The organism is Nocardiopsis sp. NPDC007018, from assembly GCF_040635075.1.
Taxonomy (GTDB): Bacteria; Actinomycetota; Actinomycetes; order Streptosporangiales; family Streptosporangiaceae; genus Nocardiopsis.
In genome coordinates, this window is sequence record NZ_JBEYHA010000004.1 from 57,672 (window position 1) to 155,667 (window position 97,996).

A 97,996-nucleotide genomic window follows, 5' to 3' on the forward strand; every position below is an offset into this window, starting at 1 on the left:
GTCCTGGCGGCGTTGGCACTGAAGGTGTACGTGCTCAGCGCGTCCTACTTCGTGGAGGACGACTTCCTGTTCTTCGCCGCCGCGCACGCCCAGGACCTGTCCCCGGAGTACCTGCTGGAGCTGCACAAGGGCCACTTCATGCCGGGAGCCCTGTTCCTGGTGTACGCGCAGACCGCGTTCGGCCCCTACCACTGGGCGTCGGCTGCGGGCACGATGCTGCTCCTCCAGGCGGTCGCCCTGCTGGTCTTCTTCCGTTTGGTGTGGGAGCTGTTCGGCCGCCGGTGGGCGCTGCTGGTCCCGTTGACGGTGTACGCCCTGGCCCCGTTGACCGTCCCCGTCCTGGGCTGGTGGTCGGCGGCGCTGAACGCGGTGCCGTTCCAGCTGGCCATCGTGCTCTCCCTGCTGTGGACCGTGCGGTTCCTGCGCACCGGCAACCCCCTGTTCTCCTGGTGGGCCGTGGGTGCCGTGGTGTTCGGGATGCTGTTCTCGGTGAAGGCGCTCTTCCTGCCCCCGCTTCTGCTGGTCGTTGCGGTGGCGTTCCTGTACCCGGGCGGCCCCCTCACGGCCCTGGGGCGGGCCTTGCGCGCTCACGGGGCGCACTGGTGGACGATGGCGGGTGTCAGCGCGGGTTACCTGGTGCTGTACCTGTCCCGGCAGCGGGCTTCCACGAGCGGCGAGGGCGCCTCGGTACCCGACGCCGAGGTGGTCGCGCACCTCGTGCGCAGGATGTTGGGGGAGGTGTTCCCGACCGGGGCCCTGGGCGGACCGTTCGAGTGGGGGCCGGTCACCCCGGCGGGCGGCCTGGTCGATCCGCTCGGCCCGGTCCTGGTGGGTGCCTGGGTGGTCTTCGCGGTGATCGTCCTGGTGAGCCTGTGGGTGCGGCGGGCGTCCTGGCGCGCCTGGGTGATCCTGGCGGGCTACCTGGTGTTCGTGGACGCGGTCCCCACGGTGATCGCCCGGGGCGGCGTGTACGGCGAGGTGGGCTCGGACCCCCGGTACGTCGCGGACGCGGCGCTGGTGTTCGCCCTGGTCCTGGCGCTGGCCTTCCTCGCGACGAAGGAGGAGCGCGCCCGTGCGTGGGTGGGGGGTCAGGGGAGCGGCCGTCCGGTCCAGCTCGTGTACCCCTCCCGCGCGGTGTGGGTGGCGGCGACGGCGGTCACGCTCGTGTACGCGGGTTCGGCCGCCTACTCCACCCACACCTACGCGGGGACGCTCAGCGGCGACCGTCAGCGCGCGTACCTGGCCAACGTGCGGGCCTCGCTGGACGACGTGCCCCGGGACGCCGGCCTGTACAGCCGGGCCGTCCCCGACGACATCGTGCTGGAGTGGAACGGGCCGCGCAGGCTCAGCTCCTACGTGCTGTCCCCGCTGGCCGACCGCGAGGTGGCCGCGCGGATGTACGCCCCGGAGGAGTCCGACAGCGCCTACGTCTTCGACGACGAGGGCCGCCTGGTGGAGGCCGCTCCCACGGCGCGGGCGAACGCGTTCCGGCCCCCGGAGGGCGAGGAGTGCATGCCGAGCTGGGACGGGCTGATGTCCTGGAGCGTGTGGGAGGTCGGCGGGATCGAGCAGGTGGCGACCATCGGCTACACCTCGGAGGAGGACGCGGCCCTGGTGGTCGTCGTGGGTGAGGAGGAGGTGCGGACCGAGCTCCCCGCGGCCCCGGAGGGCGGGTTCTGGTACGTGCCGGTGAGCGAGCGGGACACGACGTTCACCCTGTTCACCGACGCTGGCGGCACCTGTGTCACCTGGGCCTCTCTGGGGCAGCTGTTCCCCGCCAGCCAGGTGGCGGAGGAGGGCGCCGAGGCTGAGGAGGGGGAGGAGGCCGAGGACGCGGGGGCGGCGGCCTCGGGCGGCCAGGGGTCGCGGACCGGTGGCGGCCGGGGCTGAGGGCGGGCCCGGTCAGTGCCTCCGGGCGGGGAGAAACCGTCGCGACCAGCGCCGACTGGGCTCCTCCACCAGGTGGTAGGTGAGCTTGCCCATCACCACACTGCCGATCAGCACCGGGATGACGTCCAGCCAGAAGGACCCGGTGAAGATCTCCTGGCCGGTGAAGTCGCGCCACAGGTACAGGACGACGAACTGCCACAGGAACACGCCGTAGCTGATCGGCGCGAAGAACACCATGACGGGGTGGCGCATCACGCCGTCGAGCCAGGCTCCCTCGGTCCAGGTGGACGGGGAGCGCAGTCGGCGGCGCGGTCCCTCCGGAGCGGGCGGGGCCAGGGCTACCGGGGCCACCACGAAGAACGCGAACCCGAGGCTGGTGGTCGACTCGATGACGGACACCCACAGGTTGCCCGGTTCGAAGAACCGCCCTCCGGCAGCGGGGGTGGCCTCCAGGACGTAGAAGGCGGCGGCCACCGCCCAGCACAGCCCCGGGGAGGTGCCGATGGTGCGGCAGAACCGGCGGACCGGCCCGTCGGGGCCGCTCTCCCGCCAGGCCCACTCGGAGAGGGTGGCCAGCGCCATCCCGACCGCGAACATCCCCATGCAGCGCGGCAGCCACGAGTGCATGATCTCGCGGGGCTCGGGATAGTACTGCGGGACCAGCGCGAGGTAGGAGAGCACCGTGATGACGACCAGCCCGCCGATGAGCCTGCGGCCGCGCGCGTCCACGGTCGCCCCGCCCTTGGCCCACAGGCCGAGGAAGACCGCGAAGAGCGGGAGGGAGAGGTAGAAGGCCACCTCCACGGACAGGCTCCACATCTGCCCGAGTCCCTCGGGGCCGGGGCCCGTCCAGTGGGGGCTGGTGTTGAAGGGGAAGGTCAGCGTGAGCACCTCGGCCCAGTGGCGGACGGAGGTGAGGTGGTCGCCCGCGTAGAGCAGCAGGGCGGCGACGGCCACCACCCAGTAGGCGGGGAAGACGCGCATGACGCGCCGCCACAGGTAGGAGCGGGTGTCGGGGCCCCGGGTCCCGTCGAGCGCCGCCCGTGCCCAGGGGCGGTACAGCAGCACGCCGGAGAGGGCGAAGAACAGCGGTACCGCCAGGGCGGCGGCACTGAGCAGAGCGCCCACCGGTCCGGGGGTCAGGGAGTCGCCGGTCTCCGTGGACACGTGGACCGCCAGGACCATGAGGCAGGCCAGGCCCCGGACTCCGTCGAGCGCGTGGTGCCGCCCGCTCACCTGCGGCAGCAGGAGCGAGGGGTCGGCGGTGGTGGTTCGGGCGCTGCCGGAGGTGGGGTCCTCGGGCGCGGAGGAGGTGGGCGCCATGGGGCCTTCCAGAACGGGAGGGAGCCGAAACGCGTTCTACTAGAACGTGTTATAAAAATTCAGACACGCCCAGGTGACGTCGTTCACTACTGGGCAGTACTCTACCCGGAACTGAACCTAGTTCCAGATCCTGACTCTCATCCGCCCAGGAGGGCACATGCGCCGTACCGTTGCGGTTGTTCTCATCGCGCTGGGGGTCTTCTGTCTCGCCTTGGCACCCATGATGCGTACGTGGATGGCCAGTTCCCTGATGAAGACTCCGCTGGACTACTACAACCCCACCGTCAACGTCGGAGAGGTCTCCTACTTCAACATCGAGGACGTCGAGCCCGTCGAGGACGCCAACGTGGAGGCGCACTCGACCATCCGCGCCGACGTGGCCTCCAGCAGCGACGACGTGGTGGTGTGGGACCAGTTCACGTGGATCAAGGACGCCGACACCGACTTCGGCATCAGCTCCACGAACCGCCGCGCCGGGCACGACCGCGTCACGGGTGAGCTCGTCGACTGCTGCGACGCCATGATCAACGACGAGGCCGTCAAGCAGACCGGACAGGGGTGGAAGTTCCCCTTCTTCACCGAGCAGCGCGACTACGACTTCTTCGAGACCACCGTCCAGGAAGTCGTCCCCATGGAGTTCGAGGGCGTCGAGGAGGTCGACGGCGTCGAGGCCTACAAGTTCGTCCAGACCGTCGAGCCGACCGTCATCGACGAGCGCGAGATCCCGCGTTCGGTCGCCGGATTGGACGGTGACGGCGACGTCGTCGGAGACGAGACCTTCTCCATCGTCCGCACCTACTGGATCGAGCCGGTCACCGGTACCCCCATCGACATGAGTGAGCAGCACCACCGCGTCGTCGTGGTCGACGGCGAGGAGGTCCTCACCCTGCTCAGCGGCGAACTCCGGTTCGACGACGTCACCCGCGCCGCCGCCCTCGAGAACTCGGAGCAGGGCCGCACCGTCCTGCCCCTGCTGCACACCACGCTTCCCATCGGCGCGCTGGTGCTCGGCGCCGGCTTCCTCGGCATCGCGGTGGTCCTGCTGGTCACCGGCCGCCGCACCCAGAACCACGGCTGACACCCCCGTACCCCGCCCCCGCACCGGGGCCGCCCCCCGCGCCGCCTGACCCTGGCGCCCGCGAGGCCCCACCCGCCGGCCGCACCCGTGACCGCGCCGCTGGCAGCACCGGCCGGACCGCCCGCCCCCCACGGGCGGTCCGGCCGCCACGTTCTCCACGTCCACCGGGAGGGGCGCATGCACCGCACCGGCGCCCTGACCCGGGGCAGGGCCCTCGTCCGGGCCAGCCGCCCGCGCCAGTGGCCGAAGAACCTCCTGGTGTTCGCCGCCCCGGCCACCGCCGGTGCGCTGGCCGACCCCCGTTCCCTGCTGCTCTGCGCCGCCGCCTTCGCCCTCTTCTGCCTGGCCGCCAGCGGCACCTACCTCCTCAACGACGTACGCGACGCCGACCTGGACCGCGCACACCCGCGCAAGCGCCACCGCCCGGTCGCCTCGGGGGAGCTCCCCGTCCCGATCGCCCGGGTGGCGGGGGCGCTGTTCGTCACCGCCGCGCCGCTGGCCTCCCTGGCCCTGGGCAGGCCCGGGTTCACACTGGTGCTCACCGGGTACGCGGTGCTCACCCTGGCCTACACACACCTGCTCAAGGACATCGTCGTCTGCGACCTGGTGGCGGTCGCCTCCTGCCACATGCTGCGCGCCATGGCGGGCGGGGTCGTGGTCGGCGTCCCGCTGACGTCGTGGTTCGTCATCGTGGTGGCGCTGGCCGCACTCCTGGTGGTGGTCGGAAAACGCGAGGCCGAACTGCGCGTCACCACGGAGGCGGGCGCCGCCGACCGCCCCACCCGGACGGCGCTGCGGGGGTACACCTCCGGCTACCTGGCGCACGTGCGGATCATGGCCTCCGGAGCCATGATCGTCACCTACTGCCTCTGGGCACTGGAACAGGACGGCGGTCCGCGCTCCGTGTTCCACGCCGTCAGTATCGTTCCGTTCATCATGTTCGTGCTGCGCTACAACCTTCTCGTGGACCGGGGCGCGGGCGAGGAACCCGAGGAGATCGCGCTGCGGGACCGCCCGCTCCAGCTGACCCTCGCCGCCCTCGCCCTCCTGGTCGGACTGGGGATCTACCTGTGAGCCGCCCGACCCTTCTGACCGGCTGGGGCCGCACCGCCCCCACCGCCGCCCGTGTGGTGCGACCGCGTACCGTCCAGGAGGCCGCACGAGCGCTGGCCGACGCCGGGCCGCGCGGCGCGCTCCCTCGCGGACTGGGCCGCTCCTACGGGGACGCCGCACAGGCCGCGGGCGGAACCGTGCTCGACTGCACGGGGCTCGCGGGCCCGCCCCGCCTGAACGTCCGGCGCGGAGAGTTCACCGCTCCCGCCGGGACCAGCATGGGGGCGATCCTCACGCACCTGCTGCGCCACGGGTACGTCGTTCCCGCCGTCCCCGGGACCGGGCACGTCACCCTCGGCGGCGCGATCGCCGCCGACGTCCACGGCAAGAACCACCACGCGGACTCCTCCCTCGGCGCGCACGTGCGCTCGCTCACACTGCTCACCCCGACCGGCGACCTGCGAAGGCTCGGGCCCGACGGTCCGGACCCGGAGCTCTTCTGGGCGACCGTCGGGGGGATGGGCCTGACCGGGGTGGTCACCGAGGCCACCCTCGGCGTGTTCCCGGTGGAGACCGCCCACGCCCTGGTGGACACCGACCGCACCGCCGACCTCGACGCCACCCTCGCGCTGATGGAGCGCACCGACCACACCCGCCCGTACGCGGTCTGCTGGGTCGACCTCCTGGCCCGGGGCGGTTCCCTGGGCCGCGGAGTGCTCACCCGGGCCCGCCACGCGCGGGCGGCCGACCTTCCCGCGCCCCTGCGCCGCGCCCCCCTCCGGCACCGTCCTCCGGCCGCACTGGCCGCGCCCCCCTGGGCTCCGCCGGGGTTGCTCAACCGGTGGTCGGCAGCCGCCTTCAACGCCGCCCGCCACCGTGCGGCGCCCAGGCGGGAACGGGGCCGTGCCCAGCCGCTCGGCGGGTTCTTCCACCCGTTGGACGCGGTGCGGGGCTGGAACCGGATGTACGGGCCGCGCGGGTTCGTCCAGTACCAGTTCGTCGTCCCCTTCGGTGAGGAGGACACCCTGCGTGCCGTGGCGGAGGGTCTGGCCCGCGCGGGGGCCCCGTCCTTCCTGGCCGTCCTGAAGCGGATGGGCGCCCCCACCCCCGGGCCGCTGTCGTTCCCGCTCCCCGGCTGGACCCTGGCCCTCGACCTGCCCGCGGGGACACCCGGCCTGGCCCGCCTGCTGGACGGGTTCGACCAGCGCGTCCTGGCGGCGGGCGGCCGCGTGTACCTGGCCAAGGACAGCCGGGCCCGGGCCGAGACCGTGCACGCCATGTATCCGGAGCTCCCCGCCTGGCGGGCCGCCCGGTCCAGGGCCGATCCGGACGGTGTCCTCGTCTCCGACCTGGCCCGGCGCCTGCGCCTGGTCTGAACCGCTCACACACCCACTCGAGAGGACCCGACCATGCGTGACTCGCTGGGAGGCGTACGCACCGTCCTGCTGCTCGGCGGACGCAGCGAGATCGGTCTGGCCGTCGTCGAACGGCTGGTCCGTGAGGGCGCCCGCGAGGTGGTGCTGGCGGCCCGGGGCGGGGTGGCGGAGCCACCGGAGGCCCTCGGCGCGCTGGGCGCCACCGCGCACTCGCTGGAGTTCGACGCCGAGGCACCCGACACCCACGCCGCCACCGTGGCGGCGGCCGTGGCGCTGGTGGGCGACCTGGACGTGGTCGTGGACGCCTTCGGCGTGCTGGGGGCGCAGGCCGAGTTCGACGCGAACCCCGTCGCCGCCGCCCGAGCGGCCGCCGTGAACTACACCGGACACGTGTCCGTGGGGCTCGCCGTCGCCTCCCGCCTGCGCGAGCAGGGCCACGGGGCCCTGGTGGTGCTGTCGTCCGCGGCCGGGGTGCGGGTGCGACGCGCCAACTTCGTGTACGGCTCGGCCAAGGCCGGGCTGGACGGATTCGCCCAGGGACTGGCCGACTCCCTGCACGGTTCCGGGGCGCGGGTGCTGGTGGTGCGGCCGGGGTACGTGGCGACACGGATGTCGCGGCACGTGGACCGGGCGCCCTTCCCCGCCACCCCCGGCCAGGTGGCCGACGCGGTCTCCCGGGGGCTGCGCGGCGGCGCCACCACCGTGTGGGCTCCGCGTGTGCTCGGACCCCTGTTCGCCGGGATGCGCCTGCTGCCCCGGCCGGTGTGGCGCCGCCTCGGGCGCTGAGGGGCGCGGTGGCCGGATGCGGCCAGCGGCGGACGGGGGAGACCTCCGTCTGATGCAATCCCTCCTGGGAGTTCTGCGGAGGGAGAACCCGACATGCATCCGATGTGGCCTCTGATCCAGCGTCTCTCGACCGGGATCGCCGTCATCTCCGTCATCGCCCTGGGTCTTGCCCTGTACGAACCGGGCGCCCCCCTGTACGCGTCCTTCGTGCTGGCCGCGGTGATCGTCGCGGTGCCGCTACTCGTGGCGTCCTACTGGGTGCCGTGGCTGGTCGTCCCCGCATGCGGGATCGGCGGTCTCGCGCTGGTGGGGGCGGCCTTCGCCGCCGCCAGGGTCGCCCTGGGCTGGGGCCTGGGATGGAGCCTGCTCACCGGTGTCGGAGCGTTCGTCGTGGTGTGCGTGGTGCTCGGTCTCGTGATCCAGGCTCGGAAGGCTCGGATACGGCGCAGAGCGTGGGAGGACCGGCGTGCCGTCGCGGCCCAGCAGGGACTCTCCTACACGGAATCCTCGGCCGAACTCGCCCTCGGGTTCGGCCGGATCGAACAGACGGTTCCGGCGGGGTGGCCCAACGCGTCGTGGACGGCGGCCACGCTCTCCGCCCAGCACGAGGTGTCGGGGGTTCTGGAGGGCTGGGCCGACCGGTACCGGTTCGCGCTCTTCGACGTCCCCGAGATCAGGAATGTGTCCGGCCCCGAAGGCGGGCTCACGGTGTGGCGGTTGACCCTGCCCGTCGCGCTCCCCCTGACCCTGTCCGCGCTGACGTGGCGGCAGGCGGACCTGTTCCCCGGTCCGCCGACCCTGAGTCACGAGGACGAGGAGTTCGCCGCCCTGCTGATGTCCGTCCCGAAGGTCCACCGCTCCACCGTGGACGCCGACTTCCCCGCCTGGTACGTGGACGGAAGGTACCTGATCGCGATGGTGCCCGCGCTCGAGGCGATCGACGGGAAGACGGCCGTGGCCGTGGCCCGGCTGCTGGCCGCCCTCGCCGACGCCTTCCCCTGGGACCGGGTCCACGCGCACCTGGAGCGGAACCCGGTGCGCGAGCGCTTCGAACCGGCACGGGTCCACCTGACCTGGCGTGTGAACGGGGGCGCCCCGACGGTCCAACGGTCCAGCGAGGTGACCGGCGAGGACGGGTTGCGCACCCTGGTGCCCGACGCCTTCTTCATGGGCCACCAGGAGTACCGGTACGACGCCTTCGGGGAGTGACACTCCATCCGGCGGTTCGGCCGGTGTGGCGCCGCCTCGGACGCTAACGCGCCCCGTCCCCCCGGCGGCCGAGGTAGGAGGCCACGATCCGGCGCAGCTCGGCGCCGTCCCGTTCCGCATCGAACCCATCGTCGTCACTGATCAGGTACCCGGCGTCGGTGAGCGCGACGATCCACCGCGCGGCACGGCGGGGCTCGACGTCCGCGGTGAGCACTCCCGACTCCCGGCCCGCGGCTACCAGATCGGTGAGGACGGTCCGTGTGCTCTCGTCCCTGGCGGTGACGGTGGCGGCGAACTCCGGGTCGCGCTGGGCCAGCTGGATCATGGCGGCGGCCAGACCGGGGGCGGTCGGATCGCCCAGATCCGCCGTGAGCAGGTCGAGGACCGCGTCCAGCGCTGCGGCGGGGTCGGAGCGGTCGATCCGCTCCAGGGCCGCGGTGGCCTCGGCGAGGTCGTCGGCCACGATCGCCAGGAACACGGTGCGCTTGTCGGGGAAGTAGTGGAACAGGGTGCCCGAGCCCACCCCCGCCCTCTTGCAGATCGCCGCCGTGGTGGCGCCCTCGTACCCCCGTTCGGCGAACACCCCCGCCGCCGCGCCGAGGATCGCGGCCCTGCGCGCGGCGTGCTTCTCGGGATTGACCGTCCGCATACGCGGTTACTCCGTTCGTCGGGGCCTTCTGGTCCTGGGATCAGTTAAGCGCCTCATTATTGTAGTGCCTACTCTATTAATGACGTAGGCTGACGGCATGAACACTCCCCGGGGACCGGTGGCCGCCCGGAGCCGGGCCCTTGGCCCCGACCTGGCGCGCGGGGTGATGCTGTTGTGCATCGCCCTGGCCAACTCGCACTACTTCCTGCGCGGCGACTCCCACCTCGGCGGGTTCCCGCTCGACGGCGCAACCCCGGACCGGGCGGTCGCCTGGGGGATCGCCACCTTCGTCGACGGCCGCGCCTTCCCCATGTTCGGCCTGCTCTTCGGGTACGGGGTCGCCCTCCTGGTCGCCCGTAACCCCAACGGGGGCCGGACGGCCACCCGCGCTCTGCTGTGGCGGCGCGCCGCCGTGCTCGTCGCCGTCGGCGTCGTGGACGGATTCCTGTTCTACGCGGGGGACATCCTCGCGATGTACGGCGTGCTGTTGCTGCTCGGCTCCTTCGCCGTGTTCTGGAGGGACCGCTGGCTGCTGGTCGCGGCCGCCGCGCTCCTCCCCCTGACCGCCCTGCCGGACGCGGGGCCGTTCACGTCCGAGGGCCCGGACCCGGTGCTCCTGCCGACCGGCCCGGTGCCGATGCTCACCGACCGCGCGTTCGCGGTGGTGCTCGTCGCCCTGGCGGGCCCCCTCGGGTTCGCCGCGCCGTTCCTGCTCGGCCTCTGGGCCGGACGCCGCCGCCTCCTGGAACGGGAGGGGACGCGCAGGGGTCTCCTCGTCGCGACGGCCGTGCTGGGTCCGGTGGCGGCCGTCCTGGGCGCCCAACCCCTGGCGCGGGCCGTCGCGGGCGTGGTTCCGGTGCCCCCGGCAGCGGACCAGGCGGTCCTGGGCGCACTGCACGCGACGAGCGGCGTCGCGGGCGGACTCGGCTACGCCGCGCTGATCGCCCTGGTCGCGATGCGGATCGAGTCCCGTCCCCGGCCCGGACCGGTGGTGACCGCCCTGGCGGCGACCGGTCAGCGCTCCATGACCTGCTACCTCGCCCAGTCGCCGGTGTGGGCGGTGGTGTTCACACCGTTCCTCCTGGACCTGTCCGGAACACTCACCGTGACGACCACCGCCCTGCTGGCCACCGGCGTCTGGCTGGCCACCGTCGTGCTGTCGGAGCTCATGCGCCGGTCCGGGTACCGGGGGCCGTTCGAGACCGTGGTGCGCCGCGCCACCTACGGCACCGCCGACGGACGGGTTCTAGCCCCCGGAGCCGGACCGCCCGGTGAGGTCGGGCCGGGAGCTGGGCAGGAACAGCGCGGGCACGATCGCCACCGCCGTCAGCCCGGTCATCCAGCCGAAGGTGGCCTGGAAGGCGGTCTCGGGCCGCGCGGCGTCGGCCAGCAGTGAGGCCAGCAGCAGGGCCAGGACGGCGGTGCCGATCGCGGCCCCCAACCGCTGGGTGACGTTCAGGGCGCTACTGGCCCGGGGCACCTTGTCCGAGGGCAGTCCCCGGTAGGCGGTGGCCAGCATCGGCACCATCGCGGCGCCCAGTCCCAGCCCGCGCACGAACATCGCCGTGGCCAACAGGGTCGGGGAGGTGTCGGGCCCCGCGACGACGAACGGCGCGGTCGCGGCGGCGCCCACGAGGAGGCCGCCCACCACCAGGTAGCGCGGGCCCACCCGGTCGGCCACCGATCCCATGAACAGGTTCACCACGGCCACCCCGGCGGCCATCGGCGCCATCAGCAGACCGGCGGTCATCGCCGAGGTGCCCTGGACCTGCTGGAAGAACAGCGGGAGCAGGAACATCCCCGCCCACACGCAGATCCCGAACACGAACATCAGCAGCGCGCCCAACCGGAACAGCAGGTCCCGGAACAGGCGCAGGTCGATCACGGGCGGCGGGCCGCCGGGCCGAGCGCGCAGCGCGTGCGCCACGAACCCGACGATGAGCAGCAGCCCCGCACCGGCGAACACCGGGGCCAGCGGCGTGCTCCCCAGGACGGACAACCCGTAGAGCAGGGTCGCGATCCCGGGTGAGAGCAGTAGCAGGCCGACCAGGTCGAGCCGTTCGGTGGCCCGAGGGCTGCCCTTGGGCACACCGCGCACGGCGAGGGCGATCGCGAGCAGGACGAACGGCACCGAGATCACGAAGATCCACCGCCACCCCAGGGTGTCCAGGACGATCCCGCCCAGCACCGGGCCCAGCGCGGGCGCCAGCTGGATCGGCACGCTGATCAGGCCGATCGCCCGGCCGAGGCGCTGCGGCCCGGCGGCCTGCACGAGGATCGTCATGACCAGGGGCAGGACCATGCCGCTGCCCAGACCGGTGAGGACGCGGAAGAGTATCAGGCTCTCGATGGACCAGGCGGCGGAGCAGAGCAGCGACCCCGCGCCGAAGAGCGCGAGCGCGGTGATCCAGCTGGCCCGCTGCCCGTAGCGGTCGATCGCCCAGCCGGTGACCGGGATGACGGCGGCGGTGGAGAACAGGTAGGCGCTGGCCACCCACTGCGCCGTGGACACCGGTGCGTCCAGGGCCCGGGAGAGGTGGTCCACGGCCACGTTGACGATCGTGGTGTCGAGCAGGGCGGCCATCGACCCGACCAACAGGACGGCGGCCAGCTTGACCAGCGGACCGTCGAGTCGGTGCGGTGCCGTCTCGGGGGTTGTCGGCGCCGGTGCCGACCCGGTGACCGGGGTGTTCGCGGGAACGGGCACGGCGGGGTCGGCGGACACAGCGGACTCGGGGTGGGGGTCGTGCTTCGCCATAGAAGGTAAACTACACGGTGCAGTTTCGCGACGGAACGGGGCTTGCCCGATCGGCGCGGACCCGAGAGCGGAGGACGAGGAATGACCGAGACCTGCGGGGACGGGCGCGACCGCCGGTCCCCCGCCAAACGCGAGGCCATCACGGAGGCCGCCCTGCGCGTCTTCCTGAGGGAGGGCTACGCGCGGGCCAGCGTCGACGCCATCGCCGCCGACGCCGGGGTCTCCAAACGCACCATCTACAACCACTTCGCGGACAAGCAGCGGTTGTTCCTGACCATCGTCACGCAGAGCAGTGCCACGCTGGCGGCCGACCACGCCGAAGCCACCGGCCGCCACCTGGGTCCGGCGACCGACGCCCGGGCCGCACTGGTGGCCTTCGAGGACGAGTGGCTGTCCCCACGCGGCCGCCGCGCCGGACACACCGCCCTGGTCCGGCTGCTCATCGGTGAGGCCACGCACTTCCCCGAGGCCGCGAGGGCCTGGTCGGACAGCGGCTCCGAACTGGTGGTGGGCGCGCTCGCCGCGCACCTGCGGACCCTGGCGGACCGGGGGTTGCTGGAGATCGCCGAGGGCGGGGAGGGCGGGGCCGCGGAACACTACCTGGCCCTGGTGCGCGGCCCCGCCAACAGCCGGTCGTTCTTCGGCGCGCTGCCGCTCTCGGACGAGGAACGGATCGCCGTGGTCCGCTCCGGGGTGGACGCCTTCCTGCGCCTCCACGGTCCGGGGCGGGGCCGCTAGGGCGCGACCCGGACCGTGGAGGTCAGCGCTCGGTCGGCTCGGCGACGGCCCGCTCGGCACCCGTTTCGGGAGCAGCGGCCTCGGAGGCGCCGCCCGCGTCGGTGCCCCCGGCGGGAGGAGCGGGGGCGTCCTCGGACGCGCGGGGCTCCGGGGCGAGCGCCTGACCGGGGGCGGGAACCCGCGCGCCCGTCTCGGGCACGTCGCGGGTCGCCATGCCGTGGGGGACCGGGCAGCCCTTCGGGAAGGTGCCGATGCGGTCCGGCTCGTAGCCGTCCGGGTAGCTGCGGATGTTGGCGCTCATCCGGGCCCAGCGCGGTTCCCGGCGCGGCCGCATCCTCCGTACGACCCGCGCCCGCGTCCGCAGCGCGAGGTCGCCCGCCCTGCGCCAGAACGCGGAGGGCTCCTCGTAGCCGAAGGCGCGGATCAGCGACGGGTCCAGCAGGGCCCGGGTGAAGGGGCGCACCACGGGGCGCTGCCACGCCGGGTAGAAGTCCACCATGAGGGCGAGCGTGGCGTCCGAGACGGCGCGGCCGCCCTCGGTGAAGGCGAAGTGCTCCGCCTCGTAGGAGTCCATCAGCTCGCGGAACTCGGCGTAGGTCTCGGGGATGTCCTTGATCCCCATGTGCGCGCCGAGCTTGCGGTAGTAGTTCGTGCTGGCCGCGATCTCGTGGTCGCTCAGCGGACGCCAGCCGTAGCCGTAGTCGTTGAGCCAGCGCACCGGCATCACGACGAAGGTGCTCAGCACGTACCGGTAGTCGTCGTTGCTGATGTCGTAGGAGCGGTGCATCTGGTTCATGCGGCGCAGCGCGTCGCGTCCGCGGCCCGGACCGAAGCCGTGCTCCATGATGTCGTTGAGGATCAGCGCGGTGTCGTCGTAGCGGTGCTGGGTGCGCTCCGTGAACTCGCGGGTGCCGCCCAGCAGCTCGCCGATGGACGGGACCGCGTAGGTGCGGTACAGGGCCAGCCCCAGGGACTGTTCCAGGTCCCACGGGAACTCCAGCGTGCCCAGGATGCGCACGATGCGTTCACAGTCGGCCTCGGCGTCCAGGCCGCGGATCTCGTCGCGCCAATGGAAACGCTGCATGGAACTCCACCTTCGTCCTGGACCGCCCGGGGCGTGTGCCCCGGTCTCCTCCGCGCACGGACCCGAGGGCCCCGCGCCGCCCCGCACTTTACCTGGAACCTACACGTGTACAAGGGCGATGGCGGTCCCCGGACACGGCGGGGCGGGTGGAAGAGAGCTCCGGGAACCCCTCCACCCGCCCCACCGGTACCGCCCGTGTCGGTCGCCTCCGGCCCCGGTCAGGCCGCGACCTGCTCCGACACCCGGTTCACCAGGGTCACCAGTACCTCCTTCGCCGACTCCCGCTCGCGGGCGTCGCACAGCACCACCGGGATGTCGGGGTTCAGGCTCAACGCCTCACGCACCTCACCCGGCTCGTACCGGTGCGCCCCGTCGAAACAGTTCACCGCCACCACGAACGGCACCTCGCGCCGCTCGAAGAAGTCCACCGCCGCGAAGCAGGTCTCCAGACGGCGGGTGTCCGCGATGACGACCGCGCCCAGAGCGCCCTCGGACAGCTCCTCCCACATGAACCAGAACCGTTCCTGGCCGGGAGTCCCGAACAGGTACAGCACCAGCGCGGGGCTCACCGTGATGCGGCCGAAGTCCAGCGCCACCGTGGTGGTGGTCTTGGACTCCACCCCGGAGAGGTCGTCGACGCCGTAGCTGGCCTCGGTCATCATCTCCTCGGTGCTCAGCGGTGCGATCTCGCTCACCGCGCCCACCAGGGTGGTCTTCCCCGCGCCGAAACCACCGGCGACCAGGATCTTCAGTGCGGAGGGAACGGGGGCCTCGGGGCCCGGGTCAGAGTCTCTGGATGCCATCGAGAACCGCCTGGAGTACGTCCCGGCTCACCGGGCTCTTCGCTGTGTAGGGGGCGCGGGCCAGGGCCAGCCCGCGGTTGAGCAGGTCGCTGAGCAGGACCTTGACGACGGCCACCGGGATGTCCAGATGCGCGGACACCTCGGCGACCGACAGGGGACGACGGCACAGCTCCAGGATGCGGAGCTGCTCCGGCTCCAGCGCCATCTCGTCGACCTGGGCCCGCTTGGCCGCGATCACCACGCTGATCATGTCCAGCTGGACGGCGTCGGCGTGGTCGCGTCCCTGGGCGATCACGTACGGCCGGACCAGGGGCCCCGCCTCCTCGCCGCCGAGGGAGCCCTCGACGGCGCCCTCAGCGGGGCCCTCGACGGCCCCCGAGAGGGGGCCCCGGTGCGGGAGCCCGTCAGGAGGACCACCCGGATCGAAATCGTCGTGCGCTTGCATCAAGCCCCCTATCGTGTGGCTTCCCCGGACGCCTCGGCGGCTCCCGCGTGGCGGGGCGCCGTGTCGAGGTACCGGCCCACCTGGTCGACCAGGACGTTCATCTCGTAGGCGATCAGGCCGACGTCCGCGCTCTCCTCGGCCAGCACGGCCAGGCAGGCGCCGCGGCCCGCACCGGTGACGAAGAGGTAGGCGCTCTCCATCTCCACGACGGTCTGGAGGACCTCGCCGCCGCCGAAGTGGCGACCGGTGCCCCGCGCCAGGCTCTGGAACGCGGAGGCCACCGCGGACAGGTGCTCGGCGTCCTCCTTGAGCAGTTCCTTGGACCGGCCGATCAGCAGGCCGTCAGCGGAGAGGACGATCGCGTGGCGCGAACCCACGGCGCGGTCGAGCAACTCGTCCAGCAGCCAGTCGATGTCCTTCTTGCCCGCGGCGCTTCCGCTGCCGCGCTCAGCGCTTTCGGTACTCGTCACGGTTACGCGTCCTTGTCGGTGTCGTGGGTGTTCTTCTTGCTCTCGCGCCGTCCACGGTCCGTCCCCTGCTGGAACGCGGACATGTTCCGCCGAAGGCGCGCCAGCCGCTCGGCGCCCTCCAGGGGGGACTCGGCGGAGGCGCCGTCGGACGGGGACCCGAACGTCCCCGACTCGGCGGGGTCGGCCGCCAGCTGCGGGGCCAGGTTCTCCTGCGGGCGCCGCTTGGGCAGCGCGGGCCGCCCGCCGCCCGCCTCGACCGTCTCGGGCGCCCCAGCCGTCACGGGGGTCTCGGGCTCCTCGGCGACCTCGGTGTTCGCGGACGCCTTCTCCGGGGCCTCCTCGACGACGTCCGGGACCGCGCTGATCCGCGAGCCTCGGGTGGGCAGGACGGGACGGGAGTCGTCCTTGCGCACCGGAGCGCTGAGCAGGTCGCTCTCGGAGTCCTCCGGGGCGCCGGCCGGCTCCGGCCCCTCGGTGGACGCGGGAGCGGACACCGAGGTCAGCACGGGCTTGCCGGGACGGGCGACACGGTTCGACTCCAGCGCGGTCTCCGGAGTGCGGTCGACGATCTCGCGCACCTCCCAGATGTCCCCGGCCTCCTCTGTGGCGGGCAGCGGGGAGCGGTCCCCGCTGATCAGGTCCTGCGGGAGCAGCACGATCGCCTGCACGCCGCCGTACGGCGACGGGCGCAGGTGCACCTTGATGCCGTGCCGGTGCGCCAGGTGGGAGACCACGAACAGGCCGAGGCGCATCTTCTCGTTGAGACGCATCACGTCGAACTCGGGCGGGTTCGCCAGCAGGGCGTTGGTCGAGGTGAACTCGGCCTCCGTCATGCCCAGACCGCGGTCCTCGATCTCGATCGTCACGCCGTTGGGCACGTCGTCGCTGCTCAACCGCACCTGCGTGTGCGGCGGCGAGAACATGGCCGCGTTGTCGACCAGCTCGGCGACCAGGTGGATGACGTCCGCGACGGCCGGGCCGTTCAGGTTCACCCGGGCGATGCGCTCGCGCTTGACCCGTGTGTAGTCGCCGGACTCCGAGATGGCCCCGCGCAGGACGTCGATCAGCGGCATCGGCCGGTGCCAGGTGCGGCCCGGGGCCTCGCCGCCCAGGATCAGCAGGTTCTCCGCGTTGCGGCGCGAACGCGTGGCCAGGTGGTCCAGTTTGAACAGCTGGGAGAGCTGGTCCGGGTCCTCCTGCTCGCGCTCCATCTTGTCCAGCAGCCGGAGCTGACGGTGGACCAGTGTCTGGCTGCGGTGGGCGATGTTGAGGAAGACGCGGTTGACGCCGTGGCGCAGCTCGGTCTGCTGGACCGCCTCCTCCACGGCGGCGCGCTGGGCGGAGTTGAACGCCTTGGCGACGTCGCCGATCTCGTCGTCCTCCGCGTGCAGCTCGGGCAGTGACGAGGCGGTGTCCACGCGATCGCCCCGGTGCAGGCGGTCCATGATCTCGGGCAGCTTCCGCTCGGCCAGGTCCTGTGACTCCTCGCGCAGCGTGAGCAGACGCGACGTGAGTTCACGGGAGGAGCGGCGGGCCAGGACGAACGCCACCAGGATGATCGCGGCCACGCCGAGACTGCCGCCGACTGCCAGGAGCACCGCGTCGTGGGCGTCCTCTCGGGTCATCGCCGCCGAGTGCCGGGCCTCCTCGGCGCCCAGGTCCGTGAGTTCGGTCATGACGTGGGTGTAGGCCGCCTCCCACTCGGAACGCGCGACCGGCATGGTGAGATCGTCCACCGTCTCCGGGAGCAGCGTGACGGGGTCGGTGACGGTGGTGGACTCCACCTCGCGGTGGGTGATCCGCTCCGAGAGCTCGGTGAGGGTGGCGTACTCGGGACTCGCCAGCACGGCCTCGTACCGTTCCAGGAGGCCGTCGCCCGCCAGGTAGGGGGCGTTGGCGGCCAGCAGCTCCTCGAAGGCGCCCATCATCCGGGTGAACTCGTGCTGGTCCTCAACAGTGAGGTCGCCGGTGGCGAAGGCGCGGGCGATCTGCGCGTCGGCCTGCGCGCCCAGGTCCACGCTGCGGAACAGGTACACGGAGGTGAACCCCGGGCTGGTGGCGTCCCCCGCGTTCCCCTCACGGCTCTGGCTGTCGAAGCTGTCGGCGCCGTGTAGGACGAGCTCGTTGTAGAAGTCGAGGACGTCGGCCCGGCTGGCGTCCCCGGCGTCCACGGCCTCGCGAACGCCGCCGACGTCCTGGAACATGTCGTACAGCATCTCGATGTGCATGCCGCCGTCGCCGGGGGCGAGGTCGGCGAAGGCCATGAGGTCGTCGACGACCGTCCCCAGGGTCTCGTCGGTCCGCTGACGGCTCTGCTCCAACTGCTGGGTGAGCTCGGCGTCGTCGGGGTTCTCGATGTGGGCGATCGTGGCCGAGCGCTCCGCCATCGCCGACACGAGGCCGACCGCGGCCGGTGTGACGAGGTCGTCGGTGGCCTTGGAACGGAGCAGTTGGTAGGCGGCGTCGCCGCCGAGGACGATGGTGAGGATCAACCACAGTGCGAACAGCGCGGTGGTGGGGATCATGACCATGGCGCGGATACGGGCGGCGATGGTCCGCCCACGTTTCTTCGGTACTGCCTGCACGGTTCTCCTGTCGATCCGCGTCAAAGTCTTCTCAGGCGCTGTCGGAGCCGAGCGGTCGTCCGTCCGCGTCCGGCGGGCCGGTGTGCGCGCGGACCTCCCGCCGTGTGGTCCGCGCTCGTCCCTCCAGAGGGGGGTGGGCTTGCCGGAGAGGCACCACGTGCGGGGGTTTTCGGCGATGGGGATCGTATCTCGCCCGAGAAACGGCGGATTATCCGGGTGGTGCACGCAGTCTGCCATGGAGTAGTGCCTTGTTCACACAAGGCCAGGTATGACGTGGGGCTTTCGGTGGGAGAGGGAGCGGGCGGAGCGTCGTGGGACATCGGTCACAGGGATCACGGAGGGACCGAAACCCGGGTGTTCACGGGCGTCCACGGGCCGCCCCGGGGGCACACCTCGACGGCGAATTCCCCGTTCCCTCCCCACGCGCGGCCGGGTCGTACTAGCCTGGCGCCCCGGGAACGAGCAGGGGGAACGCACACGACATGGGGCAACCGTTCGGCGCGGGACAGGCCGCCATCGACGTGGCGTCCGCCGCCATACCGCTGTCGATGGTCGTCGCGTCCGCCCTCTACCTGCGCTGGCAGCACCAGAGGTACGGGCGGCTGGCCGGGTGGCCCGGGCAGCTCACCCTCGCCGCGCTGTTCACCGGGCTCGGCCTGGCCGCCCTCGCCGTCTGGCCCCTGCCCGCCGCCACTGACGGACTGTGCTCGCTCGGCCCCGCGACCCCGCCGCCACTGACCACCCGTGACGCCGCGCTGTTCACAGCGGCGTTCCTTCCGGTGGGCCTGCTGGCCCGCGCCAGGTTCCGCCGGGGCGTGCTCGCCACCGTCGCCCTCGGCGCTGCCCTCGCCCTCGCGGTGACCGCCGTCCGGGCCACCGGACTCCTCGGCCTGTACCCCTGCGCCCCCAACGACGTCGCCCTCGCGGCGGCGGGGGTCGGCGTCGCCGCGACCCTCCTCGGCTGGCTGCTCGCCCGGTGGGTGCCGGTGGTCTGGCCGTTCGGCCCGCACCGCTCCTGGCCCGCCGCCGTCCCCGACCGGATCGCCCCCGACCTCGGCCGACGCATGATGGGAGCCATGGTCGACGTGGGCCTGTGGTGGTTCGGGGCGGCCACGCTCGTCGCCCTGGCCGGTGCCTACGGCGCCGTCCCGCCCGCGCTACGGGAGCCGCTGCTCACCGGAGCCCTCCTCGGGCTCGCCGGGATCTTCGGGCTGGTCGTGCCGCTGCTGCGCCGCGACCGCTGCACCCCCGGTGCGGCCGCACTGCGGCTGGCGCTCACCGAACAGCGGCTACCGTGCCCCGCCTCCCGGGTGCGGACCCTGGTCCGCACGGCACTGCTGTACACGCCCGTGGCCCTGCTCGTCTCCCTCGGCCTGCCCTGGTTCGCCCTCGCTGTCGTCGTCCTGCACGCGAGCACCGCCGTCGTCCGACCCGACGGAGCGGGCCTGGCCGACCTCCTCTGCGGTGTGCGGGTGCGCACCCGCTCCGCGATCGACGGCGACCTTCCCCGGCGCCTGGTCCGCTACTCCCCGCCGAGGGAGGAGGCCCCGCCCCGGTGTGAACCGCCTACCCCTCCCACCAGTGCAGATAGCCCAGGAACAGGCCGATGAGCACCAGCAGCAACCCCAGCCCGCCGAACATGGCGCGCACCCAGTGGCTCAACCACGGAGCCGAGACGATGCGGGCCCGCTCAGGCACCTCGGGGTCGTAGGACACCGTGACGATCTCCCCGGCACGCGAGGCCATCCACCCCGAGTTCTCGTGCTCGGCGTGCACCTCCCGGCCGTCCTCCGTCTGGAACTGCACGATCATCCGGGACGCCACCGACGTCTCGTGGTATCCGATCACCCTGCCCTTGGCGCGCACACCGTTGCGCACCAGGAGCAACTCGGTCCGGGTGTCGCGGGTGACCATCCACAGCAGGACGGCACCGACGATCACGGGCAGCAGAGGATACAGGTCGGCCATGGCGGGGGATTCCTCTCCGGGGTTCTACGTCAACGATCAGCGCGGGGAGGCGGGGGAGCCGATGAGACCGTCGGCCAGATGCGCCAGGGTGGTGTGGATCTCCTCCACCGGACGCTCCGGCTGGAGCGTACGCCAATCGAGGGCCACGGTCACCACCATGCCGAACAGTGCCGAACCCGCAAGGGCCGTGTCCAGGTCCGGCCGCGTCAGACCGCGCTCCACCATCGCGTCGAGCTGACCGGTGATCACCCCGATCGCCTCCGTGCGGATCTGCCGGACGGTCGCGTACCACGCCCGGTTCGTCCGCCACGCCTCGGCCATCAGCAACCGGGCCAACGCCTCGTGCGTACTGATGAACACCACACCCGCCCGCAGCACCGTGGCCAGGACCTCCCGGGGTTCGACCCGCTCGTCCGGGGCCGGAACGGAGTCCCGCAACGTGTCGGCCAGCCGCGTGACACCCCACTCCATCAACGCCGCGTACAACTCGTTCTTGCCGCCGAAGTTGTAGTACACGGTGCCCTTGGCGACACCGGCGCGCTCCGCGATCTCGTCGACCGTCGTGGCACCGTAGCCCTGCTCCGAGATCAACGTCACGGCGGCCTCGAACAGTTTCCGCCGGGTGGCCTCCCGGCGCCCGCCACGGGGTGTGTCAGTCATGAGTACCTGTCTCTTTGCATCTCCGCTGCGCTTCGATGCGGGTTCGTCGCCTGGGCGGAGGGATTCGGGTTGAGGTGGGCACGGCATCGTTGTCTACGCCTGACGCTTGTTCCTCGCTAGCGGCTTGACTCCTCTTGCGCCGTGTTGCCGAAACCCGGACTCTCCGGCGACGAACGGACAGCACCCCCCTTTCGGTGGGGTACCTGGGTGGGGCTCACGGTCGTGGCCGGGCGCCCACACATTCTCGCGGATGCGCGGGCGCCCGTCGGTCAGATCTTCAGCGCGGGGTAGAGGGTGGACATCGTCCACACCCGCTTGCTGTTCACCGCTCGCCAGGTGAGCAGGAGCGGCACCACGAGCCACAGGCCCATCACGCCGAACGCCTGCGCGACCAGCGTCATGTCGCCGCCGCCGATCAGGTGACGCATGGCCGTCACCGCCCAGTGCAGGGGCAGGTAGGGGCCGATCGCCTGGAAGAACGCCGGGCTCGTCTCGATCGGGTAGGTGCCGCCCGCCGACGTCAGCTGGAGCACCAGCAGCGCCAGGGCGACCACCCGGCCCGCCGCGTTGAACCTCACGTTCAGGTACTGGACCGTCGTGGTGAACGCCGCCGAGGTGAGCGTCAGGAAGGCGAGCATCAGGGCCCAGTTCTGCGACTGCAACCCGAGAGCCAGGTGCAGCACGGTCATCATCACCGCCACCTGCGCCCAGCCGAGCAGCAGCGGCACCACACGACCGGAGAGCGCCACCCGCCAGGACGGAGCGGAGGAGGCCAGCGCCCGCGTGGACAGCGCGGGCAGCACCATGAACACCACCATGGCCCCCACCCAGAGCGACAGCGGCACGAAGAACGGAGCGAACCCCGTCCCGTAGTTGGGCGCCTCGTTGTCCACCTCGCTGTCGAGCCGGACCGGTTCGCTCATCATGTCGGCGGCGCTGACCCGCCCGTCCTCGGAGTAGGTGGGGATCTCGTCCACACCGTCGGTCAGGCCCTCGGCGAGCTCGTCGGTTCCCGAGGAGAGTTCGCCCAACCCCTCGTGAAGGGTCCCGGCGCCGGTACTGAGCTGGCCCAGGCCGGAGTCGAGCTCACCGGCGCCGCTGGAGGCCTCGGAGAGGCCGTCGCGGAGTGAGCGGGAACCCTCGGCCAGGGCCGCCAGCCCCTCGGCGAGCTCGTCCGCCTTGGCCCGCGCGTCCTTGGCGTCCTCGACCATGTCGGGCAGGTCCTCGGAGAGGCTCTCGGCCTTCTCGCTGAGCGCGGCGGCCTCGGCCGCGGTCGCGTTGATGTCCTCGCGGTTGTCGTTGACGTACCCGGCCACCGACAGCGCGGTGTCCATGGCCTCCTGGAGGTCCGTGAGGAGCGTGTGCAGGTCGGGTTGTTCCTGTTCGAGCTCGGGGTGGTCCCGGAGGTAGGCGGAGAGGCGGCCGTCCACCTCGTTCAGGCCGGTGACGTCGATCTCCTGGGGTAGCTCCTGGAGTGCCTCGGACACGGCCGCGGACGCCTTCGCGGCCTCGCTGGCGCGCTCCTGGATGTCCGGGATGTCCTCCTCCAGCTGGGGAAGCCACTCGTCGGCGAGGTCGTCGAGCTTGTCGACCTGTTCGGAGACCTGGGTGGAGGCCGTGTCGGCGCCCGTGGCGAGCGTCTTGGAGCCCGTGTAGAGCTCTCCGATGCCGCCGCTGAGCTCACCGGCCCCCTCGTGTGCTCCGTCGATGCCCTCGGAGAGTTCGCCGGAGCCGCTCTCGGCGTCCCCCGCGCCGGTGGCGATCTGTCCGGCGCCCTCGGCGGCCTCCTCGGTCTTGCCGTGGATCTCGTTGAACCCCAGGAAGATCTGGTCGAGGTAGTCGCTGATCGCGGAGGACGCGGCCGCCGCGCGGATCTCCTTGAAGGCGCTGCCCGCGAGCTGGCGCACGACGTAGCTGTTGGAGTCGTTGTAGTTGGCGACCAGGAGGGCGGGGACGGGGTCCTCGCGGTCCCGGGAGGGAGAGGTGAGGGCCTCGCTGAAGTAGGTGGGGATGGTGAGGGTGACGTAGTACGTGCCGTCCTCCAGCCCCTGGGCGGCCTCGGAGGCGCCCACCAGGTGCCAGTCGAGGTCACCGCGCTCCAGGAGGGTGTCGGTGAGCTCGTCGCCAGCGTTGACCTCCTCGTCGTCGACCACGGCGCCCCCGTCCTCGTTGACCAGGGCGACGGGCAGGTGCTCCATCCGGTCGAACGGGTCCCAGAACGACCACAGGTACATGCCGGAGTAGAGCAGGGGGATGAGCATGAGGGCGGCCAGTGCCGCGGTGGGCAGCGGGGACCGCAGGAAGGACCGCATGGTGAGCAGCCCGAGGCGGGGAACGGACATGAACCGGTAGACGGGGGCGTCGCCGCGGTCCGCGCGTGCCTTCCTCCTCCTGTCACGAACGCCCACGGTGCCGACCCCCCTTCCGCTCGTGCTCGCTCTCCGGCGGCGGGTCCGCCGGGTCCTCCTCGCGGTCCAGCAGTTGGTCGATGCCGATCACTTCCTCGGTCGGTGCGGCCGCGGTTCCGTCAGCGGGGGTGGAAGCGTCGTCGCCCTGCCGAATCCGCAGCGGCCCCTGGGTGTCGGGGCCGTTCACGGAACCGAGCTCCTGGGCGTCGGCGCAGGTGGCGATGACGGTCAGGCCCTCGTCGGTGAGGTTCTTCAGGGATCGCCACATGTCGGCCTGGTGGTCGCGGCCGAGCCCTCCGTCCACGTTGTCCACCACGAGGAGGCGGGGTTCGTAGACCAGAGCGAGGGCCACGCCGAGGCGCCGCCGCTCCAGCATGGACAGTTCCTTGGTCATGGTGCGGCGGTCGAGGTCGGCCAGACCGGCGGCCTCCATCGCCTGGTCGGTCACCGACCGGGTGGCGGGGCGCATACGCAGCAGGCGGGCCTCGGAGAGGTGTTCGCCCACGCGCAGGCGGTCGTCGAGGGCGTTGACGTCGTCCATCAGCCCGAGTGAGCTGATCCGGCGTACCTTCCGTGCCTGTCGGGGCAGCGTGTACCCGTCGACGTGCAGGGTTCCGCCGGTCGGCTCCATACGGCCGGACAGGGTGAGCAGCAGCGCGCTGCGCCCCCCTCCGGAGTCGGCTTGGAAGACGGTGAGCGTTCCCGGCCGGGCGGTGAAGTCGACCCCCGTGTAGACGGGGCCCTCGCGGGTGGTGAGTGTGACGCCCTCGGCGTGCACACGAGCTCCGGTGGCCCGACGCATTCTTGCGGCCTCTCCCTCTTTTTGAACTGACCGGTCAGTACAAATTCACGGCCTCCACGGTACTGCTCCGGGGCGGTGCTCCCGAGCGTTCGGGTCTGTGGCCTCCGGCACAACGCGACGCTCCACGGGCCCGGGGGATCGGCGGCCGAAATTGGGTGACGCTTGCCCTTGCGCGCATCGTGTACGTTAGTACGTAATTACGTATAAAAAGGATCGAGCCCAGGGAGTACGGCATGCGCGGCATCCTCATGAACCTCGGCGGACCACTGCTGATGGTCTACTTCGCCTACGCCGTCGCGGCCATCGCGCTCGGCCTTCCACTCGAACCGCTGCTCCCCCTGCTCGCGGCCGCGCTCCTCTTCCTGATCGGACCGCGTTTCCTGGTCCGCACGCCCTCCGGCGACGCGCTGGACGCCGCGACCGTCGAGGTCGCCCCGCCGGTCGCCGGCCGCTGGGTGGCGCTCAACAGTCCGGCGGACCGGGTGCCCAGCCACGGCATCCACCAGTACGGGCAGACCTACGCGATCGACGTGTACGTCGACGAGGGCCGACCGCCCGGCCGCGGCTCCTGGTGGCCGCTCTCCCGCCGTCCGGACGACGGCTACCCGGCCTTCGACCAGCCGCTGTTCGCCGTCGCCGACGCCACCGTCGCGCGCGTCGACGACCGCCAGCGCGACCACCGCAGCCGTGACACCTGGCCGGGGCTGCTCTACCTGTTCGCCGAGAGCATCGTCCGCAGTGTCGGCGGCGCGCGTCGCGTGGTCGGCAACCACGTCGTCCTCGACCTGGGCGACGGCGTGTACGCCGCCTACGCCCACCTGCGGAAGGGGTCGGCCGAGGTCCGGGTGGGCGACCGTGTCGCCACCGGCCAACCGATCGGCAGGTGCGGCAACTCCGGCAACTCCAGCGAGCCGCACCTGCACTTCCAGCTGATGGACCACCCGAACCCGGGCCGGGCCGCGGGCCTCCCCTTCCGCTGGACGGGGATCGGGGTCCCGGCCGCCCGACAGGCCTTCACCGGCCTAGACTGCGCCTGACGGCCCGGACACGGTCGGGGAGCGCACGAGGAACCGGGGGACACACGTGAACGATGTCGCGAAGCGAGCGGCCCAGGCCCTGGACGACCCGGAGAACTGGCCGAGCGACCCCAAGGAGGCCGTGGCCCGCCAGCGGCTGCTCGCCGACCGGGTCCGCACCGAACCGCTCGACGCCGACTCCGTGCGCCTCGTGGCCGGCCTCGACGTGAGCTACGGCGTGGGCGACAGGGAACTCGCGGCCGCGGCCGTCGTCCTGGACGCCCGGACCCTGGAGGTCGTGGAGACATCCCTGGTCGCCGACACCCCGTCCTTCCCCTACATCTCCGGGCTGTTCGCCTTCCGTGAGCTGCCCCCGGTACTCCGGGCCATCGAGGGACTGTCCGTCACCCCGGACGTGTTCGTCTGCGACGGTTTCGGCCTGGCCCACCCCCGCCGCTTCGGCATCGCCAGCCACCTGGGGGTCCTGATCGACGCGCCGGTGGTCGGCTCGGCCAAGTCCGTGCTCTACGGCCGCAACTCGCCGCCGGGGGAGGAGCGCGGCTCGTGGACCCCCATGGTCGCCGGGCGATCCGAGGTGGTCGAGGACACCGCGACCCTGGCGGCGGAGGGCGCCGAGGTCATCGGGCGGGTCCTGCGCACCCGCGCCCGTACCAAACCGGTCTACGTCTCCGTGGGCCACCGGGTGGACCTGGAGGGCGCCGCCGACCTCGTCCTGAGGGTGTCGCCCAAGTACCGGGTGCCCGAGCCCATCCGGCACGCGGACCGACTCTGCGGCCAGTACCGCAAGGAACACGAGGTCCGCCCCTAGAAGCCGGACCGCCGGACCCGGAAGACCGCCGCACACACGGAGAGGGGGGAGGGACCGTCGTGGTCGCCTCCCCCTCTCCGTGCGTCACCCGTGGAACGGCGCGCCTACCAGCCGTTCTCCACGGGGCGCCCCTCGTTGTACCCGGCGGCGCTCTGCACGCCGACCACGGCGCGCTCGTGGAACTCCGCCAGGGAGGTGGCGCCCGCGTACGTCATGGAGCTGCGCACACCGGCGATGATCTGGTCGATCAGGTCCTCCACACCGGGACGCTCGGCGTCCAGGTACATCCGGCCCGTCGAGATGCCCTCCTCGAACAGCGCCTTGCGGGCCCGCTCGAACGGCGAGTCCTCGGAGGTGCGCAGGCGCACCGCGCGCGCCGACGCCATGCCGAAGCTCTCCTTGTACTGGCGGCCCTGCGCGTCGCGCATGACGTCGCCGGGCGACTCGTAGGTGCCGGCGAACCAGGAGCCCACCATCACGTTGGAGGCGCCGGCGGCCAGGGCCAGGGCCACGTCGCGGGGGTGGCGCACGCCGCCGTCCGCCCACACGTGCCCGCCCATGTCGCGGGCGGCGGTCGCGCACTCCAGTACGGCGGAGAACTGCGGACGCCCCACGGCGGTCATCATCCGGGTGGTGCACATCGCGCCGGGGCCCACGCCGACCTTGACGATGTCGGCTCCGGCCTCGATGAGGTCCCGGGTGCCCTGGGCGGTCACGATGTTGCCCGCGACGATCGGCACGCTCGGCGACAGGGCGCGGACCGTGCGGATCGCGGAGATCATCTTCTCCTGGTGCCCGTGCGCGGTGTCGATCACCAGGGTGTCCACCCCGGCTTCGAGCAGCTCGGCGGCCTTGCCGGCCACGTCGCCGTTGATGCCGACGGCGGCCGCGACGCGCAGGCGGCCGCGGTCGTCCACGGCGGGGCGGTACAGGGTGGAGCGCAGCGCCCCGGTGCGGCTGAGCACGCCCACCAGGGCGCCGTCGCCGTCCACGACCGGGGCCAACCGGTGCCGGTTCTCGTGCAGGACCCCGAAGGCCGTCTGCGGCTCGGTGCCCTCGGGCAGGGTCAGCAGCTCGACGGACATCACGTCGCGCAGCTGGGCGAAGCGGTCGACGCCCGAACAGTCCGCCTCGGTGACCACGCCGACCGGGCGGCGTGCCTCGTCGACCACGATGACGGCGTTGTGCGCCCGCTTGGGCAGCAGGTTGAGCGCCTCACCGACGGTGCTGGTGGGGTTCAGGGTGATGGCGGTGTCGTAGACCAGGTCGCGCTGCTTGGTCCAGGAGATGACGTCGGAGACCACCTCGAAGGGGATGTCCTGCGGGATGACGGCGACGCCGCCCCTGCGGGCGACCGTCTCGGCCATCCTGCGGCCCGCCACGGCGGTCATGTTCGCGACGACCAGCGGCACGGTCGTGCCGGTGCCGTCCGGGGACGACAGGTCGACGCTGAGCCGGGACCCCACCGCGCTGCGGCCCGGGACCATGAACACGTCGCTGTAGGTCAGGTCCTGGCTGGGAACCTGGTCGTTGAGAAAACGCAATGCCTCTACCTCGGTCAAGACCGAAGGGGGTGGACCACTCCGCCCGGCATCACCCGCGCGGCACCCTGTTGATCCCCCTCTTACCTGTCAAGTATGCCGTCACCGATTAGGTTGGGGGTACCCCCGTCTGGCATGATGACTCGATTCCCGCCTCAACCCGGCCCTCGCCCCTGCCCTCGAACGGTGCCCGATTCCCCCGCACCACGGGCGTTCACGGGTCCGTAGGGCTTTCCAGGAGAACCCCGCATGTCGCGTTTCACGCTCGCGCAAGTCAAGGAAGAGACCTACAAGGCGAAGGACGCCTGGTGGACGGTCTTCCTGGTCGATCCGCTCGCGGGCCGGATGGTGGTCTGGACGGCGAACCGGACCAACATCACACCGAACCAGCTCACTCTCGGCGCCGGGGTGCTGGGCCTGCTGTCGGCGATCTGCTTCGCGGCGCCCGTGTGGGCCGCGGACCTGGGCTGGGCCTGGCTGCTGGCCGGTGCCCTGCTGTTCCACCTCAGCTTCGTCCTCGACTGCATGGACGGCAAGATCGCCCGCCTGAAGGGGACGGGTTCGGTCTTCGGGAGCTGGGTCGACTTCGTGTTCGACCGCATCCGCTTCTTCGGCTGCGTGATGGCGCTGCTGGTCGGCCAGTGGGTCGTCACCGGTCAGGCCGCCTATCTGATCGTCGCGCCGGTGGTGGTCTTCTTCGACCTGCTGCGCTACCTCAACGGCTCGCAGGTGGCCAAGACCCGTAAGAGCATGAAGCAGACGCTCGCCGTGGCCTCGGGCGACACCGAGCGGTTGCGGGCGGAGGCCACCCGCCCCGACGTCTCCGACCCCGAGGACGACGAGATGTCGGACGCCCCCGGGCAGGTCGGGGCCGCGGCGCCGCGCGGGCTCTACCCCCGGGTGCGCAACCTCCTGCTGCGGCACCGCGTTCGTCCGCACCTGTTCAGCGGTATCGAGTTCGAGATGTTCCTGTGCGTGCTGGCGCCCGCGACCGTCCTGGTGGCCTTCGTCACGCCGCTGAACAGCCTGATCATCCCGGTGGCGGTGTTCTCGTGCCTGGCCCTGGGCTTCTTCGAGGTGGTGCTGGTGGCCCGCCTGTGGAAGGAGTCCCGCCGTTTCGAGGCGCGTCGCCGCGAGCTGGCCGCCGCGGCCCCGGTCACCGGGGGCGGCGGTAGCTGAACCGCGACCGGGCCGACCGGTGAACGGAGGAGGGGGCGTTCCGCGTGGTGCGGAACGCCCCCTTTTCCTTGTACGGGTAGGTCCTGGCCGCGGCCGATCGGTGGGCGCGGCTAGGCGGAGGCGCCCTCCCGCGCGTTCGCGCCCTTTCCTGCGGCCCCGCTGCGGGCCAGGCCCTTCCCGTCCTGGCGCAGGAACCACGTGGGCTGGGGTTCGACCGCCCACCGCATGCTCGCGCGCACCCACGGGGAGCACAGCAGCAGGGTGATCCCGACACCCAGCACCAGGGTGGCGGCCAGGGCGACCGGGCCGGACATCAGGTCGTACCAGGGGCTGGCCTTGAGCAGGATCAGGAAGACGGAGTGGCCGAGGTACACGTAGAGCGTGTAGGCGCCCAGCGCCGTGTACCAGGTCCGCCGCTTCGGGGTGAGTGCCAGCACCGCGACGGTCATGACCAGGGCGATGCCCATGAAGGCCAGCCGGATACCGATGCTCGGCATCAGCGGGTCGATGGCGCGGTCGGTCAGGCTCTCCTTCCAGAAGAGCCAGTCCCTGCTCATGCGGTCGGAGACCGGCACGGCCAGGAGGGCGGTGACGCCGAGCACCAGCACGGACGCGATCCGCACCCAGAGCCGGTCCAGGTGGGCGAAGTGCTCACGGCGCAGACTCAGGCCCAGCACGAAGAAGGGCAGGAAGCTGACCACACGGCCGATCGAGAGGGTGCTGCCGAGGTCGGCCGTGGTGGCGAACAGGGAGATGACCACCGCGATCGCCACCGGCCAGCGCAGCCGCTGCCAGACCGGCACGGTGAGGCGCCACAGGAAGAGGGCGACCAGGAACCACAGGGTCCAGGTGGGCTTGAGCACGGACAGGGAGTCCGGGAGGCCGCCGCGTTCGACCGAGTAGATGGACTGGTGGATCGTCCAGAAGACGAGGTAGGGGACGGCCAGCGTCAGGACCAGCTTCTCGACCCGCGTCGACGAGGAGTCGAAGGACCGGGAGAGATAGCCGCTGATCATGATGAACGCGGGCATGTGGAAGAAGTAGATCCAGTAGTAGAGGGCACTGGCGGGCCGGTAGTCGGAGATCGGCTCGATCGCGTGGCCGAGGACGACCAGCGCGATGAGGATGAACTTGGCGTTGTCGAGTCGGGCGTCGCGGTCCGGCGGCCGCGCTGCCGCCGTGGCGCTGGTACCGGAGGCGAGGGCGGTCGCGCCGCGCCCCTTCTCCGTGGACTGGGGTGCCGGACTGGTCGTGGATGAGGCCACTAGGGACTCCGAGATCACTGATTTCTGGGGCGTGTTGTGTCGGTCCCGCTACCCTCCGTGCGGGATGGGGGGCGGCCGTCGGACAGGGTCACGGGGCCTTGGGGCTGGTGCCGCGTGGCGCGCGAGGGGGGCACCGGCGAAGACGTTGCGCGAACATGGTTCCGTTACCCTACTGAGACATATTGCGGTATGCCAGTAGTTCGCACAAATCAGGTAAAAGTTCCCGAACACATCCCGGACCGGAGAACGGGGACCCGGGGGACGCGCACACCCGTGGCAGCGGGTGTGGGATGGCTTACCGTGTGCAGACCCTAACCGATGGGCGGCACCGAGGGCGCACCGCGGCACGAACGTGTCGGTGTGAACCCTCGGCGGACGCGCCGATAGGCTGCCCCCGGGCGGCAGGTCCCCCTGTCAACCTGGCAACGCCCGCCAGACGAGAACGAAGAAGGCGGTGGATACCGTGCCGCACGCGGTGGACCCCAACCGTGCAGCCCAGCACGGAAGCGTGGTCATGCGACTCCTCGACGAGCTCTTCCCGCTCGTCGAGGGCGTCTACGTCGACCTGCACAAGAACCCGGAGCTCTCCCACGCCGAACAGCGCACCGCCAGCGTCGTCGCGGAGTGGCTCAACCGGACCGGATACGATGTCCACCGGGGCGTCGGCGGCACCGGCGTGGTCGGCATCCTCCGCAACGGCCCGGGCCCCACGGTGATGCTCCGCGCCGACATGGACGCCCTCCCCCTGGAGGAGAAGACCGGCCTGCCCTACGCCAGCACGGCCAGGGCGCAGGACCCCGACGGCGCCGAGGTCCCCGTCATGCACGCCTGCGGCCACGACGCGCACACCGCCTGCCTGATCGGCGTCGCGGACCTGCTCTCCGAGACCCGTGAGGAGTGGGCCGGGACCATCATGATCGTCGCGCAGCCCGGTGAGGAGACCCTCGACGGCGCGCAGGGCATGATCGACGACGGCCTGTTCGACCGCTTCGGCCGTCCGGACGTCATCCTCGGCCAGCACCTGGGCCCCCAGCCCGCCGGTCTCATCTCGCACCGCGCCGGGATCATCCTCGGTGCCGCCAGCGCCTACAAGGTGCGGATCTTCGGCGAGGGCGGCCACGCCTCCCAGCCGCACACCACCGTGGACCCCGTCCTCATCGCCGCCAACATCGTCACCCGCCTCCAGGGCGTGGTCTCCCGCGAGATCAGCCCCAGCGAGATGGCGGTGCTCACCGTCGGCCGCGTCCAGGCGGGCACCAAGGCCAACATCATCCCCGACGAGGCCTACCTGGAGATCAGCACCCGGGCGCTCAACGAGAACGTCTCGGTCCAGCTCGAACAGGCCATCGAGCGCATCGTGCGCGCCGAGGCCGCCGCCTCCGGGGCCAGCCGCGAACCCGAGGTCGAACGCTTCCAGAGCAGCGGTGTCACCCACAACGACCCCGCCAGCACCGCCGACGTCGCCGCCGCCCACCACGCCTACTTCGGCGGCGACTACGTCATCCACCTGCCCGACCCCTCGCCCGCCACCGAGGACTTCTGCCGATTCGGACTGCCCGAGGACCCCCAGCCCATCCCCTACGTGCTCTGGTTCGTCGGCGCCACACCCCACGACGTGTGGGACAACGCCCCCGGCGACACCCCGTACGAGAAGATGGGCAACGTCCCGAGCAACCACTCGCCGTTCTTCGCGCCCGACCGCGAACCCACCCTGCGGGCCGGTCTCGCCGCCCTCACCATCGCCGCCCTGTCCTACGTGGGCAGCGACAACCCCAACCCGGCGGCCCTGGCACCCGAGCCCTCCGCCTCACCGGTGGGCTCGTCCTTCCCCGGCCCGGCCCCCGCCGAACCGGCCGACGCGCGCGTGCACACCGACCCCGGGGGCGACCACGCCCCCTACCCGGGCCAGGCGCCCCCCACCGGGGCGGCTCCGGGCGCCCACGCCCCCTTCGACCCCCTCTCCGACCCGCTGGCCGTTCCCCGCTCGCAGGAGCCCGGCTTCTCCGACGAGGCCAACGACGCCTACGACAGCGCCTTCCTGGCCACCTCCTCCGCCTGGCCCGAAGAGCCGGGCAAGGCCACCCACGACACCGACATGCGATCGGTGATGGGCCGTCAGGACCAGGAGATCCGCGACGAGTGGCACAGCGAGAAGGCCGAGGAGTCGACCCTGTCCGCCGACATGGCCGCGATCATGGACGAGGACGAGGCGCCCGCACCACCGCCCGGACCGCCCGCCGGACCGGCCTTCGGGGGACCGCCGCCGATGGGCAGCGCCCACGCCGCACCGCCGCCCCCCGGACCGGACGACGACCTGCCCGACGCCCAGTACCGCCTCTGACCGCGCGTGGGGGCCCTCCTCTGGCGATGGGGTGACCCCCGCGTCCGCCGATCCCTGAGACACCACCGGGAGACCCCGCTCCTGCTGGGCTGTATCGCCGTGACCCTGCTCGCCGTCGGCGGCGCCGTCAGCCGGGCCCTGTCCGGCGACCCCAACGAACCGCTGCTGCTCCTGAGCATCCCCGTGCTCGTGTTCTTCGTCCGCGGCCAGCTCTACGCCCGGCAGCGGGTCAACGGGGTGCGCATCACCGAGGCGCAGTTCCCCGAAGCCCACCGGATGGTCGTCGACGCGGCACGGTACTTCGGCATGCGCCAGGTTCCGGAGGCCTACATCGTGCTCGGTAACGGCGCGATCAACGCCTTCGCCTCCGGACACGGATTCCGCCGCTACGTCGCCGTCAACAGCGACCTGTTCGAGGTCGGCGGGCGTCTCGGCGACCCCGACGCCCTACGGTTCGTGATCGGCCACGAGGTCGGACACATCGCCGCCGGGCACACCTCGTTCTGGCGCCAGTTCGCGGTCTCGATCGCACAGGTGATCCCGGGGGTGGGCAGCACTCTCGGCCGCGCCCAGGAGTACACCGCCGACAACCACGCCTACGAGTTCTGCCCCGAAGGAGTCCAGGGAATCCGCGTCCTCGCGGCGGGCAAGTACCTGTACCCGGCCGTGGACTTCGACGACATCGTCGCTCGCGCCAGCACCGACACCGGATTCTTCGTGATGCTGGTCAACCTCCTGTCCAGCCACCCCGTCAACACGTTCCGCTTCGCCGCGCTCGCCGACCGGAGCACACCGGGACGGGTGCTGTGAGAGCCGTTCTTCTTGGGGCCTCCGCTTCGCTTCGGGGGGCGTCGGATGTTCACCCGTGGCCGGGGCTGGCGGCCCGGATCAACCCGTGCCCCGCGCGCGGGCCAGGTGGACGGGCAGGGGCTCGTGGCGCAGGTAGGCGCGGCTGAACACCCCGGTGCCGTGCGCGACCGCGCGCAGCTCCACCGCGTAGCGCCGGATCTCCAGCTCCGGCACCTCGGCGCGGACCACCACCCGGCCGCCCGCGGCGGCCTCCGTTCCCACCACGCGGCCCCGGCGGGCGGACAGGTCGTTCAGTACCGGGCCCAGGTGCGCGTCGTCGACCTCCACCGTCACCGCGTCCACCGGCTCCAGGACGGTCAGCTCCGAGGACGCGGCGGCGTCCCTCAGAGCGAGCCTGCCCGCCTTCTGGAAGGCCGAGTCGGAGGAGTCCACCGAATGCGCCCTCCCGTCGTAAAGGGTCACGCGCAGGTCCACCAACGGGTGCCCGGCGCGCACACCGTCCGCCATCTGCGCGCGGACGCCCCGCTCCACCGAGGGCACGTACTGGCGGGGGACGGCGCCGCCCACGACGTGGTCGACGAACTCCAGCCCCGCGCCGGACTCCAACGGCTCCACCTTGATCAGGCACACCCCGTACTCGCCGTGCCCGCCGCTCTGCTTGACGTTGCGGCCGGTGCCCTGCCCCGGAACGGCGAAGGTCTCCCGCAGCGGAACCCGGACGTCCTCCGTCTCCACCCGCACCCCGTAGCGCTCCTCGAGCCGCTCCAAAGACGCGTCCAGGTGGGCCTCGCCCAGACACCACAGCACCATCTGGTGCGTCTCCGGGTCGACCCGCACCCGCAGGGACGGGTCCTCGGCGAGCAGCCGCGACACCGCGGGCGACAGCCTGTCCTCGTCCGCGGCGGAGGCGGCGCGGATCGCGACCGGCAGCGTGGGTACGGGGAAGGGCCAGGGCGTCATCCGCAGCGGCAGCTCCGGCGCGGACAGGGTGTCCCCGGTCCGCGCGCCCGGCAGCTTCGACACCAGGCACAGATCACCGGCGACCACCTCGCCCACGTGCCGGGTCCGGGAGCCGAGCGGGACGGAGAGCGCCCCGAGGCGCTCGTCGTCACCCCGGTCCAGCTCACCGGCGCCGTGCACGTGCGCCACCGTGTCGGGTCGCAGCGTCCCGGAGAACACCCGCACGAGGCTCACCCGCCCCACGTACGGGTCACCGGTGGTACCCAGCACCTCCGCGACCAGCGGCCCGTCCGGATCACAGGTCAGGCCCTCCACGGGCCGACCGTCCGGGCACGCGACCGGGGGGAGCGCGCGCCGGGTCGGGTCCGGGCACGACAGGGGGAGCTCGCGCAGGAGTTCCCGGACACCCACACCGTGCGTCGGGCTGACCGCCAGCACCGGGTGGAAACCGCCCGCCGCCACCGCCTTCTTGAGGTCGGCCGCGAGGAGGTCCGGGTCGATCGCGCGACCCTCCGCGTAGCGCTCCATGAGCGCCTCGTCCTCGCTCTCGGTGATGACCTCCTCGATGAGCGTGCGCCGCAGGTGGCCCGCCTGGTCGCGCAGCCAGTCGGGGACCGGGCCCGCACCGTCACCGCCCGCCCCCTCGTGGTACCGCTCCGAGACGAGCCCCCACAGCCCCACCAGCGTCCGCTGGTCTCCCGAACCCCGCACGGCGGGCACGTACGCCGGGTGCACCCCGGGGCCGAACGCCACCTGGCAGCGCGCCACCACCTCGTCGAAGTCGGCGCGGGGGTGGTCGATGCCGGTGACGGCGACCGCGCGCGGCAGGCCCGCCGCCGCGCACTCCTCCCACAGCAGGCGGGTGCGTCCGTCCACGTCGTCCAGGGCGGAGAGCACGAACAGGGCGGCGTCGGCGCCGCGCAGACCGGCGCGCAGCGCCCCGACGAAGTCGGCGTAGCCCGGGGTGTCCAGCAGGTTGACCTTCACGTCGCCGACCATGACCGGGTTGACGGTGAGGTGTACCGACCGGCCCTGGCGGACCTCGACCCCGTCGTGGTCGCTGACGGTCGTGCCCCGTTCGACGGTGCCGGGCCGCCGGATCGCACCGGCGGCGTGCAGCAGGGCCTCGACCAGGGTGGTCTTGCCCGCGCCGGAGGGGCCCACCAGCGCGACGTTGCGGATGTCCCCGGGCCGGTCGGCCACGGGCGCGGTACCGGTTCGATCAGCCATCCTCGTCTACCAGCCCTTCGGGGTCCGGACGGCGGCCGGATCGCGCCACCGCCTGTGTGACCTGCGACACCTACCACGGTCGCTCTTCACGGCCCCGACCACAAGGGGTAGCTCGGACGATCTCCGGCAATCCGCTCGTTCGTGGCTCTATGACCCGGGTCGTTCTTCTAGGCTGTGCCCGTGCCATGGTCGGAGAGTCTCCCTCAATTCAGTCTCGCCGGGACCCTTCTTACGGTCCTGCTGCTGTTCTTCGCGGCGTTCGGCGAACCCCTGCTCGGACGGCGCGCGTTCGCGTGGCTGTCGCGCCGAGGAAACGGTGACGAGCGCGCCCTCGGGCTGCTGTACGCGGTCACGATGGCGATCCACGTGCTGTGGGGGCTGCTGGTCCTCGCGGTGCTGCTGCTGTCCCCCGACCTGAACGCGGTCGACCTCGGGCTGCGCGTCCCGGACGCCGTCGGCCCCGTCGTGGGCGCGGCGATCGGCGGGACGATCGCGCTGGCGGCCTTCTGGGTGCTGGTCAACGGTCTGCCCGCCCGTCCGGCCCGACGCCCCCGGCGCGGTACCGGTGACGGCGACGCCGAGAGCGGGGGCCGTGGCCGCAAGGGCTACCGGGGGCGCAGGGGCGCGAGCAGGCCCATGCGGCTTCCGGAACCCGGCCGCCAGCAGTACCTGCTGCTGCCGCGGACCGGTCGCGAACGGGCCCTGGCCGGAGGGATGGCGGTCACCGGCGGTGTGTTCGGCGAACTCCTCTACCGGGGCCTGTTCATCACCCTGATCGCCAGCATGGACGTGCCGTTGTGGATCGCCGCGGTGATGTCGGTGGTGCTCTTCTCCCTGGCACACCTCTACCAGGGCTGGTGGGGCCTGCTCAGCGCGGGCTTCTCCGGGACCCTGTTCACCGTGCTGTACCTGGGCACGGGCAGCCTGGTCGTCCCGATCGCGGTGCACGTGGCGCTCAACCTGCGTTCGGTGGTGTTCCCCCCGGCCGCGGAGCGTGCGGCGGCCGAGGAGTCGCTGCGGGCCGACGACGGTGACGACGAGTACCCGGACGAGGAGTACTACGACGACGAGGGCGAGGACCGGTACGCGGACGACGGCTACGGCCGCACCGGAGAGTTCGAGGCGGTCGACGCGGGGGAGACCGCGCCGGCGGAGACGGCGTACGCCGACGCCGCTCACGCGTACGGCTCGCCCTCCCCTGACCTTCCGTCCCACGGTTCGTCCGAGGAACAGCGCTACCGGGGGCGGCCGTCGCCCGGCTTCGGGGAGGGCGGGCCCGTCTCCCACGACCCGCCGCCCGGCTCCGGGTACCGGGGTTCGCCCGCGCCGGGCCCCCACGGCACCGGTACGCCCGCCTTCGGAACCCCGGCCTTCGACACCCCGCCGCCGCAGGGACCGCCACCCGGCTACGGACAGCGTCCGCCGCACTCCCCTCCGCCCCACCCGCCCCAGGGGTACTCGGGACCTCACCCAGGGCACGGGACCGGTGACGACACACGGGGGCCGCACTCCCCCTACCGGGACTGATCGGGCACGATGGAGTGGTGTCCGACGCCATTGACCACTCCATCGACCAGCCCCAGGAGAACCGCTTCTGGCTGACCACCTCCGACGGGGTGGGGATCGACGCCGTGCTGTTGCGCCGCGCCGCGCCCCGCACCAGCGCGGTCGTCATCGCCAACGGCTTCACGGGGACTTACCGGAGCCCGCACACGCGTGCCGTCGCCGAGGGGCTGCTGCCCGTCGGCGACGTGATGACCTTCGACTTCCGGGGACACCACGGCTCCGGAGGTCGCAGCACCGTGGGCAACGCCGAGATCCACGACCTCGAGGCGGTCGTGCGCCGCCTCCGCGAACTCGGCTACACCCACGTGGCCACCCTCGGATTCTCCATGGGCGCCGCCGTCGCCATCCGGCACGCCGCCATCTTCGGCGGGGTCGGCGCGGTGGTGTCCGTGAGTGGCCCCAGCCGCTGGTACTACCGGGGAACCCGGTCCATGCGGCTGCTCACCTTCGGGGTCGGCCGGAGCTTCGGCCGCGCGTTCCTGCGGAGCTTCCGCAAGGTCCGCGTCACCGACCAGCGCTGGAACCCCACCCCGGCCGAACCCAGAGAGGTCGCCGGGGAGGTCGCCCCCGCCTCCCTGCTGGTCGTGCACGGCGACGCGGACAGCTACTTCCCGGTCTCGCACGCCACCGCGATCCACGACGCCGCCCGCCAGCCCAAGGACCTGTGGATCGTGCCCGGGATGGGGCACGCGGAGCGGGCGGTCACGCCCGAACTCGTCACCCGTCTGCGCACCTGGCTGGGGGAGCGGCTGCCCCAGCGCGACCAGCCCGTGTAGGTGCCCCCGGGGCGGGCGGGGCGGCGCCGGTCGACAGCCCGCGTCAGCTCCGTTAGAAAGGACGGATGATCCGATCTGGCTCCCCCTCCGCCGGTGACGGCGCCACGGCGTCCACTGATGGTCCGCCCGGTCTCCGGGGGCGCGGTTTCGCCCTCCTGATCATGGCGACCGCCGTCAGCCTGTGCGGGTTCGCCGCCGTCCTCCCGTTGGTGCCGCTGTGGGCCAGCCGGGGCGGAGCGGGCGAGTTCGGGGCGGGCGCCACCACCGCCGCGTTCATGCTCACCACCGTCCTCACCCAGCTGGCCATGCCCTGGCTGCTGGACCGCGCGGGCGGCTACCGGTGGGCGTTTCCCGTGGGCTCGCTCATCATGGGCCTGCCCATGCCGCTGTTCGCCCTCACCACCGACCTCGGACCACTCGTCGCCGTCTCCGCGGTGCGCGGTGTCGGTTTCGGGATGGTGACCGTGGCCGGGACCGCGCTCGCCGCGCGCCTGGTCCCCCGGCGACAGGTCGGCCGGGCCACCGGCTACTACGGGCTGGCGGTCGGTCTGCCGCAGATCGTGATCCTGCCGGGAGGGGTGGCGCTCGCGCTCGGTCTCGGGTTCGACACCGCCTTCTGGCTCACCGGAGCCTGCGGCGTCGTGGCGGCGGTGCTCGCCTCGGGAATCTGGTTCGCCGACGGCGGTCGCAACCGCGTGCTGCTGCGCGGAGCGGGGCGTTCGACGTCCGGTCCCGGCACCGACGACGCGGACCCCTCGCCCCGGGGGCTGTCGCTCCTGCTCGTCCTGGCGGCGCCGCTGGTGATCATGCTGGCGGTGTCCTCGGCGGCCAGCGGGGTCGTCACCTTCCTGGCGATACCGCTCGAAAGGTCCGCCTGGCTGGTGGGGACGGTACTCGCCGTCTACGCGCTCGGCGTCGTGGCGGGTCGGTGGACCGCCGGGGTCGTCTTCGACCGCCACCGCCGCACCGTCCTGCTGATGCCCGGGACGCTCGCGGCGGCCGCCGGAGCGGCACTGGTCACCGCGGGTCTGTGGGCCAACGGCGACGGCGCGCCCGGCGCGGGCACGGCCCTGCTGGTGCTCTCCGGGTCGGCGGTCTTCGGACTCGGGTTCGGAGCCGTGCAGAACGAGACCGTCACCGTGATGCTGGGCCGCGCCGGGCCGACCGGGTACGGCCGGGCCAGCGCGGCCTGGAACATCGGGTTCGACGCGGGCACCGGGGTCGGAGCGGTCGGCCTCGGCCTGCTCATCCAGCTCACGGGCTACGGTCCGGCCTTCGCGGCGGTCGCGGTGGTCCTGGTCGCGGTACTTCCGCTCGCGCGGGCCCGGGCGCCCAGGTCCGGAATCAGTACGAGCTGATGTGCACGTGGTCGTAGTGGTTCTGGGTGAGGTCGCCGCGGTCGTTCATCCAGGTCCACTGGCGTGAGGTCGACTGCCAGATCTGCTGTTCCCAGATGATGTACTTGATGCCCAGCCGGTCGGCGTTGGCGATGCCGTAGTCGGCGATCTGCTGGCCGAGGGCCTGGTTCCCCGCCGAGGGCGCGGCACCGTTGGCGCTCATCATGAAGTCGCACGCGGTTCCGGTGCCGTGGTCGTCGTTGCTCGGGCGCCAGCAGCCCACCGGGTAGGGCGCGCCGAACTGCATGATGATCTCGTCGCGGATGGCCGCCATGCGGGGAGTGGTCTGCTCCCAGCCGCCGCCGCGCGCGCTGTCGGGGATCGTGCCGTTGCCGGGGTTGGAACCGCCGGTGTCCCCCGGTCCGTCGGGGACCTGCTCGGCCTCGTACTCCTCGATGCGCTTGGCGACGTCCTCGCGCTGTTCCTCGAGATCGTCGATCAGGTCGGAGGCCTCGGACAGCTCGTCCTGGAGCTCGGCGGTGAGCTCGGCCTGCTCGTCGCGCAGGGCGATGAGCTCGGAGATCTGCTCGGCCTGGTTCTGGCCCAGGTAGTCGACGGTCGCGGCGTCGGTGAACATGTCCTCCGGCTGGCTGGAGAAGACGATCTGGAGCGTCGGGTCGAAACCGTCGCCCTTGTACCGGGCGGCCGCGATGGCCGACACTCCGCCCCGGGACTTCTCCAGGCGTTCGTCGAGGTCGTCCAGCTCGGCCTCGGCGGCCTCCACACGGTCCTTGATCTCGGTGTACTGGAGCAGTTCGCCGTCGTAGGTCTCCTCCAGCTCCTCGGCCCGCTGGTTCAGCTCGTCGATGTCGACGTCCTCGTCCGGGTCGGCATGGGCCGCGCCGGGCAGGCCGACGAGGACGAGCACGGCGGAGGCGGCGATCGCCGCCGCGGTCCGGCCGCGACGTGGGGCGGTACGAGGAGTGGATGTCATTTCTGCTCCGTGGATGGTACGAGAGCATCCGCTGCGCCGGGGGGACGGCTGCGCCGCCACGGGCGGGAGGTGCTCAGTGGACCATACGAGATCTCGGTGGTACGTGCACAGTGAGTCGACTCGCGTTGCTGTGGGGGTTGAGCGGAGTTCTGTCCAGAAGATACCCGGACCGGGTGACCGTACCGAACGCCGGGTTCGGGGAGGGGGTCAGCCGTTGCCGCCGAAGGCACTGGGAAGGCGCACGGACGTCGAGGGCGCGGGCTGGTCCGCGGGCAGGAACCAGTCGGAGCGACGGATGTCACGCAGGGCCCGCTTACGGGTGTCGGCGTCCAGCCGGTCGATGTAGAGCATGCCGTCCAGGTGATCGGTCTCGTGCTGGAGGCACTGCGCCATCAGCCCGTTCCCCTCGACGGTGACGGGCTCGTTGCGCAGGTCCACGCCCCGGACCACGGCGCGCTGGGCGCGTCGGCTCCTGTACCAGAGCCGGGGGATGGACAGGCAGCCCTCGTCGCAGTCCTGGAGCTCCTCGGAGAGCTCCACGATCTCGGGGTTGATCACGTAGCCCGTGCGGCCCTCGACGTCGTAGCTGAACACGCGCGAGCCCACCCCGATCTGGGTGGCGGCCACACCGGCGCGGCCGGGGGCGTCGACGGTGTCGAGGAGGTCGCGGACCAACTTCTCCGTGCGCTGGTCGAAGGTGGTCACGGGGGAGGTCCGGGTCACGAGGACGGGGTCGCCGAAGCGGACGATGGGGCGCATGGTCATACCCCCAGATTAGTCGCCCGGCACGATGGGGCCGCCGGTGCGCTCAGGTGGCCAGGCCGGGGCGCAGGGACTCGTCGAGGACCATCTCGATGTAGTCGAGGGCGGCGCGGCGACGGGCCAGGGCGCTCTCGTACAGGGAGGGGGCCTGGGCGCCGCGCCTGACCCGGAGGCACTCGTTGACGATGCGCTGCCAGCGTTCGGGGAAGGCGTGCAGGGCGTAGGTCCCGGCGCCGGACTTGGAGGTGATCTCACCGGTGGCCAGGGTGAAGTGCAGGCGGCTGACGCTCAGCACGCTCCACGAGGGGGCGAGTGATCCGAGGACGGCCAGGCCGCGCGGGGTGACCAGGCGACCGGCCTTCTCTCGCCAGCGCCGCCAGTGCTCGTCGAGGGAGCCGAGCGACCAGGTGCGCAGGCTCTCCGGCTCGTCCCACACGTCGAGTTCGCAGGGGTGCGGGCCGCGCACGGTGACCCCTCGGTCGGCCAGGACGTGCCAGGTCACGGGATTGACGTCGACCGCGGCGCGGTCCCGGAACCGGCCGTTGGTGACGGAGGGCACGGGGCCGCAGGCGGCGGGGTCGCGGTTCAGCTCGTCCCAGGTGACGTGGATGCCGTTGAACTGGGGGCGGGGGACCTCGTTCCGGGTGCGGGCGTGCGCGCGCCGCAGGGCGTCCAGGTCCTCCCGCTCGGCGGGGCGGTCGGTGACGATGACGAAGTCGACGTCGCTGGTGTGCGGGCGGAAGTCGCCGAGGGCGACCGAACCGGTCAGGTAGAGGCCTTGGACCAGGCCGGGGGCCTCCCGGTCGGCGTTGGCGAGGAAAGCCTGGGTCAGCGTCTGCACCCGAGGGTGGACGGCCATGCTCAACTCCAGTCTGGGACGGCTCGGCGGGCGGTGGTGGTGGGTGGACGGTGGTCGGGCTGTGGGGAGGCCACCGGTTGATGGGCCGGGTGGGACAGCGGGACGCTGGTGGGACCGCGGGTCCCTACCGTCGCGTTCCAGTGTGCTGCCGGTTCTGGGGGATCGCAAGTGATCACGCCGGAATCGCACCCTGTCTCCCCACGTCAAGTGGTGTGTGGTTCTGCGGTGGAGGGGGAGTTCGCACCCTTGACAGGGGCCGCACTCGTGTGGCAGGAGGCGGTGGGCCGGGTGCCGATCGGTCGCTTCCGCCGTCCCAGGCGGCGTGCGCATTCCGTGGCACGTGCAAACGGCGCGTGCAGAAGGTCCGGATTCTGTGCGTGGCGGATTTCTCTGGAGAGGTCGGGGTGAATGCCGCGCGCCGGTGCCGGGTGGGGCGGTGGAAATCGGAACCCGGTTCCATGGGGTGCGCCGGTTGCCTCGGAGTCGCAGAGGAATTCCGTGTCCCAAGAGGTCAGTGGTGGTGTTGTGACAATCCTTGATCCCGTGGGGCATTCGCCCCGCAGGTGCGGGGAGACGCACGCCACCCTCCCGATGAGTGGACACTCTCCGGTCGGTGGTGGATTGTTATGATTTGCCAAGTCTTCCCCTGGTGATAACCAACTCAGCCATTGTCCGCTTTTTTCCTCCGCGTAACACCGGGGCGATTTCCCGAAATCCCGCACCCCTACGCTCGGTGGGCCGTGGCAGACGCCTCAGCGATCCCAAGGAGCCGATCATGGTCCCCACGATGATCCTCGTAGCCGACGACTCCCGAGACGCCCACCGACGCGACGCCCTGCACGGGTTGGCCGAGGCGGTGGCCCGGCGCGGTGAGGTGCCCGTCACGGCGGCCTTCGGCGGCCCCGACGAGGTCGGCGCCGCGATCCGCGCCGTCCGGGGGCCCAAGGTGGTGGTCCCCGCCTTCGTCGCGGGCGGCGACGTCGCCAGCGCCCACCTGCTCACCCGCCTCGACCTCGGGCGGGTGGAGGACGCGTGCCGGACGTCCCCGCTGGGAGCGGTCCCGTCCATCGTCGCCGACCTCGCCGCACGGCTCTCCGACTCGGGCCGCAGGCCCGACGACGGCGTGGTCCTGGCCGCAGACGGCACCACGGGAACCGAGGAGCGCCAGGTGGTGATGGACGTGGCACGGATGCTGAGCCGCCGTCTCTCCTCCCCCGTCCAGGTGGGGTACCTGCGCACCTGGGCGCCGACCGTCCTGGACGCCGTCGCCCGTCTGCGCCGCGACGGGCGCGAACGGGTCGCCGTGGCCGCCTGGAGACTGGTCGACGGGCCCGACTTCGACCTGCTCCGCCGACTGGACACCACCGCCATCACCGCTCCGCTGTGGCCCTCCGAACTGGTCGTGGACACGCTCCTGGCCCAGCACCGGGCGGCCCGGGGCCGCCTCACCTGACGTTCCGGGGTCGGGGCCCGGTGGCGGTGGCGTCGCGATCGGCGACGACGCCGTTACCGCCGGGGCGAGGATGGGTATGGGGCCCAGGGGCGGGAAATCCCGCACCCGCGACGCGGTGCCCGCCGCACCGGCCACCGGTCGGCGGCGGTGCGGCCACGGCTCCGACGCGGTACCCGTACGTCGCCCCGGTGAGCGAGCCCCTCCCGGCGGGCACGGACGTGAGCGAACCGAAGGTGGATGTATGAACGACGGCACAGCGCAGTTCGTCGAGGACCGGCAGCGCCGCCGCCTGGAACGGCGCTTCGGGCACCACGTCACCGAGTGGTTGGCGGAACTGCCCGGAACCGTCGAGAAGCTGGCCACCGAGTGGCGACTGACGGTCGAGGGGCCGGCCCCGCACGGCCGTACCTCCGTCGTCCTCTACGTCCGCCGCGCGGACGGGGCCGAGGGTGTCCTCAAGATCTCGCCCGACAGCGGCCTCTCCGTCTCCGAGGCCGAACTGTTGCGCATGTGGGCGCCGTCTCGGCGGGTGCCCGACGTGTGGGGGGTGGACCCCGATCGCGGGGCGTTCCTCATGGAGCGGGTCGAGGGCTCCACGGTCGCGGCCTCCGGCGTGGTCCCGGCCATGGAGACCATCGGCGGGCTCATCGCGGAACTGCACGCGGTCCAGGTGGACCCGGTCGAGCTTCGGGAGCTGCGCCCGCTCAGCGCCCGGGTGCAGTTCGTGTTCGAGATGTGGGGCCGCGAACGCGAGGCGGGCGCGGCCGCGGACATCGTCCCGGCGCCCGTCATGCACCGGGGTGCCGCCAAGGCCCGCGACCTCGCCCACGGCGACCAGGACGTCGTCCCGCTCCACGGCGACCTGCACCCCGGCAACGTCATCGACGGCGGGTCCCGCGGCCTGGTCGTCCTCGATCCGCGCGCCTGTCTGGGCGACGGCGCCGCCGACGCGGTCGACTGGGCGGTGTGGAAGGCGTCCGGCGTCGCCGAGGTGGAGGGCCGGGTGGAGACGCTCTCCCGTGTCATGAGCGTGGACCCCGGCCGCATGATGGAGTGGGTGCGGGCCTTCGCGCCCTGCTTCGCCGTGGCCAAGGCCAACCGCGGGCAGACCGACTCGGTCGAGTTCGACCTGATGATGGACCTGTGCGGAGCCACCACCTCGTGACGCTCGCCTCGGCGCACCACCTCCAGGTGCGGAGCGGCCGGTCAGCCGTCCCCGGTCCGCACCGCGGCCCGGCCCGCACCACCCGCGTACACGCCGTCCTCGGGCACGTCAGCCGTCCTTCTCGAACCGGTAGCCCCGGCCAGCCTCCGTGATGAGGTAGCGCGGTCGGGAGGGGTCGGGTTCCAGCTTGCGGCGCAGCTGTGCCAGGTAGACCCGCAGGTAGTTGGTCTCGTTCTGGTAGTTGGGACCCCACACGTCGTGCAGGAGCCGACGCTGGCTCACCAGCTGGCCGGCGTTGCGGGCCAGCAGCTCCAGGACATGCCACTCGGTGGGGGTGAGCCGCACCTCCCCGCCGTCCCGGGTCACCCGCTTGGCGCCCAGATCCACCTCGAAGGACGCGGTGCGCACCACGGGGGCCTCCTCCACCGGCGCCGACCGGCGTTCGGCGGCGCGCATCCGGGCCAGTAGCTCGTCCATCCCGAACGGCTTCGTGACGTAGTCGTCCGCGCCCAGGTCCAGGCAGCGCACCTTCTCACCGGCGGAGTGCCGGGCGGAGAGCACGATGATGGGCACCTGCGACCAACCGCGCAGCCGCTGGATGACCTCGACCCCCTCCATGTCCGGGAGCCCGAGATCCAGGAGCACCACGTGGGGGAGGCGCTCCGAGGCCAGGCGCAGCGCGCTCTCGCCGTCCGGTGCGGTGTCCACGTCGTAGCCACGGGCCCTCAGGTTGATCCGCATCGCCCGGATGATCTGCACGTCGTCGTCGACGACCAGCACCCGCATGCCGCTCCTCATATGTCGCCCTTGTCCACCGCGCGCAGGGTGAACACCATGGTCAGTCCGCCGCCCGGGGTGTCCTCCGGGGCCAGGGTGCCGTGCATCGCCTCAACGAAACCACGCGCCACCGCCAGCCCGAGACCCACCCCGGTGCCCTGCGGGGTGTCGCCCAGGCGCTGGAACGCCTCGAACATCCTCTGCTTGGCCTCGTCGGAGACCCCGGGCCCCCGGTCCGCCACGCGCAGCTGCACGCTGTCTCCGTGCGCGCTGGCGGACACCAGCACCGGGGTGCGGGGGTCGGGGTTGTAGCGCACCGCGTTGGTGACCACGTTGGCCACGGCCCGGTCCAGCAGGCCCGCGTCCGCCCGCACCGGGGGCAGGCCCTCGGGGACGTCCACCACCACCGCGTCCCCCGGCACTCCCAGCAGGGTCGCCGGGAGGACCTCCTCCAACGCCACCGGCCGCAGCTGCGGCCGCACGCTGTCGGTCTGCACCCGGCTCATGTCCAGGAGGTTGCCGATGAGCCGGTCGAGCCGGTCGGCCGACTCCTCGACGGTCTCCAGCAGCTCCGCGCGGTCGTCCTCCGAGAGGAGGATGTCCGTGGCCCGCAGACTGGACACGCTCGCCTTGATGGAGGTCAGCGGCGTGCGCAGGTCGTGCGAGACCGCCGCCAGCAGAGCCGTTCGTATGCGGTTTCCGGCCACCTGGCCGCGCGCCTCGGCCGCGTCCCAGGCCAGCCTCTGGTGCTCCAGCGCGATCCCCACCTGCGTGGCGAAGGCCTCCAGCACACCGCGGTCGGCGGCGGGCAGCACCCTGCCGCGCAGCCCGAGCGCCACCGTGTCGGAGACCGACACCAGCGCGTCCGCCTCCTCCGGGGCCTCGCACGCCGGCGCGCCGACACTGTGCACCGGGTACCAGCGGTCGTCGTCCAACCGCTCCAACAGCGTCGCCGACCGCTGCCCGAAGGTCTCCCTGATGCGCCGCAACAACGCCTGGAGGGGTTCGTTCCCGGACAGCACGCTGGCCGCCAGCAGGGCGACGGCGTCCGCCTCGGCCCGGGCGCGCAGGGCCTGGGCCGAGCGCCGGGCGGCCATCTCCACCATCGCCGCCACCAACCCTCCCACCAGGACGAACGCCGTCATGGACAGGACGTTGTCCAGGGACACCGACGGCCGCCCGTGCAGCGGCGAGAGCAGCACGGTGAGCAGGACCGCGCTCCACAGGGCGGAGGCCAGGGCGGGGCGCAGGCCGCCCACGGCCGCCGTGGCCACGGTGATCAGCAACAGCAGCAGCGGGTCGGCGGCCGGGCCCACCTCGGAGAAGACCGGCAGGGCCAGGACCAGGGTGACGAAGGGCGGGGCCAGGAGTGCCAGCGTCCACCCCCACAGCCGCCGGTGCTCGTTCAGCCCCCGCCCCGGGGCGGGCAGCGGCCAGCGGCCCCGGCCCACCTCCTCGTGCGTGACGATGTGCACGTCGATGTCGCCGGACTCGCGGGCCACGATCGTTCCCACACCGGGGCCGAACACGTACTGCCAGGGTCGTCTGCGCGACGAGCCCAGGACGATCTGGGTGGCGTGGGCGCCGCGCGCGAACTCCAGCAGCGCGGAGGGCACGTCCGCGCCGACCACCTGGTGGTAGGTGCCGCCCAGCTCCGCCAGCAGGTGCCGCTGCCGCAGCAGTTCCCCGTTGGGGCGTTCCCCGATCCCGCTCGGCGGTACCACGTGCACCGCCAGCAGGTGGCTGGGCTGGGGGCGCCCGCCGCGCGAGCGGGCCGCGACACGGGCGGCGCGGCGGATCAGGGTCTCGCCCTCGGGCCCCCCGGTCAGCGCCACGACCACCCGTTCCCGTACCTCCCAGGTGTCGCGGATCTCGTGTTCGCCGAGATAGTGGCTGAGCCCCTCCTCGACCCGGTCGGCGGTCCAGAGCAGGGCGAGTTCGCGCAGCGCCGCCAGGTTGCCCTCGCGGTAGTAGTCGGCCAGCGCGGCGTCGACCCGCTCGGCGGGGTGCAGATCGCCGTGGGCCATCCGGCGCCGCAGCTCCTGGGGGGTGGCGTCGACCAGCTCGATCTCGGCGGCGGCGCGCACCACCCGGTCCGGAACGGTGTACTCGGGCCGGACCCCGGTGATCTGGTGGACGACGTCGTACAGGGAGTCCAGGTGGTGGACGCCCACCGTGGACAGGACGTCGATCCCGGCCGCCAGGAGCTCCTCCACGTCCTGCCAGCGTGTCGCGTTGGGGGAGCCGGGCTCGTTGGGCCGGGCGAGGTCGTCCACCAGGACGAGTCGGGGCGCCCGGGTGATCACGGCGGCGGTGTCCACCGCCCCCGTCGCCAGGGGCGGGACGGTCTCCAGGCCCTCCAGCAGCGCGGAGGTCTGGGCCCGGCGGTGGGTGTGGACCGCGCCGACCACCACGTCGGTCCCGCGTTCGGCGCGGCGCCGCGCCTCGGCCAGCGCGTGGTGCGTGCTCCCGACCCCGGGGGCCGAACCCAGGTGGATACGGAGTGTTCCTCTCACGTCTCCCATTGTGGGTGCGCGACGCCGCGCACGCCGACGTTCGGGTGGGAAACCGGAGACGGAAGGTGACCGGAAGAGGACGACGGGAGATTCTTCACGTCTGGTGTCCGGTAGAACTTGAAGGGTCCTTTACGACAGATCAGACCACGAGGTAACCCCCATGGGACAGCCCCCGCCCCCGAACGGCCCGCAGGGCCCCTACCCCGGTCAGCCGCCCCAGGGTCCGCCGCCCGGGTACGGTCAGCAGCCGCCGCAGGGTCCGCCTGGCCAGTTCCCGCCCCAGGGGCCGCCTCCGCAGGGTCCGCCGCCCGGGTTCGGTCAGCCTCCGGGTTTCGGTCAGCAGCCACCGCAGGGACCCCCCGGCCAGTTCCCGCCGGGCCAGTTCCCTCCCGGTCAGTTTCCGCCCGGACCGGGCCCGCAGGGCGCTCCCAAGAAGAAGACCGGGCTGATCGTCGGCGCGGCGGCCGGGGCCGTGGTACTCGTCGCGGCCCTCGGCGGGGTCCTGATCGCGGTCAACTCCAGCGCGGTGTACACCTCGCTGCCCGACAACTGCGAGGACGCCTTCCACGCCGAGACCCTGAGCCCCCTCTTCTCGGGGTCCCTCCCCACGATGTCCGGTGAGTTCGACCGGGACGAGTACAGCGTCGCGGAGTCGTCGTTCGGCATCCTGGTGTGCTCGGGTGAGGTCGACGACGTGAACGTCGCGGTCACCGCCGAGCTGTTCGACCCCGAGGACATCCAGGCCGTGCGGGAGATGGCGGACACCTTCCGGGAGGACGAGGTCGCCGACAGGTTCATGAGCGAGGCCGCCGAGCCCGGCGTGGTCGAGGAGTACGACTCCGGCTACGGCGCCACGGGGGAGATCCTGTGGGACTTCACCTCGTTCGGGGACGACAGCGTCGTGGTGGCCGTCACCACGGAGGCCGGTCCCCTGACGCACGGGACCTCCACGAGCCTGTTCGTCACGGACAACATCGCGGGCCTCGTGGTCGTCAGCGACGGCGCGAACGAATACCCTGTCGAGGAGCTGTTCAGCGTCACGGAGTCCGTCTCCAAGGATTTGGCGCGCCAGCTCAGGCGGTCGGCCGAGAAGTAGATCCCCGGTCCGCTCCGCGGCCCTGAGGGTGCGGGGCGAACCGGCACCGGTTCGTCCCCGCCGCCCCCTCGGCGGTGGGTGTTCGGCCCCCGTCGCCCTCCACGTCGCCAGCCCTGGCGACACCGACCACGAGGCACCGTCATGGGACAGCCCCCATCCCCGCCCCCGCACGGAACACCCCACCCGTTTCCCGGTCCGCCGGGCCAGGGGGCGCCCCCCGGACCTCCTGGCGCGCCGCCGCCGGGGCCGGGTGGAATCGGTCCGCCCCCGCCTCCCGGGCCCCACCGACGGCGCCGGGGGCTGTTCCTGGGCGGGATCGGCGTCGGGCTCCTGACCCTCGTCTCCACCGTCGTGGTCGTGGTGTCCCTCAGCGGGAACAACGGCCCCTACGCGTCCCTGCCGGACTGCGACACCCTGCTGCCCCGCGAGGTCCTCGACGCGATCCCCGGGACCGACGGGGAGAGGGCCGAGGGCGAGTACCGGGGGCCGGACGACCTGGACGACGCGTCCCGTCCGTTGGAGAACGGCCCCCTGGGGCGTCTCTCCTGCGGTGCCGATATCCGCGACGGTGCCGACGCTCTTCTGGTCACGGTCTCGATCTTCGAGCCCCATGCCGACGACCCCGAGGCGGCCGATGAGCTCACCGGGTTCCTGGCCGATCGGTCGCGAGAGCGTACCGAGATCTGGGAGGAGGAGGCGTTCGACCGGTTGCTGGACCGGCCGGTCGGCGGTTGGCGCGAGATCGGGGTCGGGGAGTTCGGGTTCGTCGGCTTGCTCGACGACACCGACCGCGGCTCGTCCTCCCAGGTGGTGGTCGTGGAGTACGTCACCGACAACCTCTGGGTGCGGACCCTTTACCGCACCGAGGACCCTCAGGACGAGGCCGAGTCCTACCGGTACGCCGAGCGCTTCGCCCAGCGGTTGGACCGGCGGATCGCCCGTGAGGCCGAACCGGCCGGCTGACCCTTCCGGCCGGGCACGGACCTCGGGCCCGCGCCCAGCGCGGGCTCACTCCCCGGGGATGAGCTTGCCCGGGTTGAGCACGCCCTCCGGGTCCAGCGCCGACTTGACCGCGCGCAGCACGTCGGCGCCGAGTGGACCGAGCTCGGCGGCCATCCAGGGACGGTGGTCGGTACCCACGGCGTGGTGGTGCGTGATGGTGCCGCGGTGGGCCACGATCGCGTCCGAGGCGGCCCGCTTGGCGCGGTCCCAGCGCGCGGCCGGGTCCTCGCCCGCCCCGGTGGCCACGGTGAAGTACAGCGAGGCGCCGGTGGCGTAGGTGTGCGAGACGTGGCACTGCACCACGGCGCCGCTCTCGTCGTCCTCCAGGGCGCCGGTCAGGGCGCTCACCACGGCCCTGTAGAGCGGCAGCAGGTCGCTCCAGGACGCGGCGGTCTCCAGGGTCTCGGCGAGCACGCCCGCCGACAGCAGGGTGTCCCGCAGGTAGGGGGCGTGGAACCGGGTCTCACGCCAGTGCGCCACCGGGTCCGGGCCGAGCGGCGTTCCGCCCGCCGCCTCCATGGCCTCCCGAACCACGGCCGCCCGCGCCCCGACCTCCGCGTCAGTGCCCTCGAACCCCAGCACGGCCTGGCAGCCGGGGACGGCCTCGCGGCCGCCGAGGGCGGCGTTCACGAAGGTCTCGGTCTCGTCGGACAGGCGCGCCATGGTGGGCCGGGTGTCCGACTGGGCCAGGGCGCGCAGCGCGGCCACCCCGGTGGCGTAGTCGGGGAAGGACCAGGCCTCGTCCAGGACCCGCTCCGGCCTGGGCCTCACCCGCACGGCCACCTCGGTGATCACCCCGAGCGTGCCCTCCGAGCCCACGAGCAGGCGGCGCAGGTCGGGTCCGGCGGCGGAGGCGGGCGGGCCGCCCGCGTCCAGGGTGCCGCGCGGGGTGGCGACCCTCAGGCCCACCACCATGTCCTCGAACCGCCCGTACCCGGCGGAGGCCTGGCCGCTGGAACGGGTGGCGGCGTACCCGCCGATGGTCGCGTACTCGTAGCTCTGCGGCGTGTGCCCGAGGGTGAGCCCGTGCTCGGCCAGCAGGGCCTCGGCGTGAGGGGTGCGCACACCCGCGCCGAGGACGGCGGTCAGGGACGTGGCGTCCAGGGTGAGCAGCCGGTTCAGGCGGCGCAGGTCGAGGGTGACGACCGCGCGGAAGCCGCCGTCGAGGGGGGAGACGCCACCCACCACGCTCGTGCCCCCGCCGAAGGGGACCACGGCCACGCGTTCGGACGAGCACAGCGCCAGGACCCGCTCCACCTCGTCGTGGTCGGCGGGGTACAACACGGCGTCGGGGGCCGGGGCCCGCCCGGCCCGGCGGGCGAGGAGGTCGGGTGTGCTCTTGCCGCCCGCGTGGAGGAGCCGGGTGGCGTCGTCCACGCGCACGTTGTCGGACCCCAGTGCCTCGGTGAAGGCGTCTCGCAGCCGTTCGTCCAGGCGGGAGGCGGACAGCTCCACGTCCGACTCGGGCACCGGGGGCATGTCCGTGGTTCGGGTGCGCAGCACCTGGGAGACGAGTTCACGCAGTCCGGGGTCGAGTTCCTTGGCCCTGGCGGGGTCGCCCCAGGCGTACCAGCTCATGTCCGGGGCGGTCGCGGCGGTGTCGGCCGGACTGACGGAGTCGGGCGCAGTGCGAGCATCGTGGGTCATGCTCTACAGTTTTACACATGGCGTCAAAACGTAACGTAGAGGACGAGATCCTCGACGCGGCCCGCGCCTGCGTCGAGGCCTTCGGCGTCCGCCGCACCACGCTGACCGACGTGGCCCGGCGCGCCGGTGTCAGCCGCCCCACCGTGTACCGGCGCTGGCCCGACGTGACCGCGCTGGTCGCCGACCTGCTCACCCGCGAGCTCCGCCACATCCTCCTCGCGGCAGGGGCGGTCCCGACCATCGCGGGAGGGGGGTCCTCCGCCCAGGGCGCCGGGAGCATCCGAGCGCAGCTGGTCCGGCACGCCGCCGGGGTCGCCCGCGCGATGCTCGCCCACCCGCTGGTCACCCGCATCGTCGACACCGAGCCCGAACTCCTGGCCACCTACACCTTCCACCGTCTCGGCAGCAGCCACCGCGCCGCGCTCGACCTCCTCGAACCGGCCGTCGCCGAGGGGCAGGCGGACGGCTCGGTGCGCGCCGGGGACCCCGCCGTCCTGGCCCACCTGCTCATGGTCACCGTGCAGAACACGGTGACCTCCCACCACCTGTTCGCCGACGTCCTCGACCACGACGGCCTCGTCGACGAACTGACCGCACTGCTGGACGGTTACCTGAGGCCCTGACCGCCGACCGCCCGTCACGGCACCGCGACCCGCGCCCCCGCCCCGGCCCACCTTCCACGGAAAGGACGCCCCGATGCGTCAGCACACCCGGTCCGCCTCCCTGAACGCCGCCCGGCGCGCCGTCGACCTCGCCGACCTGGAGGCCCGTCCCTCCGTGGACGTCCTGGTGGTCGGCGGGGGCGTCACCGGGGCGGGGGTGGCCCTGGACGCCGCCTCACGCGGCCTGTCCACGGTGCTGGTCGAACGGGAGGACCTGGCGTTCGGCACCAGCCGCTGGAGCTCCAAGCTGGTCCACGGCGGGCTGCGCTACCTCGCCAAGGCGCAGTTCGGCATCGCCTACGAGAGCGCCCGCGAGCGCGACGTCCTCATGCGGGTCACCGCCCCCCACCTGGTCCGGCCGCTGCCCATGGTCGTGCCCGTCTTCAGGGGTTCGGGGTGGGCGAGGTCGCTGTTCGTCCGCACCGGCATGGGGCTGGGGGACCTCCTGCGCGTGCTCTCCGGGACCCCCTCTTCGGTGCTGCCCGCCCCCCGCCTGCTCAACGCCCGCCAGACCGTCCGCCTCCTGCCGGGTGTGCGGACCGAGGGGCTGATCGGCGGCATCCTGTCCTTCGACGGCCAACTGGTCGACGACGCCCGCCTGGTGGTGGGGATCGCCCGGACCGCCGCCCGCGAGGGTGCTCGCATCCTCACCCGGTGCTCGGCCGAGAGCGTCGGTGCGGACGGAGTGGTCCTGCGTGACGGGACCACCGGCCGGACGTTCCCGGTCCGGGCCCGCGCGGTGGTCAACGCCACCGGCGTGCACGCGGACGCGCTGGACCCGAGCATCCGGTTGAACCCCAGTCGGGGCACCCACCTGGTCCTGGACGGCGCCGCCCTCGGGAGTCCCTCGGCCGCGCTCACCGTTCCGCTGGAGGGGAGCGTGAGCCGGTTCGTGTTCGCGCTGCCCCAGCCCGACGGCCGGGTCTACGCCGGGCTCACGGACGAACCGGTGGACGGCCCCGCCGAGCGGGTTCCGCGGGTGCCGGAGGAGGACGTGGACTTCCTGCTCGCCCAGTTCAACCGGGCGCTGAGCACCGGTCTCACCCGGGACGACGTCATCGGCTCCTTCGCCGGCCTGCGGCCGCTGCTCCAGGGGGACGGCTCCAGCGCCGACCTCTCGCGCGAACACTCGGTGTCGGTGGCGCCGAACGGGACGACGACCGTGGTCGGCGGCAAGCTCACCACCTACCGGGCGATGGCGGAGGAGACCGTCGACGCGCTCGTGGCCGCGCACGGCCTGCCCGCGGGGCCGTGCCGCACCCGCACGCTCCCGCTCGTGGGCGCGGCCTCCCACGAGGAGCTCGACTCCCTCGACGTCCCGCGCCACCTGGTGGCCAGGTACGGGACCGAGGCCCTCGACGTCGTCGCCGAGGCCGGGGACGACCCCGCCGCCCTGACACCCGTCTCCCGGGGCGTCACCCCCGCCGAACTCCGTTTCGGTGTGCGGCACGAGGGGGCCATGAACGTTGCCGACCTGCTGGAACGCCGGACCAGGCTGGCGCTGGTCGACACGGAGCGGGAGCTCGCCGAGGACGCCGCGAGGGAGGCCCTGACCCGGATGTAGTACGGCAAGGAGGTCGTATGCGGTGAATTCGGGAACTCGCCACACCAGGAGCCCCTGTTCCGCCACGATGTGATCGCGTAAGGTCATACCGGTTCGAGCCCTCACCTCCCCCCTCGGACACTCCCGCAGCCGCCCCCGTTCCGGCGCGCCCGTCCTACTGAGCCGCCTCGCCGAAGGAGTCAACCATGCCCACGCTCGTTGCCGTGCCCTCCCTCTCCAAGAACGAGGACGGGGTCCTCGGGAGGGTTCCGGACGAGTACCGGCACTACTTCAACGGCAGGGCCCCGGTCCCGTTCACCAAGCGCCGCTGGGAGTTCGCGGGCGAGCCGGTCAGCGTGCCGATGGTCCGCGCGTTCCTCGACACCTGCGCGGCCGGGCGCGACGCGGAGTACCGCTACCTGTTGACCCTGCTCGGTGCCGAGCTGGCCACCAACGCGATCCGGCACAGCAGGTCGGGGGAGCCCGGGCAGAGCTTCGTGGTGCGGGTGGACCGGGGGCCGAACGGTCTGACGGTCACCTGCAGGGACAACGGGACCCCCGTCAACGCGCTGAGAGACGAGGGGGGACAACTGTTCGCCTCCCTGCCGGAGGAGCGCCTGACCGCCGAGGACGGGCGGGGGCTGGCGCTGATCGACAGCTTCGCCACCACGTGGGGGGACAACGGGCACCCCAGCATCCGCAAGGTGTGGTTCCACCTGGCCTACGACATGACCGGGAGCTCCTGGCCCGCCGCCTGACCGGGGCGGGGGCGGCCCCTTGCCAGTGCGCGTGACGCGTGCCACGATCTCCTACCTGAAGGCAGTTGTGACGCGGGTCACGTGAGGGGGTCGGTCCGGCACCCTCGGTCACGTGGCCGCCCCGACCATCCCCCGCCCGCCGCCCCCGCGGCGCTTCCCCCAAGGTGCCCCCCATGGACTCCGCCCTCACGACGATCGGCCTCCCGGTCGCGCTCGGCATCATCATGCTCGGCCTGGGACTCTCCCTGACCGTCAGGGACTTCACCCGCCTGCTCTCCATGCCCTGGACCATCGTCCTCGTCCTGGGGTGCCAGATCGTCCTGCTGCCCCTGTTCTGCTTCGGTCTGGTCCTGGTGTTCGTCACCCGCTTCGACCTCTCACCCCTGCTGGCGGTGGGCATGATGATGGTGGCCGCGTCCCCGGGCGGCACCACCGCGAGCCTGTACAGCTACCTGTTCAAGGGCAACGTCGCGCTCAACATCTCGCTGACCGCCGTCAACTCCCTCACGGCGATGGTGACGCTGCCGCTGGTCACCGGGTTCTCGCTCGGCTACTTCACCGAGGGCGGTTCCATCGGGCTCCAGACGGACAAGATGATCCAGGTCTTCGCGGTCATCCTCGTCCCCGTCGTCATCGGCATGGTCGTCCGCGCGAGGCTGACCTCCTTCGCCGGGCGCATGGAACGGCCGGTCAAGCTCGGCTCGATCCTGGTGCTGGTCGCCGTCATCGTGGGCGCGATCGCCGCCGAGTGGGCCCACCTGCCGGAGTACATCGTCTCCGTGGGCCTGATGGTGCTGGTCTTCAACGTGGTCAGCCTCGTGATCGGCTACTGGGCGCCACGCCTGGTCGGCACCGAGCGGCCCGAGGCCGTCGCCTCGTGCATGGAGATCGGCCTGCACAACACCACGTTGTCGCTGACCATCGCCGTGACCGTCCTCAACAGCACCGAGATCGCCATCCCCTCGGCGGTGTACGGCGTGCTGATGTTCTTCACGGCCGCGGCGGCGGGCGCCCTGCTCAACCGGCGCGGGGTCCGGGAGGACCGGGCCGCCGCCGGGGCCGTGTGACGGGCGGACCGCCCCCACCCCCCGCCCCGACCCCCGCCCGGAACGCGGTCCCGGACCCCGGGCGGGCGCGGACGCTCAGGCCCGGTGGCTCAGGTAGGCCAGGACCGCCCGTACCCGCCGGTGGCCGCTGTCGGTGGGTGCCAGGTCGAGCTTGTGGAAGATGTTGCCGATGTGCTTGTGCACGGCGTTGGTCGTGACCACGAGCCGTGCCGCGATCTCCGCGTTGTCGTGTCCCTCGGCCATGAGGGCGAGGACCTCCCGCTCCCGCCCGGTCAGGGTCTCCAGGGGGTCCCGCCGCCGCGACGTGAGCAGCTGCTGCACGACCGCCGGGTCCATCACCGTGCCGCCCCCGGCCACCCGGTCCAGCGCCTCGGTGAACTCGCTCACCCGGCCCACGCGGTCCTTGAGCAGGTACCCCACCCCGCCCTGGCCGTCGGAGAGCAGTTCACCCGCGTAGTCGCGCTCGACGTACTGCGAGAGCACGAGGACGGGCAGGCCCGGGTGGGCCCGGCGGGCGGCGATCGCCGCGTGGATGCCCTCGTCGCGAAAGTCCGGCGGCAGGCGTACGTCCACCAGGGCGAGGTCGGGTCGATGCTCGTCCACGGCGGCCGCGAAGGAGGGCACGTCCGGGGCGACGGCGGCCACCTCGTGTCCGCGGGTGGACAACAGGAGTTTGAGGCCCTCGGACAACAGGACGTTGTCCTCGGCGATCACGATCCGCACGGCAGTTCCACTCTGATCGTCGTCGGTCCCCCCGCGGGGCTGCGCACGGTCACGTGGCCGTCCAGCGCCGACGCCCTGCGGCGCAGCCCCTGGACGCCGCTTCCGGCGGCCTCGTCCACACCTCCGTGCCCGTCGTCGGACACCTCCACCCACAGCAGGTCGGCCTCGCGGGCCAGGCGGACGCTGATCGTCTCCGCGCCGCTGTGGCGGACCGCGTTGGTGACGGACTCGGTGACGGCGTAGTAGGCGGCGGTCTCCACCGCCACCGGGAGGGCGCCCGGGTCGGTGACGTCCAGTCGTACCGGCAGGGTGGTCCTCCCGGCGAGCGCGGTGAGCGCGCCGGGCAGGCCCCGGTCGGCGAGGATGGGCGGGTAGATGCCCCTGATAACGTCGCGCAGCTCGGTCATCGCCTCCTCCGTGCCGGTGTGCGCCCGTTCGAGGAGGGCGGCCACGGCCGGGTCGGACGCGGCCTCCTTGGCCACCCCCAACTGCATGGCGATCGCCACCAGCCGCGCCTGGGTTCCGTCGTGCAGGTCGCGTTCGATCCTCCGCAGCTCCGCGCCGTGCGCGTCGACCACACCGGCCCGTGTGCGTTGGAGCTCGTCCACGCGCCGTGCGAGGATCTCCTGTTCGGAGGGGGCCAGCGCACGGACGCACATCCGTGCGTGGACGTCGGCCAGGGGGACCGTCGCCCACCGGAGGAACGCGAGCCCCACGGCGAGTTGGAGCGCGGCGGCCACCAGGGCGACCCCCCAACCGTCGACGGTGACCCCCAGCTGGGCCGGGCGGGCGTCGACGGGGAAGGTCCACCACAGGAGCGACGACACGGCGTTGACCACCATGCCGGGGCCGATCACGGCCAGACACCCCAGGACGACGCTCACCACGGAGAACAGCGGCAGCCACGCGAGCACCCGCCAGGTGGCGGGGGACCGCACCAGCGTGCGGAACCGCCCGTCAGGGGGCCGGGGCAGGTCCGGTACGTCGATCCCCAGCCAGCGCGCGGAGCCGCGCCGGTGCCAGTCGGCCCAGGCGGTCAGCGACCGGACCCACCGTGACATCAGGAACGGGCCGATCCCGCTGAGGGGCAGGGCCAGCGCCACCACCGCGGTGAGCGGCATCGCCACGAGCGCGGCCATCCCGAGGCCCAGTGCCGCCACCAGGCGGCCGCACGCCCTGACCGGGCGACCCCACACCTTCCACATCCCGCGCTCCTCAGCCGAGTGTCCACGACGGCGGCCTCCGCCGTCCCGCACCAGTCTGGGGCACCGGAAGGAGGGCGACACTACAGCTGGCTACCGGAAGCGGGGCCCGGTCAGTCGTCGTCACCGTCGTCGGACGTGAGGGCGTCCACGGCGACGGCGACCGCGATGACCAGGGCGGGATTGCCAGCGAGGTCGTGGCGGTGCGTGTTGACGTCCACCGCGTAGGTGTCGCGTACCCGGAACCACTTGCGGGAGACGACCGCCACGGTGCCCTCCCGGTCGCTGATCGAGTACTCCTTGTCGAAGAAGCTTCCGACGACCTCCCAGTCGGGGGCTCCGGAGACCTCGACGGCGAGCTTGTCCCGCACCGGGTTGAAGAGCCTCTTGCGGACGGTGGCGACGGTCGAGCCGTCGTGCTCGACGGTCATCTGGTCGCGGACCTTGAAGAGCTTCTTGCGGATCACCATGAGGACCTCGCCGCCGGGGTCCTTCAGCTCGAAGGTGGTGCGCAGCCGCAGGGCCTTGCCGTCGACCCAGAACGCCTTGGCGCCCTTCTCGTCGGTCACCCAGAAGTCGTCGCCGATGTCGAACACGCGTTCACGTACCAGAAACCTCATGCCCCGACGCTAACGGAACCGGGGGACGCCCACCAGCGCCGTCCGCCCGCTACGCGGACCTTCCGCGCTGCGACAGCCAGATCGCCAGGACCACCAGAACGCACCCGCCCAGCTGGAGGGGGGTCACCCGCTCGCCCAGGAACACCGCGCCCATCGCCACCGCGAGCACCGGCGGGAGCACGAGGATCGCCGCCCCGGTGCTCGCGGACAGCCGGGGCAGCGCCGAACCCACCAGCAGCCAGGTCAGCACCTGCCCGGTCAGCGCCAGCAGGGCCAGCCACACCCAGGCCCTCGCGTCCAGCGAGACCAGGTCGATCCCGCTCCACAGCGCGCCCAGCACCCCGGCGGCCAGCGCCGCGGAGGCCGTGGACACGCACACCGGCGTCACCGTGTGCCCCTGCCCGCCACCGAGCCGGGACAGGAAGAGGTAGCCCGCGTAGGTCACCCCGGCGGCGCACCCGTAGAGCAGGCCCAGCCACGGGCTCCCCTCGGACGCGGCGCCCGGGCCGGGGCCGACCACCCCGGCCGTGAGGGCCACCCCCGCCAGCATCACCGGGACCGCCAGCAGAAACCGCAGCGGGGCCCGGTCGCCCAGGAACACCCACGCCAGCAGGGGGAAGACCACCACCTGGATGTTCAGCAGCACGGTGGCCATACCCGCGCCCACGTGCTGGATGCTCGCCACCCAGAACACGTAGTCCACGCCCAGCAGGAGTCCGGCCGCCAGGTCGGTCCCCACCAGCCGCAGCGCCCTCGGGCCCACCCGGCGCAGCTCCAGCAGGGCCATCGGGACCAGGACGAACAGGGCGAGGGCGCACCGGAGGAAGGCCGCCGTGCCGGTGTTGGCCCCGGACAGCTTCACGAACACCCCCGTGGCGGAGGTGGTGCCCGACCCCACGACCGCCAGGAGCACGGGGTCGACCCGGTCCAGCAACGACCCGTGCCCCGGCCTGCGCCTCGTGTCCGTACCCGTCACCGGCTCCGCTCCCCTTCCCGTCCGCTGCCCGCGCGGGCAGCAGATCCAGGGTGACGCCTCCAACCCAGAAACAAAAGCGCTGTTTTGTCGCAGGTAGTCAGTAGTGTTGCTTACGTGTTCGGCTTGGAACGACTCAGGGCGCTGGCCGCCGTACGGACCCACGGTTCGATCGCGCGCGCCGCTAGGGTCCTGCACGTGACCCCTTCGGGCCTGTCCCAGCAGCTCGCCAAACTGGAGCGGGAGGCCGGTCAGCGCCTCCTCGAACCCGACGGTCGGACGGTCCGGCTCACGCACGCGGGCCGGGTACTGGCCGGGCACACGGACCGGGTGCTCTCCCAGGTCAGTGAGGCGCAGGCCGAACTCGCGGCGCTCGACCGGCAGATCCTCGGACCCCTGCGCCTGGGCGGGGTGGGCAGTGCCGTGCGCAACCTGCTCCCCGACGCCCTGTCCGCCCTGCTCCGCGAACACCCCCGGCTGGTCCCCACCGTCCGTGACGGCGAGGTCGTGTCGCTGGTCCCCCCGCTCCTGCGCGGCGAGCTCGACCTCGTCCTCGCCGAGAGCTGGTCCAGTCGTCCGGTGGCGCTGCCCGCCGGGGTCCGGTCGGTGGAACTCCTGGAGGAGCGTGTCCGCCTCGCCCTCCCCGAGGGCCACCCCCTGGTCGGACCCGCCCCCGTCGCCCTCGCCGCGCTGGACACACCCGGTGGCCTGCCCTGGGCCAGCTGCCCGGCGGGGACCGAGCCCTACGAGGCGATCCTCCAGGCCCTGCGCGCACAGGGCGTCGAACCGGACCTGCGGTACACGCTCGCGGAGATCCCCTCCCAACTGGAACTGGTGGCCGCCGGACTAGCGATGGCGCTCGTCCCCGACCTCGGAAGACGCACCGCGCCCGAGGGGGTCCGGTTCCTGCCCACCGACCCGCCCCTGCACCGGTCCATCAGGGCGGTGTGGAGGGCCGACGCCGAGACACCCGCGATCCGCGCCTGCGTCACCGCCCTGACCCGACACTCGGCCGCCCACGCGGCCGGGCACTCCGACACCCCCGACACCGCCACCGAACCGAGCACGTGAGGAACCCCGTGAACACTGCCTGGCACACCCGACCCATGGCCGCCTTCGACGTCGAGACCACCGGACTCGACGTGGAGGGCGACCGGATCGTCACCGCGGCCCTGTGGCGCATCGACCCCGCGCACCGGTCCAAGGAGGTCACCACCTGGTTCGCCGACCCCGGCATCGAGATCCCGGCGGAGGCCACCGAGATCCACGGCGTCACCACCGAACAGGCGCGCGCCGAGGGCCGCCCGGCCGCCGACGTGGTCCCCGAGATCGCCGCGGCCCTGGAGGCGGTCGTCTCCGAGGGGCTGCCCGTGGTGGTCTACAACGCCCCCTACGACCTCACCCTGCTCGACCGCGAACTCGCGCTCCACCGCCCCGGCCGTCCGCTGAAGGTCCAACCCCTGGTGGTGGACCCGCTGGTCCTCGACAAGCGGGTGGACACCTTCCGGCGCGGCTCGCGCAAACTGGTCGACGTCTGCGCCCACTACCGTGTGCCGCTCGCCCAGGAGGAGGCGCACGGCGCGGCCGCCGACGCCCTGGCCGCCGCACGCCTCGCCTGGCGGATCGCCACGGCTCACCCGGAGATCGCGGAGATGACCGCCGAGGAGCTGCACGCCGCCCAGGTCGCCTGGAAGGCCGAGCAGTCCGCCAGCTTCCAGGAGTACCTGCGCCGCCGCGACCCCGACGCCGTGGTCGACGGCTCCTGGCCGATGATCGCGGCGCCCGCCTGAGCGCGGGGGCCGGTCTGCGGGCCGTGGGTGATCTCCCCGAGGTCCTGGGGGTGCGGGGAGTCCTCCAGGCCCCTGGTCGCAGGACGAGCACCAGGGAAGGTCCCGGACCGGTCGGGGCGGAGCCGCCCGCCGCGCGTCGGTGGAGGGCCCGGCTTCCCGGAAGGAGGGACTGACCGCTTGCGGCCGCCGAAGCGCCCGGACCACGCGAAAGACCGGCGGGACGAGGTCTCCGCCGGTCTTCCTGCTTCGCTGTGCCCCCTGGAGGATTCGAACCTCCGCACCCGGCTCCGGAGGCCGGTGCTCTATCCCCTGAGCTAAGGGGGCGCGCTGCGAGAACAACTGTAGCAGGGGTTCCGGGAGGGTTGACCACCCGAGCGGCCCACCCGGTCCCCACCGCCGCCGGATAATGGATTCCAGTGGTGCCGCCACGCTCGGCGGCGGTAGTGTCACGGGCGTGAACGCCCTTCCCGTACGGGTTCTCGTCGTCGAGGACGACGAGGTCATCCGCGAGCTCATCCGCCTCAACCTCGAACTGGAGGGGTTCGAGGTGTTCACCGCCATGGACGGCCAGGACTGTCTGGACCGGGTCGGCCACGTCGACCCCGACGTCATCACCATGGACGTGATGATGCCCCGACTCGACGGCTGGGCCACCGTCGAAAGGCTGCGGTCGGACGGTTTCGCCCGCCGCATCGTCATGGTGACCGCCCGCGCCCAGGCCGACGACCGCCGACGCGGGGAGCGCATCGGCGTGGACGACTACCTGACCAAGCCCTTCGACCCCGACGAGCTGGTCGACCTCATCAGGGCGCTCCTCGGGGAGGGCGACGGCGGGATCGGGGGAGCGGCGTGACCCCGTTCCGGCTGGAGGCCCTCGTCCGCCGCGCCGCCGCGGACGCCCTCGGCCTCGACGACGCCGACGTGCCGTTCGTGTGGCCGCGGGCCGACCACGCCGTCGAGGGGGCCGACGCCGCCGTCGCCCTGGCACCGCGCCTGGTCGGCCGGGTCCGCGACGCGCTGCCCCGGGGGCGCGACGACGCCCACCGACGCGCGGTGTCCGGGCGGATCGTCGCCCGGATCGAGGCCATGGCCGACGGAGGCGAACCCGACACCGCGTTCGCGGGCGTGCACGCCGACCACCGGGGTTTCGCCAACTTCACCTTCACCCGCGAACAGCGCGAGGACCTCCTGCGCGCCGCCGCCGACGGCCCCCGCTACCTCACCGGCCGCCCCTGGACCGGGGCGGGGGAGTGGCCCCGCACCGACCTGCACGAGGCCGGACCCCTCGCCCAGGCCCGCCGCTACGCCCGCGCCGACGCACGCGCCCGGATCGCCATGGCGGTGGGCGCGCACCCGCCGCCGCCCGGCCCCGGGGGAGAGGTCTCCTGGCGCGACCGCTACCTCGACACCGACCAGTCCGCCCTGTTCACCCCCTCCGGGCGCGCGCTCGGCCGCATCGGCGAGGCCAGCGCCCGCATCGCCTTCTGCCGCTCGGTCCCCGAACGCCCCCGCGAGAACGAGACCACGGGCCGCGACCTGCCGGTGCTGCCCTCGGCGGACCACCCCGGGGCCTGGTCCCGGCTCACCGAGGCCAACCCCGCCTTCCGGCTGCGCTACGCCCACGCGCACGCGCTCAGCAGTACGCGCTGGGCCGCCGGGCAGCGGGACGAGGGGCGCGGCTCGGCCCGCGCCCGCTGCCACCACGCCCACGGCGCGAGGGTGCGCGGACTCCTCTTCGACGGTCCCAGCGTCCTGGACACCGCCGCGCGCCGAGAGGAACCCCATATCCTGGTGAGATACCTGGAAGCGCTGACCAGTGCCTACGATGAGTGGCGGACCGGTCCCGCCGTCGCGGCCGAACCGGCCACGGGCCCGGAACCGGTCCGGGCCGCGCCCGACCCGGCGCTGCCCGCAGCCGTCGCCGGTGTGGTCGGCACCGGTCTCTTCCTGCTCGGAGTGTCGGCGCCCACAAGGCTGTAGACACCCGACGGCCGCGAACCCGGTGGGGCCAGCCCAACCCCTGTGTTCCGATCGGCTTGGTGGACAATGGGGCGGGGTCACCGTCCCGGCCCGCCCGGCAGCCTCCTCGCCGCACCGAGACCAGCCAGCCCAGACGCACCGCAGTCCCAGCCGAAAGACCGTCATGAGCCGCTACGCCCACCCCGCAGGATCACGCCACGCGGAGATCCTGCCGGAGGACAACCCGCCGCTGCCGCCCGAGGACCTCAACGCCCTCGACCCCCGGATCTGGCCCGCCACCGCGCGCCGCTCCGACGGTGAGCTCACCGTCGGCGGGGTCGGTGTGCGCGCACTCGCCGCCGAGTACGGGACACCGCTCTTCGTCATGGACGAGCAGGACTTCCGCGCCCGCGCCCGCGACTACTCCACGGCCTTCGCCGACGCCGACGTCTACTACGCGGGCAAGGCCCTGCTGACCAAGGCCGTCGCCCGCTGGGTGGTCGAGGAGGGGCTCAAGCTCGACGTGTGCTCCGGTGGCGAACTGGCCGTGGCCCTGGCGGCCGGGGTCCCCACCGACAGGGTCGCCATGCACGGCAACAACAAGTCGGTGTCCGAACTCCGCCGCGCCGTGGAGGCCGGGGTGGGCCGGATCATCCTCGACTCCCTCGACGAGATCGACCGCCTGGAGGCGGTGGCCGCGGAGTCCGGCGCGCGCCCCAGGGTGCTCATCCGCGTCACCACCGGTGTGGAGGCCCACACCCACGAGTTCGTCGCGACCGCCCACGACGACCAGAAGTTCGGTTTCGCGCTGAGTACCGGCGCCGCCGCCGAGGCGGTCCGTCGCGTCCTGGCCGCCGACCACCTGGAACTGGTCGGACTGCACTCGCACATCGGCTCGCAGATCTTCGACACCTCGGGCTTCGAGGTCGCCGCCCGCCGCGTCACCCGGTTCCTCACCCAGATCCACGAGGAGCTCGACGTCACCCTGGCCGAGCTCGACCTCGGCGGCGGGCTGGGCATCGCCTACACCGCCGGTGACGACCCGCTCGACCCCAAGACGATCGCCACCAGCCTCACCGCCATCGTGCGCCGTGAGTGCCAGGACGCCGGTCTGCCCGTGCCGCGCATCGCCGTGGAGCCGGGGCGCGCCGTGGCCGGTCCGGCCGGAATCACCGTGTACGAGGTGGGCACCGTCAAGGACGTCGAGGGCATCCGCACCTACGTGAGCGTCGACGGCGGCATGAGCGACAACATCCGCACGGCCCTCTACGGCTCCGAGTACACCAGCCAGCTGGTGTCCCGGGAGAGCGACGCCGAGCCGATGCTCTCCCGCCTGGTCGGCAAGCACTGCGAGAGCGGCGACATCATCGTGCACGACCTCCACCTGCCCGCCGACCTGCGGCCGGGCGACCTGGTGGCGGTCGCGGCCACCGGTGCCTACTGCTACTCCATGGCGAGCAACTACAACCACCTGCCCCGACCCGCCATGGTGGCGGTCCGGGACGCGAACGCGCGGGTGATCGTGCGCAGGGAGACCGAGGAGGACCTCCTCCGCCTCGACGTAGGCTGAACCGTCCGCCCCGCGGGCGCCGCACGGGCGCCCGGCAGGTCCGGACACGAGAGAAGTGGGAGTCACGCCCAAATGGCGATGAAGGTGGCGCTGCTCGGATGCGGCGTTGTGGGTTCGGAAGTCGTCCGCCTGGTCAACGAGCAGTCCGAGGAACTGGCCGCGCGGATCGGCACGCCGATCGAGATCGGCGGCATCGCGGTCCGCCGACTGGACCGCGACCGTGGCGTCGACCCGGCGCTGCTGACCACCGACGCCACGGCGCTGGTCACCCGCCCGGACATCGACGTGGTGGTGGAGGTCATCGGCGGGATCGAACCGGCCCGGTCGTTGATGCTCGCCGCGATCAAGTCGGGCAAGTCCGTGGTGACGGCCAACAAGGCCCTGCTCGCCGAGGACGGTCAGACGCTGCACGCGGCGGCCCGCGAGGCCGGGGTCGACCTCTACTACGAGGCGTCCGTGGCGGGGGCCATCCCCCTGCTGCGGCCGCTGCGCGACTCCCTGGCCGGGGATCGGGTCAACCGGGTCCTGGGCATCGTCAACGGGACCACCAACTACGTCCTGGACCGGATGGACTCCCTGGGATCGGGGTTCAACGAGTCCCTGGAGGAGGCCCAGACCCTCGGTTACGCCGAGGCCGACCCGACCGCCGATGTCGAGGGGTTCGACGCCGCCGCCAAGGCCGCGATCCTGGCCCGGCTGGCGTTCCACACCCAGCGCGTGACCGCCGCCGACGTCCACCGTGAGGGCATCACCGGGGTGTCGGCGGCCGACATCGCCAGCGCCCGCGCGATGGGTTGCGTGGTCAAACTCCTGGCGATCTGCCAGCGCTCCGAGGAAGGTGGTTCCGTGGGCGTGCGCGTCCACCCGGTGATGCTGCCGGTGGAGCACCCCCTGGCCAGCGTCAAGGAGGCCTACAACGCGGTGTTCGTGGAGGCCGAGTCGGCCGGGCGGCTCATGTTCTACGGCGCGGGCGCGGGTGGGACCCCCACCGCCAGCGCCGTCCTGGGCGACCTGGTGGCGGTGGTGCGCAACCGCCTCGCCGACACCTCGGTGTCCGAGGGCGCGCACGACACGGGCCTGCCGGTGCACGACATGGGCCAGACCATCACCAGCTACCACGTGGCGCTGGACGTGGCCGACCGCCCGGGTGTGCTCTCGAAGGTCGCGGAGATCTTCGCCGACCACGGGGTGTCCATCAAGAACGTGCGCCAGGAGGGGACCGGGGACGACGCCCAGCTGGTGCTGGTCAGCCACCCCGCCCCCGACGCGGCGCTGAGCAGCACCGTGGAACGCCTCAGCGCGCACCCCATGGTCCGCGACGTGGCCAGCGTGATGCGTGTGGAGACCTTCCAGGAGTAGGGGGCCGGGGTCGCCGCTCGCGGCCCCGGACACCACCCAATGCGTCCACATCGTGAGAAACCTGCCCGGGATGCAAGACGACTCGGGCGGGGTCATAGACTCGTGGCTGGTGGGGGAGGATCTCTCCGCGACACCCACCCGCTTTCCCACGCGCGCCGAGTCCGGCCGCGCGTCCAGCGCAACCGCACCCACCCGAAAGGGACACCGTCGTGAGCATGGCACGGGCGTGGCGAGGCGTCGTCGAGGAGTACCGCGACCGCCTTCCCGTCAACGAGAACACCCCCGTCGTCACCCTCCAGGAGGGCGGCACTCCGCTGCTGCCCGCCACGCGCGTATCCGAGCTCACCGGATGCGAGGTCCTCCTCAAGGTCGAGGGCCTCAACCCCACCGGTTCCTTCAAGGACCGGGGTATGACCATGGCCATCACCAAGGCCGCCGAGGACGGCGCCAAGGCCGTCATCTGCGCCTCCACCGGTAACACCAGCGCCAGCGCCGCCGCCTACGCCATCCGCGCGGGGATGACCTGCGCGGTCCTGGTGCCCCAGGGCAAGATCGCCATGGGCAAGCTCGCCCAGGCCCTCGTGCACGGCGCCCGCCTGCTCCAGGTCGACGGCAACTTCGACGACTGCCTGGAACTGGCCCGCAAACTCAGCGTCGACTACCCGGTCGCCCTGGTGAACTCGGTCAACCCCTACCGCCTCCAGGGGCAGAAGACCGCCGCCTTCGAGATCGTGGACGCCCTGGGCGACGCCCCGGACATCCACTGCATCCCGGTCGGCAACGCGGGCAACATCACCGCCTACTGGATGGGGTACACCGAGTACGCCAAGGACGGCGTCTCCACCCGGGCACCGCGCATGTTCGGTTTCCAGGCCAGTGGTTCGTCTCCCATCGTCGACGGTGCGCCGGTGACCAGCCCGAGCACCATCGCCACCGCCATCCGGATCGGCAACCCGGCCTCCTGGAAGCTCGCCGAGCAGGCCCGTGACGAGTCGGGGGGCCTCATCGACAAGGTCACCGACCGCCAGATCATGGCCGCCTACAAGCTCCTGGCCGCGGAGGAGGGCGTGTTCGTCGAGCTCGCCTCGGCCGCCAGCGTGGCCGGACTCCTCCAGGCCTCCCGGGCCGGACTGGTCCCCAAGGGCAGCCGCGTCGTGTGCACGGTGACCGGCAACGGCCTCAAGGACCCGGACTGGGCGCTGGCCGGAGCTTCCTCCGCCACCACCGTGCCGGTGGACGCGCAGGCCGCCGCCCGCGCCCTCGGCCTCGCCTGACCACGACACGCCCGGACGTCGCCGCCTCCCCTTCCGCCCCGCCGGGCCGGAAGGGGACAAGGGTGGCCGACTCCGGCCACGGAGTCCGGCCCCGTGCCGCGCCCGCGTGCGCCCGGCCCCAGAGAACGAGAAACGAGCAGGAATGACCCCACCACGCCCCGACCGTGTCCTGGTCCGTGCCCCGGCCACGAGCGCCAACCTGGGGCCGGGATTCGACGCCCTGGGCCTGGCCGTCCAGTTGTTCAACGAATTCCACGTGGCCGTGCGTGCGGACGGTGAGCTCCGTGTGCGTGTGGAGGGGGAGGGCGCGGGCGAGGTCCCGCTCGACGGGCGCCACCTGGTGGTCCGTGCGATGAGGGAGGCCTACGAGCGGTCGGGGGAGAAGCTCCCCGGGCTGGATCTGCACTGTGTGAACGGGATTCCGCACGCGCGGGGGCTGGGGTCCTCCTCGTCGGCGATCGTCGGCGGGGTGGCGGCGGCCGCGGCCCTCCTGGGCCGGTCGGCTCCCGGCGGCGGCCCGGACCGGGAGTGGGTGTACCAGGTCGCGGCGGACATCGAGGGGCACCCGGACAACGTAGCGCCGTGTGTCTTCGGCGGTTACACGGTGGCCTTCCGCGACGGTTCGTCCTGGGGGGCGGCGCGGTTGTCTCCGGACGAGCGGCTGCTGCCGGTGCTGTGTGTGCCGGGGTGGCGGTTGTCGACGGAGCGCGCTCGGGGCCTGTTGCCGGAGTCGGTCCCGCACGCGGACGCGGCCTTCAACGCGGGGCGCGCCGCGCTGATGACGGCGGCCGTTTGTGGCCAGACCGAATCCCTGTACGCGGCCACGGAGGATCGGCTACACGAGGCGTACCGGGCCCCGGCCATGCCGCGTACGCTCGAACTCGTCCGTGACCTGCGGGGACGCGAGAACCTCCCGGCGGTGGTCTCGGGCGCCGGTCCGACGGTGCTCGTTCTGTGTTCCGCGACGGAGGGCCGGGCGCGGGAGGATTCGCCGGAAATCACCCGGCAGGTTGATTCGATTCGCCTGAGGGCGGGTAATGATTGGGTCATACGCCCCCTGCACATCGAGCCGGTGGGGGTGCGGACCCCATCTCCCCATCCGTAGCATCTGTGTCGAGGAATAGCCGTGGCCTCTGGTGATGTTAGGCTTGGTGAAGCACCAGATGCCCCGTTGCGGGGCGTGTGCTCATCCGCCACAACGGCTTCCGCGTCCCATACTCCGGCGGTCCGATCTCTCGACCTGTTGGAAGCGGTGGCCCAAGTGTCGATCCAGCGGATTTCCCGCTGTGCCCACGTCTCCCGAGTACGCTCCTCCGTCATGGTCGGGTGTGCCCTCGGGGCAGACAGGCAACACCTCCGAGCCACCCGCCCCGACGTCTGGCTGTACCCAGAGCCCGCCGCGATTGGGTAGGGGACCGTCTTCGCCGGTTCCGACATCCACGTGGGGCACGCCCTACCCGGCCCCTGCCGGTTCGCACCACCGGGCCGGCCGCTCAAGCACTCCGCTGACGGCCGAAGCCCGCTCCTTGGGAAGGACCCTTAGTGAGCGACACCACCGAACTCCGAACGGACGCGGCGGTCGACAGCAAGAAGAGCACCGACGCCTCCTCGGAGGCCGGAGAGGCCACGACCACGCGGTCTCGCACCGCCTCGCGCGGCACCGGGCTCGCCGCCCAGAAGCTCCCCGAGCTCCAGAAGCTCGCGTCGAGCATGGGCATCACCGGCACGGGGCGCATGCGTAAGAGCGACGTCATCGCCGCGATCGAGGCCAAGCAGGGCGGCCCGGTCGGCGGTCCCACGACGGCCAAATCCGCAAAGAAAGCCGACACCACCGCCAAGGCGGGTAAGGTCGAGGCTACTGACGGCCCGGCCGAAGCCCAGTCTCCCGCCAAGTCGGGCACGGACGAGGCACCGCGCAAGAGCGCCGGTGAGCGGTCGTCCGACCAGGCCGTGACCGAGACCCAGGGCGGGCGGGGCGACAAGCCCTCCCGTAACCGCCGGTCGTCCCGCAGGCGCGGTGACGAGTCCGGTGACCAGGCCCGCTCGGTGGACGGCACCGACTCCTCTACCTCCGCGAGCAGCGTGACCAAGACATCCAGCACCCCCCAGAAGAACGGCCCCGACTCCGAGGACCGTGACACCAGGTCCGGGCAGGGTCGCGAGCGCCAGCGCAACCGTCGCAACCGCAACCGCGGCGGTGACGACCAGAACGCCAACAACGGCGCCGACCGCCAGCAGGGCGGCGGCGGTGGCGGCCAGAACCAGGGCCGTGGCGGCGGCGGTAACAACGACGACGACGACTTCGGCGGTGGCCGCCGCCGCGGGCGCCGCCGCGACCGCAGGGACCGCCGAGGCGGGCGCGGGGGCGGCCAGGAGCCGGAGCCGGTCATCGGCGAGGACGACGTCCTCCTGCCGGTCGCGGGCATCCTGGACATCCTGGACAACTACGCCTTCGTCCGCACCACCGGCTACCTGCCCGGGCAGAGCGACGTCTACGTCTCCCTGGCGCAGGTGCGCAAGCACGGTCTGCGCAAGGGCGACCACATCATCGGTGCGGTCCGCCAGCCCAAGGACGGCGAGCGCCGGGAGAAGTTCAACGCCCTGGTGCGCCTGGACTCGGTCAACGGCATGTCGCCGGACCAGGCCCGAGGCCGTCAGGAGTTCTCCAAGCTCGTTCCGCTCTACCCCCAGGAGCGTCTGCGCCTGGAGACCGAGCCCAACATCCTGACCACGCGCATCATCGACCTGGTCGCGCCCATCGGCAAGGGCCAGCGCGGCCTGATCGTCTCGCCGCCCAAGGCCGGTAAGACGATGGTGATGCAGTCGATCGCCAACGCGATCACCGAGAACAACCCCGAGTGCTACCTGATGGTCATCCTCGTGGACGAGCGTCCCGAGGAAGTCACCGACATGCAGCGCACGGTCAAGGGCGAGGTCATCCACTCGACCTTCGACCGCCCGGCCGAGGACCACACGGTCGTCGCCGACCTGGCGATCGAGCGGGCCAAGCGACTCGTCGAGATGGGCATGGACGTGGTCGTCCTGCTCGACTCCATCACCCGCCTGGGCCGTGCCTACAACCTGGCGGCCCCCGCCAGCGGACGCATCATGTCCGGTGGTGTGGACTCCACCGCCCTCTACCCGCCGAAGCGGTTCTTCGGCGCGGCCCGCAACATCGAGGGCGGCGGCTCGCTGACCATCCTGGCGACCGCGCTGGTCGAGACCGGTTCGCGCGCCGACGAGGTGATCTTCGAGGAGTTCAAGGGCACCGGCAACATGGAGCTCAAGCTCAACCGGTCCCTGGCGGACAAGCGGATCTTCCCGGCCGTGGACGTGGACGCCTCCAGCACCCGTAAGGAGGAGATCCTGATGTCGCCGGAGGAGCTGAACGTCGTCTGGAAGCTCCGCCGGGTGCTGCACGCCCTGGACACGCAGCAGGCGATCGAGCTGCTCCTGGACAAGATGAAGGAGTCCAAGAGCAACGCCGAGTTCCTCATGCAGATCCAGAAGACCACGGTGGGCCCCGAGCGCTCCTAGACCGCTCCGCACTCCGTCTCGCGAGGCCCCCTTCCCGGGTTCGGGGAGGGGGCCTCGCGTGTGCGGGGTGGGATCGGTGGAGGCGGTTTCCGGAACGCGGAAGCCGATGATCACTGATGTGTCTCGGATCACACAGGGGGGCTGGTGGGTGGTCGCCCGTGAACGTAGGGTCACGCGGGCCGGAGTGCACACCCCCCCTACCAGGGAGCCACCTGGATGGACAACCTCGCCCTGCTCAGTCTTCTCGCGCTCACCCCGATCCTGGTCGTCGGAGTCCTGCTCGTCGGATTCCGCCTCCCCGCCATGTACGCGATGCCCGCCGGCTACGTGGTCGTGGTCACGATCGCCGTCCTCGTCTGGGGGACCGACCCGACGACCGTCGTCGCCTCCACCCTCCAGGGCCTGATCCTCGCCGCGGGCCTGCTCTACATCATCTTCGGCGCGCTGCTCCTGCTCTCCACCCTCACCAGGAGCGGGGCCGTCGCCACCATCCGCCGCACGTTCACCGATATCAGCCCGGACCGCCGCGTCCAGGCGATCATCATCGGTTGGTTGTTCGGCAGCTTCATCGAGGGCGCCTCGGGGTTCGGCACCCCCGCCGCCGTCGTCGCGCCCCTCATGCTCGCCCTCGGCTTCCCCGCCATGGCCGCCGTCATGGTCGGGATGGTCATCCAGAGCACCTCGGTCAGCTTCGGCGCGGTCGGCACCCCGATCCTCGTCGGCGTCGGCGGCGGACTGGACGGCGGGGGAGGGGTGGCGGCGCGCGCCTCCGAACTCGGGATGAGCTTCCCCGAGTACGTCACCGAGATCGGCTTCCAGACCGTCCTGCTGCACTCGATCACCGGGACGCTCGTCCCCCTGCTGATCTGCTGCCTGCTCTGCGGCTTCTACGGTGGGCGAAGGCGCTTCTCCGAGGGCCTCGAAGTGTGGCGGTTCGCGCTCTTCAGCGGGCTGGCACTGACGGTTCCCTCGCTCCTGTACAACTACTTCCTCGGCGTCGAGTTCACCAGCCTCCTCGGCGGACTCACCGGTCTGGTCATCGTCGTCCTCGCCGCCAGACGGGGCTTCCTCATGCCGAAGCGGGTCTGGGACTTCCCCCCGCGCGAGGACTGGCTGTCCCGCTGGACCGGCCGGATCGAGTCCGGCAGCGCGGACCAGACGGCCGACACCGGCCGCCGCGTCGGCTTCCTCAACGCGTGGGCCCCCTACCTCCTGGTCGCCGCCCTGCTCGTGGCCACCCGTACCGTCGAGCCGGTCAAGGACTGGCTCTCCGGTGTCACCGTGGGCGCCACCGACATCCTCGGCACGTCGATCGGGGACTCCGTGGCCCCGCTCTACTCGCCCGGGGCCACCTTCATCCTGATCTGCCTCGTCACCTACGGGCTGCACCGCATGCGGCCCAGGGAGATCCTCGACTCCTGGCGGATGGCCGGGTCCCAGCTGGCCGGGGCCGCCGTGGCCCTGCTCTTCGCCGTCCCGCTGGTGCGGGTCTTCATCAACACCGGCGGGGAGTTCGGGGCGACCTCCCTGGAGAGCATGCCGCTCACCCTGGCCACCGGGGCCGCCGAACTCGGTGGCCACCAGTGGCCCCTGCTGGCGCCCTGGATCGGGGCGCTCGGCGCTTTCGTGGCCGGGTCCAACACCGTCTCCAACCTGATGTTCTCCCTGTTCCAGCACTCCACCGCCGAACGCATCGGGGTCCCGCCCGAGAAGGTCGTGGCGGCCCAGGCCGCCGGTGGCGCTGCGGGCAACATGATCACCGTGCACAACGTGGTCGCGGCCTCCGCCGTGGTCGGCCTCGCGGGCCGGGAGGGCGACATCCTCCGCCAGACGGTCTTCCCGCTGACCTACTACCTGCTCACGGCCGGTTCGCTGGCGTACCTGTTCATCCACGGTCCGGGCGCCAACGCCGGGCTCCTCATGCTCTGCCTCACCCTCGGGGCCGCCGCCGCCACCCTGGCGTGGCTGCGGCACCGGGACCGGCGCACGTCCCCGGCCGCGACGGCGCACCGCCCGGGAGGGCCGAGGGGAGGCGGGGAATAGGTACTGGTCCCGGCATGGTTGATGGTCTGGCAAACTGGTATCAGGGAACGGCCCTCCTCCCCGGGGGAGAGCACGCCGCCCTCTTACCTGGATCGCCGCGACACCGGTTCGCGCATGGTCAACGAACACCGCCCCACCTCCCACGGTGGTGCGGTCGTCATGCGTCCGGCGGTCGCGCACTAGCAAGGAGACACACATGCAGGCCGACATCCACCCCGAGTACGTCCCGACCGAGGTGACCTGCACCTGCGGGGCGCAGTTCGTGACGCGCAGCACGGTGCCCGAGGGCAAGATCCGCGCCGACGTGTGCTCCGCGTGCCACCCCTTCTACACCGGCAAGCAGAAGATCCTGGACACCGGTGGCCGGGTCGCCCGCTTCGAGAAGCGCTTCGGCAAGCGCAAGTAGCGCTGCCCGTCGTCCGGTGGTGCCGCCCCCCGCGAGAGCGGGCGGCACCACCGGGCATCCAGGCGGTCCCCCGCACGGGGGAGACGGACAGGGCGAGCGACAAGACGGGAACGTGGGAAAGTGAAGCTGGACGACCTTCTTGGGGAGTACTACGAGCTGGAACAGCAGCTCGCCGACCCCGAGGTGCACGCCAACCAGACCAAGGCGCGCACGCTGGGCAAGCGCTACTCACAGCTCACCCCGATCATCGAGGCCTACCGTCAGCTTAAGGAGGTCGAGAACGACATCGACGCCGCCCGTGAGCTGGCCGCCGAGGACGCCTCCTTCGCCGAGGAGGCCGACCGCCTGACCGAGGAGGCGGAGCAGCTCACCGAGCGCCTGCGCGTCCTCCTCGTCCCGCGCGACCCCGCCGACGACAAGAACCTCATCATGGAGGTCAAGGCCGGCGAGGGCGGCGAGGAGTCCGCACTGTTCGCGGGCGACCTGGTCCGCATGTACCTGCGCTACGCGGAGCGCCAGGGCTGGAAGACCGAGGTCATCGACGCCACCCACTCCGACCTCGGCGGGTACAAGGACATCACCATCGCCTTCAAGAACCGGGGCACCCCCGAGCCCGGTTCCGGCGTGTGGCCCATGCTCAAGTTCGAGGGCGGTGTCCACCGGGTCCAGCGCGTCCCGGTCACCGAGTCGCAGGGGCGCATCCACACCTCCGCCGCCGGTGTCCTCGTGGTCCCCGAGGCCGAGGAGATCGAGATCGAGATCCACGAGAAGGATCTGCGCGTCGACGTCTACCGCTCCTCCGGGCCCGGCGGGCAGAGCGTCAACACGACCGACTCCGCCGTCCGGATCACCCACCTGCCCACCGGCATCGTGGCCTCCTGCCAGAACGAGAAGAGCCAGCTCCAGAACAAGGAGCAGGCCATGCGCATCCTGCGTGCCCGCATCTACGCCGAGGCCCAGGCGAGCGCCGACGCCGAGGCCTCCGCGGAGCGCAAGAGCCAGGTCCGCACCGTGGACCGCTCCGAGCGCGTGCGCACCTACAATTTCCCGGAGAACCGCATCTCCGACCACCGGGTCGGCTACAAGGCCTACAACCTGGACCAGGTCCTCGACGGGGAGCTGGACGGCGTCGTCAAGGCCCTCGTGGACGCGGACACCAAGGAGAGGCTCGAAGCCGCCCAGTCATGAACTTCCTGCTCGACGAGGTCGCCCGCGCCACACTCAGGCTCGCTGAGGCGGGCGTGGCCTCACCCCGTACGGACGCCGAGGAGCTCGCGGCGTTCGTGCACGGTGTCCGTCGAGGGGAACTCCACGCCGTCGCCGACGCCGACTTCGACGCACGCTACTGGGAGTGCGTCTCCCGCCGTGAGGCACGCGAACCGCTCCAGCACATCACCGGCCGCGCCTACTTCCGGTATCTGGAACTCCAGGTCGGGCCGGGCGTCTTCGTGCCCCGGCCGGAGACCGAGATCATGGTGGACTGGGCGATCGAGACCCTGCGCGCCATGGACGTGGCCGACCCGCTCGTGGTCGACCTGGGTTCCGGCTCCGGAGCCATCGCGATCTCCATCGCCCAGGAGGTCCCCCGCTCCCGGGTGCACACGGTCGAGGTCGACCCCGGAGCGCTGGAGTGGACCCGCCGCAACATCGCGTTCACCGGACACGCCGACCGCGTCACCTCCCACGAGGGCGACATGCGTACCGCCCTGCCCGAGCTCAACGGCCGCGTCGACCTGCTGATCAGCAACCCCCCCTACGTGCCGACCCGGGAGGCCGCGGTCATCCCGCCCGAGGTGCGCGACTACGACCCCGCGCCCGCCCTGTGGTCCGGTGAGGACGGGCTGGACATGATCCGCGCGCTGGAGGCGGTCGGCCGCAGGCTGCTCCGCCCCGGCGGGGCCATGGCGATCGAACACCACGACGGCCAGGGCATCGACATCCCCCGGTTGTTCCCCGAGGACCGGGGTTGGCGCGACGTCCTCAACCGCAAGGACATGGCCCGGCGCGACCGTTTCGTGGTCATGCGCCGCGCCGACGGCGACGGTTAGGGGCCCGTGCCCGCCGAGCCGCACCCCCATCCCCACCGCAGGACCGGCAACCGAGCCCGGTCGACCGAGATTGAGGTGAACGCAGGTGAGCCGCATCTACGACTGCGCGGACGAGAGCGCCCGCAGGGACGGCGTCGCCGACGCCGCGTCGGCGGTACGCCGAGGTGACCTCGTGGTGCTGCCCACGGACACCGTGTACGGCATCGGCACCGACGCCTTCAGCCCGAAGGCGGTGGCCAGCCTTCTGGAGGCCAAGGGCCGTGGCCGGGACATGCCGCCGCCGGTGCTGGTGGGTTCCATGCGTGCCGCGACCGCGCTCATCGAGGACCTGGGCAACCACGGCCGGGACCTCATGGAGGAGTTCTGGCCCGGACCGCTCACCCTGGTGTGCACCGCCACCCCCAGCCTGTCCTGGGACCTGGGCGACACCAAGGGCACCGTGGCCGTGCGCATGCCGATGGACCCGGTCGCCCTGGAACTGCTCAAGGAGACCGGTCCCATGGCGGTGAGCAGCGCCAACAAGTCCGGTCAGCCCGCCGCGACCACCGCCGGGGAGGCCATCGAACAGCTCGGTGACGACGTCGCGGTCTACCTGGACGGCGGTACGGCCGAGAGCCCGGTGGCCTCCACCATCGTGGACCTCACGTACGCGGTGCCCCGGGTGCTGCGTTCCGGGGCGATCTCCATCGAGCAGTTGCGCTCGGTGTGCGGCACGGTGATCGGCGAGCTGCGCAAGGGCCGGACCAAGCCGAAGAAGGCGCAGGAGGAGGACGAACCCGACACCGGGACGGCCTCCGGGGAGCCCGGGACACCGGAGGCGTCCGCGCCCGGGGCCGCGGGGCCGGAGACCGACGGGTCCCGGGACACCGACCGCTCCGAGAGCTAGAGGGATCAGGCAGTGCGGGAGTACGCGCTCACCTTCGTCATCGCCGCCGCGGTGACCTACCTGCTCGTCCCGCTGGTGCGCCGGTTGGCGATCGCCTTCGGGGCGGCTCCGCCGGTCCGCGACCGCGACGTGCACACCGAGCCCATCCCGCGCCTGGGCGGGCTGGCGATCTACGGGGGGTTCGCGGCGGCGCTGCTCATCTCGGCGCAGCTGCCGCACCTCCAGAACGTGTTCGTCGCCAAGACGTGGATCGGCCTGTTGCTGGCGGGCGGACTCATCACGGTCATCGGCGTCGTCGACGACCGCTGGGGGATGGACGCGCTCAGCAAGCTGGCCGGTCAGGTGGCGGCCGCGGGCATCCTCGTGTGGCAGGGCGTGCAGCTGCTGTGGCTGCCGCTGCCCGGGACCCAACTGTCACTGGGGCCCTGGCTGGGGGCGATGATCTCCATCCTGCTCATCGTGGTGACCATCAACGCGGTCAACTTCGCCGACGGCCTGGACGGCCTCGCGGCGGGCATCGTCGGTATCTCGTCGTTGGCGTTCTTCGCGTACTACTACGTGGTCGCGGTGGAGCAGGGGTTCGTCCGCCAGTCCTATCCGGCGATGATCGCGATCATCCTGGCCGGAACCTGTGTGGGCTTCCTCTTCCACAACTTCCACCCGGCGCGGGTGTTCATGGGCGACACCGGTTCGATGCTGCTGGGTCTGCTGTTGACCTCCATCACGATCACGGTCACCGGGCAGTTCGACGCCAACACCGCCCGGGAGGAGTTCAACTCCTCCGGACTGGTCGTCTTCCTGCCGATCGCGCTGCCGCTGCTGGTCATCGCGCTGCCCCTGGCGGACCTGGTGCTGGCGGTGCTGCGCCGGACCCTCGCGGGCAAGTCGCCGTTCGCCCCGGACCGAGGTCACCTGCACCACCGGCTCCTCGACATGGGGCACACGCACACCCGGGCGGTACTGCTCATGTACCTGTGGGCGGGGATCGTCGCCTTCGCCGCCGTGTCGCTGTCCATCTTCGACTCCGCCCTCATCGTCCTGACGGTCACGGTGCTGGTGGCCACCTGTGCGGTCGGTCTCATCGCCCTGCCCCGGCTGCGGCGGCGTGGGCTGCTGCCGTGGAACCGGGGAAACCGGGTCGCGGAGAAGGCAGATCACCATCGTTCAACCGATGGATAAACGCCGCGTCACGTTCGGGACGGAGGTCCCACAGGGTGTGCCGAATGTGCGCTGGTGTGAAGCTCGCGGCGAGTGTGGTCAAGGTGACACAAGGCCCGAAGTGGCCGTGGATCGGGGCTTTCGCGAGGCGTTAAGGCCGCGTTAAGGGCACCCTGGATTTGGCACCAAAAACCTTGTGATAGCTTTCACGAGCAGGTACTCACTGAACCCCACGGAGCTTCGTCATGCAGGAACACGACGCCCGGATTCTCCGCGGCGCCGCGCTTCCGAGCGCCGCGTGCGGGGTCCTGGCCATCGCGGTCTCGGCCCTTCTCGCGGGAACGGCCGGAGCTCTCAGTTCGGCCTTGGCGGTCGGTATCATCCTCGCCTGTTTCGGCCTGGGGCAGTGGGCGGTCATGATGGTCACCCGGAGGAACAAGGACCTGTTCCTCGCCGCGAACCTGCTCGGTTTCGTCGTCAAGATGGCGCTGCTGGGCATTCTGTTGGTGACCCTGGGCCGGAGCCCCCTCGTCACGGACCTCAGTAGCAACGCCTTCGTCTACAGCGCGCTGGCCGTCGTACTGGCCTGGCTGGGCGGGCAGACCTGGGCCACCTCCCGGGCGAAGATCCTTCACGTGGACCCGAGCGAGAGCTCGGAGAACACGTGATGGGGTGCCCCGCCGCGAGCCGTCGAAACGGGCGTAATACCCTGTTCCACGGCGGGCGGACGGCCACGGTCCAGTCAAGCCCCACATGCTATATTCCGGAGCGAGATGAGCAGCGAACCAGCCAGGAAGAAGGACCCCAGCGCGCCCCCGGCGCCACGCGAGTCCGACGGCTGGGCGCTCTTCTCCACTCTGCTCGCGGGTGTGCTCGTGTGGAGCGCGATCGGCTGGGGAGCGGACAGGCTCCTGGGATTCCAGGCTCTCTTCCTGCCCATCGGGGCCGTTCTCGGCATGGTCGGTGCGATCTATCTGATCGTCGCCAAGACACGCCACCTCTGAGCTCCCCGCAGTTCCGCGTCGCCCATCTCGCGACGACGCTAGCAGTCACAACCATCAACGAGGCTTTCTTGCGTCACGACGAAAGGATTCGCCGTGAGTGCTGACGTGCGCATTCTCGCGGCCGACCCGGGTTGCCATCTCGGCGACAGCGGTTGCGCGTTCGAGGCTCCCACCATCAAGATGTTCTTCCCGGAGCCGTGGGTCGCCAACATCCCCGGCAGCGCGGGCATCGACCTGTACCTGGTTCTGTTGCTCGTCGCGCTCGGCGCGGTCCTGCTCCTGTGGTCGTGGTTCAGCAAGAAGCTGAGCCTCGTCCCCGGCCGCAGGCAGAGCGTCGGCGAAATGCTCATCCTGTTCATCCGGGACAACATCACCCGGCCGACCATGGGTGAGAAGGGTGACAAGTTCATCCCGTTCATGACGGGTGTCTTCACCCTCATCCTGGCGATGAACTTCACCGGACTCATCCCCGGCATGCTCCCGGTCAACAGCAACCTCGCCTTCACGGTGATGTTCGCGCTCACCATCTACGTGATGACGATCGTGATCGGCATCAGGCACCAGGGTGGCTGGGGTTACTTCCGGAACCAGATCTTCCCCCCGGGCATGCCCAAGTGGATCTACGTCCTGGTCACCCCGATCGAGATCCTCTCGGTCTTCCTCATCCGCCCGGTAACGCACGCCCTGCGTCTGTTCGCGACCATGTTCGCGGGCAGCCTGCTGCTGGCCGTGTTCGCCTACGGCGGCTGGTACATGCTCAACCTGACGGCCGAGCCGATGCTCGCCGCGGTCTCCGTGCTCTACTCCGGAGCCGCCCTGATCGGCTACGTCGCCTTCTTCGTCTTCGAGATCGCGATCATGCTGATCCAGGCCTTCGTGTTCACGCTGCTCGCGAGCCTGTACCTCAACCAGTCGCTCGAAGCGGCTCACTAAAAGACCCCCTCCACGTTCCCCCGATCCCGTGATCGGACCAGGGCGCGGAGAGCTTCTGACCCGTCCACACCGGCGAACTGACCAATCGCGGAACGCGACGCCGGACGTCGAGTAAAGGGAAACACCATGGACATCGCTGCGATCACCGGCAACATCAACACCATCGGTTACGGCATCAGCGTCATCGGCGCCGGTATCGGTGTCGGTATCGTCTTCGGTCTCGGCATGCAGGCCATCGCCCGCCAGCCCGAGGCCCGCGGCCCGCTCCAGACCAACATCTACCTCGGCTTCGCCCTCATCGAGGCCCTGGCCATCCTCGGCTTCGTCCTCGCCTTCGCGGCCCCGTAAGTCGGAACCGTCAACCGTTTCCTGATGGCAACTGACGCGAAGGAGGGCTGACCATGCTGTTGGAGTTGGCAGCCGAACCAAACATTCTGCGGATCGACTGGGTGAAGTTCACCTTCGGCGCGATCGCGCTCGCCGTGGTCTACATCTTTGTGGTCCGCAAGTCGGTCCCGAAGGTGATGAAGGTCCTCGATGAGCGTCACGACGCCATCGAGGGCGGCATCGAGCGCGCCAAGCGAGCCGAGGCCGAGGCCGAGGAGATCCGTCAGCAGTACCGCGAGAAGCTCGAAGAGTCGCACCGCGAGTACGCGCAGGAGCTCGAGAAGGCCAAGGAGCAGCGTGCGGCGATCATCGCCGAGGCTCGCGAGGAGGCCCAGGTCGAGGCCCAGCGCATCATCGACGCCGCCAAGGCGCAGATCGAGGCGGACCGGCAGCAGGCCTTCGTCCAGCTGCGCGGCGAGATCGGCACCCTGTCCACGGAGCTCGCGAGCCGCATCGTCGGTGAGACGCTCAGTGACAGCGCCGCTCAGACCCGTGTGGTGGACCGGTTCCTGGAGGAGCTGGACCAGGACGAGAGCGCGAAGCAAGCCGGGGTGCGCTGATGCGTGGTATCAGCCGTAGCTCCCTGGCTGAGGCGATCCGGCGCCTGGACGAGAACGTCCTGGCGTCGGCCAGCGCCGAGCAGGCGGTCTCGCTGGGTGGCGAGCTCTTCGAGGTCGTCGCCCTGATCAGCGGCGAGCACTCGCTCCGCCGCTGGCTGGCGGACCCGGCCAACGACCCCGAGAAGAAGACCGCCCTGATCGGTCAGATCCTCGAGGGCAAGGTCTCGCCGTCCACGGTCATCGTGGTCAGCGACGTGGTCTCCCAGCCGTGGTCCACCGGGCGCGACATGCTGGACGCCCTGGAGCGGACGGCGGTCTACGCGACCGTCGCCTCCGTCAAGGGCACCCGCCTGGACGAGCTCGAGGACGAGCTGTTCCGCTTCCAGCGGATCGTCGTCGCCGAGCCGGAACTGCGTTCGGCCCTCACCCGTGAGGGCGTGGCCGACGAGCACCTGCGCGCGCTGGTCGAGAACCTGCTCTCGGGCAAGGTGAGCTCCGCGACGCTGGCCCTGGTCGGCCAGGCGGTCACCCACCCCCGGGGTCGTACCCTGGAGCAGGCCCTCGACAACTTCGGACAACTGGTGGCCGAGCGCGCGCAGCGCTACATCGCCGTGGTCCGTACCGCCCACGCGCTGAGCGAGACCCAGCAGACGCGCCTGCGCACCCTGCTGAGCCGCAAGCACGGCCGCGAGATCCACCTGAACATCGAGGTCGCCCCGGACATCCTGGGTGGACTCTCCATCCAGGTGGGCGACGAGGTCATCGACGGCACGATCGCCGGGCGCATCGCTGAGGTCCAGCGCCGCCTGGCCGGCTGACGCGAAGACAAGCAAGCACGCACGGCGCCGGCCCGGCGCCATTTGAGAGCAAGGACAACGTAGAGATGGCGGAGCTGACGATCCGGCCGGATGAGATCCGGGACGCGCTACAGCGCTTCGTCCAGTCGTACGAGCCTGACGCCACCCGCGCTGAAGAGGTCGGTACCGTCACCTACTCCGGTGACGGCATCGCCCGCGTCGGTGGCCTTCCCTCGGCGATGGCGAACGAGCTGCTGGAGTTCGAGGACGGCACACTGGGCATGGCCCAGAACCTTGAGATCGGCGAGATCGGTGTCGTGGTGCTGGGTGACTTCACCGGCATCGAGGAGGGGCAGAGGGTGCGTCGCACCGGCAAGCTCCTCTCGGTCCCGGTGGGTGACGACTTCCTTGGCCGCGTGGTGGACCCCCTGGGTAACCCCATCGACGGCAAGGGTGAGATCGAGTCGAGCGAGACGCGCGAGCTGGAGCTCCAGGCCGCGACGGTCATGGAGCGCCAGCCGGTCGGCGAGCCGCTGCAGACCGGCATCAAGTCGATCGACACCATGACCCCCGTCGGTCGCGGCCAGCGCCAGCTGGTCATCGGCGACCGGCAGACCGGTAAGACCGCGATCGGTATCGACGCGATCATCAACCAGAAGGCGAACTGGGAGACCGGCGACCCCACGAAGCAGGTGCGCTGCATCTACGTCGCGGTGGGTCAGAAGGGCTCGACCATCGCCAGCGTGCGCGGCGCCCTCGAAGAGGCCGGCGCGATGGAGTACACCACCATCGTGGCCTCCCCGGCGTCCGACCCGGCGGGCTTCAAGTACCTCTCCCCGTACACCGGTTCGGCCCTGGGCCAGCACTGGATGTACGAGGGCAAGCACGTCCTGATCGTCTTCGACGACCTGACGAAGCAGGCCGAGGCCTACCGCGCCGTGTCCCTCCTGCTGCGCCGCCCGCCGGGCCGTGAGGCCTACCCGGGTGACGTCTTCTACCTCCACTCCCGTCTCCTGGAGCGCTGTGCCAAGCTCTCCGACGAGCTGGGCGCCGGTTCGATGACGGCCCTGCCGATCATCGAGACCAAGGCGGGCGACGTCTCGGCGTACATCCCCACCAACGTCATCTCGATCACCGACGGTCAGGTGTTCCTGGACTCGGACCTGTTCAACCAGGGCCAGCGTCCGGCGATCGACGTCGGTGTCTCCGTCTCCCGAGTCGGTGGCGCCGCCCAGACCAAGGCCACCAAGAAGGTCTCCGGCACGCTGCGTCTGGGCCTGGCCCAGTACCGCGAGCTCGAGGCGTTCTCCGCCTTCGGTTCCGACCTGGACGCCGTCTCCAAGCAGCAGCTCGCGCGCGGTGCCCGGATGATGGAGCTCCTGAAGCAGGGGCAGTACTCGCCCTTCTCCATGGAGAAGACGGTCGTCTCGATCTGGATGGGTAACACCGGCCTGATCGACGAGGTTCCGGTCGAGGACGTGCGCCGCTTCGAGGAGGACCTGCTGTCCTTCCTGGACCGCGAGCACAAGGACGTCCTGGACACCATCCGGGACACCGGCAAGTTCGAGGACGACAGCCAGAAGACCCTCCAGGCCGCGATCGAGAAGTTCAAGCAGAGCTTCCAGACCTCCGCCGGTACCCTCCTGGGCACCGAGGCCGAGGCCGAGGCGCTCGCCGAGGAGAAGGTCGGCCAGGAGACCATCAAGGTCGCCAAGGGCGGGAAGTAACCCATGGGTGCACAGCTTCGCGTCTATCGCCGGAGGATTCGCTCGACGAAGTCGATGGCGAAGATCACCCGCGCGATGGAGCTCATCGCCGCCACGCGCATCACCAAGGCGCAGCGCGCGGCCGAGGCTGCCGGACCCTACGCACGGGAGATCACGCGGGCGGTGTCGGCTCTCGCCAGCCGGGTGACGGATCACCCGCTGCTGACCGAGGCCGAGAACCCCACCCGTGCTGCCGTCCTGGTCGTCACCAGCGACAAGGGTCTGGCCGGCGCCTTCTCGAGCAACGTCATCAAGGAGGCCGAGTCCCTCACCCAGCTCCTCAAGGAGCAGGGCAAGGAGGTCCTCACGTACATGGTGGGCCGCAAGGGTGCCGCCTTCTACAAGTTCCGCGGCCGTGAGGTCGAGGAGTCCTGGGAAGGCTTCACCGAGCGGGTGACCTACGCGCACGCCCAGGAGATCGGCTCCACTCTCATGGAGAGGTTCTCCCAGGACACCGCCGAGGGTGGTGTCGACGAGATCCACGTGGTCTCCACGGAGTTCGTGTCGATGCTGACCCAGCGGGCCGGGGCGGTCCGCGCCCTTCCGCTGGAGGTGGAAGAGGTCGAGGCCGAGGAGCTCGAGGAGAGCATCGGTGGCCAGGCGCTGCCGCTCTACGAGTTCGAGCCCTCCGCGGAGGAGGTCCTGGACCAGCTGCTTCCGCAGTACGTGGTCAACCGGATCTACGCGTCCCTCCTGGAGTCGGCCGCCTCCCAGCAGGCGTCCCGTCGGGCGGCCATGAAGGCCGCGACCGACAACGCGGAAGAACTCGTCAAGAACCTGACCAGCCTGGCCAACCAGGCTCGTCAGGCCGAGATCACCAATGAGATCAGTGAGATTGTCGGCGGTGCCGATGCGCTCTCTGGGTCCAGCGCGGGAAGTGAGTAACAGAAGTGACTGCGACAGTTGAAGGTACGGCCGGCGCTGGCACCGCCACCGGCCGCATCGCCCGGGTCACCGGCCCGGTCGTCGACGTGGAGTTCCCCGTCGGCTCCCTGCCCGGCATCTACAACGCCCTGCACACCGATGTGAGCATCGGTGGCAAGGAGAAGGTCGTCACCCTGGAGGTCGCCCAGCACCTGGGTGACAACCTGGTCCGCGCGATCTCCCTCGCCCCGCAGGACGGCATGGTCCGTGGCGCCGAGGTGCGCGACACCGGCGCGCCCATCAGCGTGCCCGTCGGCGACGTCGTCAAGGGCCACGTGTTCAACACCCTGGGCGAGTCCATGGACGTGCCCACGGCCGAGCTCGGCGTGACCGAGCGCTGGCCGATCCACCGCAAGGCCCCCTCGTTCGACCAGCTCGAGTCCAAGACCGAGATGATGGTCACGGGCATCAAGGTGATCGACCTCCTCACCCCGTACGTGCGCGGTGGGAAGATCGGCCTCTTCGGTGGCGCGGGTGTGGGCAAGACGGTGCTCATCCAGGAGATGATCACCCGTATCGCCCGTAACTTCGGTGGTGTGTCCGTGTTCGCCGGTGTCGGTGAGCGCACCCGTGAGGGTACGGACCTCTTCCTGGAGATGGACGAGATGGGCGTCCTCCCGGACACCGCGCTCGTCTTCGGCCAGATGGACGAGCCCCCGGGCACCCGTCTGCGCGTGGCGCTCTCGGCTCTGACGATGGCGGAGTACTTCCGTGACGTCCAGAACCAGGACGTGCTGCTCTTCATCGACAACATCTTCCGTTTCACCCAGGCGGGTATGGAGGTCTCCACGCTGCTGGGCCGTATGCCCTCGGCCGTGGGTTACCAGCCCAACCTGGCGGACGAGATGGGTCAGCTCCAGGAGCGGATCACCTCGACGCGCGGTCACTCGATCACCTCGATGCAGGCGATCTACGTCCCCGCGGACGACTACACCGACCCGGCGCCGGCGACCACCTTCGCCCACCTGGACGCGACGACCGAGCTCTCCCGCCCGATCTCGCAGAAGGGCATCTACCCGGCGGTCGACCCGCTGGCCTCCACCTCCCGCATCCTGGACCCGCAGTACGTGGGCGAGGAGCACTACCAGGTGGCCCAGCGCGTCAAGGAGATCCTCCAGCGCAACAACGACCTCCAGGACCAGATCGCCATCCTCGGTATGGACGAGCTGTCCGAAGAGGACAAGATCATCGTGAACCGGGCCCGTCGCCTGGAGCGCTTCCTGTCGCAGAACATGTTCGTGGCGGAGAAGTTCACCGGCACCCCGGGTGTGTTCGTGCCGCTTGAGGAGACCATCGCGTCCTTCAAGGGTCTGTGTGACGGCGAGTACGACCACCTTCCCGAGCAGGCCTTCCTCGACGTCGGCAACATCGACATGGTCGTGGAGAAGGCGAAGAAGCTGCAGGAAGGCTAGTACTGCGCGTCAGTGTCCCCCCGCCTTCGTGGCGGAGGGCGACGGGCGGGGCTAGACCCGAGGCGGGGCCGAGTATCGATGCGAACTCGGCCCCGCCGAACCCACCCGCTAGCCGAGGAGTTTGTGGCAGTGTCGAAGAAGCTTTTCGTCGAGATCGTCTCTCCGGACCGCGAGGTCTGGGCGGGCGAGGGCGACATGGTCATCGCGAAGACCGTCGAGGGCGAGATCGGCGTCCAGCCCGGGCACGTCCCGGTGCTGTCGCTTCTGGCCGAGGACGCGGTCGTTCGCGTTCTGGGCGCGCGTGAGACCGGTGAGATCCGGGCCGCCGCGCACGGTGGGTTCGTCTCGGTTTCGGGTGAGGGCCGTATCTCGATCCTCGCCGAGACCGCCGAGCTCGCCGAGGACATCGATGTGGACCGTGCGCGCCAGGCGCTGAAGGACGCGGGCGAGTCGGGTGACAACCTGGCCGCCGCCCGTGCCCGCAGCCGTCTGCGCGCTGCTGGCGAGGAAGTCGCCTAGCGAAGCCGGGAGGCGACGAGACGTGGGTGTGGCACCGCTTCAGGGAACACCGTGGTTGGAGTCCTTGGGGTGGGCGGCCCTCGCCGTCGTCCTGGTGGTCGCGCTGGTGCTCGGCACCGGCTGGATGCGACGGTTCGTGCTGCTGCGCAGCGGCGGGGCCGTCGAGTGTTACCTGCGCGCGCGCGGGGAGAAGGGGCGCCGGGGTTCCTGGCGGATCGGCTTCGGCCGGTACGGCTCGGGCGACCTCGGGTGGTTCCCCGTCCTCTCCCTCAGACCGCGGCCGACAGTGCGACTGTCGCGCCGCGGTCTCGTCGTTGTGGGGCGTCGTGCCCCCGGAGAGGGCGACGTGCCGCTGCCCGCCGACGTGACGGTCCTGGAGATCGGTTGGGCGGGTCCGGACGGCGGCGACCCGAGCGAGGCGACCCTGGAGGTCGCGATGGGGGAGAGCGCGCTCACCGGATTCCTGTCGTGGATCGAGTCGATGCCGCCCGGGACGCAGTGGCAGGCCTGACGCCACGCCCCTCCCGGTGTCGCCTCGTGGTTCACAGGGGCGGTGCCCGTGTGTTTGCATGGGCCCATGAGTACCATCGTGGCTTTCTCAGTGTCCCCGCTCGGTGAGGGCGAGTCCGTCGCCCCGGCCGTGGCCCGTGCGGTCAGGGTCGTGCGCGAGAGCGGGTTGCCCAACGAGACCTCGGCCATGTTCACCTCCGTGGAGGGGGAGTGGGACGAGGTCATGGACGTCGTCAAGCGCGCTGTCGCGGCGGCCGGCGAGGGGGCCGGGCGGGTGAGCCTGACCCTGAAGGCGGACATCCGCGAGGGTGTGACCGACGGCCTGCACAGCAAGGTGGAGGCCGTCGAGCGCGAACTCGGCGACCCCGCCTGAACTCGGTGCGCTCGTCGGCGGGCGCCGGGGCCGGTCCCTAGCGTTCGCCGCCGGGCTTCCACAGGACCTCGTCGCCGTCCCCGGCGACGTGGCGGCCCAGGATGAACAACAGGTCCGAGAGACGGTTCAGGTACCGCGCGGTGAGCGGGTTGACGCTGTCACCGTGTTCGTCGATGGCGGCCCACACGGAGCGCTCGGCGCGCCGCACGACGATGCGTGCGGTGTGGACCAGTGCGACGGTGGGGGAGCCGCCGGGCAGGATGAAGCTCCGCAGGGTCGGCAGGTCCGCGTTGTAGGTGTCGCAGGCCTTCTCCAGCCGGGTGACGTACTCCGGGAGCACGCGCAGGGGCGGGTACTCGGGGTCGGGCACGATCGGGGTGGCCAGGTCCGCTCCGAGGTCGAAGAGCTCGTTCTGGACGCGCATCAGCAGGGTGCGCACGTCGTCGGGGAGCTCTCCCAGGGCCAGGGCCACGCCGATGGCGGCGTTGGCCTCCTCGGTGTCGGCGTAGCCGACCAGGCGGGTGTCGTTCTTGGAGGTCCTGCTCATGTCGCCGAGGGCCGTCGTGCCGGTGTCGCCGGTACGCGTGTAGATCTTCGACAGTACGACCGGTGTGTCCGTGTCCCTTGTGCTCATGGCCCTCAGCCTAGGGGAGGGCTGTGCGGCACGCGGGGTCGAGGCAGCCGGGCACGGCAGGGTCACGGAGGATAACTGTTCAGTCTCGGGGGGTGAAGGTGACCTGGCTCACTGATACCTTGAGGCACGAGGGAGCTACTCACCGTAGTTTCCGGCGATGTCCGCGCGCGGACATCCGGGCGGGACTGAGGGGGGTCGCCCGGACCGCCGCGCGAGGGGGAGGCATCGCGAGGGGCGGGCGGCGTGGAACCGGGGGGTTCACGCCGCCCGCCCTCACCGACGTCACCGACGGGACTCAGGGCCCTAGCGGACCCAGGCGTCGCCCACGCGGGGCAGGTCGACGGTCACCGCGGACATCGACAGCACACCGTTGACCGGCAGGGTGCTCTCCGCGAAGAACTCCACACCGTGCGCCCCCGCGGCCGACAGCTCGGCCACCGAGTCCCAGTTGATGTTCTCCAGGGTGTCGTCGGCCGTGTGGTAGTACGGGTCGAACGTGTCGCCCGCGGTGCCTCCGTACCATTCGGCCTGCTCCGGCGACTTCACGCCGTCCGCGCCGCTGAACAGCCCGCCGGAGGGCACGCCCGCCTGCATGAACGCGAGGTAGTCGCTGCGGCCGCTGAGCACGCCCGGCTCACTGACCTGGCCCTGCTCCTCGAAGTAGTCCTCGAAGACCTTGGCGATCGCGCCCGAGCCGGAGGGGGCCCCGCCGGACTCCGGCAGCTCCATCCGGCCGTCGAGCACGAACCGGCCGTAGTTGTGCGACCCGATCATGTCGAAGTTCAGGTACAGCGCGACGTCGTCGAGCTCCTGCTCGTCCAGGCCCGCCACGTACTCGTTGGAGCCGACCAGGCCGGACTCCTCGGTGCCCCAGAACGCGAAGCGCACCTGGTTGTTCGGGTCGGGCTGCTCGGCCAACCGGATGGCGGTCTCCAGCAGGAAGGCCACCCCGCTGCCGTTGTCGTTGACGGCCGGCCCCTCCTCGACACCGTCCAGGTGCGCGCCCACGACCACCACGTTGTCGTCACGGCCGCCGGAGGTCTCGGCGAGCACGCTGAAGGACCGCTCCTGTGAGACCTCGGAGTCGACCGCGACCCGGAGTTCCAGGTCGGGGATCGACAGCAGGTCGGCCCCGGCCAGGCCGGACACGCCGACGGCGGGGATGGCGGACTGCTCGCCCACGGTGCCGAGGAAGACCTCGTCCTCGTTGTTGACCACCAGTGCGGCCGAGGCCCCCGCTTCGGCGGAGTTGGTCACCTTCTCCTCGAACGAGCAGCTGCCGCGCACGGTGATGGCGACGGCGCCCTCCGGGAAGTCGGCGAAGTCGTCCGCCGAGCAGCCGCTGGCCGCGCTGTCGGGGGCGACCGCGACGGCCGGGGCGGTGACGTCACCCGGGCCGGAGTAGCTCATGGTGACGAAGTCCTGGTCGAGCTCGTACGGGTGGTGCTTCGGCGCCGTCTGCGCCAGTACGGCGGGCGAGTTCTCGCGCCAGGCCTCGTACTCGTACTCGTGGCGGTAGGGCTGGTACCCGGCCCGCTTCAGCTGGTCCTCGACGTACAGCGCGGCCACGTCGTAGCCCGGGGTGCCGCTGGCGCGGTTACCGCCGTTGTAGCGGGCGATGGTGTCGAGGTTGTTCAGGTGCGCCTCGATCGCCTCGGTGGTCACGAGGTCGGGGAGCGCGGCCTGGTCGGCGTGGGCCGGTGTGCCCGCCAGGGCCCCCGCGGTCATCACGAGGGCGGCCAGTCCGGCGGTGGCGGCGGTGCGCCGCCCGGGGGAGGAGGGCGCGGACGCTCTGCCGCGCGGCTTCCCGGGGGTGGTCGGATGCACGGATTTCCTCCGGTTCACGGGGGTCCATCGTGCCGCGGGGTGGGGGATGGACGCCTGGGGTGGACGAGGTACCGAAGAAGCCTCGCAGGAGGTTCCGGTCACGGCAAGACATGGCGCGGGACATTGCCACAATCAGCCACAGACCTTACGAGCGGGTGTGCCCTGTGGTTGGATGGACGGTCCGCGACGTCCGGACCGTCCTGGACGCACGGCGGCCCGGACAGAGGCCGGGGGCGGAGGGCGCGGGTGCGCCGCGGTCAGTTCTCGTCCTCCTGGTGCTTGCGCGCCCGGTAGCTGACTCCGACCCCGCCCATGAGGGCGATGCCCCGGATGTGCACGATCGGGGCGTCGGGCTCCACCACGCTGGGTGTGTCGCCCTCGACCCCGAACCCGCCTATGATCGGCAGCCCGTGCATGCGCACCTGGATGTCGTCGGGCACGATGATGCCGACACCGCCCATGACCGTGCCGATCCACAAGGTGGTCTCCCGGTGTGTGAACCGGGCCTCGCGCAGGTCGAGTTGGACCCCTCCTATGGCCGCGACGGTCACGAAACGGCGCGGGACCACCCAGTTGCCCGAGCGGTCCGCGCCGCCCAGCAGGGCGATCGCGCTGTGGCTGGTGGCGGGCTGGTCGACGACTCGCGTCGCGCCGTACACCGGGCGCGGTGAGCGAAAGTCCGACGGTGCGGGGAGCCGGGCCGAGGCGCCGGTGGCCGGCAGGTCCTCGGTGAGGGGGACGAGTTCTCCGACGGTCTTGGCGCGGTACACCGCGTCCAGCCGGTCGCTGTGTTCGTCGGGGTCCAGACGGCCCTCCGCGAGGGCCTCCCGGAGCAGGTGCGCGACGGCGTCGCGGTCGGCGTCGGAGGCGCGCATACGACCGTCGCCGTCCTCGCGGGGGGTGAGTTGGCTCATCTCTTTTACCATATGCCGATTCTGTCCGACACGGAGTCCCCGCGTATCGGGGGAGGTCCCGGAGACGACCCTGAGATCGGGGCCGTGATGGACCTACCGCTCGGGAAGCAGACCCCTGCGCATCGCCTGGGAGACCGCCGAGGTGCGGTCGCCCACGCCCAGCTTCTCGTAGACCCGCATCAGGTGGGTCTTCACCGTCGTGGCGCTGATGTGCAGGGCCCGGCCGATGGCGGCGTTGGTGAGCCCGTCCGACGCGAGCCGCAGCACCTCCACCTCGCGCGGGGAGAGCGCGGGCCCCTCCGGCTCGCTCCGCTGCCGCACCCCGGTGAGCAGCTTGCCCGCCAGGCGGCCGCTGAGTACCGTCTCGCCCCGGGCCGCCGAGCGCACGGCCTCGGCCAGCTCGGAGCGCGGGGTGTCCTTGAGCAGGTAGCCGGTGGCGCCCGCCTCGACCGCGCGCAGGATGTCGGTGTCGGTGTCGTAGGTGGTGAGCACCAGGACGTGTACGCCCGGGTGATCGGCGCGGATGCGCTCGGTCGCCTCGGCCCCGTCGCCGCCGGGCATGCGCAGGTCCATCAGGACCACGTCGGGGAGCAGGGTCGCGACCCGGGCCACCGCCTCCGGACCCGAGCCGGCGTCTCCGACGATGTCCAGGTCGTGCTCGGCGCTGAGCATGCCGCGGATACCCTCGCGGACCACGGGGTGGTCGTCGACCAGCAGGACACGGATCATGGGGCGTCTTCCTCTCCGGGACGGTTCACTCGTCCGCGTCGTCGTGCGGGATGAACAGGCGGACGGTGGTGCCCCCGCCCGGGGAGCTCTCCATGTCCAGCAGCCCGCCCACCGACGCGGCCCGGTGGCGCATGTTGGCCAGTCCGTTGCCGTGGGCGGGCCGCGCGGGGTCGAAGCCGAGCCCGTCGTCGGCCACGGTCAGGCGCACGCCGACGTCGGTGTAGGCGAGGACGACCCTGGCGTTGCGGGCTCCGGCGTGCTTGCGGACATTGGCCAGCGCCTCCTGGGCGGTGCGCAGCAGACAGATCTGGAGGTCGTTGGGGAGGTCCTCCGGTACCCCGGTCACCTCGGCGTCCACGCTGATGCCCAGTTCGCGGCCGAGCCGCTCACCGATCCGCCGGACGGAGGAGTCCAGGCCCTCGTCGTCCAGCCGGAACGACTGCCGGGCGGCCACCATGGCACGGGTCTCCGCCAGGTTCTCCGCCGCCGTCTCCCGCATGAGCGCCAGGTGACGGCGGGCGGTCACCGGGTCGCTGTCCAGCTCCGACTCCACCGCCTGGGTCAGGGTGATGATGCTGGTGAACCCCTGGGCGAGCGTGTCGTGCATCTCGCGGGCCAGGTGTTCGCGCTCGGCCAGCGCTCCGGCCTCCTCGGACAGCAGGGCCACCTCCTCGCGGCTGCGCCGCAGCGCCTCGATGAGCTGGTAGCGTTCCGCGCTCTGCACCACGATCCGTTCGACCCAGGTTCCGAACCACAGGGCGTAGCCCAGGACGGCTCCGTTGACGAGCAGGTGCACGCCGACCGACGGCCAGTCCTGCTCGCCGACCAGGCCGCCCCACAGCGTGGGCACGACCAGGATCACACCCACCGTGGACACGGCCAGCACGCTGCCGACGGTCATGAAGCAGACCGGGGCGATCGCGATCAGCGCGAACACGAGAACCGGGTTGAGGATGACGGCGGGCACCGTGGGCAGCAGGAACAGGGCCATCAGGACGAGCGCCCGGGTGGTGTCGAGGAAGCCCTTCTCCGGGCTGATCAACGGCCGGGCGCCGAACAGGTACACGGCCACCACCGCGCACATCAACGCGGCGGTGAGCCAGCGCCACTCCTCGGGGCCGGTGACCAGCGCCAGCGCGACCATCGCCGCCATGGCGACCGAGAAGGCCACGTGCCACCGGGAGCCCATGCTCCACGCGTGCCGCTCGTCCCGTTCGGGGGAGGCCGTCGACGTCGTCGGACCGCCGGGGTCGCCGGGATCGGCGGGGCGGCCGGGGTCGGCGGCCCCAGGCGCCGTCGAGTCCGGCCCCGGGGCCCGGTCCGTCGTCATGGTCATCCGTCCTTGCGGGTCTTCCAGCGGAACGTCACGAGGGTCAGCACCAAGCCCACCACACACCAGCCGCCCAGGACCAGGGCCACCATGGGCAGGTCCCACGCCCCGGTCGCCTCCATGACGGCCATCTCGTCGGGGAAGAACGCGGCCCGCATGCCCTGCGCCATCCACAGCAGGGGGAAGAGGGAGGCGCCGGCCAGAATCCAGTCCGGCATGAAGTGCACCGGGACGAAGATCCCGGAGGTGAACTGGAGCAGCAGGAACGGGACGACGACCACCGCTGACGCGGTCTGCGCGGTGCGGGCCAGCGAGCTCATCGCGATACCCAGTAGCGAGCAGCCGACCGTCCCCAGCACGAACACCCAGGCGATGGTGGACCACGCTGCCAGGGTGGAGGGCATGGTCCCGCCGAAGAACAGTCCCGCCACACCGAGCAGGAGCGCCACCTGGCCCACCGCGAGGAAGAGCACGAGGATCGTCTTGCCGACGAAGTAGGCGCTGGGCGGCATGGGCGTGCCCCGCAGTCGGCGCAGCGTTCCGTGGTCGCGTTCGACGGCGATCGCGATGCCCAGGGTCTGGAAGCTCACCGACATCAGACCCATCGCGATGAGCCCCGGCAGGTAGTAGTCGACCGCCGCCATCTCCATGTCGAACATGCCGTCGAAGATCGACGCGAACATGGTGAGGATGAGCGCGGGAAGCGTGAACGTGAAGACCAGGCTCTCCCACTCCCGGGAGAAGGTGCGGATCTCCAGCCACCCCCGCGACAGGCCCACGCGCAGGGCGCCCGGCGGGCGCCGCGAAGACTCGCCGGGAGAGGGAGCGGTCGTCGTTCCCAGGGTGTCGGTGCTCATGCGGTGACCTCCTCGGCGGCCTGGTCGTCCCTGATCATGTCGAGGTAGACGTCCTCCAGCGTGGGACGGTGCACGCTCAGCTCGGGGACCTCCCCGGAGAAGCGCGCGGCCAGCTCCGACACCAGGCGGGTGGGCGCTGTGGTGCGCTTCTCGCGGCGGTGCCCGTCCTCCAGCCAGGAGACGGTGGCCTGGGCGGTGGCGCGGCCGCCCAACCGGGCGGGGGCGTCCAGGGCGCGGACGCGGCCGCCCGCGATCACGCACACCCGGTCGGCCAGGAACTCGGCCTCCTCCAGGTAGTGCGTGGTGAGCACGATGGTGGTGCCCTGCCGGGCCAGGTCGAGGATGAGGTCCCAGAACTCGCGGCGCGCCCGGGGGTCGAACCCGGTGGTGGGCTCGTCGAGGAAGAGCAGCTCAGGACGGCCCACGATGCCCAGCGCGACGTCGAGACGGCGGCGTTGGCCCCCCGAAAGCGAGTCCGGCAGGGCCCTCGCCTTCTCCGCGAGACCGACCCTCTCCAGGAGTTCGTCGGCGCCCACGGCGCTGGGGTAGTAGCCCGCGAAGTGCCGGACGACCTCGCGCACCGGCAGCTTGGGGATCATGGTCTCCTTCTGCCACACGATCCCGATCCGCGAGCGCCAGGACCGGCCCGCACGGCCCGGGTCCTCGCCGAGCACGCGGACGGAGCCTCCGCCACGGGCGCGGAAGCCCTCCAGGATCTCCACCGTCGTGGTCTTGCCCGCGCCGTTCGGCCCGAGCAGGGAGAAGACCTCCCCTCGGGGCACGCTCAGGTCGATCCCCGCGACGGCGTGGTTGTCGCCGTACCGTTTGGTGAGGCCCTCGACCTCGATGACTGTTCCGCTCATGCCCCCAGCCTCGCGCGGACGCGGCGCGCGGGGTGTCCGCCGGAGGGACCGTCCGCTGTCCTCCGAACGGAGGACAGCGGACGGTCCGAGGCGTCAGAACAGTCGGAGGGTGTCGGGCTCGATGCCGCGCAGCTCGTCGTAGTCGAGGACCACGCAGGAGATGCCCCGGTCCTCGGCCAGCACCTTGGCCTGGGGCTTGATCTCCTGGGCGGCGAACACACCGGTCACCGGAGCCAGGGACGGGTCCCGGTTGAGGAGTTCGAGGTAGCGGGTCAGCTGCTCCACGCCGTCGATGTCCCCACGCCGCTTGAGCTCCACCGCGACGGTGTTGCTCCGCCCGTCGCGGCAGAGGATGTCCACGGGGCCGATGGCGGTGGGGTACTCGCGGCGGATCAGCGTGTAGCCCTCGCCCAGCGTGGTGATGTGCTCGGCGAGCAGTTCCTGGAGGTGGGCCTCCACGCCGTCCTTCTGGAGCCCGGGGTCCTTGCCGAGCTCGTGCGAGGAGTCGTGCAGGACCTCCTCGATGGTCAGCACGAGCTTCTCACCGGACTTGCTGTGCGTGACCGTCCACACGTCGGGACCGTCCTCGACCGGCTCCTCGCGGAGCTTGCACGGAGGGTTCATCCAGTTCAGGGGTTTGAACGCCCGGTCGTCGGCGTGGATGGACACGCTCCCGTCGGCCTTGATGAGGATCAGGCGGGGAGCCATGGGCAGGTGGGCGGTGAGTCGGCCGACGTAGTCGACGCTGCACCGCGCGATGACGAGACGCACGGGACGTCACGTTACCGCCTTCGCCGCGTTCGCGAACCCGCTTCGGGAGCGGAGCGGGAGCGGAGGCGGCGACGGGACTCCCTAGGCTGGCGGGATGCTCGTGCGCAACCGTTGGGTGATCCTGTCCGTCAGCATGGTGGCCCAGGTGGCCAGTGTCTCGGTGATGTTCGGCGTGCCGGTCGTGCTGCCGCAGCTCCGTGAGGCGTTCGGAGTCTCCACCGCCCAGGCCGGGATGCTGGCCGGGCTGCCCTCGTTCGGTCTGTTGCTGACCCTCCTGGTCTGGGGGGTGGTGATCGACCGCGCGGGGGAGCGGGTGACGATGGCGCTGAGCCTGCTCCTCACGGCGGGCGCGCTCGGGCTGTTGTGGACGGTGACGGGCCTGTGGGGCGCGGCCGCGGTCCTGCTGCTGGCCGGAGCGGTCGGCGGTCCGGTCAACGCGGCCAGCGGGCGCCTGGTCATGACCTGGTTCGCGCCCGCCGAACGCGGACTGGCCATGGGCGTCAGGCAGTCCGCGCTGCCCCTGGGCGTGGGCCTGGCGGCTCTGGTGCTGCCCCGGGCGGCGGACGCGTGGGGGTTCGTCGGGGCGATGACGCTTCCGGCCGCACTCGCGCTGGTCGCCGTGCCGCTGGTGCTGTCGATGGCCTCCGCGCCCCCGGGCGGTCCGGCGCGGCGCGACCCGCCGGCGGGACCGGGCGCACCCGTGCCCGACGATGGCGCGATCACCCCCGCCGAACCGGCCCGGGCGGAGTCCCCCTACCGCAGGTGGGACATCTGGCGGGTGCACGGCGCGAGCATGCTCCTGGGGGTCCCGCAGGTCACCCTCATGGTGTACACCGTCATCTACCTGGTCCAGGAACAGGGGTGGAGCCCGCCCGCCGCGGGAGCGGTGGTCGCGGCCGCGCAGATCCCCGGCGCGGTCGGGCGGTTGCTGCTCGGGGCCCGGTCGGACCGGACCGGCGACCGCACCCGCCCGGTCCGGTGGCTGGCGGTGGTCTCCGGGGTGGCGCTCGTCCTGCTGACCGCGCTGCCGAACCTGTGGGCCGAGGCGGCGGTCCCGCTCGTCCTGCTCTGCCTCGTCCTCACCATGTGGCACAACGGTCTCACCTTCCTGTCGGTCGCCGAGATCGCCGGAACAGCCTGGGCGGGTCGGGCGCTGGCCGTGCAGAACTGGCTCCAGTCGGTGAGCACCACCCTCACCCCCGTGTTGATGGCGGCGGTGATCACGTTCGCCGGACTCCCCTCCGTGTTCGCGGTCAGCGCCGTCTTCTCGGCGCTGGCCATCGCCGTGGTGCCGGTCCGGCCAGGTGGCGTTACTCGGCGGTAGTAAAGTTCTGGTCCCCCTGCGCGGACGGGGCACCCCGGAGGTCTAGGGTGGGGCCCATGGTGCAGGAATTTGACAAGGTCGGCGTCGTAGGACTGGGCACGATGGGTGCGGGCATCGCTGAGGTGTTCGCCAGAGCCGGGTTCAACGTCGTCGGGGTCGAGATCGACCAGGCCGCCCTCGACCGCGGCCGCGGCCACGTGGACAGGTCCCTCTCACGCGCGGTGAGCAAGGACAAGATCACCGAGGAGGAGCGCGCGGAGATCGACGCGCGCCTTACCTTCAGTACGTCCCGGGAGGACCTCTCGGACGCCGACTTCGTCGTCGAGGCCGTCCCCGAACGCATGGACGTCAAGCGTGACGTGTTCGGCGACCTCGACCGGATCTGCCCGCCCGGCACGATCCTGGCGACCAACACCTCCTCGCTGTCGGTCACCGAGATCGCCGCGCTCACCGACCGGCCCGAGAAGGTCGTCGGACTGCACTTCTTCAACCCTGCCCCGGTCATGAAGCTGGCCGAGGTCGTCACCACCGTCTCCACCAGCCCCGAGACCGTCGACGTCGTCACCGAGGTCGCCAAGCGCGTCGGCAAGACCCCGGTCGCGGTCGCCGACCGCGCCGGGTTCGTCGCCAACGCCCTGTTGGTGCCCTACATCAACGACGCCGTACGGCTCTACGAGCGGGGAGTCGCCACCCGCGAGGAGATCGACGAGTCCGTCAAGAAGGCCGCCGGCCTGCCCATGGGGCCGCTCACCCTCGCCGACCTCGTCGGTCTGGACGTGTGCCTGGCCGTCATGGACGTCCTGTGGGACGAGTTCCGCGACCCTCGGTACGCCGCCGCCCCGCTCCTGCGCCGCATGGTCGCGGCGGGCCGCCTCGGCCGCAAGGCCGGTGAGGGCTTCTACTCTTCCGGCGACCAGACGCCCGAGCGTCCCCGGACCAACCGCCTCGCCGAGATGGTCCGCGAGGAGGAGACCCTCGACCTCGGCGAGATGCTCCTCGCGCCGCAGATCGACGACGCCATGCGCATGGTCGGCGACGGCTACGCCTCCGCCAAGGACGTCGACACCGCGATGCGGTTCGGCTGCGGCTACCCGAAGGGCCCCACCGAGCTCCTGGAGGAGCGCGGCGCGGAGTCCGTCATCACCACCCTCGTGGCCATGGCGGAGTACGGGCTCACCACCATCGCGGTGCCCGCGCCGCTCCTCATGGACCTGCTGCCCGACGCCGAGGAGGGCCCCTCGCACGGCGGCTGCGCCTGCCACTAGGGGCGACCGCCTCAGGGTCCCCGGTTCCACCGGCCGCCGTCACGCCACGGGTGTGACGGCGGCCACTGCGTGTCCTCTTCTACCCTGGAAGGGTGAGCCCGCGCCGTAACACCCCCCGCCGAAAGACCGCCCGGGGCAAGAGCGACCCCGGAGGTCCCCCGGACGAGGACGCCCTCATGCTGCGCGTCACCGGCGGACAGCGCCGGGAGACCGGCCCCGACGGCGAGTGGGTCACCCGTCGGATCAGCGGGGCGGCCGCGACCAAGGTCTACCGCTGCCCCGGCTGCGCTCAGGAGATCCCGGCCGGGATGCCCCACGTCGTCGCCTGGCGCCCCTACGGTGACGGTGACGACCGGCGGCACTGGCACTCCTCCTGCTGGGACCGGCGCTCGCGACGCTCGCCCCGGGCCCCCAGACACTGAACTCACGAAGAGGACCCATGCAGATCCGCGCCACCACGGTGCTGCCCGCCGCCCGTCGGCCCATCGCCCTGCACACCGCCGACGGTCTGGAGCTGGTCGGCGAACTGGCCCTGCCCCCCGAGGGGCGCAGGCCCGTCGCCACCCTCGTCTGCCTACACCCCCTGCCCACCGCCGAGGGCATGATGGACAGCCACGTCCTGCGCAAGGCGTCCTTCCGGTTGCCCGCCCTGGCCGACGTCGCCGTGCTGCGCTTCAACACACGCGGCACCACCTCCCGCCACGGCACCAGCGAAGGCGTGTTCGGTGAGGGCGAGACCGAACGGCACGACGTGATGGCCGCCATCGAGTTCACCGAGTTCGAGGACCTGCCCGCCCCCTGGCTGCTCGGCTGGTCGTTCGGCACCGAGCTCGCCCTCAAATGGGGGTGCGACCCCCAGGTACGTGGCGCACTGCTGCTGTCCCCGCCCCTGCACCGCGCCGACGAGTCCGACATGCGCGTGTGGGCGGAGTCCGGCAAACCCGTCGTCGCCCTGGTTCCCGAACACGACGACTACCTGCGCCCCGACGAGGCGCGAGCACGCTTCGCCCCCCTCACCCAGGCCGAGATCATCGGAGTCGACGGTGCCAAGCACCTGTGGGTCGGCGAACCCTACGTGCGTCGCGTCCTCGACGAGATCGTCAAGCGCGTCAACCCCGCCGCGTACCCGCTGCCCACCGAATGGGACGGGCCGTGGGAGAAGGACGCTGTGTAGTTTTGGGCGTCTGTGTTTCTTTGGGCCTCCGCTTCGCTTCGGCCCGTGTTCGGGCGCCCGAGTAGCCAGCTGTTCTTCATCCTCGTCGGCGCCTGGCTCGTTCCTCGCTGGCGGCTTGTCTCGTCTTGCAGAACCCTGGCGGCGCCCGAACGACCGCACCCCCCTTGTGGTGGGGGGTGGTGGTTCGGGCTTCCGCTTCGTTTCGGCTCGTGTTCGGGTGCCAGAGTGGCCGGTAGTTCTTCGTCCTCGTCGGCGCCTGGCTCGTTCCTCGCTGGCGGCTTGTCTCGTCTTGCAGAACCCTGGCGGCGCCCGAACGACCGCACCCCCCTTGTGGTGGGG

The 97,996-nt window shown here is 71.7% G+C and carries 88 protein-coding genes, 1 tRNA gene and 1 pseudogene (1 of these 90 running past the window's edge); 56 read left to right on the top strand and 34 right to left on the bottom strand.

Annotation, left to right across the window (positions count from 1 at the left end; all coding sequences use genetic code 11):
• A protein-coding gene (locus tag ABZ635_RS03145) for a hypothetical protein (protein ID WP_357758051.1) crosses the window boundary here: on the top strand, window positions 1-1,890 show its 3' portion. The gene continues 165 nt to the left of window position 1, outside the view; 1,890 of the gene's 2,055 nt are visible here — the last part of the coding sequence; the start codon falls outside the window, past its left edge; its stop codon occupies window positions 1,888-1,890.
• 12 nt (window positions 1,891-1,902) lie between these two features.
• Here the strand turns inward: ABZ635_RS03145 and ABZ635_RS03150 are convergent, their stop codons facing one another.
• On the bottom strand, window positions 1,903-3,213 hold the full coding sequence (locus ABZ635_RS03150; protein WP_357758054.1) for an acyltransferase: 1,311 nt from the start codon (window positions 3,211-3,213) through the stop codon (window positions 1,903-1,905).
• Between the two features lie 157 nt (window positions 3,214-3,370).
• Between ABZ635_RS03150 and ABZ635_RS03155 the strand changes: the two genes are divergently transcribed.
• The 5 genes from ABZ635_RS03155 to ABZ635_RS03175 all read left to right on the top strand — a co-directional run bounded on the left by ABZ635_RS03155 (window position 3,371) and on the right by ABZ635_RS03175 (window position 8,715).
• Window positions 3,371-4,291 carry a DUF3068 domain-containing protein gene (locus ABZ635_RS03155; RefSeq protein WP_357758057.1) on the top strand — a complete coding sequence of 307 codons (921 nt, stop codon included), beginning with the start codon at window positions 3,371-3,373 and terminating at the stop codon, window positions 4,289-4,291.
• A gap of 177 nt (window positions 4,292-4,468) precedes the next feature.
• A complete protein-coding gene (locus tag ABZ635_RS03160; protein WP_357758060.1) occupies window positions 4,469-5,365 on the top strand; it encodes a decaprenyl-phosphate phosphoribosyltransferase in 897 nt (298 codons plus the stop codon).
• The gene (locus ABZ635_RS03165; protein WP_357758063.1) at window positions 5,362-6,720 is read left to right on the top strand and encodes an FAD-binding oxidoreductase; all 1,359 of its coding nucleotides are present in this window, start codon (window positions 5,362-5,364) and stop codon (window positions 6,718-6,720) included. Before ABZ635_RS03160 ends, ABZ635_RS03165 begins: the two co-directional genes overlap by 4 nt.
• A gap of 33 nt (window positions 6,721-6,753) precedes the next feature.
• A complete protein-coding gene (locus tag ABZ635_RS03170) occupies window positions 6,754-7,506 on the top strand; it encodes an SDR family NAD(P)-dependent oxidoreductase (RefSeq protein WP_357758066.1) in 753 nt (250 codons plus the stop codon).
• 93 nt (window positions 7,507-7,599) lie between these two features.
• Window positions 7,600-8,715, top strand: a complete 1,116-nt coding sequence (locus ABZ635_RS03175) for a hypothetical protein (protein ID WP_357758069.1) — start codon at window positions 7,600-7,602, stop codon at window positions 8,713-8,715.
• A gap of 43 nt (window positions 8,716-8,758) precedes the next feature.
• Here the strand turns inward: ABZ635_RS03175 and ABZ635_RS03180 are convergent, their stop codons facing one another.
• Window positions 8,759-9,364 carry a TetR/AcrR family transcriptional regulator gene (locus ABZ635_RS03180; RefSeq protein WP_357758072.1) on the bottom strand — a complete coding sequence of 202 codons (606 nt, stop codon included), beginning with the start codon at window positions 9,362-9,364 and terminating at the stop codon, window positions 8,759-8,761.
• Window positions 9,365-10,001: 637 nt separating this feature from the next.
• Here ABZ635_RS03180 and ABZ635_RS03185 point away from each other — a divergent pair.
• Window positions 10,002-10,580 (top strand): annotated as a pseudogene (locus tag ABZ635_RS03185) (DUF418 domain-containing protein); the annotation flags it as partial.
• 30 nt (window positions 10,581-10,610) lie between these two features.
• On the opposite strand, the gene ABZ635_RS03190 reads toward ABZ635_RS03185, so the two are convergent.
• Window positions 10,611-12,122, bottom strand: coding sequence for an MDR family MFS transporter (locus ABZ635_RS03190; protein ID WP_357758075.1), 1,512 nt, complete (start codon window positions 12,120-12,122; stop codon window positions 10,611-10,613).
• 81 nt (window positions 12,123-12,203) lie between these two features.
• On the opposite strand from ABZ635_RS03190, the gene ABZ635_RS03195 reads away from it, so the two are divergent.
• Complete coding sequence (locus ABZ635_RS03195) at window positions 12,204-12,860, top strand: TetR/AcrR family transcriptional regulator (RefSeq protein ID WP_357758078.1); 657 nt, start codon at window positions 12,204-12,206, stop codon at window positions 12,858-12,860.
• A gap of 22 nt (window positions 12,861-12,882) precedes the next feature.
• Here ABZ635_RS03195 and ABZ635_RS03200 read toward each other — a convergent pair whose 3' ends face one another.
• The 5 genes from ABZ635_RS03200 to ABZ635_RS03220 all read right to left on the bottom strand — a co-directional run bounded on the left by ABZ635_RS03200 (window position 12,883) and on the right by ABZ635_RS03220 (window position 18,247).
• Window positions 12,883-13,944 (bottom strand): oxygenase MpaB family protein, encoded by a 1,062-nt coding sequence (locus ABZ635_RS03200; protein ID WP_357758081.1) that lies wholly within the window; start codon window positions 13,942-13,944, stop codon window positions 12,883-12,885.
• 218 nt (window positions 13,945-14,162) lie between these two features.
• Complete coding sequence (locus tag ABZ635_RS03205) at window positions 14,163-14,747, bottom strand: ATP/GTP-binding protein (protein ID WP_357758084.1); 585 nt, start codon at window positions 14,745-14,747, stop codon at window positions 14,163-14,165.
• A complete protein-coding gene (locus ABZ635_RS03210; protein WP_357758087.1) occupies window positions 14,728-15,192 on the bottom strand; it encodes a DUF742 domain-containing protein in 465 nt (154 codons plus the stop codon). The genes ABZ635_RS03205 and ABZ635_RS03210 overlap by 20 nt, the downstream gene beginning before the upstream one ends.
• 8 nt (window positions 15,193-15,200) lie before the next feature.
• Window positions 15,201-15,662, bottom strand: a complete 462-nt coding sequence (locus ABZ635_RS03215) for a roadblock/LC7 domain-containing protein (RefSeq protein ID WP_357758090.1) — start codon at window positions 15,660-15,662, stop codon at window positions 15,201-15,203.
• Between the two features lie 2 nt (window positions 15,663-15,664).
• Entirely contained in the window at window positions 15,665-18,247 is a 2,583-nt protein-coding gene (locus tag ABZ635_RS03220; RefSeq protein ID WP_357758093.1) for a nitrate- and nitrite sensing domain-containing protein, read from the bottom strand.
• A 482-nt stretch (window positions 18,248-18,729) separates the two neighbouring features.
• Here ABZ635_RS03220 and ABZ635_RS03225 point away from each other — a divergent pair, with 482 nt between their 5' ends.
• The gene (locus tag ABZ635_RS03225) at window positions 18,730-19,857 is read left to right on the top strand and encodes an antibiotic resistance protein VanZ (RefSeq protein WP_357758096.1); all 1,128 of its coding nucleotides are present in this window, start codon (window positions 18,730-18,732) and stop codon (window positions 19,855-19,857) included.
• Here ABZ635_RS03225 and ABZ635_RS03230 read toward each other — a convergent pair.
• The 4 genes from ABZ635_RS03230 to ABZ635_RS03245 all read right to left on the bottom strand — a co-directional run bounded on the left by ABZ635_RS03230 (window position 19,814) and on the right by ABZ635_RS03245 (window position 24,085).
• On the bottom strand, window positions 19,814-20,215 hold the full coding sequence (locus tag ABZ635_RS03230) for a DUF3592 domain-containing protein (protein ID WP_357758099.1): 402 nt from the start codon (window positions 20,213-20,215) through the stop codon (window positions 19,814-19,816). The genes ABZ635_RS03225 and ABZ635_RS03230 overlap by 44 nt on opposite strands.
• 36 nt (window positions 20,216-20,251) lie before the next feature.
• Complete coding sequence (locus ABZ635_RS03235) at window positions 20,252-20,875, bottom strand: TetR/AcrR family transcriptional regulator (protein WP_357758102.1); 624 nt, start codon at window positions 20,873-20,875, stop codon at window positions 20,252-20,254.
• A 269-nt stretch (window positions 20,876-21,144) separates the two neighbouring features.
• Window positions 21,145-23,217, bottom strand: coding sequence for a YhgE/Pip domain-containing protein (locus ABZ635_RS03240; RefSeq protein ID WP_357758376.1), 2,073 nt, complete (start codon window positions 23,215-23,217; stop codon window positions 21,145-21,147).
• A gap of 52 nt (window positions 23,218-23,269) precedes the next feature.
• Complete coding sequence (locus tag ABZ635_RS03245; RefSeq protein ID WP_357758105.1) at window positions 23,270-24,085, bottom strand: ATP-binding cassette domain-containing protein; 816 nt, start codon at window positions 24,083-24,085, stop codon at window positions 23,270-23,272.
• A 233-nt stretch (window positions 24,086-24,318) separates the two neighbouring features.
• On the opposite strand from ABZ635_RS03245, the gene ABZ635_RS03250 reads away from it, so the two are divergent.
• Together ABZ635_RS03250 and ABZ635_RS03255 are read left to right on the top strand one after the other, a co-directional pair.
• On the top strand, window positions 24,319-25,122 hold the full coding sequence (locus ABZ635_RS03250) for a M23 family metallopeptidase (RefSeq protein ID WP_357758107.1): 804 nt from the start codon (window positions 24,319-24,321) through the stop codon (window positions 25,120-25,122).
• A gap of 46 nt (window positions 25,123-25,168) precedes the next feature.
• Window positions 25,169-25,930: an endonuclease V gene (locus tag ABZ635_RS03255; protein WP_357758110.1), complete on the top strand. Its 762-nt coding sequence runs from the start codon at window positions 25,169-25,171 to the stop codon at window positions 25,928-25,930.
• A gap of 104 nt (window positions 25,931-26,034) precedes the next feature.
• Here ABZ635_RS03255 and ABZ635_RS03260 read toward each other — a convergent pair whose 3' ends face one another.
• Entirely contained in the window at window positions 26,035-27,474 is a 1,440-nt protein-coding gene (locus tag ABZ635_RS03260) for a GuaB1 family IMP dehydrogenase-related protein (protein ID WP_357758113.1), read from the bottom strand.
• A 246-nt stretch (window positions 27,475-27,720) separates the two neighbouring features.
• On the opposite strand from ABZ635_RS03260, the gene ABZ635_RS03265 reads away from it, so the two are divergent.
• Window positions 27,721-28,650 (top strand): CDP-alcohol phosphatidyltransferase family protein, encoded by a 930-nt coding sequence (locus ABZ635_RS03265; protein ID WP_357758115.1) that lies wholly within the window; start codon window positions 27,721-27,723, stop codon window positions 28,648-28,650.
• A gap of 110 nt (window positions 28,651-28,760) precedes the next feature.
• Here the strand turns inward: ABZ635_RS03265 and ABZ635_RS03270 are convergent, their stop codons facing one another.
• Window positions 28,761-29,915: an acyltransferase family protein gene (locus ABZ635_RS03270; protein ID WP_357758118.1), complete on the bottom strand. Its 1,155-nt coding sequence runs from the start codon at window positions 29,913-29,915 to the stop codon at window positions 28,761-28,763.
• Between the two features lie 454 nt (window positions 29,916-30,369).
• Here ABZ635_RS03270 and ABZ635_RS03275 point away from each other — a divergent pair, with 454 nt between their 5' ends.
• The gene (locus ABZ635_RS03275; RefSeq protein ID WP_357758120.1) at window positions 30,370-32,256 is read left to right on the top strand and encodes an amidohydrolase; all 1,887 of its coding nucleotides are present in this window, start codon (window positions 30,370-30,372) and stop codon (window positions 32,254-32,256) included.
• A 54-nt stretch (window positions 32,257-32,310) separates the two neighbouring features.
• Window positions 32,311-33,066: a M48 family metallopeptidase gene (locus ABZ635_RS03280; protein ID WP_357758379.1), complete on the top strand. Its 756-nt coding sequence runs from the start codon at window positions 32,311-32,313 to the stop codon at window positions 33,064-33,066.
• A gap of 78 nt (window positions 33,067-33,144) precedes the next feature.
• Here ABZ635_RS03280 and ABZ635_RS03285 read toward each other — a convergent pair whose 3' ends face one another.
• Window positions 33,145-35,256, bottom strand: a complete 2,112-nt coding sequence (locus tag ABZ635_RS03285) for an elongation factor G-like protein EF-G2 (RefSeq protein ID WP_357758123.1) — start codon at window positions 35,254-35,256, stop codon at window positions 33,145-33,147.
• 180 nt (window positions 35,257-35,436) lie between these two features.
• Between ABZ635_RS03285 and ABZ635_RS03290 the strand changes: the two genes are divergently transcribed.
• The 3 genes from ABZ635_RS03290 (at window position 35,437) to ABZ635_RS03300 (ending at window position 38,956) form a co-directional block, all read left to right on the top strand.
• Window positions 35,437-36,783 (top strand): CPBP family intramembrane glutamic endopeptidase, encoded by a 1,347-nt coding sequence (locus ABZ635_RS03290; RefSeq protein WP_357758126.1) that lies wholly within the window; start codon window positions 35,437-35,439, stop codon window positions 36,781-36,783.
• A gap of 17 nt (window positions 36,784-36,800) precedes the next feature.
• Window positions 36,801-37,598, top strand: a complete 798-nt coding sequence (locus tag ABZ635_RS03295) for an alpha/beta fold hydrolase (protein ID WP_357758128.1) — start codon at window positions 36,801-36,803, stop codon at window positions 37,596-37,598.
• Between the two features lie 65 nt (window positions 37,599-37,663).
• Window positions 37,664-38,956 carry an MFS transporter gene (locus tag ABZ635_RS03300; protein ID WP_357758133.1) on the top strand — a complete coding sequence of 431 codons (1,293 nt, stop codon included), beginning with the start codon at window positions 37,664-37,666 and terminating at the stop codon, window positions 38,954-38,956.
• Here the strand turns inward: ABZ635_RS03300 and ABZ635_RS03305 are convergent.
• The 3 genes from ABZ635_RS03305 to ABZ635_RS03315 form a co-directional block, all read right to left on the bottom strand.
• On the bottom strand, window positions 38,943-39,929 hold the full coding sequence (locus ABZ635_RS03305) for a hypothetical protein (protein WP_357758136.1): 987 nt from the start codon (window positions 39,927-39,929) through the stop codon (window positions 38,943-38,945). The two genes, ABZ635_RS03300 and ABZ635_RS03305, sit on opposite strands and share 14 nt — an antisense overlap.
• 207 nt (window positions 39,930-40,136) lie before the next feature.
• Window positions 40,137-40,694, bottom strand: coding sequence for a peptide deformylase (gene def, locus ABZ635_RS03310; protein ID WP_357758139.1), 558 nt, complete (start codon window positions 40,692-40,694; stop codon window positions 40,137-40,139).
• A gap of 43 nt (window positions 40,695-40,737) precedes the next feature.
• Complete coding sequence (locus ABZ635_RS03315; RefSeq protein WP_357758142.1) at window positions 40,738-41,550, bottom strand: aminoglycoside adenylyltransferase domain-containing protein; 813 nt, start codon at window positions 41,548-41,550, stop codon at window positions 40,738-40,740.
• A gap of 775 nt (window positions 41,551-42,325) precedes the next feature.
• Between ABZ635_RS03315 and ABZ635_RS03320 the strand changes: the two genes are divergently transcribed.
• Window positions 42,326-43,003, top strand: a complete 678-nt coding sequence (locus ABZ635_RS03320) for a cobalamin biosynthesis protein CbiX (protein WP_357758145.1) — start codon at window positions 42,326-42,328, stop codon at window positions 43,001-43,003.
• A 241-nt stretch (window positions 43,004-43,244) separates the two neighbouring features.
• A complete protein-coding gene (locus tag ABZ635_RS03325; protein ID WP_357758148.1) occupies window positions 43,245-44,168 on the top strand; it encodes an aminoglycoside phosphotransferase family protein in 924 nt (307 codons plus the stop codon).
• A gap of 108 nt (window positions 44,169-44,276) precedes the next feature.
• Here ABZ635_RS03325 and ABZ635_RS03330 read toward each other — a convergent pair whose 3' ends face one another.
• On the bottom strand, window positions 44,277-44,954 hold the full coding sequence (locus tag ABZ635_RS03330; protein WP_357758151.1) for a response regulator: 678 nt from the start codon (window positions 44,952-44,954) through the stop codon (window positions 44,277-44,279).
• Window positions 44,955-44,962: 8 nt separating this feature from the next.
• Window positions 44,963-47,470: an ATP-binding protein gene (locus tag ABZ635_RS03335; RefSeq protein ID WP_357758154.1), complete on the bottom strand. Its 2,508-nt coding sequence runs from the start codon at window positions 47,468-47,470 to the stop codon at window positions 44,963-44,965.
• Window positions 47,471-47,621: 151 nt separating this feature from the next.
• Here ABZ635_RS03335 and ABZ635_RS03340 point away from each other — a divergent pair, with 151 nt between their 5' ends.
• Window positions 47,622-48,557, top strand: a complete 936-nt coding sequence (locus tag ABZ635_RS03340) for a hypothetical protein (RefSeq protein WP_357758157.1) — start codon at window positions 47,622-47,624, stop codon at window positions 48,555-48,557.
• 357 nt (window positions 48,558-48,914) lie between these two features.
• Window positions 48,915-49,520 (top strand): hypothetical protein, encoded by a 606-nt coding sequence (locus ABZ635_RS03345; RefSeq protein ID WP_357758160.1) that lies wholly within the window; start codon window positions 48,915-48,917, stop codon window positions 49,518-49,520.
• 45 nt (window positions 49,521-49,565) lie between these two features.
• Here the strand turns inward: ABZ635_RS03345 and ABZ635_RS03350 are convergent, their stop codons facing one another.
• Complete coding sequence (locus ABZ635_RS03350) at window positions 49,566-51,206, bottom strand: FAD-binding oxidoreductase (RefSeq protein WP_357758162.1); 1,641 nt, start codon at window positions 51,204-51,206, stop codon at window positions 49,566-49,568.
• Between the two features lie 17 nt (window positions 51,207-51,223).
• Here ABZ635_RS03350 and ABZ635_RS03355 point away from each other — a divergent pair, with 17 nt between their 5' ends.
• The 4 genes from ABZ635_RS03355 to ABZ635_RS03370 all read left to right on the top strand — a co-directional run bounded on the left by ABZ635_RS03355 (window position 51,224) and on the right by ABZ635_RS03370 (window position 55,236).
• Window positions 51,224-51,829, top strand: coding sequence for a helix-turn-helix domain-containing protein (locus tag ABZ635_RS03355; protein WP_357758165.1), 606 nt, complete (start codon window positions 51,224-51,226; stop codon window positions 51,827-51,829).
• Window positions 51,830-51,902: 73 nt separating this feature from the next.
• Complete coding sequence (locus ABZ635_RS03360; protein ID WP_357758168.1) at window positions 51,903-53,432, top strand: glycerol-3-phosphate dehydrogenase/oxidase; 1,530 nt, start codon at window positions 51,903-51,905, stop codon at window positions 53,430-53,432.
• A gap of 185 nt (window positions 53,433-53,617) precedes the next feature.
• A complete protein-coding gene (locus tag ABZ635_RS03365; protein ID WP_357758171.1) occupies window positions 53,618-54,169 on the top strand; it encodes an ATP-binding protein in 552 nt (183 codons plus the stop codon).
• Between the two features lie 173 nt (window positions 54,170-54,342).
• Window positions 54,343-55,236, top strand: coding sequence for a bile acid:sodium symporter family protein (locus tag ABZ635_RS03370; RefSeq protein WP_357758173.1), 894 nt, complete (start codon window positions 54,343-54,345; stop codon window positions 55,234-55,236).
• A 75-nt stretch (window positions 55,237-55,311) separates the two neighbouring features.
• Here ABZ635_RS03370 and ABZ635_RS03375 read toward each other — a convergent pair whose 3' ends face one another.
• The 4 genes from ABZ635_RS03375 to ABZ635_RS03390 all read right to left on the bottom strand — a co-directional run bounded on the left by ABZ635_RS03375 (window position 55,312) and on the right by ABZ635_RS03390 (window position 58,757).
• Window positions 55,312-55,959, bottom strand: coding sequence for a response regulator transcription factor (locus ABZ635_RS03375; RefSeq protein WP_357758176.1), 648 nt, complete (start codon window positions 55,957-55,959; stop codon window positions 55,312-55,314).
• Complete coding sequence (locus tag ABZ635_RS03380) at window positions 55,947-57,164, bottom strand: sensor histidine kinase (protein ID WP_357758179.1); 1,218 nt, start codon at window positions 57,162-57,164, stop codon at window positions 55,947-55,949. The genes ABZ635_RS03375 and ABZ635_RS03380 overlap by 13 nt, the downstream gene beginning before the upstream one ends.
• A 110-nt stretch (window positions 57,165-57,274) precedes the next feature.
• Window positions 57,275-57,781: an LURP-one-related family protein gene (locus ABZ635_RS03385; protein ID WP_357758182.1), complete on the bottom strand. Its 507-nt coding sequence runs from the start codon at window positions 57,779-57,781 to the stop codon at window positions 57,275-57,277.
• 49 nt (window positions 57,782-57,830) lie between these two features.
• Window positions 57,831-58,757: a DMT family transporter gene (locus tag ABZ635_RS03390; protein ID WP_357758184.1), complete on the bottom strand. Its 927-nt coding sequence runs from the start codon at window positions 58,755-58,757 to the stop codon at window positions 57,831-57,833.
• A gap of 114 nt (window positions 58,758-58,871) precedes the next feature.
• Between ABZ635_RS03390 and ABZ635_RS03395 the strand changes: the two genes are divergently transcribed.
• Window positions 58,872-59,825 carry a LysR family transcriptional regulator gene (locus tag ABZ635_RS03395; protein ID WP_357758186.1) on the top strand — a complete coding sequence of 318 codons (954 nt, stop codon included), beginning with the start codon at window positions 58,872-58,874 and terminating at the stop codon, window positions 59,823-59,825.
• Between the two features lie 8 nt (window positions 59,826-59,833).
• Window positions 59,834-60,544 (top strand): exonuclease domain-containing protein, encoded by a 711-nt coding sequence (locus ABZ635_RS03400; protein ID WP_357758188.1) that lies wholly within the window; start codon window positions 59,834-59,836, stop codon window positions 60,542-60,544.
• A 252-nt stretch (window positions 60,545-60,796) separates the two neighbouring features.
• On the opposite strand, the gene ABZ635_RS03405 is transcribed toward ABZ635_RS03400, so the two are convergent.
• Window positions 60,797-60,868, bottom strand: a tRNA-Arg gene (locus ABZ635_RS03405).
• 130 nt (window positions 60,869-60,998) lie between these two features.
• On the opposite strand from ABZ635_RS03405, the gene ABZ635_RS03410 reads away from it, so the two are divergent.
• The 25 genes from ABZ635_RS03410 to ABZ635_RS03530 all read left to right on the top strand — a co-directional run bounded on the left by ABZ635_RS03410 (window position 60,999) and on the right by ABZ635_RS03530 (window position 85,969).
• Window positions 60,999-61,397: a response regulator gene (locus ABZ635_RS03410; RefSeq protein ID WP_357758190.1), complete on the top strand. Its 399-nt coding sequence runs from the start codon at window positions 60,999-61,001 to the stop codon at window positions 61,395-61,397.
• Window positions 61,394-62,524, top strand: a complete 1,131-nt coding sequence (locus ABZ635_RS03415) for a DALR anticodon-binding domain-containing protein (RefSeq protein WP_357758192.1) — start codon at window positions 61,394-61,396, stop codon at window positions 62,522-62,524. The genes ABZ635_RS03410 and ABZ635_RS03415 overlap by 4 nt, the downstream gene beginning before the upstream one ends.
• A 163-nt stretch (window positions 62,525-62,687) precedes the next feature.
• Window positions 62,688-64,073 (top strand): diaminopimelate decarboxylase, encoded by a 1,386-nt coding sequence (lysA, locus tag ABZ635_RS03420; protein ID WP_357758194.1) that lies wholly within the window; start codon window positions 62,688-62,690, stop codon window positions 64,071-64,073.
• 72 nt (window positions 64,074-64,145) lie between these two features.
• Entirely contained in the window at window positions 64,146-65,432 is a 1,287-nt protein-coding gene (locus ABZ635_RS03425) for a homoserine dehydrogenase (RefSeq protein WP_357758197.1), read from the top strand.
• 215 nt (window positions 65,433-65,647) lie between these two features.
• Complete coding sequence (thrC, locus tag ABZ635_RS03430) at window positions 65,648-66,706, top strand: threonine synthase (protein WP_357758382.1); 1,059 nt, start codon at window positions 65,648-65,650, stop codon at window positions 66,704-66,706.
• 142 nt (window positions 66,707-66,848) lie between these two features.
• Window positions 66,849-67,811, top strand: a complete 963-nt coding sequence (thrB, locus tag ABZ635_RS03435; RefSeq protein ID WP_357758200.1) for a homoserine kinase — start codon at window positions 66,849-66,851, stop codon at window positions 67,809-67,811.
• 437 nt (window positions 67,812-68,248) lie between these two features.
• Window positions 68,249-70,243, top strand: coding sequence for a transcription termination factor Rho (rho, locus tag ABZ635_RS03440; protein WP_357758203.1), 1,995 nt, complete (start codon window positions 68,249-68,251; stop codon window positions 70,241-70,243).
• Between the two features lie 216 nt (window positions 70,244-70,459).
• Entirely contained in the window at window positions 70,460-72,286 is a 1,827-nt protein-coding gene (locus ABZ635_RS03445; protein WP_357758206.1) for an L-lactate permease, read from the top strand.
• Window positions 72,287-72,482: 196 nt separating this feature from the next.
• On the top strand, window positions 72,483-72,692 hold the full coding sequence (rpmE, locus tag ABZ635_RS03450) for a 50S ribosomal protein L31 (RefSeq protein WP_357758209.1): 210 nt from the start codon (window positions 72,483-72,485) through the stop codon (window positions 72,690-72,692).
• A 120-nt stretch (window positions 72,693-72,812) separates the two neighbouring features.
• The gene (prfA, locus tag ABZ635_RS03455) at window positions 72,813-73,880 is read left to right on the top strand and encodes a peptide chain release factor 1 (protein WP_357758211.1); all 1,068 of its coding nucleotides are present in this window, start codon (window positions 72,813-72,815) and stop codon (window positions 73,878-73,880) included.
• Window positions 73,877-74,740: a peptide chain release factor N(5)-glutamine methyltransferase gene (gene prmC, locus ABZ635_RS03460; protein ID WP_357758214.1), complete on the top strand. Its 864-nt coding sequence runs from the start codon at window positions 73,877-73,879 to the stop codon at window positions 74,738-74,740. Before prfA ends, prmC begins: the two co-directional genes overlap by 4 nt.
• Window positions 74,741-74,825: 85 nt before the next feature.
• Window positions 74,826-75,626 (top strand): L-threonylcarbamoyladenylate synthase, encoded by an 801-nt coding sequence (locus ABZ635_RS03465; protein WP_357758217.1) that lies wholly within the window; start codon window positions 74,826-74,828, stop codon window positions 75,624-75,626.
• Window positions 75,627-75,638: 12 nt separating this feature from the next.
• Entirely contained in the window at window positions 75,639-76,805 is a 1,167-nt protein-coding gene (locus tag ABZ635_RS03470) for an MraY family glycosyltransferase (protein ID WP_357758220.1), read from the top strand.
• Between the two features lie 224 nt (window positions 76,806-77,029).
• Window positions 77,030-77,452, top strand: a complete 423-nt coding sequence (locus tag ABZ635_RS03475) for a hypothetical protein (protein ID WP_357758223.1) — start codon at window positions 77,030-77,032, stop codon at window positions 77,450-77,452.
• 105 nt (window positions 77,453-77,557) lie between these two features.
• Entirely contained in the window at window positions 77,558-77,788 is a 231-nt protein-coding gene (locus ABZ635_RS03480; protein WP_357758226.1) for a hypothetical protein, read from the top strand.
• Between the two features lie 105 nt (window positions 77,789-77,893).
• Window positions 77,894-78,721 (top strand): F0F1 ATP synthase subunit A, encoded by an 828-nt coding sequence (gene atpB, locus ABZ635_RS03485; RefSeq protein ID WP_357758385.1) that lies wholly within the window; start codon window positions 77,894-77,896, stop codon window positions 78,719-78,721.
• A gap of 126 nt (window positions 78,722-78,847) precedes the next feature.
• Window positions 78,848-79,069, top strand: a complete 222-nt coding sequence (atpE, locus tag ABZ635_RS03490) for an ATP synthase F0 subunit C (RefSeq protein WP_357758228.1) — start codon at window positions 78,848-78,850, stop codon at window positions 79,067-79,069.
• Between the two features lie 53 nt (window positions 79,070-79,122).
• Entirely contained in the window at window positions 79,123-79,668 is a 546-nt protein-coding gene (gene atpF / locus ABZ635_RS03495; protein WP_357758230.1) for a F0F1 ATP synthase subunit B, read from the top strand.
• On the top strand, window positions 79,668-80,486 hold the full coding sequence (locus ABZ635_RS03500) for a F0F1 ATP synthase subunit delta (protein ID WP_357758233.1): 819 nt from the start codon (window positions 79,668-79,670) through the stop codon (window positions 80,484-80,486). The genes atpF and ABZ635_RS03500 overlap by 1 nt, the downstream gene beginning before the upstream one ends.
• 65 nt (window positions 80,487-80,551) lie before the next feature.
• Window positions 80,552-82,192 carry a F0F1 ATP synthase subunit alpha gene (gene atpA / locus ABZ635_RS03505; RefSeq protein ID WP_357758236.1) on the top strand — a complete coding sequence of 547 codons (1,641 nt, stop codon included), beginning with the start codon at window positions 80,552-80,554 and terminating at the stop codon, window positions 82,190-82,192.
• A 3-nt stretch (window positions 82,193-82,195) separates the two neighbouring features.
• Window positions 82,196-83,116 carry a F0F1 ATP synthase subunit gamma gene (locus tag ABZ635_RS03510; protein WP_357758239.1) on the top strand — a complete coding sequence of 307 codons (921 nt, stop codon included), beginning with the start codon at window positions 82,196-82,198 and terminating at the stop codon, window positions 83,114-83,116.
• A 5-nt stretch (window positions 83,117-83,121) separates the two neighbouring features.
• Window positions 83,122-84,567 (top strand): F0F1 ATP synthase subunit beta, encoded by a 1,446-nt coding sequence (atpD, locus tag ABZ635_RS03515; RefSeq protein WP_357758241.1) that lies wholly within the window; start codon window positions 83,122-83,124, stop codon window positions 84,565-84,567.
• 129 nt (window positions 84,568-84,696) lie between these two features.
• Window positions 84,697-85,086 (top strand): F0F1 ATP synthase subunit epsilon, encoded by a 390-nt coding sequence (locus ABZ635_RS03520; RefSeq protein WP_357758244.1) that lies wholly within the window; start codon window positions 84,697-84,699, stop codon window positions 85,084-85,086.
• A gap of 22 nt (window positions 85,087-85,108) precedes the next feature.
• On the top strand, window positions 85,109-85,597 hold the full coding sequence (locus ABZ635_RS03525; protein ID WP_357758247.1) for a DUF2550 domain-containing protein: 489 nt from the start codon (window positions 85,109-85,111) through the stop codon (window positions 85,595-85,597).
• 66 nt (window positions 85,598-85,663) lie between these two features.
• On the top strand, window positions 85,664-85,969 hold the full coding sequence (locus ABZ635_RS03530; RefSeq protein WP_357758250.1) for an MTH1187 family thiamine-binding protein: 306 nt from the start codon (window positions 85,664-85,666) through the stop codon (window positions 85,967-85,969).
• Window positions 85,970-86,006: 37 nt separating this feature from the next.
• On the opposite strand, the gene ABZ635_RS03535 is transcribed toward ABZ635_RS03530, so the two are convergent.
• The 8 genes from ABZ635_RS03535 to nucS all read right to left on the bottom strand — a co-directional run bounded on the left by ABZ635_RS03535 (window position 86,007) and on the right by nucS (window position 93,894).
• Window positions 86,007-86,603 (bottom strand): cob(I)yrinic acid a,c-diamide adenosyltransferase, encoded by a 597-nt coding sequence (locus ABZ635_RS03535; protein ID WP_357758253.1) that lies wholly within the window; start codon window positions 86,601-86,603, stop codon window positions 86,007-86,009.
• Between the two features lie 303 nt (window positions 86,604-86,906).
• On the bottom strand, window positions 86,907-88,331 hold the full coding sequence (locus tag ABZ635_RS03540; RefSeq protein WP_357758388.1) for a M20/M25/M40 family metallo-hydrolase: 1,425 nt from the start codon (window positions 88,329-88,331) through the stop codon (window positions 86,907-86,909).
• Between the two features lie 356 nt (window positions 88,332-88,687).
• Entirely contained in the window at window positions 88,688-89,356 is a 669-nt protein-coding gene (locus ABZ635_RS03545) for a DUF1707 domain-containing protein (protein ID WP_357758256.1), read from the bottom strand.
• Between the two features lie 81 nt (window positions 89,357-89,437).
• Complete coding sequence (locus ABZ635_RS03550; protein WP_357758259.1) at window positions 89,438-90,073, bottom strand: response regulator transcription factor; 636 nt, start codon at window positions 90,071-90,073, stop codon at window positions 89,438-89,440.
• 25 nt (window positions 90,074-90,098) lie between these two features.
• Window positions 90,099-91,409, bottom strand: a complete 1,311-nt coding sequence (locus ABZ635_RS03555) for a sensor histidine kinase (protein ID WP_357758262.1) — start codon at window positions 91,407-91,409, stop codon at window positions 90,099-90,101.
• Window positions 91,406-92,260 (bottom strand): ABC transporter permease, encoded by an 855-nt coding sequence (locus ABZ635_RS03560; RefSeq protein ID WP_357758265.1) that lies wholly within the window; start codon window positions 92,258-92,260, stop codon window positions 91,406-91,408. The genes ABZ635_RS03555 and ABZ635_RS03560 overlap by 4 nt, the downstream gene beginning before the upstream one ends.
• Window positions 92,257-93,123: an ABC transporter ATP-binding protein gene (locus ABZ635_RS03565; protein WP_357758268.1), complete on the bottom strand. Its 867-nt coding sequence runs from the start codon at window positions 93,121-93,123 to the stop codon at window positions 92,257-92,259. The genes ABZ635_RS03560 and ABZ635_RS03565 overlap by 4 nt, the downstream gene beginning before the upstream one ends.
• Window positions 93,124-93,216: 93 nt before the next feature.
• The gene (nucS, locus tag ABZ635_RS03570; RefSeq protein ID WP_357758271.1) at window positions 93,217-93,894 is read right to left on the bottom strand and encodes an endonuclease NucS; all 678 of its coding nucleotides are present in this window, start codon (window positions 93,892-93,894) and stop codon (window positions 93,217-93,219) included.
• 94 nt (window positions 93,895-93,988) lie between these two features.
• Here nucS and ABZ635_RS03575 point away from each other — a divergent pair, with 94 nt between their 5' ends.
• The 4 genes from ABZ635_RS03575 to ABZ635_RS03590 all read left to right on the top strand — a co-directional run bounded on the left by ABZ635_RS03575 (window position 93,989) and on the right by ABZ635_RS03590 (window position 97,657).
• The gene (locus ABZ635_RS03575) at window positions 93,989-95,218 is read left to right on the top strand and encodes an MFS transporter (RefSeq protein ID WP_357758274.1); all 1,230 of its coding nucleotides are present in this window, start codon (window positions 93,989-93,991) and stop codon (window positions 95,216-95,218) included.
• Window positions 95,219-95,274: 56 nt separating this feature from the next.
• Window positions 95,275-96,483, top strand: a complete 1,209-nt coding sequence (locus ABZ635_RS03580) for a 3-hydroxybutyryl-CoA dehydrogenase (RefSeq protein WP_357758277.1) — start codon at window positions 95,275-95,277, stop codon at window positions 96,481-96,483.
• 92 nt (window positions 96,484-96,575) lie between these two features.
• Entirely contained in the window at window positions 96,576-96,905 is a 330-nt protein-coding gene (locus ABZ635_RS03585; protein ID WP_357758280.1) for an ATP/GTP-binding protein, read from the top strand.
• A gap of 17 nt (window positions 96,906-96,922) precedes the next feature.
• Window positions 96,923-97,657, top strand: coding sequence for an alpha/beta hydrolase (locus ABZ635_RS03590; protein ID WP_357758283.1), 735 nt, complete (start codon window positions 96,923-96,925; stop codon window positions 97,655-97,657).
• Window positions 97,658-97,996 lie beyond the last annotated feature (339 nt).

What these genes read in the sequence shown, in the direction of transcription:
- ABZ635_RS03320 (WP_357758145.1), top strand. Translation starts at nt 42,326, where the DNA reads ATGGTCCCCACGATGATCCTCGTAGCCGACGACTCCCGAGACGCCCAC.
- ABZ635_RS03195 (WP_357758078.1), top strand. Translation starts at nt 12,204, where the DNA reads ATGACCGAGACCTGCGGGGACGGGCGCGACCGCCGGTCCCCCGCCAAA.
- ABZ635_RS03545 (WP_357758256.1), bottom strand. Translation starts at nt 89,356, where the DNA reads ATGGTAAAAGAGATGAGCCAACTCACCCCCCGCGAGGACGGCGACGGT.
- ABZ635_RS03580 (WP_357758277.1), top strand. Translation starts at nt 95,275, where the DNA reads ATGGTGCAGGAATTTGACAAGGTCGGCGTCGTAGGACTGGGCACGATG.
- def (WP_357758139.1), bottom strand. Translation starts at nt 40,694, where the DNA reads ATGACCATGCGCCCCATCGTCCGCTTCGGCGACCCCGTCCTCGTGACC.
- ABZ635_RS03350 (WP_357758162.1), bottom strand. Translation starts at nt 51,206, where the DNA reads ATGACCCACGATGCTCGCACTGCGCCCGACTCCGTCAGTCCGGCCGAC.
- ABZ635_RS03480 (WP_357758226.1), top strand. Translation starts at nt 77,558, where the DNA reads ATGAGCAGCGAACCAGCCAGGAAGAAGGACCCCAGCGCGCCCCCGGCG.
- ABZ635_RS03510 (WP_357758239.1), top strand. Translation starts at nt 82,196, where the DNA reads ATGGGTGCACAGCTTCGCGTCTATCGCCGGAGGATTCGCTCGACGAAG.
- ABZ635_RS03355 (WP_357758165.1), top strand. Translation starts at nt 51,224, where the DNA reads ATGGCGTCAAAACGTAACGTAGAGGACGAGATCCTCGACGCGGCCCGC.
- ABZ635_RS03335 (WP_357758154.1), bottom strand. Translation starts at nt 47,470, where the DNA reads ATGGGAGACGTGAGAGGAACACTCCGTATCCACCTGGGTTCGGCCCCC.
- ABZ635_RS03150 (WP_357758054.1), bottom strand. Translation starts at nt 3,213, where the DNA reads ATGGCGCCCACCTCCTCCGCGCCCGAGGACCCCACCTCCGGCAGCGCC.
- ABZ635_RS03590 (WP_357758283.1), top strand. Translation starts at nt 96,923, where the DNA reads ATGCAGATCCGCGCCACCACGGTGCTGCCCGCCGCCCGTCGGCCCATC.
- ABZ635_RS03380 (WP_357758179.1), bottom strand. Translation starts at nt 57,164, where the DNA reads ATGTGGAAGGTGTGGGGTCGCCCGGTCAGGGCGTGCGGCCGCCTGGTG.
- ABZ635_RS03235 (WP_357758102.1), bottom strand. Translation starts at nt 20,875, where the DNA reads ATGACTGACACACCCCGTGGCGGGCGCCGGGAGGCCACCCGGCGGAAA.
- prmC (WP_357758214.1), top strand. Translation starts at nt 73,877, where the DNA reads ATGAACTTCCTGCTCGACGAGGTCGCCCGCGCCACACTCAGGCTCGCT.
- ABZ635_RS03385 (WP_357758182.1), bottom strand. Translation starts at nt 57,781, where the DNA reads ATGAGGTTTCTGGTACGTGAACGCGTGTTCGACATCGGCGACGACTTC.
- ABZ635_RS03500 (WP_357758233.1), top strand. Translation starts at nt 79,668, where the DNA reads ATGCGTGGTATCAGCCGTAGCTCCCTGGCTGAGGCGATCCGGCGCCTG.
- ABZ635_RS03300 (WP_357758133.1), top strand. Translation starts at nt 37,664, where the DNA reads ATGATCCGATCTGGCTCCCCCTCCGCCGGTGACGGCGCCACGGCGTCC.
- ABZ635_RS03155 (WP_357758057.1), top strand. Translation starts at nt 3,371, where the DNA reads ATGCGCCGTACCGTTGCGGTTGTTCTCATCGCGCTGGGGGTCTTCTGT.
- ABZ635_RS03285 (WP_357758123.1), bottom strand. Translation starts at nt 35,256, where the DNA reads ATGGCTGATCGAACCGGTACCGCGCCCGTGGCCGACCGGCCCGGGGAC.
- ABZ635_RS03555 (WP_357758262.1), bottom strand. Translation starts at nt 91,409, where the DNA reads ATGACCATGACGACGGACCGGGCCCCGGGGCCGGACTCGACGGCGCCT.
- atpA (WP_357758236.1), top strand. Translation starts at nt 80,552, where the DNA reads ATGGCGGAGCTGACGATCCGGCCGGATGAGATCCGGGACGCGCTACAG.
- ABZ635_RS03565 (WP_357758268.1), bottom strand. Translation starts at nt 93,123, where the DNA reads ATGAGCGGAACAGTCATCGAGGTCGAGGGCCTCACCAAACGGTACGGC.
- ABZ635_RS03225 (WP_357758096.1), top strand. Translation starts at nt 18,730, where the DNA reads ATGGGGCAACCGTTCGGCGCGGGACAGGCCGCCATCGACGTGGCGTCC.
- ABZ635_RS03265 (WP_357758115.1), top strand. Translation starts at nt 27,721, where the DNA reads ATGTCGCGTTTCACGCTCGCGCAAGTCAAGGAAGAGACCTACAAGGCG.
- ABZ635_RS03315 (WP_357758142.1), bottom strand. Translation starts at nt 41,550, where the DNA reads ATGGCCGTCCACCCTCGGGTGCAGACGCTGACCCAGGCTTTCCTCGCC.
- ABZ635_RS03160 (WP_357758060.1), top strand. Translation starts at nt 4,469, where the DNA reads ATGCACCGCACCGGCGCCCTGACCCGGGGCAGGGCCCTCGTCCGGGCC.
- ABZ635_RS03550 (WP_357758259.1), bottom strand. Translation starts at nt 90,073, where the DNA reads ATGATCCGTGTCCTGCTGGTCGACGACCACCCCGTGGTCCGCGAGGGT.
- ABZ635_RS03325 (WP_357758148.1), top strand. Translation starts at nt 43,245, where the DNA reads ATGAACGACGGCACAGCGCAGTTCGTCGAGGACCGGCAGCGCCGCCGC.
- thrB (WP_357758200.1), top strand. Translation starts at nt 66,849, where the DNA reads ATGACCCCACCACGCCCCGACCGTGTCCTGGTCCGTGCCCCGGCCACG.
- ABZ635_RS03175 (WP_357758069.1), top strand. Translation starts at nt 7,600, where the DNA reads ATGCATCCGATGTGGCCTCTGATCCAGCGTCTCTCGACCGGGATCGCC.
- ABZ635_RS03575 (WP_357758274.1), top strand. Translation starts at nt 93,989, where the DNA reads ATGCTCGTGCGCAACCGTTGGGTGATCCTGTCCGTCAGCATGGTGGCC.
- ABZ635_RS03535 (WP_357758253.1), bottom strand. Translation starts at nt 86,603, where the DNA reads ATGAGCACAAGGGACACGGACACACCGGTCGTACTGTCGAAGATCTAC.
- ABZ635_RS03425 (WP_357758197.1), top strand. Translation starts at nt 64,146, where the DNA reads ATGGCGATGAAGGTGGCGCTGCTCGGATGCGGCGTTGTGGGTTCGGAA.
- ABZ635_RS03200 (WP_357758081.1), bottom strand. Translation starts at nt 13,944, where the DNA reads ATGCAGCGTTTCCATTGGCGCGACGAGATCCGCGGCCTGGACGCCGAG.
- atpE (WP_357758228.1), top strand. Translation starts at nt 78,848, where the DNA reads ATGGACATCGCTGCGATCACCGGCAACATCAACACCATCGGTTACGGC.
- thrC (WP_357758382.1), top strand. Translation starts at nt 65,648, where the DNA reads ATGGCACGGGCGTGGCGAGGCGTCGTCGAGGAGTACCGCGACCGCCTT.
- lysA (WP_357758194.1), top strand. Translation starts at nt 62,688, where the DNA reads ATGAGCCGCTACGCCCACCCCGCAGGATCACGCCACGCGGAGATCCTG.
- ABZ635_RS03170 (WP_357758066.1), top strand. Translation starts at nt 6,754, where the DNA reads ATGCGTGACTCGCTGGGAGGCGTACGCACCGTCCTGCTGCTCGGCGGA.
- ABZ635_RS03240 (WP_357758376.1), bottom strand. Translation starts at nt 23,217, where the DNA reads ATGTCCGTTCCCCGCCTCGGGCTGCTCACCATGCGGTCCTTCCTGCGG.
- ABZ635_RS03560 (WP_357758265.1), bottom strand. Translation starts at nt 92,260, where the DNA reads ATGAGCACCGACACCCTGGGAACGACGACCGCTCCCTCTCCCGGCGAG.
- ABZ635_RS03305 (WP_357758136.1), bottom strand. Translation starts at nt 39,929, where the DNA reads ATGACATCCACTCCTCGTACCGCCCCACGTCGCGGCCGGACCGCGGCG.
- atpF (WP_357758230.1), top strand. Translation starts at nt 79,123, where the DNA reads ATGCTGTTGGAGTTGGCAGCCGAACCAAACATTCTGCGGATCGACTGG.
- ABZ635_RS03250 (WP_357758107.1), top strand. Translation starts at nt 24,319, where the DNA reads ATGCGCGGCATCCTCATGAACCTCGGCGGACCACTGCTGATGGTCTAC.
- ABZ635_RS03370 (WP_357758173.1), top strand. Translation starts at nt 54,343, where the DNA reads ATGGACTCCGCCCTCACGACGATCGGCCTCCCGGTCGCGCTCGGCATC.
- ABZ635_RS03540 (WP_357758388.1), bottom strand. Translation starts at nt 88,331, where the DNA reads ATGACCGCGGGGGCCCTGGCGGGCACACCGGCCCACGCCGACCAGGCC.
- ABZ635_RS03210 (WP_357758087.1), bottom strand. Translation starts at nt 15,192, where the DNA reads ATGCAAGCGCACGACGATTTCGATCCGGGTGGTCCTCCTGACGGGCTC.
- ABZ635_RS03530 (WP_357758250.1), top strand. Translation starts at nt 85,664, where the DNA reads ATGAGTACCATCGTGGCTTTCTCAGTGTCCCCGCTCGGTGAGGGCGAG.
- ABZ635_RS03245 (WP_357758105.1), bottom strand. Translation starts at nt 24,085, where the DNA reads ATGCGTCGGGCCACCGGAGCTCGTGTGCACGCCGAGGGCGTCACACTC.
- ABZ635_RS03190 (WP_357758075.1), bottom strand. Translation starts at nt 12,122, where the DNA reads ATGGCGAAGCACGACCCCCACCCCGAGTCCGCTGTGTCCGCCGACCCC.
- ABZ635_RS03445 (WP_357758206.1), top strand. Translation starts at nt 70,460, where the DNA reads ATGGACAACCTCGCCCTGCTCAGTCTTCTCGCGCTCACCCCGATCCTG.
- ABZ635_RS03180 (WP_357758072.1), bottom strand. Translation starts at nt 9,364, where the DNA reads ATGCGGACGGTCAATCCCGAGAAGCACGCCGCGCGCAGGGCCGCGATC.
- ABZ635_RS03360 (WP_357758168.1), top strand. Translation starts at nt 51,903, where the DNA reads ATGCGTCAGCACACCCGGTCCGCCTCCCTGAACGCCGCCCGGCGCGCC.
- rpmE (WP_357758209.1), top strand. Translation starts at nt 72,483, where the DNA reads ATGCAGGCCGACATCCACCCCGAGTACGTCCCGACCGAGGTGACCTGC.
- ABZ635_RS03475 (WP_357758223.1), top strand. Translation starts at nt 77,030, where the DNA reads ATGCAGGAACACGACGCCCGGATTCTCCGCGGCGCCGCGCTTCCGAGC.
- ABZ635_RS03205 (WP_357758084.1), bottom strand. Translation starts at nt 14,747, where the DNA reads ATGGCATCCAGAGACTCTGACCCGGGCCCCGAGGCCCCCGTTCCCTCC.
- ABZ635_RS03330 (WP_357758151.1), bottom strand. Translation starts at nt 44,954, where the DNA reads ATGCGGGTGCTGGTCGTCGACGACGACGTGCAGATCATCCGGGCGATG.
- ABZ635_RS03365 (WP_357758171.1), top strand. Translation starts at nt 53,618, where the DNA reads ATGCCCACGCTCGTTGCCGTGCCCTCCCTCTCCAAGAACGAGGACGGG.
- ABZ635_RS03230 (WP_357758099.1), bottom strand. Translation starts at nt 20,215, where the DNA reads ATGGCCGACCTGTATCCTCTGCTGCCCGTGATCGTCGGTGCCGTCCTG.
- ABZ635_RS03340 (WP_357758157.1), top strand. Translation starts at nt 47,622, where the DNA reads ATGGGACAGCCCCCGCCCCCGAACGGCCCGCAGGGCCCCTACCCCGGT.